Annotated in this window: 87 protein-coding genes (2 of these 87 running past the window's edge); 44 read left to right on the top strand and 43 right to left on the bottom strand. The window is 50.2% G+C overall.

The features are described from left to right. The 11 genes from TERTU_RS09570 to TERTU_RS09520 all read right to left on the bottom strand — a co-directional run. Positions 1-246 carry the 5' portion of an AraC family transcriptional regulator gene (locus TERTU_RS09570; RefSeq protein ID WP_015817176.1) on the bottom strand. The gene continues 534 nt to the left of window position 1, outside the view, so the window shows 246 of its 780 coding nt (coding positions 1-246); its start codon is at positions 244-246; its stop codon lies off the left edge, out of view. Further along, entirely contained in the window at positions 243-1,280 is a 1,038-nt protein-coding gene (locus TERTU_RS09565; RefSeq protein ID WP_015818544.1) for an SDR family oxidoreductase, read from the bottom strand. Before TERTU_RS09565 ends, TERTU_RS09570 begins: the two co-directional genes overlap by 4 nt. 295 nt (positions 1,281-1,575) lie before the next feature. Beyond that, positions 1,576-2,400, bottom strand: a complete 825-nt coding sequence (locus tag TERTU_RS09560) for an HDOD domain-containing protein (protein ID WP_015817959.1) — start codon at positions 2,398-2,400, stop codon at positions 1,576-1,578. 567 nt (positions 2,401-2,967) lie between these two features. Further along, positions 2,968-3,993 (bottom strand): zinc-binding alcohol dehydrogenase family protein, encoded by a 1,026-nt coding sequence (locus TERTU_RS09555; protein WP_015817413.1) that lies wholly within the window; start codon positions 3,991-3,993, stop codon positions 2,968-2,970. Between the two features lie 258 nt (positions 3,994-4,251). Next, positions 4,252-5,004, bottom strand: coding sequence for a hypothetical protein (locus TERTU_RS09550; protein WP_015819638.1), 753 nt, complete (start codon positions 5,002-5,004; stop codon positions 4,252-4,254). A 123-nt stretch (positions 5,005-5,127) separates the two neighbouring features. Beyond that, the gene (locus TERTU_RS09545; RefSeq protein ID WP_015819209.1) at positions 5,128-6,195 is read right to left on the bottom strand and encodes an alkene reductase; all 1,068 of its coding nucleotides are present in this window, start codon (positions 6,193-6,195) and stop codon (positions 5,128-5,130) included. A 482-nt stretch (positions 6,196-6,677) separates the two neighbouring features. Next, positions 6,678-7,481: a 2,5-didehydrogluconate reductase DkgB gene (dkgB, locus tag TERTU_RS09540; RefSeq protein ID WP_015819446.1), complete on the bottom strand. Its 804-nt coding sequence runs from the start codon at positions 7,479-7,481 to the stop codon at positions 6,678-6,680. A gap of 348 nt (positions 7,482-7,829) precedes the next feature. Continuing rightward, positions 7,830-12,719, bottom strand: coding sequence for a choice-of-anchor J domain-containing protein (locus tag TERTU_RS09535; protein WP_041590161.1), 4,890 nt, complete (start codon positions 12,717-12,719; stop codon positions 7,830-7,832). 29 nt (positions 12,720-12,748) lie between these two features. Further along, positions 12,749-14,311 (bottom strand): hypothetical protein, encoded by a 1,563-nt coding sequence (locus tag TERTU_RS09530; RefSeq protein ID WP_015818590.1) that lies wholly within the window; start codon positions 14,309-14,311, stop codon positions 12,749-12,751. A gap of 351 nt (positions 14,312-14,662) precedes the next feature. Then, positions 14,663-17,842: an efflux RND transporter permease subunit gene (locus TERTU_RS09525; protein ID WP_015817987.1), complete on the bottom strand. Its 3,180-nt coding sequence runs from the start codon at positions 17,840-17,842 to the stop codon at positions 14,663-14,665. 16 nt (positions 17,843-17,858) lie between these two features. Next, positions 17,859-19,028, bottom strand: coding sequence for an efflux RND transporter periplasmic adaptor subunit (locus tag TERTU_RS09520; RefSeq protein WP_015818195.1), 1,170 nt, complete (start codon positions 19,026-19,028; stop codon positions 17,859-17,861). A 344-nt stretch (positions 19,029-19,372) separates the two neighbouring features. Here TERTU_RS09520 and TERTU_RS09515 point away from each other — a divergent pair, with 344 nt between their 5' ends. The 3 genes from TERTU_RS09515 (at position 19,373) to xthA (ending at position 23,337) form a co-directional block, all read left to right on the top strand. Beyond that, positions 19,373-19,999: a TetR/AcrR family transcriptional regulator gene (locus TERTU_RS09515; protein ID WP_015818208.1), complete on the top strand. Its 627-nt coding sequence runs from the start codon at positions 19,373-19,375 to the stop codon at positions 19,997-19,999. A gap of 234 nt (positions 20,000-20,233) precedes the next feature. Further along, complete coding sequence (locus tag TERTU_RS09510) at positions 20,234-22,339, top strand: carboxy terminal-processing peptidase (RefSeq protein WP_015817159.1); 2,106 nt, start codon at positions 20,234-20,236, stop codon at positions 22,337-22,339. A gap of 176 nt (positions 22,340-22,515) precedes the next feature. Then, positions 22,516-23,337 (top strand): exodeoxyribonuclease III, encoded by an 822-nt coding sequence (gene xthA, locus TERTU_RS09505; protein ID WP_015819977.1) that lies wholly within the window; start codon positions 22,516-22,518, stop codon positions 23,335-23,337. A 103-nt stretch (positions 23,338-23,440) separates the two neighbouring features. On the opposite strand, the gene TERTU_RS09500 is transcribed toward xthA, so the two are convergent. The 3 genes from TERTU_RS09500 to TERTU_RS09490 all read right to left on the bottom strand — a co-directional run bounded on the left by TERTU_RS09500 (position 23,441) and on the right by TERTU_RS09490 (position 27,601). Next, entirely contained in the window at positions 23,441-25,630 is a 2,190-nt protein-coding gene (locus TERTU_RS09500; RefSeq protein WP_041590159.1) for a histidine kinase, read from the bottom strand. 292 nt (positions 25,631-25,922) lie between these two features. After that, positions 25,923-26,852: an electron transfer flavoprotein subunit alpha/FixB family protein gene (locus tag TERTU_RS09495; protein WP_015819888.1), complete on the bottom strand. Its 930-nt coding sequence runs from the start codon at positions 26,850-26,852 to the stop codon at positions 25,923-25,925. After that, a complete protein-coding gene (locus TERTU_RS09490) occupies positions 26,849-27,601 on the bottom strand; it encodes an electron transfer flavoprotein subunit beta/FixA family protein (RefSeq protein ID WP_015818107.1) in 753 nt (250 codons plus the stop codon). Before TERTU_RS09490 ends, TERTU_RS09495 begins: the two co-directional genes overlap by 4 nt. A gap of 257 nt (positions 27,602-27,858) precedes the next feature. On the opposite strand from TERTU_RS09490, the gene TERTU_RS09485 reads away from it, so the two are divergent. Beyond that, complete coding sequence (locus TERTU_RS09485) at positions 27,859-29,505, top strand: electron transfer flavoprotein-ubiquinone oxidoreductase (RefSeq protein ID WP_015817025.1); 1,647 nt, start codon at positions 27,859-27,861, stop codon at positions 29,503-29,505. 16 nt (positions 29,506-29,521) lie between these two features. On the opposite strand, the gene TERTU_RS09480 is transcribed toward TERTU_RS09485, so the two are convergent. Further along, the gene (locus TERTU_RS09480; protein ID WP_015818431.1) at positions 29,522-30,184 is read right to left on the bottom strand and encodes a DUF4823 domain-containing protein; all 663 of its coding nucleotides are present in this window, start codon (positions 30,182-30,184) and stop codon (positions 29,522-29,524) included. Positions 30,185-30,251: 67 nt separating this feature from the next. On the opposite strand from TERTU_RS09480, the gene TERTU_RS09475 reads away from it, so the two are divergent. Beyond that, positions 30,252-31,121, top strand: a complete 870-nt coding sequence (locus TERTU_RS09475) for an acyl-CoA thioesterase (protein WP_015817843.1) — start codon at positions 30,252-30,254, stop codon at positions 31,119-31,121. Positions 31,122-31,185: 64 nt separating this feature from the next. Continuing rightward, positions 31,186-31,518, top strand: coding sequence for a hypothetical protein (locus TERTU_RS09470; protein WP_015817790.1), 333 nt, complete (start codon positions 31,186-31,188; stop codon positions 31,516-31,518). Positions 31,519-31,791: 273 nt separating this feature from the next. Here the strand turns inward: TERTU_RS09470 and trmH are convergent, their stop codons facing one another. After that, positions 31,792-32,478 (bottom strand): tRNA (guanosine(18)-2'-O)-methyltransferase TrmH, encoded by a 687-nt coding sequence (trmH, locus tag TERTU_RS09465; protein WP_015820285.1) that lies wholly within the window; start codon positions 32,476-32,478, stop codon positions 31,792-31,794. Positions 32,479-33,084: 606 nt separating this feature from the next. Between trmH and TERTU_RS09455 the strand changes: the two genes are divergently transcribed. Next, a complete protein-coding gene (locus TERTU_RS09455) occupies positions 33,085-34,152 on the top strand; it encodes a 3-deoxy-7-phosphoheptulonate synthase (protein ID WP_015819174.1) in 1,068 nt (355 codons plus the stop codon). Between the two features lie 364 nt (positions 34,153-34,516). Further along, positions 34,517-34,918: a hypothetical protein gene (locus TERTU_RS09450; protein WP_015818502.1), complete on the top strand. Its 402-nt coding sequence runs from the start codon at positions 34,517-34,519 to the stop codon at positions 34,916-34,918. Between the two features lie 100 nt (positions 34,919-35,018). On the opposite strand, the gene nfuA is transcribed toward TERTU_RS09450, so the two are convergent. Beyond that, the gene (nfuA, locus tag TERTU_RS09445; protein ID WP_015818003.1) at positions 35,019-35,603 is read right to left on the bottom strand and encodes a Fe-S biogenesis protein NfuA; all 585 of its coding nucleotides are present in this window, start codon (positions 35,601-35,603) and stop codon (positions 35,019-35,021) included. 268 nt (positions 35,604-35,871) lie between these two features. On the opposite strand from nfuA, the gene metH reads away from it, so the two are divergent. From metH to TERTU_RS09415, 6 genes are all read left to right on the top strand, one after another. Further along, the gene (gene metH / locus TERTU_RS09440) at positions 35,872-39,561 is read left to right on the top strand and encodes a methionine synthase (protein ID WP_015817782.1); all 3,690 of its coding nucleotides are present in this window, start codon (positions 35,872-35,874) and stop codon (positions 39,559-39,561) included. Between the two features lie 335 nt (positions 39,562-39,896). Further along, positions 39,897-40,205, top strand: coding sequence for a hypothetical protein (locus TERTU_RS09435; RefSeq protein WP_018014524.1), 309 nt, complete (start codon positions 39,897-39,899; stop codon positions 40,203-40,205). Positions 40,206-40,259: 54 nt separating this feature from the next. After that, complete coding sequence (locus tag TERTU_RS09430; RefSeq protein ID WP_015816834.1) at positions 40,260-40,487, top strand: DUF2970 domain-containing protein; 228 nt, start codon at positions 40,260-40,262, stop codon at positions 40,485-40,487. A gap of 594 nt (positions 40,488-41,081) precedes the next feature. Next, positions 41,082-42,746, top strand: a complete 1,665-nt coding sequence (locus TERTU_RS09425; RefSeq protein ID WP_015818538.1) for a nitrite/sulfite reductase — start codon at positions 41,082-41,084, stop codon at positions 42,744-42,746. Next, positions 42,730-43,224, top strand: a complete 495-nt coding sequence (locus TERTU_RS09420; RefSeq protein ID WP_015818967.1) for a DUF934 domain-containing protein — start codon at positions 42,730-42,732, stop codon at positions 43,222-43,224. Before TERTU_RS09425 ends, TERTU_RS09420 begins: the two co-directional genes overlap by 17 nt. A gap of 170 nt (positions 43,225-43,394) precedes the next feature. Beyond that, on the top strand, positions 43,395-44,561 hold the full coding sequence (locus TERTU_RS09415; protein WP_015819176.1) for a cation:proton antiporter: 1,167 nt from the start codon (positions 43,395-43,397) through the stop codon (positions 44,559-44,561). Positions 44,562-44,650: 89 nt separating this feature from the next. Here the strand turns inward: TERTU_RS09415 and sohB are convergent, their stop codons facing one another. The 4 genes from sohB to TERTU_RS09395 are packed head-to-tail and all read right to left on the bottom strand — an operon-like array spanning position 44,651 to position 48,980. Next, positions 44,651-45,712 (bottom strand): protease SohB, encoded by a 1,062-nt coding sequence (sohB, locus tag TERTU_RS09410; RefSeq protein WP_015819639.1) that lies wholly within the window; start codon positions 45,710-45,712, stop codon positions 44,651-44,653. Positions 45,713-45,741: 29 nt separating this feature from the next. Beyond that, positions 45,742-46,398, bottom strand: a complete 657-nt coding sequence (locus tag TERTU_RS09405) for a hypothetical protein (RefSeq protein WP_015819943.1) — start codon at positions 46,396-46,398, stop codon at positions 45,742-45,744. Positions 46,399-46,415: 17 nt separating this feature from the next. Then, entirely contained in the window at positions 46,416-47,198 is a 783-nt protein-coding gene (nudC, locus tag TERTU_RS09400) for an NAD(+) diphosphatase (RefSeq protein ID WP_228378298.1), read from the bottom strand. Positions 47,199-47,255: 57 nt separating this feature from the next. Beyond that, complete coding sequence (locus tag TERTU_RS09395) at positions 47,256-48,980, bottom strand: FimL-related protein (RefSeq protein ID WP_015819672.1); 1,725 nt, start codon at positions 48,978-48,980, stop codon at positions 47,256-47,258. 446 nt (positions 48,981-49,426) lie between these two features. Here TERTU_RS09395 and nhaB point away from each other — a divergent pair, with 446 nt between their 5' ends. Further along, complete coding sequence (nhaB, locus tag TERTU_RS09390; protein ID WP_015818304.1) at positions 49,427-50,935, top strand: sodium/proton antiporter NhaB; 1,509 nt, start codon at positions 49,427-49,429, stop codon at positions 50,933-50,935. Between the two features lie 85 nt (positions 50,936-51,020). Here nhaB and dnaQ read toward each other — a convergent pair whose 3' ends face one another. The 3 genes from dnaQ to TERTU_RS09375 are packed head-to-tail and all read right to left on the bottom strand — an operon-like array spanning position 51,021 to position 53,055. After that, entirely contained in the window at positions 51,021-51,740 is a 720-nt protein-coding gene (dnaQ, locus tag TERTU_RS09385) for a DNA polymerase III subunit epsilon (protein WP_015818793.1), read from the bottom strand. Beyond that, positions 51,741-52,184, bottom strand: a complete 444-nt coding sequence (gene rnhA / locus TERTU_RS09380; protein WP_015818441.1) for a ribonuclease HI — start codon at positions 52,182-52,184, stop codon at positions 51,741-51,743. 13 nt (positions 52,185-52,197) lie between these two features. Beyond that, positions 52,198-53,055: a methyltransferase domain-containing protein gene (locus tag TERTU_RS09375; protein WP_015816966.1), complete on the bottom strand. Its 858-nt coding sequence runs from the start codon at positions 53,053-53,055 to the stop codon at positions 52,198-52,200. An 83-nt stretch (positions 53,056-53,138) separates the two neighbouring features. On the opposite strand from TERTU_RS09375, the gene gloB reads away from it, so the two are divergent. Beyond that, positions 53,139-53,924, top strand: coding sequence for a hydroxyacylglutathione hydrolase (gene gloB / locus TERTU_RS09370; RefSeq protein WP_015817406.1), 786 nt, complete (start codon positions 53,139-53,141; stop codon positions 53,922-53,924). Between the two features lie 163 nt (positions 53,925-54,087). Next, a complete protein-coding gene (locus TERTU_RS09365) occupies positions 54,088-55,686 on the top strand; it encodes a lytic transglycosylase (protein WP_015820213.1) in 1,599 nt (532 codons plus the stop codon). A 51-nt stretch (positions 55,687-55,737) separates the two neighbouring features. Here the strand turns inward: TERTU_RS09365 and TERTU_RS09360 are convergent, their stop codons facing one another. Beyond that, positions 55,738-57,165 carry an HDOD domain-containing protein gene (locus TERTU_RS09360; protein WP_015820734.1) on the bottom strand — a complete coding sequence of 476 codons (1,428 nt, stop codon included), beginning with the start codon at positions 57,163-57,165 and terminating at the stop codon, positions 55,738-55,740. A 72-nt stretch (positions 57,166-57,237) separates the two neighbouring features. Here TERTU_RS09360 and TERTU_RS09355 point away from each other — a divergent pair, with 72 nt between their 5' ends. From TERTU_RS09355 to TERTU_RS09325, 7 genes are all read left to right on the top strand, one after another. Further along, complete coding sequence (locus tag TERTU_RS09355) at positions 57,238-58,884, top strand: peptide ABC transporter substrate-binding protein (RefSeq protein ID WP_015819339.1); 1,647 nt, start codon at positions 57,238-57,240, stop codon at positions 58,882-58,884. A gap of 167 nt (positions 58,885-59,051) precedes the next feature. After that, positions 59,052-60,650, top strand: a complete 1,599-nt coding sequence (locus TERTU_RS09350; RefSeq protein ID WP_228378296.1) for a peptide ABC transporter substrate-binding protein — start codon at positions 59,052-59,054, stop codon at positions 60,648-60,650. 4 nt (positions 60,651-60,654) lie between these two features. After that, complete coding sequence (locus TERTU_RS09345) at positions 60,655-62,283, top strand: peptide ABC transporter substrate-binding protein (RefSeq protein ID WP_015816976.1); 1,629 nt, start codon at positions 60,655-60,657, stop codon at positions 62,281-62,283. Positions 62,284-62,285: 2 nt separating this feature from the next. Beyond that, entirely contained in the window at positions 62,286-63,215 is a 930-nt protein-coding gene (locus TERTU_RS09340) for an ABC transporter permease (RefSeq protein WP_015819867.1), read from the top strand. Positions 63,216-63,219: 4 nt separating this feature from the next. Continuing rightward, complete coding sequence (locus tag TERTU_RS09335) at positions 63,220-64,116, top strand: ABC transporter permease (RefSeq protein ID WP_015819197.1); 897 nt, start codon at positions 63,220-63,222, stop codon at positions 64,114-64,116. 5 nt (positions 64,117-64,121) lie between these two features. Then, positions 64,122-65,729: an ABC transporter ATP-binding protein gene (locus tag TERTU_RS09330; RefSeq protein WP_015819670.1), complete on the top strand. Its 1,608-nt coding sequence runs from the start codon at positions 64,122-64,124 to the stop codon at positions 65,727-65,729. 199 nt (positions 65,730-65,928) lie between these two features. Continuing rightward, positions 65,929-67,689 (top strand): peptide MFS transporter, encoded by a 1,761-nt coding sequence (locus tag TERTU_RS09325; protein WP_015819200.1) that lies wholly within the window; start codon positions 65,929-65,931, stop codon positions 67,687-67,689. 337 nt (positions 67,690-68,026) lie between these two features. On the opposite strand, the gene TERTU_RS09320 is transcribed toward TERTU_RS09325, so the two are convergent. Both TERTU_RS09320 and TERTU_RS09315 read right to left on the bottom strand, forming a co-directional pair. Further along, a complete protein-coding gene (locus TERTU_RS09320) occupies positions 68,027-69,805 on the bottom strand; it encodes a M2 family metallopeptidase (RefSeq protein ID WP_015818478.1) in 1,779 nt (592 codons plus the stop codon). Between the two features lie 202 nt (positions 69,806-70,007). Next, positions 70,008-70,613, bottom strand: a complete 606-nt coding sequence (locus TERTU_RS09315; RefSeq protein WP_015818038.1) for an HAD family hydrolase — start codon at positions 70,611-70,613, stop codon at positions 70,008-70,010. A gap of 243 nt (positions 70,614-70,856) precedes the next feature. Between TERTU_RS09315 and TERTU_RS09310 the strand changes: the two genes are divergently transcribed. After that, the gene (locus TERTU_RS09310; protein WP_015817287.1) at positions 70,857-71,204 is read left to right on the top strand and encodes a hypothetical protein; all 348 of its coding nucleotides are present in this window, start codon (positions 70,857-70,859) and stop codon (positions 71,202-71,204) included. A gap of 39 nt (positions 71,205-71,243) precedes the next feature. Here the strand turns inward: TERTU_RS09310 and TERTU_RS09305 are convergent, their stop codons facing one another. Beyond that, positions 71,244-73,562: an immune inhibitor A domain-containing protein gene (locus TERTU_RS09305; RefSeq protein WP_015816840.1), complete on the bottom strand. Its 2,319-nt coding sequence runs from the start codon at positions 73,560-73,562 to the stop codon at positions 71,244-71,246. Positions 73,563-74,235: 673 nt separating this feature from the next. On the opposite strand from TERTU_RS09305, the gene TERTU_RS09300 reads away from it, so the two are divergent. Together TERTU_RS09300 and TERTU_RS22460 are read left to right on the top strand one after the other, a co-directional pair. Further along, on the top strand, positions 74,236-75,759 hold the full coding sequence (locus TERTU_RS09300) for a cryptochrome/photolyase family protein (protein WP_015819299.1): 1,524 nt from the start codon (positions 74,236-74,238) through the stop codon (positions 75,757-75,759). Continuing rightward, complete coding sequence (locus TERTU_RS22460; RefSeq protein ID WP_080516702.1) at positions 75,746-75,910, top strand: DUF2256 domain-containing protein; 165 nt, start codon at positions 75,746-75,748, stop codon at positions 75,908-75,910. Before TERTU_RS09300 ends, TERTU_RS22460 begins: the two co-directional genes overlap by 14 nt. 18 nt (positions 75,911-75,928) lie before the next feature. Here TERTU_RS22460 and TERTU_RS09290 read toward each other — a convergent pair whose 3' ends face one another. Both TERTU_RS09290 and TERTU_RS09285 read right to left on the bottom strand, forming a co-directional pair. Continuing rightward, complete coding sequence (locus TERTU_RS09290; RefSeq protein WP_015818724.1) at positions 75,929-77,257, bottom strand: type II toxin-antitoxin system HipA family toxin; 1,329 nt, start codon at positions 77,255-77,257, stop codon at positions 75,929-75,931. A gap of 2 nt (positions 77,258-77,259) precedes the next feature. Then, complete coding sequence (locus tag TERTU_RS09285; protein ID WP_015820191.1) at positions 77,260-77,628, bottom strand: helix-turn-helix domain-containing protein; 369 nt, start codon at positions 77,626-77,628, stop codon at positions 77,260-77,262. A gap of 857 nt (positions 77,629-78,485) precedes the next feature. Here TERTU_RS09285 and TERTU_RS09280 point away from each other — a divergent pair. Both TERTU_RS09280 and TERTU_RS09275 read left to right on the top strand, forming a co-directional pair. Next, positions 78,486-79,448, top strand: coding sequence for an efflux RND transporter periplasmic adaptor subunit (locus tag TERTU_RS09280; protein ID WP_015816933.1), 963 nt, complete (start codon positions 78,486-78,488; stop codon positions 79,446-79,448). Between the two features lie 11 nt (positions 79,449-79,459). After that, entirely contained in the window at positions 79,460-82,570 is a 3,111-nt protein-coding gene (locus TERTU_RS09275) for an efflux RND transporter permease subunit (protein ID WP_015819006.1), read from the top strand. Here the strand turns inward: TERTU_RS09275 and TERTU_RS09270 are convergent. Further along, positions 82,552-83,757, bottom strand: a complete 1,206-nt coding sequence (locus TERTU_RS09270) for an aminotransferase-like domain-containing protein (RefSeq protein ID WP_015820520.1) — start codon at positions 83,755-83,757, stop codon at positions 82,552-82,554. The two genes, TERTU_RS09275 and TERTU_RS09270, sit on opposite strands and share 19 nt — an antisense overlap. A 165-nt stretch (positions 83,758-83,922) precedes the next feature. On the opposite strand from TERTU_RS09270, the gene TERTU_RS09265 reads away from it, so the two are divergent. Continuing rightward, complete coding sequence (locus tag TERTU_RS09265; protein WP_041590408.1) at positions 83,923-84,810, top strand: AraC family transcriptional regulator; 888 nt, start codon at positions 83,923-83,925, stop codon at positions 84,808-84,810. 12 nt (positions 84,811-84,822) lie between these two features. Here the strand turns inward: TERTU_RS09265 and TERTU_RS09260 are convergent, their stop codons facing one another. Beyond that, entirely contained in the window at positions 84,823-86,028 is a 1,206-nt protein-coding gene (locus TERTU_RS09260; RefSeq protein ID WP_015816990.1) for an MFS transporter, read from the bottom strand. 87 nt (positions 86,029-86,115) lie between these two features. Between TERTU_RS09260 and TERTU_RS09255 the strand changes: the two genes are divergently transcribed. Continuing rightward, the gene (locus TERTU_RS09255; RefSeq protein WP_015817357.1) at positions 86,116-86,670 is read left to right on the top strand and encodes a TetR/AcrR family transcriptional regulator; all 555 of its coding nucleotides are present in this window, start codon (positions 86,116-86,118) and stop codon (positions 86,668-86,670) included. A gap of 185 nt (positions 86,671-86,855) precedes the next feature. Here TERTU_RS09255 and TERTU_RS09250 read toward each other — a convergent pair whose 3' ends face one another. Then, positions 86,856-88,982, bottom strand: a complete 2,127-nt coding sequence (locus TERTU_RS09250) for a M3 family metallopeptidase (RefSeq protein WP_015818207.1) — start codon at positions 88,980-88,982, stop codon at positions 86,856-86,858. Between the two features lie 260 nt (positions 88,983-89,242). Here TERTU_RS09250 and yghU point away from each other — a divergent pair, with 260 nt between their 5' ends. After that, entirely contained in the window at positions 89,243-90,196 is a 954-nt protein-coding gene (yghU, locus tag TERTU_RS09245) for a glutathione-dependent disulfide-bond oxidoreductase (RefSeq protein ID WP_015819821.1), read from the top strand. A 497-nt stretch (positions 90,197-90,693) separates the two neighbouring features. Here yghU and TERTU_RS09240 read toward each other — a convergent pair whose 3' ends face one another. Continuing rightward, positions 90,694-90,963, bottom strand: coding sequence for a hypothetical protein (locus TERTU_RS09240; protein ID WP_228378337.1), 270 nt, complete (start codon positions 90,961-90,963; stop codon positions 90,694-90,696). Here TERTU_RS09240 and TERTU_RS09235 point away from each other — a divergent pair. From TERTU_RS09235 to TERTU_RS09225, 3 genes are all read left to right on the top strand, one after another. Further along, positions 90,962-91,792, top strand: a complete 831-nt coding sequence (locus TERTU_RS09235) for a cytochrome-c peroxidase (RefSeq protein WP_018014490.1) — start codon at positions 90,962-90,964, stop codon at positions 91,790-91,792. The two genes, TERTU_RS09240 and TERTU_RS09235, sit on opposite strands and share 2 nt — an antisense overlap. 96 nt (positions 91,793-91,888) lie before the next feature. Then, on the top strand, positions 91,889-94,072 hold the full coding sequence (katG, locus tag TERTU_RS09230) for a catalase/peroxidase HPI (protein ID WP_015819908.1): 2,184 nt from the start codon (positions 91,889-91,891) through the stop codon (positions 94,070-94,072). Positions 94,073-94,411: 339 nt separating this feature from the next. Beyond that, the gene (locus TERTU_RS09225) at positions 94,412-95,341 is read left to right on the top strand and encodes an FkbM family methyltransferase (protein WP_015820688.1); all 930 of its coding nucleotides are present in this window, start codon (positions 94,412-94,414) and stop codon (positions 95,339-95,341) included. Between the two features lie 8 nt (positions 95,342-95,349). On the opposite strand, the gene TERTU_RS09220 is transcribed toward TERTU_RS09225, so the two are convergent. Continuing rightward, positions 95,350-96,216 (bottom strand): MBL fold metallo-hydrolase, encoded by an 867-nt coding sequence (locus TERTU_RS09220; RefSeq protein ID WP_015820222.1) that lies wholly within the window; start codon positions 96,214-96,216, stop codon positions 95,350-95,352. Between the two features lie 191 nt (positions 96,217-96,407). After that, entirely contained in the window at positions 96,408-97,703 is a 1,296-nt protein-coding gene (locus TERTU_RS09215) for an NCS2 family permease (protein ID WP_015819813.1), read from the bottom strand. 423 nt (positions 97,704-98,126) lie between these two features. Between TERTU_RS09215 and TERTU_RS09210 the strand changes: the two genes are divergently transcribed. Beyond that, entirely contained in the window at positions 98,127-98,702 is a 576-nt protein-coding gene (locus TERTU_RS09210) for a phosphoribosyltransferase (RefSeq protein ID WP_015819368.1), read from the top strand. Positions 98,703-98,718: 16 nt separating this feature from the next. Beyond that, positions 98,719-99,780 (top strand): purine-nucleoside phosphorylase, encoded by a 1,062-nt coding sequence (locus TERTU_RS09205; protein ID WP_012779334.1) that lies wholly within the window; start codon positions 98,719-98,721, stop codon positions 99,778-99,780. Positions 99,781-99,802: 22 nt separating this feature from the next. Here TERTU_RS09205 and TERTU_RS09200 read toward each other — a convergent pair whose 3' ends face one another. Continuing rightward, positions 99,803-101,152 (bottom strand): 8-oxoguanine deaminase, encoded by a 1,350-nt coding sequence (locus TERTU_RS09200; protein WP_015818356.1) that lies wholly within the window; start codon positions 101,150-101,152, stop codon positions 99,803-99,805. A gap of 18 nt (positions 101,153-101,170) precedes the next feature. Then, positions 101,171-101,902 (bottom strand): TetR/AcrR family transcriptional regulator, encoded by a 732-nt coding sequence (locus tag TERTU_RS09195; RefSeq protein WP_015820223.1) that lies wholly within the window; start codon positions 101,900-101,902, stop codon positions 101,171-101,173. 304 nt (positions 101,903-102,206) lie between these two features. On the opposite strand from TERTU_RS09195, the gene xdhA reads away from it, so the two are divergent. Genes xdhA through TERTU_RS09160 form a run of 7 tightly spaced genes read left to right on the top strand, consistent with a single transcriptional unit; the run spans position 102,207 to position 110,295 of the window. Further along, on the top strand, positions 102,207-103,661 hold the full coding sequence (gene xdhA / locus TERTU_RS09190; protein WP_015818421.1) for a xanthine dehydrogenase small subunit: 1,455 nt from the start codon (positions 102,207-102,209) through the stop codon (positions 103,659-103,661). Next, positions 103,654-106,008, top strand: a complete 2,355-nt coding sequence (xdhB, locus tag TERTU_RS09185) for a xanthine dehydrogenase molybdopterin binding subunit (protein ID WP_015819784.1) — start codon at positions 103,654-103,656, stop codon at positions 106,006-106,008. Before xdhA ends, xdhB begins: the two co-directional genes overlap by 8 nt. Next, positions 106,008-106,850, top strand: coding sequence for a xanthine dehydrogenase accessory protein XdhC (xdhC, locus tag TERTU_RS09180; RefSeq protein ID WP_015818730.1), 843 nt, complete (start codon positions 106,008-106,010; stop codon positions 106,848-106,850). The genes xdhB and xdhC overlap by 1 nt, the downstream gene beginning before the upstream one ends. A gap of 3 nt (positions 106,851-106,853) precedes the next feature. Further along, the gene (gene uraD, locus TERTU_RS09175; protein ID WP_015820949.1) at positions 106,854-107,345 is read left to right on the top strand and encodes a 2-oxo-4-hydroxy-4-carboxy-5-ureidoimidazoline decarboxylase; all 492 of its coding nucleotides are present in this window, start codon (positions 106,854-106,856) and stop codon (positions 107,343-107,345) included. Then, positions 107,342-107,686 (top strand): hydroxyisourate hydrolase, encoded by a 345-nt coding sequence (gene uraH, locus TERTU_RS09170; protein ID WP_015818861.1) that lies wholly within the window; start codon positions 107,342-107,344, stop codon positions 107,684-107,686. Before uraD ends, uraH begins: the two co-directional genes overlap by 4 nt. Then, positions 107,686-108,984 (top strand): guanine deaminase, encoded by a 1,299-nt coding sequence (guaD, locus tag TERTU_RS09165; RefSeq protein WP_015819903.1) that lies wholly within the window; start codon positions 107,686-107,688, stop codon positions 108,982-108,984. Before uraH ends, guaD begins: the two co-directional genes overlap by 1 nt. 15 nt (positions 108,985-108,999) lie before the next feature. After that, entirely contained in the window at positions 109,000-110,295 is a 1,296-nt protein-coding gene (locus TERTU_RS09160; RefSeq protein WP_015820501.1) for a urate hydroxylase PuuD, read from the top strand. Positions 110,296-110,361: 66 nt separating this feature from the next. Here TERTU_RS09160 and TERTU_RS09155 read toward each other — a convergent pair whose 3' ends face one another. The 5 genes from TERTU_RS09155 to tmpT form a co-directional block, all read right to left on the bottom strand. Further along, positions 110,362-111,033, bottom strand: a complete 672-nt coding sequence (locus tag TERTU_RS09155; protein ID WP_015817182.1) for a hypothetical protein — start codon at positions 111,031-111,033, stop codon at positions 110,362-110,364. A gap of 217 nt (positions 111,034-111,250) precedes the next feature. Continuing rightward, complete coding sequence (locus TERTU_RS09150) at positions 111,251-112,282, bottom strand: hypothetical protein (RefSeq protein WP_015820572.1); 1,032 nt, start codon at positions 112,280-112,282, stop codon at positions 111,251-111,253. A gap of 434 nt (positions 112,283-112,716) precedes the next feature. Further along, positions 112,717-114,147, bottom strand: a complete 1,431-nt coding sequence (locus TERTU_RS09145; RefSeq protein WP_228378295.1) for a hypothetical protein — start codon at positions 114,145-114,147, stop codon at positions 112,717-112,719. A gap of 211 nt (positions 114,148-114,358) precedes the next feature. After that, positions 114,359-115,171, bottom strand: a complete 813-nt coding sequence (locus tag TERTU_RS09140) for a sulfite exporter TauE/SafE family protein (protein WP_015817568.1) — start codon at positions 115,169-115,171, stop codon at positions 114,359-114,361. Beyond that, positions 115,168-115,343, bottom strand: the end of a protein-coding gene (gene tmpT / locus TERTU_RS09135; RefSeq protein WP_015817540.1) for a thiopurine S-methyltransferase. Its footprint extends 469 nt past the window's final position; 176 of the gene's 645 nt are visible here — the last part of the coding sequence; its start codon lies beyond the right edge, outside the window — the gene reads right to left on this strand; its stop codon occupies positions 115,168-115,170. Before tmpT ends, TERTU_RS09140 begins: the two co-directional genes overlap by 4 nt.

Below are 115,343 nucleotides of genomic sequence, written 5' to 3'. Positions count from 1 at the left end.
AAGATAGCCCGCGTCCAAGATGGCCACAACTTTTTCGAAGTCACTCCCGTATTTATATTTACTGTAACGCGCAAGACTGTTTCTAGTGATCAAGCAGCACTCGCCCACATTCAATATGTGTTTTCGATGACCGTCAAAGCCCTCAATTTTACCTTTTAAAAGAAAGACGAATATGTGCTCCGAAATAAAGTTTTCTGGCGAGATATCCGGCCCAATGTGACAAGATACAATATTTGTGTACTTCATTTCGTACCTGCAAGAACCCCATGCTCTATCATGGACTGAGCGCTCGAGAGTATGGCCTCTTCGTTGGACCTGGGCTGCCAGCCGAGCATAGTACGCGCTTTCGCATTACTGGCTTCGCGATAGATCCCCACCAACGGCCGAATACTTTTAGCTCTTTTATTGAATAGCGCCAAAAATTTTAGCAATAATGTTGGCAGGGGTTTAGTCGACATTTTCTTAGTGTGGAATGGAAATTCCTTTTTAAGAAGAACCGCTATTTCGGTAATAGAGAGAGTGCCGCCTGACAGAGCCAAAAAGCGCTCGCCGCTTACCGCGGGTTCTAGCATCGCGAGTATATGCAACCTGGCAACATCTCGAACGTCTACAATGCCCAACCGGATGTCGGGTAGACGCTTCATTTGCCCCATCATCAGCTGCTGCAACAAACCAAACCCGCTAGACAACTCATTGCCGATGGCGGGCCCGAAGATGCCCATAGGGTTAACCACATTTAGTTCCAGATCTACTTCATTTGATTGCACGTAGTCCCAAGCCGCACGTTCGGCAAGGACCTTGGACTTATTGTAGGCGGACAGACCTTTCTCGTTGGGGTCTGTCCAGCACGCCTCGGTTATCAATTTCGACCTATCTTTTTGACTGTACCCAACAGCACCGAAATTAGACGTCAGTACCACCCTGGCTACCCCAGCGGCTTGTGCGGCCTTCAACACGCGCAAGGTGCCATCGACCGCAGGTTTGATCATTTCATCCGCATTTTTAGGTAACTGGAGGGAAATTGGCGAAGCCACATGCAACACATATTGGCATTCTTGCGCTGCAAGATCCCAATTTTGATCTGAAGTAAGGTCGGCCTGAACAAACTCGATGTCCAAATTTTTGTCTGACATTACTGATGTCAAGGTCTCACGTAGCACCTGTGCCTTATGCTCACTTCGTACCGTTGCGCGAACAGAAAATCCCTGGCGCAGTAGTTGCGCAATGCACTCTGTAGCGACGAAGCCATTGCCGCCCGTGACAAGAACACGCGTTTTCATACCCTAAACCCTACTGTATAGATAATTAATCAGATACTGCAAAGAGTATCACTACACAGGTGGCCGCAGGTTTGTTTAAAAGTCCAAAATGCAAGCGGAAGTGATTAGAACCCCAACAAAAAACTCAACGCGGTTTCTAGCGGAAGTGTCGCAAAAGACTGAATCCCGCTGGGTGCAAGAGCAAACCAAGATTTGAATATCAAGCAAGACGCCACTTGCGAGCGAATGGATTACAGCAGCACTCTACTGCAACCCGAGCTAAACGCCCGGTTAATGACACGACCAATAGAAAGGTTTACTCTATAAAAGCCTCTATATCGTCTTCCGACTCATACATCTCAACGAGTTTTTCAAAAAGATCAAGCAAGTCGATGTTCAATTTTCCCGCTTTTTCCGTGGGAAACTGGCTCAGTATGTCTTCCTTTTCTTTCCCTTGCTCGAATTGTTGGTAGAGCATTGCCGATATATTGGTGACGTACGCGAACAAGTTTTCTTCGGGCGCTTCTTCCGGCGACTTTTGGAATCTAATCGCCGAAACTATTTCGTCTGGAAAATTCCACTTACGTGCTAATTCCGCACCGACAATCATATAGTTGTAGCCAAACTGATTATCCTGCAAATCCGCCTTGTCAGCACCGCTTTCAACCATTTTATCGATACGCGCCATGGTGTCTGTATGGGCTATATAAAGTAATACGTCGCCGATATTGTGTAACATACCACAAGTAAACGCGACTTCAGGGTTGACCTTCGAGAGACGCCCAACCAGTTTACAGATATTTGCGACGGTAAAAGATTTTCGCCAAAACTTCCTTTTATCCACCCCGGGCACGTCCTTACAGGCCGATGTTACGCCTGAGGCTATCACCAGCGTTTTTAATGCTTCCTGCCCTAATAACACGATAGCGGAATCAATAGAATTGACTTTTCTACCAGCGCCATAGCGGGCGGAATTGGCAAGCCTCATCACTTTCAAAGATATGGAAGCATCCATTTGAATTTTTTTACTAATATCATCAGCGTTAGACTTGTCGTCACCGAAATCGTCGATTAGCTCTTGAATAACTTTAGGAATAGCCGGAATGTTGTGAATCTCTTTAAACAGAGCGCTATGTGGCATAAGGACACCTAACTATGGAATATCGAAGCTACATCTGAGTATAGTTAGCAAAAAGCCAGGTAGGAGGCGAATTGATATAACCTGATTGTTATATAGTGCCTTTCAACGAGAACAAATGGTATATAAAACGCTGTCGTACTAGCGGCAAATGGCATAGATACATTTACGCGCACTCATAGAACTTTAAGCGGTGACCAATGAAAAACCTATTTCAAATAGGATATCGACGATATGCGTGTCCCGACGCCTCCCAAAATGAAGTACACAGGTAGTATTTATTTTCTTTTTAAATTCCGACACGCTACTTAAAGTCAGCTAAGTGCTTGACAATAAAGTTTGGCGAGAGATTTCGGCGAGAAAGTTTGATCATAAAAATGCATCAACCGATGACGTCATGCAAAAACGCCAAGCGCTACGCGGGTAAAAATGAGCGCTTAGCTATATCGGGAAGCTATTTACGGAAAGCCATTTAAACGTTATGAAAACGCTTCCTTGCGTTATTGTCCAAATATTTCTGCCAATCACACAAATGCAACTGGCGGGTATTAACAGGCTTAATGCAAAGCCTTAAAAACCTTCCAATGTAATCTTGCCAACTGAACGACCACTCTCGAGCAGTTCATGCGCCTTGCGCAGATTTGCGGCGTTAATAGTGCCCATATGGTTAGCCTGAGTGGTTTTTATGGTGCCTTCGTCTACCAGCGCAGACACCTGATTGAGCAATTTATGCTGTTCAATCATGTCATCGGTGGCAAACATGGAACGGGTGAACATAAATTCCCAGTGCAGGGAAAGACTCTTGCGTTTTAATTTGGTGACGTCGAGGGTGGCGGGATCGTCGATCACGGCAATCTTACCCATAGGTTTTAGTAGCTCGATGTAACTGTCAATATAGTCGCCCGTGTTGGTAAGGCTTGCTACGTGGGTGACCGGCGCGATATCTAGAGCATTTATTTGATCGACCAGCGGTTTGCTGTGGTCTACTACATAGTCTGCGCCCAATTCTTTTACCCAAGTTTGGGTAGCGTCGCGCGATGCCGTTGCTATCACGGTTGCACCGGTTAAGCGCTTCGCCAGCTGTATAAGAATCGAACCGACACCTCCGGCCGCGCCCACAATGAGCAGAACGTCGTTCGCAGAGGCTTTACCTTGTTCCGACGCTTGCTTAATAGCGAGATGCTCGAACAGCATTTCCCAGGCGGTAATGGCCGTTAAGGGCAGTGCTGCCGCTTCACTGTTAGATACATTCTTAGGCTGGTTTCCCACTATACGCTCGTCTACCAATTGGTATTCTGCATTGGTACCCGGGCGGGTAAGGTCACCGGCATAAAACACACGATCACCAACATTGAACAGCTCGGCGTCTGGGCCTTTTTCTACGACTGTGCCAACGGCGTCCCAGCCAAGTACTTTGTAACTGCCTTCTTCTGCAGCTACGTTTTGGCGAATTTTGTAGTCCACCGGGTTAACGCTAATAGCATCAATCTTAATTAGAAGGTCGCGCCCGCTCACATCCGGTTTAGGCAGCTCAATGTCTTGTAAGGCAGCTTCGTCAGTGATGGGTAAACAGGCGGTGTAGCCAATGGCTTTCATTAATTTCTCCAGAGAGTTCGTGTTGCTGTTATTCGAGGGCAGCCCAAACGATACTTTCGAATCTCAAGCGGGCTCGAAAGAATACAGGCGTTTCGCTCCATTGGGGGCTGGCGCCGATGAGGCAACAGGTCTAACGAAAAGGTATGCTTAAGTTTCGCGCCATGGCTGGCCACGGCGAAAATTGCACCGACAAAAGCATACGACAGGTCAGGTGAGCGCGATGTATTTTACGCCACACGCAACCCCCTGCAGCGGAAATTACTGCTGTGTTTGCAAAAGTTCTGACTCAATCGTTTTCAGGTAGTTCGGGGAGAGAGCCGTGTAGTCCCAGATAAACAGGCCACCTAGTGATCTCGATGTCACCTGCTCGATAAAATAGTTGAGATTTTCCTGGTTGAGTCCTCGCCGCGTCAGCGCAAGGATGATGGATTTTGCCGGCGCGCCTAAGGCCAGCGTGCGGTCTAATGCTGGCCCAACGTTGGCGATAATAGTGTTCATATTCCACATACTGGCTGCATAGCACATAAGGCAGAAGCGGTCGGCGACACCCGCTTTGGCAATCGCCTCTACCTTCAGATTGGTCGCCTTGCCGGCATTGGACGACTGCGGATTGTTGTAATCCCAGCCGGCTAAAAATGTGTAGCTGGTTTGTTTGTTGGCGGATTTCAGTTTGGTCATGACGTCGATAATATTTTCCACGTTCATATTGGACTCATCGTCGAAATCCACTCCGCCCCATTGATTGTCCAGCGTGGCATCCACAATCGCATCCAGCTCCTGCGGGGTTTTAGGCATTTTATCCGGCAGTGCACCGCCTCCACCGTAGGTCCACATCACCGTACCCGGGTTTTGTGGCGCTTTTACCCGTCGTGGGCTCCAGCCAGGTGACGTACTGGTACCTGATGTAAGGTCTGGCAGGTTGGTGATCATACCGTACTGGGTAACGGCGAAGCTGTTGGGGGCAGTATTAGTCGGGTTTTGGGTCCAGCCACCTATGATGTAATCGCTCATGCAAGAACCTCCTTTTTGAGTGATCATAAAATGCTCACTCTGAGTGTAGAAGGCTATTTCAAAAACGAAAACGCCCACACAGGCAAACCATGTGGGCGTCTAAGGTGTTGTTCCTCGATGGACCTAACTCATGGCGGGGTAATCGATGTAACCCTCCTCGCCTTGGGTGTAAAAGGTGTCTGGGTTGGCTTCGTTCAATTCTGCGCCCGCTTTTAATCGTTCGGGTAAATCCGGGTTGGCGATAAAAGGTACACCAAAAGCTACCGCGTCGGCTTTTCCACTGGCAACTGCGTCTGCAGCCTCCTCAGCGCCGTAACCCATATTGACAATAAGCGTGCCTTTATAATGCTCGCGGGCGGGAGTAACGACATCAGCAGACTGCTCGCCGAGGAAGTCGCTGCGCATAAGATGCAGATATGCCAGGTCGTAGTCGTTGAGCTTAGCCGCCAGCCAGGTGATAAGGCCAACAGGGTCGCTGTCTTTCATGCTGTTAAAACTGTTTAATGGCGATAAGCGCACACCAACATGATCGCTACCCCACACATCGCTCACCACCTCAATAACCTCGAGCAGCAAGCGCGCGCGATTTTCCATACTGCCACCGTATGGGCCTTCACGGAGATTGGCACCGTCACGTAGGAACTCGTCCAACAGGTAGCCATTGGCGCCATGCACTTCTACGCCGTCAAAGTTCGCGGCTTTAGCGTTTTCTGCGGCTTTTTTAAAACCGGCAATAATGGCTGGAATTTCGTCGTCGCTCAGAGCGCGCGGCACGGTATAGTTTTGCTTGCCCTCCGGGGTGTGAACGGTGTCATTAGTAATGGCGATTTCACTCGGCGCTACGGGTTGCTTGCCGTCGTTCAGTGCCGGATGGCAGGCGCGGCCTCCATGCCAGATCTGGAGGAATATTTTGCCGCCTTTTGCGTGCACCGCATCGGTGACTTTCTTCCAGCCCTCGACCTGTGCATCGGAATGGATGCCAGGTTCACGCCAGAACGCCGAGCAACCTTCCATTGCCATGGTAGCTTCGGCAATTAACAAGCCGGAAGACGCGCGCTGCGCATAATAGGTAGCCATCATCTCTGTAGGAACATGGTCCGCGTCCGCACGACAGCGGGTCAGTGGCGCCATAAGTACGCGGTTGCTGGCTTCTACCGCGCCGAATTTGATTGGGGAAAATAGGTCTGTCATTTATGTCCTCACAAATAATTAACAAATTGTGGGTAAAACGTGCTTAGGAATCTTTTCACCAATAACCAATTAAAGCTGTGGTGCCGCTAGATCGTTTGCACGTATAGGAGTTGCGTACCTCAACAGGAGATAAGGTAAAACGTTTACGGAGAAAACTGAAAAGGCGATGACTGGCGCAGCCGCCAAATCCACATTTTCCACAAAACTAAAATTGCTTAACGGTGTAACACGGGTTCACCTGATGATGCCAGGCCAAATAAACGCCACAAGCGGTAGTGTTGCGCAAGCGCGTTTTTGCTCACAAGGTTTGGCAATGCCGTTAAAACTCTCAGAGTGAAAATAGACAGCTTGCGCTCTCGTAATTCATTGAAGTTCCCGCTGGGCACGCAAGCATGCCTCACGCGAAACTTAACCTCAAAACCAGTGTTGGATACCGAACCGCTCGCTTGGCGTAAATGCTGCGCCACTGAGTCAAAAAGCGATTAATCCCACTTGGGCGCGAAGTCCGGATTGGCAATGCGGTCATTACATTCCAGAGTCGCAATGGCTTTCATGTGCTCATCGGTGAGTGAAATCTTTTGCGCGTCCAGATTGGACTGCAGATGGCTTTCTTTGGTAGACGATGGAATGGTGATGAGGCCTTGCGCAAATTGCCACGCCAGAGCAACCTGTGCCGGAGACACGTCCAACTCGCTGGCGATATCTTGCAATACCGCATTATCCATGACCTTGCCAACCGCCAACGGCATATATCCGGTAACGCGAACGTTGCGCTCTTTACAATGCGCAATCACCTTCTGGTTTTGCAGGAAAGGCTGTACTTCGACCTGATTGGTGTAGATCACGCCTTCTCCCAGAATGGAAATCGCTTGGTCTAACTGGGCGTTGGTGAAATTGGAAACCCCGATATGCTTGGTGTAACCCTTATCTTGCGCGGCCTTCAACTGCGCCAAGTAATCTTCCATGGCAACAGCGCCGGATTCGTCCGGCCAATGCACCAACAATAAATCCACTCGATCTAATTGCAGTTTGGTCAGGCTTTCTTCCACACTGGGCAAAAATTTTTCTTCCGAAAACTTATCCATCCAAACTTTGGTGGTAATAAATAGTTCGTCGCGCGATACATCGCTATCGGCAATGGCGCGACCTACGGCTTCTTCGTTTTCGTAAAGCTGCGCGGTATCAATATGTCGATACCCCAGATTCAACGCGGTAGTCACTGAAGCGTAAGCGACATCATCTTTTAAACGGTATGTACCCATACCTAACGCTGGAATTTCTTGCATAAAAACCTCATATCTCTGGTTGTTAACCGCGCAAATTTTAGACGCTGAATAATCAAAGTTGTTGATCCAGCAATATTTGGGTCTCGAGCGGATATTTAAAGTGCCGGAGCCTGTTAACACGCATTTATCGATACAGCATTACCAGGACTCACCGACATCAATTGCTCCACCCGTGTCGAATTACGCGCGAGCGATGTTTTATTCCGACAATCCAGCGGATAGTCAGTTCAGATTAAACCCACGGCCTGTTTATCACAAAAAAAAACCGGCCAAATGGCCGGTTCTTTTATGCGCCTAAAGGTGTTTCACCATGCAGTCAACGTCGTCGACCACAGGCGAATTTCCAGCTTAGGGCAGCACTGGCGCTGGAATTGGTCCAAAGTAGCCAATTTCCGCCTCGTTGCCTGGTTGCGGATCAACCGACTCGCCGGCCGGATGCTGAACAACGGTGGAGATATAGGAGAACCCGTTAATGTCGTTAAACATATAAGGCCCGGTATTCTCAGCACCACTTGGCGCAGAGAAAATGCGCGTGAGTGATTTTGCGTTAAGGTCGTACGCCCACACAAAGTTATTGTCGTGATCGTCCGTATCTTCGGTGATGATCAGGGTGTTGTAACCGATATAAGCAACGTTATCTGGACCAGCCAGGTTGTCGATGTCACATTGCGAACCCTCTGGTACACCAGCGATAAGACCGGTCATCGCACCAACAACATAGTCAGAACCAATCGCGGCATTACTACCCAGAGACATTTCGTACAAACCACCACAGTCGTTTTTGGTACCAATCTTCATGTGATCGGGGCCGCCAACGTCTGCGCTGTTGCCAGCCAGCATACCGTTGTCGATATCGGAAATCGCCAAGTACATTTTGTGATTGTGCGGATTGTAAGTAATGCCTTCTTCCTTGCGCATTTCCACTGTAGCGCCCAGGTAGGCGGCATAACGACGTGTTTCCAATCGCGAGGCTGCCAGTTCCATACCAGCGTTAAGCTTCAAACACTCCTGCGTACCCTTATGGTTGATGGAGGTGTAACCCAACATACACTGGTTACCGGTTGGCGCAACAGCGGAAAAGATATCGTCGAAGGTCAAAGCAGTGTCGCCCTCGATCATGGCTTTGATATCTGCATCCGTCGCATGGCCCATTGGCAGCCATTCGATATCAGCAGCCCCCATACCCGCATTGTCAGCACTGTCGGCCGCGGTCTGGTTCCACTTCATCGCATACAAGCTACCGGAACTCAGGTCGGTAGGTACATCTGCGATAAACAGGAACAAACCACCGTTAGTGCCATCGTCTGTGAGGTACACGGTTTTTTCATCCGGCATGGCGTAAGCAAGTTCGATCGCCAAACGGCCCATCGCGTAGTGCTTGGTCACGGTGTCGGTAACGTTGTCGCCATCGATTTCGATATCCACTTCAACCGCATAGCCGTACCAATAGGGGTTGATTTCGGTCAGCGCCAGATCTGAATGGTAATCGCCAATCTGGTTGTAGTAACTGTCGATTTCGCCAGTGGCAGCGGAACGCAAACGGTAATCCGGCTCATACTCTTCAGAACCCAGGTGAGTATCCCAAGGCGTTACCATAGCCGCACAGTGGTTGTAGCCACCGTGCACGTCAGCAAAGTCAATCGCACGCGTGGAAATCATGTTCAACTGACCAGTAGTCGCATCTTGCTGCAATTCGGACAAAGACATCCCACCAGGAATATTTTCGTACTGAGAAATCGCAAACAGACGATCACCACGGGTAATAAAGGACGTAAACTCGTTGTAGTTGGACACAAACAGCGGCGTGCCGAACTTATCATTTACCTGCGCGTAAACATTGCCATCAACCAGTTGACCAGATTTCGCCAAGGTGGTGTAACCGAAGCCAGCTATTGCATTGCCGTCTAAGGTTGCTGCACTGCTTGCAAGTATCTGATTTTCCTCAGTTGGATCCGCAGGAGGCGCGATACCGCTGAACGCTAACTCACCTGTTTGGCGCTCATTGATGGTATTGATCACGTCACCTGGGCCGACATCCGCCAGCACGGTGCCGCCTTTCGTATCGCCACTTTGAACCTGGGCTTCTACCACCGAGAAATTCGCAATTTCCCAGGTGGATGAAGGCTTGCCAGTCACCGAGGTGTAATGGAATGCGATCGTGAGGTTGGCACCGACAAATTCAGACAAATCAATATCACCGGAATTAACAAACGTCCAGGATTTGCCTTCGGTCCAGTTAACCTTTGCCGACAGATTAGTCCACTGTGTGGTGGTTACATCGCCGGAATAGTTAGCAGAAACCATCAGTGCAATCTGAGTGCGAGGATCGTCGCCGTAGTTGGATGCGTTGTCGAAATTCAGCACGGGGTTAACCGCTTTCGACAGATCAACTGTCCGCACTAACCAATCATCACAGGCTGCTGTTCCCTGATAGCAGGACACTTTCGCAAATGTACTGCCATTCGCTGAACCGTCGACCCAGTCCTGACCGTCTACCGTAGTGGACACGGCCGTCCAATTGACGATGCCCTGACTAAAATCATCTTCCGCATAAGGCGCAAGATCAGACTCCACTTTAATATCGGTAATTTCCCAAGACGCCGCGTCAGCTACTTCGGTACTGTAGTGAAACGCCAGTGTAATAGTTTGGCCATCGTAGGCGGACAAATCGATTTCACCAGAGTCTGCCCAAGCAAATTCACCGGAAGACCAAGTGGCCTTATCACTCAATTCAACCCAGCTAGCCGATGCAACATCGCCATTGTAGTCAGTCGCAACCAGAACAGATATTTGCTCGACACTGTTCTTTCCGTACTTGTAGGCATTGCGGAATGACAGAACTGCGTTACTGGCCGAACTCAAATCCAGCTCGCGCAGCATCCAGTCGTCACAGGCTTCGGCACCTTTATAACAGTTAGCCGCAGCGTAATTCACACCGGAATAACTGCTCTGTTGCCAATTCAGGCTGGCCTCGCCATTGTCGATGACGGTCCAACCTGCGAGATCGGTTCCAGTGAAGCTGTCTTCAAAAATTACTGTTTTGTCAGCGGCGGGCTGTTGGGTTTCTGGATCAACAACTTTGCCATCGAAAAACTCAAGGTCCATCCAGACCAAGCGGTGGTCAGAGCTTTCGACATCAGTAGCATCAACCGCTTCTACCAGATAATGCAAATTGTCTGAGTGACGCGGCCAGAATACGCCGTTTTGCTTAATACGCATTCCCTGTGCGGATGGCAACACATAATCTGCGCGCATCGCCCATCCTGCGGTATGGCTGGTTCCGTAGAGATTTGCAGGTGAATTTTCTGCACCACCCACACTGGTAGGCACTTGGAAGTTAGCGCTGTCTTCACGCAAATTCGGGTTCACGTAGGGTGAATCCAAAAGCTGATCGATTGCGCGGGAGTCGTCGTCGAAAATATATGCATCGCCTTCAACACTGGACGCATTTTCGTCGCCAACAATAATAAACATATCGCCATCGTTCAGGGTTACGCCAGCGCTATTGTTGTCGTCGTAAAGATAGCCACCTTTGGCCGGGTCGATGTAATCAGCCCACAGTCGAATTTCGTCTGCGTTGCGTTTTCCGTTGCGATCTTCTTCGGCGTCAAATGTGGGCGGCGTTGGATGAGAGCCCAATATATGGATAGTTTTACCGCCGATAGTGACCGGTACATCCATATGGGTTTTAGAGGATAAACGGAAGGCTTCCCATTCTGCCGCACTATAGAATTTTTCACCGTCGAGCTCTGGCTCCAGTGCACCGGGCATGTCTTTCCATTTAAAGAGCTGGAAAGTCCGTGAATTGGTTTCGTCCAGCGGGTACTTGGAGAATACCGCCATACAGTATTTTCCTGGGTATTCGCCAAAACCATAAGCGTCGTCTGCGGTATTGTCCGAGCCATCGTTGTTCAGATCGAAACCGCTGGGCACACCGGTGTTACAGTCGTTGGTATAAATGTAATCATAGGTAATGGCACCCGCACCGTTTTGCGATACTTTCAAGTAGTTTTCGCTGAACGAGTTGATTGTGGCCATATTGTCGTTGCCATCAATTTCATTCAACAGCAGCACATCGGCGTTCGTGCGCTGAATAATTTCAGCCACTTTTTGTGCTTTAACGTAGTCACCGTTGTCGAAAGCCGCTTTCAAACCACCCGCGACCTTAAAAGGATCAAAACCCGCGTTGAAAGTCGCTACACGGAAATCGCCTTGTTTCGCGGGCATGCTGTAAGCGGACTGAGTTTCCACCGTAACAAACTTGGAAATATCGATTTCAGTTTGCGCATTATCGGTGATAGTTAAGGTAACCTGATACTCACCGGGGTTAGCAAAGGTGTGTGCAACTGCGCTGCCAGTTGCGGCGTCGGTGTTATCGCCAAAATCCCACTCGTAGGTGAACGGCTCGCCGGCACCGTTAAATGCGGATGCATTAAAACTGATGCTGCGGTTCGCGTAAAAGGTTTCGTCGGGTAGCGTGATTTCACCGTCTAACGGGAAATCCCCTGTACCCATGCCGTCGATAAGAATATCGTCAATTTCCCATTTCGCCGCATCTGGAACCGGGGCGACGTAATGAAATGCCACGACCACAGGCTTACCAACAAAATCCGTTAGAGAGACATCACCAGAATCGACAAATTCAAATGCGCCGCCAGACCAGCTCGCAGACTCGGTGATATCTGTCCAGGTCGCGGTGGCGGGATCGCCCGCATAATCATCACTGACCATTAATTTCATCTGGTCAGCCGAATTATTACCGTAATTCCATGCGCTATTAAAGGTGATTTTTGCCGAGGTGAAATTGGTGAGGTCAATTTCTGGCGAGATCATCCAATCATCACACGCTGCGTCGCCCTGGTAGCAGTTTGCCACAGCAAATTTGTCACCCGCATAAGTTTCGGTTATCCAGTCTTTGTCGCTGGCCTGACTAATAGTCGTCCACTTGCTCAGGCTACCAGATTCGAAATTGTCTTCGAACAACTTGATATAGCGTGGTGCTTCCGTACCACCGGAACTTGAAGAACTGCTGGACGAGCTGGAGCCCGAGGAGCTCGAACTGGACGAACTAGAGCTAGTTGAACTCGTACTGGACGAACTGGTTGACGCGCTGCTGGAAGACGAGCTGGAACTGCTGCTCGAATTGCCAGAAGAGTTGTCGTCATCGTCGTTCCAGCCACAACCCGATAACATGATTGCAGCAGAGAGCGCGGCGACTTTGAAATGATTCACCTTCACGGAAACCCCCGGTTTATGATTAGAAAAAGCTATTGAAGGAAAGAGGACCAGTCCAGGCGCAAGTCGTAGTGGTAGGTTTTTTCTACCGGTAGTACGGGCGCCGTGGCTGGGTCTATGTGGTCGAACACATTGCGCTTATTACCCAGCACCGCATCGCGCCCCTGGGAAAAAGATTGCGTTTTAACGATCTGCCAATACACTTTATTTAGTGCCAATGCGCGCTCAGGCGAAGGCGTTATCAGTGTCTTTACATCGGCCGATTTAACAAGATCGGTATCCACCTGCGTGGCGTCATCGAACCAGCGGGTTAGCATTTCTTCGTTCTGACGAAATTCATCGCCGCCGCCGGTACGGGTAAAATAGGTGAGGTACTCCCCTTCGAGTTCGTTCCGGTTGGGCACATCGGGCATACCGGCAAGATCGATATACCCCCAGCCTTTAGCGCCGTCGATTTTGCGGGGGAAAGAAAAACTTTGATCGATGGTGGTACCTACGGTGGTATGACAGCCCATGCAGAAAAAATTTTCTTCGTAGTTTGCCAGGCGTAAGCGGCCTTCTTTATCTTCCAGCCAGCTCTGCACATACCAGCCCATACCATTATTTAGCCCGGCTTTTTCAACCGGTTTTGCCCAGGCGTAATTGGGTAATCGTCCCTGCTCTTTTTCACGCTGCTCTACGTTGTACATATAACGCATCGCAGGCTCCGACAGATCCTTGTATTTTTTCGTATAGCGAATTTCTTTTACACGTTTGGCCGCTACCACCTGCTCTTTATCGCGAACATCCAGGTAGCGAAGTGTATGTAAAAACTCTGTACCACTCGGATACATTTGCCGTTGTAGCGGGATACCCGCGGCCGCGCCTAAATAATATTGGCGGTAAACAATGGAATTTGCGCGACCTAAAGCTCCATCGCCGTCCAGGTCGACACCAATTTCAGCTTCTTCGGTAGGCGGAATGGATATTCGGGGGAGCTCTTTAATACTCAACTCGACCAAGGATAAATTAAGCAAATAGAGCGTGCGGCTTGATTTGCCGTCTTCGGTTTGGCGAAACAACATCGGCAAGCGGATCATCACATCATCTGCGCTGCCATTTGTCGGCCAGAAGCTACTCGGTAAAGGCTTGTAATTAAATGCCACCCAACCGGACCCATCGTTAGCAAAGCCCAAGTCATCGAATGCCTTGTCAGGCGAACCCAGATCTTTTAATGCAATCGCGCCTTGCCCCGAGGCTGGCGTAAGCTCTGAATAGAGTGCCGCGTAGTTATCCTGACGCACATAATCAAGTACAGCGGAATCTGTAACGGTTGCAGTGTGCTTGCTAAAGTCTTTAAAAAAGTTTTTCCAGTGGTTGGTTTCACCATACTCGGAAAAGGCATAGGCCGCCTGGAGCACACCGTCATCCAGTGTATTTAAGCGCGTGCCCTTTGGGTGGCTCTGATGGCAGATATAACAAGGGTTGTGCTGACCTTCTGTTTTGGTGTAGCACTGGGGAGGGATTACAGCTTCTTCGTTGCGCAGTTGAGCTGCAAAAGCTGTTGCACTGCAAATATCTATAAACCCCAATAACCCTAGAAAAAACCAACGCATTATTTGCCCGACTAATAGTGAATACACAATTGGCCCGGACAATAGCGAACTAATGTTACGGTATGAGGTATTTTTTATTTCTTTGACTTAATTCACGGAAATATTTACAAGAAAAACGACCGTTGGAATTATTCGAGGGACAGTTGACGCCAGTTTAGCGACTACTAATAGGTTTCGCGGCCACTAATGAAAAGACACCAGATATGCAACGCAGGACAGCAAGCAACGCGTATTTTTGCGAGATAAAAAAACCGGCACACCCGCGTGAAAGGTGGCCGGTTGAACAACACAGTTAAAGTATTAACTGGTTAAAAACCTTGCTAACCGCTAAGGTCGGCTAGCACTTAAACATCAGATAGCTTCCGCCTGTGTCGTCGTTGGCTTTTCTGCTGGCGACTTCTGAAACTTTTTCTCCAGCGTGCGCAACAACACGTAAAAGATGGGCGTAAAGAATAATCCAAACGCAGTGACTCCCAGCATACCGGAAAACACCGCTATGCCCATCACAACGCGCATTTCTGCACCGGCACCGGTTGAGAACACCATAGGCACCACACCCATGATGAACGCGAAGGACGTCATCAAAATTGGGCGCAGACGTAAACGGCTGGCTGTGATGGCCGCTTTCAGCGTCGGCATCCCCTCCATTTCCAACTCCCGTGCGAACTCCACAATCAGAATAGCGTTTTTACAGGCTAAGCCAGCCAGCACAAACAAGCTGACCTGAGTAAACACGTTGTTGTCGCCACCACTAATAAACACACCGGCAAGGGCCGCCAGAATCGAAAGTGGTACCACCAGAATTACGGCCAATGGTAACACGACACTTTCATACTGGGCAGCGAGTACCAGGAAAACCAAAATCAGGCACAGCGGGAAAATAAAGATCGCCGTATTACCCGACAACACTTGTTGGTAGGTGAGATCTGTCCATTCATAGCTGATACCAGGCGGCAAAACTTCGTCCAGAATTTCACTGATTGCATCCTGCGCCTGACCACTCGAGTAACCGGGGGCAGCATCGCCATTTAAATCAGCTGCCAGGTAACCGTTATAGTGGGTCGCACTCTCCGGGCCATAACTGTCTGATATGTGCACCACTGAACCGAGCGGCACCATATCCCCATCTCTGTTACGCACTTTTAAATTCAACGCATCATCGATGGATTCACGATACTGCGCGTCAGCTTGCGCAATAACCCGATAGGTGCGGCCGAACTGGTTGAAATCGTTGATATACAACGAACCTAAATAGATTTGCATGGTTTCGAAAATTTCACGCAAGTCCAAGCCAAGCTGTTTAGCCTTGGTTCGATCGAGATCCGCATATAATTGAGGAACGTTGATCTTGTAGTTTGAGTACACACGACTTAGCTCTGGGCGCTGCATTGCTTTTTGACTTGCTTGCGCAACTACATCGGCCAGGGCTTCGTAGCCCAATCCTGCACGGTCTTCAATTTGCAACTTGAAGCCGCCAGTCGTGCCCAGTCCACGCACAGGTGGAGGCGGGAAGATTGCGATAAATGCTTCGTCAATAGCGCCGAATTTTTGCTGTAAGCGCTGCGCAATGGCGGCCGCAGACTGGCTGCTGTCCGTTCGCTCATCGAAATCCGTGAGCGGGAAAAACACGATGCCAGCACTGGAACTGTTAACAAAACCATTAATGCTAAGGCCCGGGAACTGAACAGCGTTAGCCACGCCCTCCTCTTCCAAGCCAATCGCACCCATATCTTCAATAACCTGGCGGGTACGCTCGAGCGTAGCGCCGTCGGGCAAAATAGCAAAGGCGATCAGATATTGCTTATCTTGTGGAGGCACAAAACCTTTTGGAATGCTGATAAATTCCCAACAGGTAATCGCCAAAAAGCCTGCGTAGATTGCCATCATAATGGTCTTGCGACCGAGCAAATGCTGTACGCTGCGGCCATAGCCATTCGAGCTCGCGCCAAATACCCGGTTAAAGCCACGGAAGAATGGACCGAAAACTTTTTCCATGCCGCGAGTGAGCAAATCTTTCGGCGCATCGCGATCTTTCAGCAACAGGGCAGACAATGCCGGGCTTAGTGTCAGCGAGTTTACCGCCGATATCACCGTGGAAATCGCAATAGTGAGAGCAAACTGTTTGTAGAACTGGCCAGTAAGGCCACTGACAAACGCGATAGGCACGAACACCGCCACCAAGGTGAGAGAAATGGCAATAATCGGCCCACTCACTTCCTGCATGGCTTTGTAGGTTGCCTGTATCGGGTGTAGCCCTTCTTCTATATTGCGCTCGACGTTTTCTACCACTACGATCGCATCGTCCACAACAATACCGATAGACAGCACCAACCCGAACAGGGACAAGGTATTAATGGAAAACCCAAACACGTGCATCAGCGCAAATGTACCTACGATAGAAACCGGTACTGCTAACAGTGGAATAATCGATGCTCTCCAGGTCTGCAGAAACACGACGACCACAATAACAACCAGCAGCAGCGCTTCAAACAAGGTGTGAACAACCGCCTCGATAGAGCCTCGAACAAACACAGTCGGATCGTAAACCAGCTCGTAACTCATACCTGCAGGAAAGTCTTCCGACAGCCGTTTCATGGTCGCACGCACCTGATCGGAGATCTGGATGGCATTCGCGCCGGGCGCCTGAAAGATGGGAATAGCAACGGCAGGTTTGTTGTCGAGAAGCGCATTCAGCCCGAAATCGGAAGCCCCCAACTCTATTCGCGCAACGTCGCGCAAGCGAGTGATTTCTCCATGCTGACCGGCTTTGATAATAATGCTGCCAAATTCCTCTGGAGTCTCCAGTCGACCTTTCGCGTTGATGGGCATTTGCACTTCGATCGCGGATGACACTGGCGCGCCACCAATAATTCCGGCCGCCACCTGCACATTTTGCTCTCGAATGGCATTAACCACATCCGTTGACGTCAGGTTGTACTCGGCAATCTTATCCGGGTTAAGCCAGATACGCATCGCGTAGTCACCGGAGCCAAAGAGTCGCACCATGCCCACGCCAGTGAGCTTCGCCAGCTCATCTTTTACGCTCAGTACCGCGTAGTTGCGCAGAAACAGGTCGTCATATCGTTGATCTGGCGACGTGAGGTGAACCACCATCGTTAGATTAGGTGAACTCTTGGTTACAGTAACGCCAACCTGGCGGGTGACTTCCGGCAACCGAGGTAACGCCTGGGAAACCCGGTTCTGTACCATTTGCTGGGCAAGGTCCGGGTCAGTACCAATTTTGAATGTGACGGTCAGCATCATCTGGCCATCAGTGGTTGCCTGCGAGAACATATAAATCATGTTCTCCACGCCGCTCATTTGCTCCTCAAGCGGGCGCGCAACAGTTTCAGCGATAACTTTCGGGTTGGCACCAGGAAACGATGCGTTTACCACCACAGAGGGCGGCGCAACTTCCGGGTACTCGGAGATTGGCAGTTGAAACACTGCCAGTAAACCCGAGATGAAAATAAGTAGTGAAATCACTCCCGCAAAGATGGGGCGATCCACGAAAAATCGGGATATATTCACGCATCAGACCTTTAAATTATTGAAGGTTCGCCGCAAGTTCAGCAGCGTTATCGACGGGTACCGGGTCTACTGTGCTCTGCGGGCGCACACGAGACAGGCCACCCACAACCACACGGTCGCCAGAGTTGAGCCCTTCTCTCACGACACGCTGGCCGCGAATCTGGTCACCCAGCTTCACTTCACGGTATTGCACGGTGTTGTTCGCATCAACAACGTAAACGAATTTGCGATCCTGGTTAGTACCAATGGCGCGCTCAGGAATCACGTATTCGGCCCGCTTGCTGGCAGAGCCAATTCGCACGTTCGCAAACATGCCTGGCACTAAGCGACCACTCTCATTCGGAAAGATCGCCCGGGCACGAATAGTCCCGCTGTTGGAATCCAGCTGATTGTCGAAGGCGTAGAGCTTGCCCTTAAGCGTACCGTCGCCACTACCTGCCTCCGCACCCTCGCCGAAACTCAGCGTGACTGGCATCGTGTTTGATTCTGAGCCGCTTGCAGCCAGATGAAGGTAAGTTTGCTCGTCTACGCGAAAATCCGCATAAACCCGTTTGTGATCAACAATAGTGGTTAATAGAGGTGCATTGGCACCTGCTCCAACAATATTGCCGGCAGTTAGCTCCGCACGGCCAACACGACCCGCGATGGGCGCTACCACGTGGGCGTATTCCAGATCCAGCTTAGCGTTTAATAACTGGCTCTCAGCCTGTAAGATGGCGGCTTTCGCGACATCGTCGGCAGTGAGTGACTCATCGTAACGGCTTTGCGAGATAAGTTTGTTGCCCAACAACTCCTGGGAACGCTGCAAGTCTTGCCCGGTAAGGCGCGCCCTCGCCTTAGCGGTTGCCAGACTGGCTTCAGCCTGTTTCACTGCAGCTTCGAAGGGGCGTGGATCGATGACAAACAGGAGCTGGCCTTTCTCGACCAGTTCGCCGTCACTGAACATCACCTGCTCAATACGTCCACTCACGAGGGGGCGCACGTCAACACGTTCGACAGCGGTGATACGACCGGAGAAATCACTCCATTGGCGCAATTCGTTGGCCTTCATCTCGAGCACTTCAACTTTCGGAGCGCTTTGTTGGGCATAAAGTTTGGGGGCAAAACTGGTAAGCAGAGAAAACACGGTAAGAAATACAGGGTGAGCAATAGCTGCTCGCCCCATGAGCGAGTATCTAGGTGACATAACAATTCCTCGGCGATTGAACAGGCGGGGCTGGCATAGGCCAGTCGACAAGATGAACAAACTGTACATACCGGTCGGTATGTGCGTCAAGCAGAAATGTTACCCGTCTTGGGTGAGTTGGTAACACAATCTGCTATTTATCTTTTGATAACAAGAGGTTGTAACGCTTACTTCAAGTAAAATAAATCAGCTGAAATAGTCATGTTTCCGTGCTAAGGTACGTCTAAAATCGAAGTGTCACAAAACCGACATACCGGTTGGTATAGAACTAAAATCGCCGCTAGCGGTCACAGTGACCACAAGCCAATCAGGCTCACGAGGAAGTAACGGGTAATATATGTGCCATGTCCAATAACATAGAAACACGCGAACGCCTGCTCGAAACAGCGTTAAATTTGTTGTGGAGACGCAATTATAACGCCGTGGGGGTGAACGAAATCTGTAAGCAAGCCGGTGTGACCAAAGGAAGCTTCTACCACCATTTCGAGTCTAAGGCGGCGCTATTTTGCCAAGCGAGTGAGTACTCGTGGCAATCCACTAAGCAAGTGGTGGATGAGATCATGTCGCCCATGAACCCTCCCCTTGAGCAGCTCAAACGTTACCTTCGGTTCGTATTCTCGCGGAAATTCGATATAGACGCAGGAACGGTAAGGGATTGTTCTTACACATTTTCAGCCAGCGAACTCGGTTGTGATTTTGCCACGATTGCGCAAACTCAGCGGGATATTTTGCAACGGTCTATCACCTATAATCGTGCGTTGATTCAAGCGTTAAAGCAGGCAGACTTGCTGGAAAAGGATATATGTGCCGAATCTACTGCCCGCCTGTTCGCACAGTACTTCCACGGAATGGTGAGTTTTGCGCGCATTGAAAACAACTTCGACGCAATAAAAACGGACATGACGACTGCAATATTCCGCCTTTTGGGATTAAAGCAAGAACATTGGTTCGACCCGTTTGACGACGCCTGATACCGAGGTCCGCCAGATATAAGCACAAATTTCGCGCGCGGGATGAAGTTTGCCCACTAAATATTTGGCTTATAAGGTGAAATTTACCTGTTGTTAGGAAAAATTTGCGGAACCAATTCGGGCATAATCACTCTTTTGAGTGAAAGCGCTATGCTATATTTGCTGATACGCCGCAGTTTTGCGCTCTTGAGTCAGCGCGCTGTCAAACGTTTATTTGCCAGGTAAAACCGGACTATGCCTTCTATAAAAACACTAAGCCGATTTTTGCTCATTTCGCTACTTTTTTCTTCTGTAGCCTGGGCCACGATAATTCCGCCGCTACAGTACACTGAGAAACAATCGGAAACACTTAAAGAAGTTATCAGCCGCTTGCATTCACACCACTACCGTGACCAACCGGTTGACGACGCGCTATCACAAAAATTCCTCGCGAAATACCTGGAAACGCTCGATCCGGCACGAATGTTCTTCTACGCCAAGGACGTTGAAGGTTTTGAAAAAAACGCCACCAAATTCGACGATTACTTTCGCAAAGGCGACCTCGGCCCAGGATTCGATATCTACCACACCTACCGCCAGAGGCTGGTATCCCGCCTTGAGCAGATCATAGACCTGCTGGAGGACGACTCGGTGACTTTCCGCTTCGATCAGAATGACAGCATTGTGATCGACAGGGAGGAAATGCCCTGGCCGAATACACGCGCAGAAGCCGATGATCTTTGGTTTAAACGCATAAAACTGAGCCTGCTCAACCTCAAACTCGCGGGTAAAACTGTGGCGGAGGCGCGAGAAACTGTTGCGCGACGCTACAAAAACCAGCTTACCCGCATAAAACAGCAGGATGGCACCGACGTTTTCGAAACCATGGTAAATGCCCTAACCATGCTGTACGACCCACATACCAATTATTGGAGCGAGCGCACATCGAAGAACTTCGATATCAACATGTCGCTTTCGCTTGAAGGCATCGGGGCTGTTCTTCAATCAGAGGACGAATTCACCAAAGTAGTCCGCCTGGTACCTGGTGGGCCCGCCGACAAGCAGGGCCAGTTAAAAGCAGCCGATCGTGTCGTCGGCGTTGGCCAGGGTTCTGACGGTGAACTGGTGGATATTGTAGGCTGGCGCCTTGACGAAGTGGTAAACATGATTCGCAGCCCTAAAAACACCACGGTACGACTCGAAGTGCTGCCAAGCGATGCGCCTGCCAACGGCGAAACCCAGATAATCAGCATCCGACGCGGTAAAGTGAAGCTGGAAGATCAGGCCGCTAAAAAAGCCGTTATGGAGCTGGGTGACGGCGATACCACATACAAAATCGGCGTAATTCACCTGCCAGCGTTCTATATCGATTTCCAGGCACAAAACAACCGAGACCCCAACTACAAAAGCAGTAAACGCGATGTGGCTCGCCTGCTCGACGAGCTGAGCAAGGAAAACGTCGACGGAGTTATTCTGGATTTGCGCAACAACGGCGGTGGTTCACTGTACGAGGCGACCATGCTTACCGACCTGTTCATTGATCAGGGGCCGGTCGTACAGATACGCACTCCCGACAACCGCATCAACCGCCACCACAGCTCCAATTCCAAAGCGAGATACCGCGGCCCGCTGATTGTATTGGTTAACCGATTGAGCGCTTCAGCGTCGGAAATTTTCGCTGGTGCAATCCAAGACTATCAACGCGGTTTAATCGTGGGCTCACAATCGTTCGGCAAAGGCACAGTGCAATCTGTGACCGATTTGCTCGAGGGTAAGCTAAAAATCACTGAATCCAAATTTTATCGTGTGTCTGGCGACAGCACGCAGCACCGGGGGGTAATCCCCGACATATCGCTACCGGTGATGATCGACACCGACGAAGTCGGAGAATCCGCGTACGAAAACGCGCTGCCATGGGATCAGATTCACGAGGTTCCCCATGCGCGTTATTACAATTTCCAGGCGTTTTTGCCTGAGCTGATTGCCGACCATGACAAGCGTGTAAAAACCGACCCGGATTTCAATTTCATTCTTGACCAGATAGCCATGATGGCAAAAAACAAGGACAAGAAGAGCGTTTCGCTTAACGAGAAATCGCGCATCGCTGAAAAAGAAACGCTGGAACGTGAAGCCATGGATATAGACAACAAGCGACGTATTGGAAAGCACCTTCAGCCCTACAAAACCCTGGAGGAATACCGCTCCTCTGAGGTAGAGGAGCAGGACGATGAGCAAGTGGCCCAGAATCAGTATGAAATCGATGTGGACGGTGATACCCTGTTGATCGAAACCGGCAATATCATGGTCGACATGATTCGCATACTGTCTACCGATGCAGTAAAACAGGCGTCTAATTTCTAACGCCCTTTCGCGACTCGACTATTTTGGTGTTTCCAAGCCCGGCTCCTATGCCGGGCTTTTTCGTTTGAATAACCGCAGTTACGATAACTTACGACTGAACTGCTATAGCGAAATTTATAGGTACGTTGCAAGTGCGTTTCGCTAGAACCTACCCCGGAAGTAAAAAGGAGAATTCATTGGCCATTACCTGTGTATCGTTTAACGTAAACAGTATCCGCACACGATTACATCAATTAGAAGCGGTGGTAGAGAAATATAATCCGGACTTTATTGGCCTCCAGGAAACTAAAGTTGCCGACGAAAATTTCCCTCGCGAAGATATTGAGCGGCTTGGCTATCACGTTGAGTTTCTTGGCCAAAAAACCCACTACGGGGTTGCACTTATGTCGAAGCATCCCTTTTTATCCGTACAAAAAGGCTTTGCAACAGACGGCGAGGATGCTCAGAAGCGATTTATTGTTGGGCAATTCGAGATTGGTGCAGACAAACCACTTACCGTCATGAACGGCTATTTCCCTCAAGGTGAGAGCAACACCCATCCGGTTAAATTCCCAAACAAACGCAATTTCTATAGCGATCTACAGTCGCTTCTAACCGGCCAATATTCGCCTGAAGACAATCTTATTGTGATGGGCGATATGAACATTTCACCGCAGGATATCGATATAGGTATCGGCGAGGATAACCGTAAACGCTGGCTGCGATCTGGAAAATGTAGCTTTTTGCCAGAAGAGCGAGAGTGGTTGGACAGGCTGTTATGCTGGGGGCTTCACGATACCCTGCGCAAATTGCAACCCGAAGCTGACGACCTTTATAGCTGGTTTGACTACCGCAGCCGCGGCTACGAACGCGAACCACGTCGTGGTCTGCGCATCGATTTAATTTTAGCGACTCAACAACTTGTCGAAAAATGTTCCAATGCGGGTATCGATTTGGAGATTCGCGGCATGGAAAAACCGTCTGATCACTGCCCTATTTGGGCGGAGTTCTCGATATAAAAGTACACGTACAATCTTAATCAAGTAGTGCCAGGTATTTGGTGAGTACTGTAAAAAAGCGAGCTCCCAAGGCTCGCTTTTTTGTGCAATGCGCAGTCTCCATTTATTCCAGAAATTGTTTTAAATGAGCCCAGTGTTCAACCGTTCGCTTCAGCTTGCGGTCGTCGCAGTTCAGAATAATGTAATCGTCTATGCCAAGTTCGTAAACACCAGACGGATGCTCCACAGACGCATCGCTTACCCCCAGAATCGGCAGTAGAGATTCTTCCTCGTTTGCCGCTTCCTCCGCTCGAATAGTATCAACTGCATGCACCAGTTGAGTCTCGCCATCGCAGTCAATCAACACCACATCAAGCTTTAGCTTTTTAATTTGCGTGGCGAGCTTTTCACTGTTCGCGCAGCGATGTACAACCATGCCATCGGACAAAGCCGTATCGATCCGAGCGATCAGTTTCTCCCGGTCGCTCAATACCAGGATTGCCAGCTCAGTTGTTTTAGCCTGCGCTGCTTCTTCAACCTCTACGCCGGGAATCACCTGGTGATCGTCATCCTTCACGTCGTAAACCGTATTGAACGCATTTTCGAGCTCAAATAAACCTACGGGTTTGCTCACCATATGAACAAATTCTGTTTGCACAAATCCTTCTGACATGAGATTCCGCTGCTGACGTGGACTTGCCGCAATCAGCTGATGGGTGTAACGAAGCTCCGGGTGCTCTGCGAGAGCATTATTAAATTCACGGGCCTCATCATCGCCCTCCTCCACGAAATACAGTACAGCTTCGATGGGCTTCCCTTCTTTGTAGCTGGCCGCCAACTGACTTTGCGCTTTCTTGTAATTCGGCTCCGAGACGACGGTAAAGCCGAGCGCATTTAGCTCTCTTCGCTTGATATCCTGAATTCGGATACTGCGATGAACGAGCATAATGGTATGGTTTTGAAACGAATTTGCATGAAAATCCAACTGCCCTGCCTGGTCCGCCACGTCGAATTTTGCATCCAGCCGGTAAGTGACGCCCTCACTGGGGATTTCGTTGATTTCGATGCTACCGCTCATCAATTCAGCAATACCCCGAGCAACGGTAAAAGACAGGTTCGCTTGCGGTAAGCTACCCGCATCCTCACCAAAAAATCGACGTTTTTGCTGCTGGTTGGAGAAGCTGGAGATATTAATATAAAGCTCGCCAGCACTCTCATACTCGCGCAGGAACTCTACTTCAAAGAGCACTACGCCTCGATCCATGTTGGCGATACAGTGGGACAACAGAGTTTTGATGACCTGAGCCAGGCGACTCGCATCGCCCTTTAACCGCATAGGCAATGTTGGCGACAATGACGTTTCAATCGCAACACCGTCCAGCTCGGCGCTGTCGAGATATTCCGCGACAATATTCTGCAGTTCGTGGCGAATATTGAAGATTTTACTCTCTAGCTGGAGCTCTTTATTCAAGACACTGTAGAAGTCGTTAACGTTGTTAAATACACGAAAGAAGTCGCGCTGCCACTGCAGCGCCTGGGCAGATTGCTCAGCGGAACTCTCCCCGGCACTATTAAGCGCCAATTGGGTTTCTCCCACGATTGTCTGCAGGTCCGACCGCAAACACCCAAGAAACTCTCGATACAACGCGGCACTTGCTCGCGTATCTCGCTTTTCTTCCTCTATCGACTGCGTTTTGCGCGCCAGTGCGTAGGACGCTTCCAATCTCTCCCAATAATTTTCAGACATCAACCTGCACTGGTGAATGAGGATGACGTAAAACATAATCATTAGCACGCCATACAGCGTCGCAGTAACGCCACCGACGACCAGTGCCGCTAGTGCAGCGGGCACCAGACCAAAAAACTGGTAATACGCGAGAAAGCGTTGATAAGGCGCAAAAGCATGGGCAGTGGTGGAGAAAAATACGACAGTGTATAACCAGAGGAGCGGCGCTTCGTGGCTCATATCCAGGCGCATCGTAATGCTTACCAGAATAAACCCCCACCACATGGCCCCCAGTAAGGTCGCGACGAAATAACTATTGCGCCAACGCTGCGGGGCACGTGGATAAATTTGATAAAAACGGAACAGAAGTATCCCGCGCAGCAAGGTAATGAACGCAAGGCCCGCAGTAAGGACAATGGTCAGTTCGCGATTTTCCGCGTAAAACTGACCACCCATCAAACAAATCAGGTAGGCAATAAAGTTGAAGACGAGACCGCGGCGGCTGTATTTCGCCATACGCGCATCGGTTTCGTGCATGATGCGGCGGTCTTTCTGAACTTTACTGCTGGGTATAAAAAAACTGAACATGAATTACGCGGCTCTACCCTGTTGCGCCTGCTGGCTGTTGCTGCTGGCAACCCCTACCCTGGCCTATTAATACATTGTGAACATGCACTGCTGGAAATGGTATTTTCAATGCGTGGCTAATCGCCTCGCCCGTCAATCCAATCCTGTAAGCAGTGCTACAGAAATAGTATTAATCTACGGCCTGATAATTGGTTAACCGTCATACAGTTAGGCCTGCAATGCGCAAGCCGTGAAAACCGCGTATTCTACTCCTGCATCCAACGGAGTAACAGTGTGGACTTTCGCGCCGCGATTAGAGCTTTTCGGTTAGCTCGGGAACCGCTTCAAACAAATCCGCAACCAGCCCGTAATCGGCTACCTGAAAGATGGGCGCGTCTTCATCCTTGTTTATAGCTACTATCACCTTCGAATCTTTCATTCCCGCCAAATGCTGAATTGCTCCTGAGATGCCAACTGCGATGTAAAGATCCGGCGCTACCACTTTACCCGTCTGCCCTACTTGCATATCGTTGGCTACGAAACCCGCATCTACTGCGGCTCGAGAAGCACCAACCGCAGCCTCAAGCTTGTCGGCCAGATTATAGATCAAAGAAAAATTATCACTGCTCTGCACACCGCGACCACCGGAGACAACGACTTTAGCACTGGTAAGCTCGGGTCTGTCAGACGTCGCCAACTGTTGCTTGTCGAAACGACTGAGTTCGTTTGAAACCTCAACTTCGACTAACTCCACCTTAGCGCTGCCACCTTCCGCCAAAGCGGCATCGAACGCCGTGGTTCTCACGGTAAGAAAGATGACCTTATCGATACTCTCCACTTTAGCTAATACATTGCCAGCATACACAGGCCGCACGAAAACCTGTGCGCTCTCAATGGCAACCACATCAGACAAAGGTTGAGCGTCGCTCAGCGCTGCAGCTCGCGGCAAAATATTTTTTCCTGTGGTGGTTGCCGGCGCGATGACATGAGAGTAACCCGGAGCAAGTTTAGCAATCAGCGGAGCCATTGGTTCAGCGAGAAAGTGAGCCAGACTGGCGTCATCTGCGCGTAGCACCTTGGTAACACCGGCAATCTGTGCTGCCTGTTCCGCTACGTTTTCGCATGCCACGCCAGCAACGAGTATGTGCACATCGTCCGACAAACTAACAGCGGCGCTAACCGCGTTGAGAGTCGGAGCCTTAATTTCGTTGTTATCGTGTTCTGCTACGACCAGTACGCTCATGAGATCACCTTGGCTTCGTTTTTCAGTTTTTCGATTAGCTCGTCCACACTCGCAACTTTAATTCCGGCTGCCCGTTCCGGCGGGGTACTTACCGATAATAATTTTGTTCTCGGCGTTAAATCCACACCTATGGAGTCTGCAGCAAGCGTCTCCAACGGTTTCTTTTTCGCTTTCATGATATTGGGCAACGCAGCATAGCGTGGCTCATTCAAACGCAAGTCAGTGGTAACCACGGCAGGCAACTGTAATTCGAGCGTTTCCAGTCCGCCATCTACTTCACGTGTTACATAAATACTGCTCTCATTAAAGGTTACTTCAGACGCAAACGTGCCTTGTGGCAAACCGCACAAAGCGGCCAGCATTTGACCGGTTTGGTTGTTATCGCCATCGATAGATTGTTTGCCCAAGATGACCAACCCCGGCGACTCCTGATCGTAAATTTTCTGCAGTATTTTCGCTATAGCCAAAGGCTCTAAGCTTAGATCGGTTTCAACAAGTATCGCGCGATCAGCACCTAACGCCATGGCTGCGCGCAATTGTTCTTGAGCTTTGCTCGGTCCGATGCACACCACCACAACTTCATCAGCTTTGCCGCGCTCCTTAAGGCGAATAGCCTCTTCAACAGCGATTTCACAAAAAGGATTAATTGCCATTTTTACATTGGCGAGGTCGACGTCGCTGCCGTCACTGTTGGGTCTCACTTTTACGTTGTAATCCACAACGCGTTTAATAGGCACCATAATTTTCATGACTGCATTCCACTCCCAGCGAACATGTGGTTCATATAAACCAAAGATTCATTAAGTTTAGACTTCATTTCCGGCGTAGTATAGCGTGTCAAAGCTACTGCAAACGTAAATAGTCCGTGTAAAATCGACGGTTTTCACTTTGCCTACTTTTGCCAGCATCATAGACGTGTTTGAACATTGGATGGCATAAAAATTCCTATTTATACTGATCTATGATTTATCGCGTGCAACGCGGGAAAACGAAGAGGAGATTGAGTGTGAGTTATTTGGATCGCGAAAGCATGGAGTACGACGTTGTTGTTGTGGGTGCTGGCCCAGCGGGGTTAAGTGCTGCATGTCGCCTCAAACAGCTTGATCCGGAGCTAAGCGTTTGCGTAGTAGAGAAAGGCTCAGAAGTTGGAGCGCATATATTGTCGGGTGCCGTATTTGAACCACGCGCACTCAGCGAGCTTTTTCCCGATTGGGAAAAACGCGGCGCCCCCCTCCTGACTCCCGTTGCTGCCGATGCGATTTACCTGCTCAAAAGTGCACAGGATGCATGGAAAGTGCCCGCTATGTTCGCACCCAAAACAATGCACAACACCGGTAATTACATCATCAGCCTTGGGAATTTGTGCCGCTGGCTGGCGGAGCAGGCTGAGGAACTGGGTGTAGAGGTGTTCCCAGGGTTCGCAGCAGCAAGCTTGGCAATTGGTGATGACGGCGCGGTTAAAGGTGTGGTCACCAGTGATATGGGTGTATCCAGCGATGGCGAAAAAAAGGACAGCTATGTTGAGGGAATCGCCCTGCTCGCCCGCTACACGCTTCTCGCAGAAGGCTGTCGCGGCCATCTTGGTAAGCAGGCAATCGCCCAGTACGGTCTGGACGAACACGCAGAACCCCAACACTATGGCCTTGGTATAAAGGAACTCTGGAAAGTCGATCCAGAGAAGCACAAACCTGGCCTGGTAGTGCACACGGCGGGCTGGCCGCTGGCTGAGTCAAAAAGCGCAGGCGGTGGCTTCCTCTACCATCTGGAAGATAACCAGGTGGTTGTCGGCCTGATCACCGATCTCAGCTATAGCAACCCCTATGTAAGTCCGTTTGACGAATTCCAGCGCTACAAGCATCACCCGGTTATCAGTCAGTATTTGACCGGCGGAGAGCGCATTGCTTATGGCGCCAGAGCTATCACCAAAGGCGGGATACAGTCGCTGCCGCAGCTAAGCTTCCCGGGTGGGATGCTCCTGGGTGACAATGGTGGCACCCTGAATTTTGCAAAGATTAAAGGCAGTCATACCGCCATGAAAAGCGGCATGGTCGCGGCGGAAGCTATAGCGGCAAGCCTTGCCGCCAGTGAGCCACAAACAACCCTGAAAGACTTCGACACGCGCTTTCGCGCGAGCTGGGGGTTCGCCGAGTTACAGATGCAGCGCAATTTTGGCCCCGCGCAACACCGCTGGGGAAACGTGTGGGGTGCGGCCTACGCGTTCCTGGACATCAACCTTTTCGCTGGCAAGCTTCCGTGGACGCTGTCTGACCCACACCCAGACTATGATCGCTTGCGCACCACCCAGGAGAGCCGTCCAATAGCCTACCCCAAACCTGATGGCGTATTGAGTTTCGACAAGTTATCGTCCGTGTACCTTTCAAACACCAATCACGAAGAAGATCAACCTTGTCATTTGCGTTTAAATGATCCATCTATTCCAGTCGCGCGCAACCTTCCCCGGTACGACGAACCGGCGCAGCGCTATTGTCCTGCAGGTGTTTATGAAATCGTTGAAAGCGCAAACGGGAAAGCCTTGCAAATCAACGCGCAAAACTGCGTACATTGCAAAACATGCGATATTAAAGATCCTGCGCAAAATATAACCTGGGTGACGCCTGAAGGCGGTGGCGGACCCAATTACCCCAACATGTAAAATGCCCGTAACAACGCTAGGGTTCACGCCCACTGAGCATTTGCGCATAGCGCGCAGAGGCATTCTGGTAGATCTCGGCCGCCTGGCTTGCATTGGCAAACAGGCGCTGGTTAGTCGTGGCGGTAACCGTATCGATATGAGCGCCAGTGACAACATCCAACACAACGATCTGAAATACTGCAGTATCGCGACCAAAACGCGCTTGCTCAGGCAGCGCGGCTGACTCGCTATATTCGCGCCAGGTGTTTTTGGCGTTGGTGTACTGAAATAACTGCGGAATCAAGGCGATTTGTGCACCGTTCAGGCGAGCCGCCAACAAGGCTTCTTGCTGGTTTAAATCCGCTTTGGCAATGCTCAAATTGGGAAAATCATGTCGCAACGCCAGCTCCAGTGCCTGGTGTAATGCTGTTCGCGCACGCGGCATGCTTGTGTGCTTGTCATCTAAAACATGGGGAAACTGCGGCCGAGCAAGAAATAATCGGGTGTTGAGAGGCAAGCGCCAGACGTTGCTTCTCAGCACCGCCTGTTGATCTTTCAAATGCATATGCTGGAGCCCAGCGCCCACCAAATGCCCTGTATACGCTGCAGTACAACCGCTTAGCACCAGAGCAGCAATTATCAGGCAGGCTACCCTGAACGCCAAGCGCGGTAAGTAGGTCAGTTTTATGGACTCAGGCATCGCATGTTAATTCCTGTAATAACAGGGTAGGTATCGGCCAATTGGCCAGAGTATTTAGAGAGTAATTATGGCTACATCCATCGGTCAGTTTCTGCAACTGGAAAAGCTCGATACGAACTTGTTCCGCAACATTCATCACCGCGAAAACTTTATGGGCACTCTGTTTGGCGGACAGGTGCTGGCGCAAGCACTCATGGCGTGCACCAAAACCATCGACGACCCCAACCTGCTCCCGCACTCCTTACACGCCTATTTTCTGCGCGCGGGCAGGAGTGCTGACCCGGTAATATACGACGTAGAGACGGTGCGAGACGGGCAATCCATTCGCAGCAGGCGCGCTGTAGCCCGCCAATATGGGAAACCGATTTTTAACATGTCGGCCTCATTTCACCAATTAGAAGATGGCTATCACCACCAGGAATCAATGCCAGAGGGCATTGCTAGCCCGGAAGAACTGCTAAAGACTGCCAATCCAATCGTACATGATCAGCACATTCCGCCGAGCGACAACCGTGCGGGCGCCTTTAACCCACTTGAGATTCTTCCACTGGACGGCGTTTCCTGCGACACAACAGAAGTTAGGGCTCCGCGAGCTATGTTTTGGATGAGAGCAAAAGAGCGGCTCTCTGACGAGAGCATTGAACATTACTGCACACTTGCGTTTGCGTCTGACTTGGGGCTGCTGGCAACAACCCTGCTTCCCCACAATACGTCGTTGTTCACCGGTGAAATCATTGCCGCAAGCATCGATCATGCGATGTGGTTCCATTCACGGGAATTCCGGGCGGACGATTGGCTACTGTGCACAACCTACAGCCCTTGGGCTGGCAACGCCCGCGGGTTCGCCCACGGTAGCATCTTTACCCGCGACGGCCGGTTGATTTTATCAACATGCCAGGAGGGGTTAATAAGACCCAATCATCAGCCAACAGCTTAATTCCTGTATACCAGTGTCGGCGCGACTATACTGATGTTAAGCAAATTTGAGGAATAGTCAGATCATGAGCCGAGTTTTAATCGCCGACGCAATCACCCACCTTGAGGATCTACTGGAGGCGTTGACAAACGCCTATTGGGAAACCAGCGAAATACATCGCAAAGACTGCGTTTTCGATCTCGTCACTGTAATTTATGGCGAATTGAACGAGCTGGCAAAACTCAGTTATGCCGACCACGAAATGACCTACGAACCGATTACGGCTGCTTTTCATAGCAGCGAGACAAATCTGCGCACCATTCGCAATAATATAGATACCTGGTTCCCCCGCAATGCGACGGCCACGCAGCTTCAACGCAGTATTCCACCTGTTAACGCGCTTTTCGAGTTTGTCTAGCAACCAGGCAAATCAACCACACTACCGCCGACGCCAGCAATACTCGTGGCGCTAAACAACGTCAATTCTATTTAAAAATGTTTTAAAAGCGGAGAAAAGTACGCTGGCATAACGCGAAAATTCGCCAATACTTAAATTACTGGTGGCAATCATCCCCCCCAAGTCTGTTGCCACCAGTAGAGCTTTCTCAAGCTCGTTGAGGATATAGTCCTTAATGTTTCACTCCTAATGGTCCTGGCCCGGTGTTCTCCCCCCAGAAACACCGGGCTTTTTTTATTCGAGGCGCGCTTGCTCTGCGCTGTACCATGCGGACAAATTCTTCACTTCACCGTCTTCTCGCACCGGCGGATACTCAACGCCATTGTCATCGCACCATTTAGCCAAGACGGGATGCGCCCAGTGGAAAAACCGCGCGCGGTACACATCGGCCGTCAGGCGAGGCTGGTCATACAAACCAGCCTGCTGTCGCTGGTGCTGGGCCTCCATCAAAATGATGGCTGCCGCTACCGACACGTTGAACGACTCAACCATACCGACCATGGGCACCGTCACGTTATAATCTACCGCTGCTGCAGCTTCGGGGCTCACGCCTTTTACTTCCGCCCCCAAAACAAGAGCCGTAGGCTTGGTGTAATCCACATTGCGGTAGTCAAGGGTATTGTCGCCCAAATTAGCAGCAACCAACTGAAAGCCTTCCCGCTTCAGGTCGTTAACCGGTGCGCTGATACTCGAGTGATGTTGCACTGCCACCCACTTTTCGGCGCTAGCTGAAGTGCCATTGTATGTCTGGTACCCGTCTTCTGGCATAACGCAGTGGATGGTATCGATACCCACCGCGTCACAGGTTCTGGTGATCGCTGAAAGGTTGCGCCCCTTGTGGACTTCGTCAGTGATAACCGTAAGATCCGGTTGTCGCTTGTTGAGAACGGAAGTAATACGTTGAAATCTTTCGGGAGTCATGGTGGTCAGCTTTCTTACAATATTTTTCGCGATATTTTGGTGCAAGCCAAATCAAAAAGTCTATCTATTCATCTCAGTAATATGACAGATCAGATAGATAATGCGCCAAAATACACAATTATTTTGTCCACAATTCCTGTGGATAAGTTAGTGGAAAGTTCGGGTGAAAACGCCCCCAACACCGCGGACTGCGTCACACCCCTCAGATTGATCATTATTTGATCTATTTTATTTTATCCTTAATAATCAATATCTTGCGCTATTTTTTTAAGGCAGGTAGACAATTTTTGTGGCCGAGTGTGGATTTCCACGCCCATTTCAGTGCACCGGCCTTCAATGTGAATAACACGTTAGTCGATCCTCACCGCCTACCCCCCATAGTAACAGAATTGAAATATATCAAGTGCCACACAACTCTCGATATATCACGCCGTTCAGCAACAGTTGGTGCCATAGATTTTGTTGAGATTAAGACAATATCTAATAAAAATTTGGGTTTTAACGAGAATGCACCATTTTAAATGGGTAGAGGGCGCCCATTTATGACGCTAATCCAGTACAATGGCCGACCCGATTTAGCTACCCAGTAAAAACTCGGATTTCACCATGTCCAACTTTGAAGATTTAAATGTGGTTTCACAAGAAGTGTTGATTACACCGGCGCAGCTCCAAGACGAGCTGCCTATGAGTGATACCGCCGCGGAAACTGTCAGAATTGGCCGCGAGACGGTACGCAAGATTCTCGACCGGGAAGACCACCGCCTTATTGTGGTGGTAGGCCCCTGCTCCATTCATGACACAGACGCGGCGATGGACTATGCGCGCCGCCTCAAAGTACTTGCAGAAAAAGTGCAGGACACGCTTTATATCGTGATGCGTGTGTATTTTGAGAAGCCGCGCACCACAACCGGGTGGAAAGGGTTAATTAATGACCCTTACATGAATGACTCATTTAAGATTACCGACGGGCTGCATGTTGGCCGCAAATTGTTGCTGGACATAGCAGAGCTCGGGTTGCCCGCTGCGACCGAAGCGCTAGACCCTATTTCGCCACAATATTTGCAGGAACTTATCTCCTGGAGTGCAATTGGTGCCCGCACTACTGAATCGCAAACACACCGCGAAATGGCAAGCGGCCTTTCATCCGCTGTCGGCTTTAAAAACGGCACAGATGGCAGCTTGACTGTAGCAATAAATGCCTTGCAATCGGTATCGAGTCCGCACCGCTTTTTGGGCATTAACAAAGACGGTCGTGTTTCAGTCATCACTACCCGAGGCAACAGCTATGGCCATGTTGTGCTGCGCGGCGGTGCTGGCAAACCAAACTACGATTCAGTGAGCGTTGCCATGTGCGAGCAAGAGCTCGTAGACGCCAAAGTACCCAACAACATTATGATCGACTGCTCTCACGCCAACTCAAACAAGAATCACGAGTTGCAACCGTTGGTACTCGATAACGTTGCAAATCAGATCATTGAAGGTAATAAATCAATTGTCGGCGCAATGATTGAAAGCAATCTGGGTCCGGGCAATCAAAAAATTCCTGACGATCTTAGTCAGCTCACCTATGGTGTTTCAGTGACTGATGCCTGCGTAGACTGGGATACTACAGAGAAAATGCTGCTTGGCACCGCTGAAAAACTGCGCAGCATTTTGCCTGGCCGCAACAACTAACTAACCAACCTTCTCTCCGGTCTCGGAACTGCGTGTTTCGAGACCATTATTCATCTCCCGCCAATTCGTTGACACCCGCCAAAGACAACCCCTCGCCAGAACCGCAGATTAGTTTTTTTTGACACCAAAGTACGCATTTGATCCAGTCTAAACAATGATCATTTTTTTGAATTGTTCGACATTTTTTCGTAGCGGGAAGGTGGAATTTTCAACTTAGCACTGGTACTTTTAAACTATCGTTTGGCGCAGATCACACACTCAATAGAATGCGCCGATGAGTTTGGCCAGCGCGCTTCGCGCTAAGATGGATAGTGCCACTGCATGGATTGCGTATTATTCTCATTCGCACCAGGGCAGCACGTGTATGCACAATCTGGCTACAAAAGAAAACGCGTTTACAAGCGCTTCAACTCAGAGTGACTCGAGCTACGACGCTCTCTCTCCTTGGTTTGAAATTCGTTCCGTCGCAATGGCAGGCTTTGACTATGTGTTCGCGCCAATGGCCATGTGCAATCAAATTAACGAGTTAATATCGCTGCAGGAATTTTTAATTAATGCCCAAGCGATGCTCGGCTCGGAACCGCAAAGAACGATACTTGTCGGTTTTGAATATGATGCACAAGGCAACTTACTACTAGACAGGTACGACGTGGAGTGGCTTAACGACATGATTGTCGATTGCCGCCGAACCACGGTTAACGGGTGCTCCCAGTTCGAATTTATGGAAACCCTGTTCGAGCATAGCGAGAACCTCGTCGTAATCTAGCCATACCAGCCAAGACCTCAGCTTCCATAAAAAAACCGGCTGTGCGCCGGTTTTTTTATGGAAGAAAGCTTAAGCAAAGATGGTTTTACGATTTTTCTGGTTAGTAGTAGGCGTTGCTCTTATCGCTGTGATCCGTGACATCTCGTACACCCGCCAACTCGGGAATACGTTCCATTAGCGTTTTCTCCACGCCCTGCTTTAAGGTCATATCGACGGCGCTACACCCCTGACAACCTCCACCAAAACGTAAAATGGCCATGCCGTCATCGGTAAGGCGCTCGAGACTCACGTTGCCACCATGCGAAGCCAAGCCTGGGTTCACCTCGTTATAGAGCACGTAATTTATTTTGTCTTCGATAGGGCTGTCGTCGGAAATTTTTGGCATTTTCGAGTTGGGAGCCCGGATCGTCAGCTGCCCTCCCATTTTATCTGGCGCATAATCGACCTTGGCTTCATCGAGAAACGGCACACTGCGATCCTCGAAGTACGCGTTAAAACCGCTTAATTCCATTACATGGTCAGCCTCTTCAGCCTCGCCCGGCCGACAATACGCAATGCAGGTTTCGGCCTGAGGCGTGCCAGGATTTGAAACAAACATCCTTATGCCGATACCCTCACACGCTTGCTTTTCCAGAAGTTCGCGAAGGTAGGTTTGGGCAGAATCGGTAATCGTTACGTTGAGCATGCAATACCTTAGAGCAGCAGTTAAAAGTCGTGGGTCGCCAAGCAATACCCTACTAATTTAGTTGGGTATAGTAACGAATCCAGGTGAGTAAGGGCAATAATTATCCTGGATAGACGTCAGAACCCCATCAATTACAATTATATCGGGCAAGGTCGCTTCGCTGTACCCATCGACTGGTGCACTGTTAGGGCTTCTGGTACCATGCTCGCCCGACCTATATCAAAGTATTTTGATATAGGTTTGCTAACTAAGATTCAAGGTGGAAGGCATGACTAAGCTTGTTGAAGATCGCTTAACAATTTTGCAAGAGGCATTGAACCAGCGGATATTGATACTCGATGGTGCAATGGGCACCATGATCCAGCGCCACAAACTCCAAGAGAACGATTATCGCGGAGAGCGATTTGCTAGCCATCATCAGGACCTTATTGGCAATAACGATATTTTAAGCCTGACCCGCCCAGACATCATTGCCGGTATCCATCGGGAATATCTCGAAGCTGGCGCAGATATTATTGAAACCAATACCTTCAACGCCACTCGCCTTTCGCAGTCTGACTACGATACACAATCAATCGCGTTCGAGCTAAATAAGGCATCTGCAACCCTTGCGCGTGAAGCCGCCGACGCCTATGCCACACCGGAGAAGCCTCGATTTGTTGCCGGTATTTTGGGGCCGACCAGCCGCACAGCCTCCATTTCGCCTGACGTAAACGACCCCGGCGCTCGCAACGTTACCTTTGATCAGCTGGTGGAAAACTATACCGAAGCGACCCACGGTCTTATTGAGGGTGGCGCAGATATTTTGATGATCGAAACCATTTTCGACACATTGAACGCCAAAGCCGCCGTATTTGCAGTCTCTTCAGTATTCGACGCACTGGGCTATAAGCTGCCCATTATGATATCCGGCACAATTACAGACGCTTCCGGCCGCACTTTGTCCGGGCAGACCACAGAAGCCTTTTACAACTCGTTAGCCCACGCAGAACCCCTGTCAATTGGCCTCAATTGCGCATTGGGTGCAAGCGAGCTGGAACCCTACGTCAAAGAGCTTGCGCGCGTGGCAAATTGTCGTGTCTCTGCCCACCCCAATGCCGGCTTGCCCAATGAGTTTGGGGAATATGACCAGTCTGCGGCAGAAATGGCGGAAATCGTGATCAAATTTGCCGAAAACGGGTATCTCAACGTGGTCGGCGGCTGCTGCGGCACCACCCCTGCACATATTGCTGCGATCGCGGACGCGGTAGCATCTCTTCCTCCCCGCGAGATTAATCCGCCACCTGTCAGCTGTCGCCTGGCCGGCTTGGAACCGTTCAACATTACTGCAGACTCGCTATTTGTTAACGTCGGCGAGCGCTGCAACGTCACTGGTTCGGCGCGATTCAAGCGATTGATTCTGGAGGAAGACTACGCAACAGCGTTGGATGTTGCCCAGCAACAGGTCACCGACGGCGCCCAGATCATCGATATAAATATGGATGAAGGCATGCTCGACGCGGAAGCAGCGATTGTCCGCTTCCTCAACCTAATTGCTGGCGAGCCGGAAATAGCTCGGGTGCCCATTATGGTGGACTCTTCCAAGTGGGAGGTTATCGAAGCAGGCCTGAAATGTATTCAAGGCAAGCCAATCGTGAACTCCATCAGCCTAAAAGAAGGCGAAGCGGAGTTTGTGGAGAAGGCGCGTTTGTGTCGCCGTTACGGTGCCGCAGTAATCGTGATGGCGTTCGATGAGCAGGGCCAGGCTGACACCCAGGCACGAAAAATCGAAATTTGTTCACGTTCCTACCGCATTCTGACCGAAGAGTTGGGATTCCCGCCAGAAGACATTATCTTTGACCCAAACATATTTGCGGTTGCCACCGGCATCGATGAACACAACAATTACGCGGTCGACTTTATCGAAGCAACTCGTTGGATACGACAAAACCTTCCGCATGCGGGTGTTTCCGGTGGTGTAAGCAACGTCTCATTTTCCTTCCGCGGCAACAATCCTGTCAGGGAAGCTATCCATTCAGTGTTCCTTTACCACGCGATTCGTGCGGGTATGAACATGGGCATCGTCAATGCCGGCCAGCTCGCCATCTACGATGATTTGCCGGAAGAACTGCGTACACGTGTCGAGGCCGTTATCAGTAACACCTCCGCGGATGCGACAGAAGCACTGCTATCGATTGCAGAAAAATATCGCGGCGACGGCAGCCAACAACAAAGCAAAGAAGACCTGGAGTGGCGCACCGCCGATGTTAACAAGCGCCTGGAACACGCACTTGTTAAAGGTATTACCAGCTATATCGAAGCCGATACCGAGGAAGCCCGGCTGCAATCCAGTCGACCATTAGATGTGATTGAAGGCCCACTGATGGACGGCATGAACGTGGTTGGCGAATTATTTGGCTCGGGGAAAATGTTTCTGCCCCAAGTAGTGAAATCCGCGCGGGTGATGAAACAAGCTGTCGCCTGGCTGCAACCATACATCGAAGCGGAGAAATCCGAAGGAACCAGATCCAACGGCAAAATTCTGATGGCAACCGTAAAAGGTGATGTTCACGATATCGGCAAAAACATCGTTGGCGTCGTTTTGCAATGCAACAACTTCGAAGTCGTCGATCTTGGTGTGATGGTGCCCGGCGAAAAGATACTTGAAACGGCGAAACGCGAAGGTTGCGACATCATTGGGCTGTCAGGGCTTATCACCCCGTCCCTCGATGAAATGGTCGCCGTGGCTCGCGAGATGGAGACCCAGGGTATCGATCTTCCACTCATGATCGGCGGTGCAACCACCTCAAAAGCACATACTGCCGTAAAAATTGACCCTCAGTTTCATTTAAACCAAGCGGTTTACGTACCAGATGCCTCACGTGCCGTGGGTGTAGCCACCCGGTTGTTATCCAAAGACTTGCGTCCGGATTTTATCGCAGCACTCAAAACCGAGTATGAAACGATCCGCGAACGCCGAGCAAATCGCACCTCCAAGCGCCCTGCAACGCCCTACGCTGAGGCGGTGAAATTAAGAAAACCACTGAATTGGGAAAATTATACGCCGCCCAAACCACAATTCACGGGCACACAGGTTTGGGAGGACTACCCCCTCACAGAATTAGTTGAATACATCGATTGGACCCCGTTCTTCATCACCTGGGATCTGGTCGGAAAATTCCCAGCCATTCTTACAGATAAAGTAGTCGGTGAGGCAGCGACCAGCCTGTACCAGGACGCTCGTGCGCTGCTGCAAGACATAGTCGACGGTAAATTGCTCCAAGCAAAGGCCATACTCGGTTTTTGGGAGGCCAATACCGTTGACCATGACGATATAGTGCTAACTCATAATGCAGAACCCATTGCCACGCTGCACCATATTCGACAGCAAGTGATTAAGAACGATAACGACAAGCACCTGCTCTCACTCGCAGACTTCATAGCGCCACAGGAATCGGGTGTTACAGACTTTGTTGGAGGCTTCAGCGTAACCGCCGGGATAGGCGCAGATGAGCTCGCGGCCAGCTATCAAGCCAAAGGCGATGATTACAATGCCATTATGGTAAAAGCGCTGGCGGATCGACTTGCAGAAGCGTTTGCGGAGCACCTGCACGAGCGAGTGCGGAAAGAGTTTTGGGGCTACGACAGTGCAGAGGCTCTGGATAAAGACGAACTTATTCGCGAGAAGTATCGAGGAATCCGCCCGGCGCCAGGCTACCCTGCATGTCCCGACCATACAGAAAAAGCAACGCTGTTCAAATTGCTGCAGGCGGACCGGATTGGCGTTAGCCTTACAGAACACTACGCCATGTTTCCTGCTGCGTCGGTATCAGGTTGGTATTTTTCGCACCCGGAAAGCCAATACTTCAACGTGGGAAAAATCAGCCGCGACCAAGTGGAAAGCCTGGCGGAGCGAAAAGGATTAAGTGTCAGCGATATGGAAAAATGGCTGCAATCCGTTCTGGCCTATGACATCTAGCGCCGACGGTTAATCGCCAGCTTTCCGGCGGGAGTCCTTACTGCAGGCGTCAGCTCGCTTGCAGCGGATTCCCGTTACAAATACCCCCGGCACATCTCGACACATTTCCTCACTGCGAATCAGTGCCTACCTGATAAAGAGCTACTTAATCGCGAAATACCCGGCTCTCACCAGCCATTTCAGGTTTTCTACCTAAAAAACTTCGATATGTTGATTTAGACACCAATTTTCGTGCAAGCGTCACAGCGAGCAAGCACTAAAGTACCAATAAAGGCATGGCAACCTAGAATAGGAACATAAACTTTATTATTGGTTTTTAGCCGGAGGCGGAACTCATGACAATGGTAATCAAAAATTGGGTATACGGGTCAATCATCTCAGCAAGCCTGCTTTCTGCAGGACAACTGCAGGCAGCCGAAGCTTCGCCGATATTCATCGCCAGCACCACGGAAGCGGCAGCTATTGTCGAAGAGTACAAAATCCTCAGGTCAAGCTGCATTGCCGCACAGGGTGAGGAAAGGATGGCGTGTTTCAACGCGCTTAAAAAACAAAACACGCTATACAGCTCAGCTAAAAAGTATATTGCGAGCTACGATGAAAGTAATTCGTTGAAAGGCATTCCCATGGTGACGGCGGCTAATTAGCCAACAGCTTAATCAACTATGCCGCCGCCACGTTGACAAAACGGAGGCTGTACATTGGCAATAGCAAAACACACTGCGAATACACCCGAACCGCAAACTAATATGGGTCGCTGGCTGGGCCTCCTCGGGTCTGCCGCCGCCGCAGCGTTCGGGGTCCAGAGCCGCAAGAATCTGGAAGCGGACTTTGCTCAAAAAAGCCCTTTGCCATTCGTGTTGATTGGCGTAATCGGGACTGCACTGCTCGTTATCACATTAGTGTTGATAACCCGTGCTGTGATATAAGCGTTCAAAATAAAAAAGCCCGCCAAAGAGGCGGGCCCTAGATGCTAAAAAAACTTTACTGACCGCTAATCCAGAAGACGCAGCTAGTCACAAAGATTAAAATCAACGCCACTGCCGCCACTGCGTCAGCGATACTATCGCTTTGATCCATCATTTGTATTTCGTCGTCCATCGTTACCCCCTTTATTTGAATGTTTTAGGTTCCGATTGAGGCTTTGGCCTCAGGTCGTTATTGATTCAACCGCAAACACTTTTCAAGTGCAAGCACGCAAACTGCAAAATTGAAGATTCGCGATTTTTTATGCGTGAAGTGTGTCGATTGCACACAGTATTTTGGACCTGAACCACAGAGGTAACACCAGTAACGCGCGTTGAATATTGCCGGGAAGCGGATGTTTGGCGGGTTTAAGCTATATTGTTAGTCGAAAAAAGACTAAGAATTGGTGCTTGTTGATCGTTTTAGCTATTTCCATGACTCGCAGAAAATCGCCAAATCCTGTATTCTTGCGGCACTTTTTGTTTCTTCAAATCCGCTCAAAAGAAGGTTCGCCCTCTCTTAGTAACCAGTCAAACACAAATCAGGTAATCACGTTAATGTACGTTTACGACGAACATGATCATACGATCATCCGTGAACGCGTCGCCCAATTCCGAGGGCAGACCAAGCGTTATCTCGCGGGTGAGTTGAAGGAGGAGGAATTCCTCCCCCTGCGCTTACAAAACGGTTTATACGTTCAACGACTCGCACCGATGCTTCGCATTGCAGTGCCATACGGTATGTTGAACTCCCGCCAGCTGCGTAAGCTTGCACACATTTGCCGACATTATGACAAGGGTTACTGCCACGTTACGACCCGCCAGAATATCCAGCTTAACTGGCCACAACTGGAAGAAGTGCCCAATATTCTGGAAGAGCTCGCTGATGTGGAAATGCATGCGGTTCAAACCAGTGGCAACTGTATTCGCAACACCACCACTGACCAGTTCGCAGGCGTCGCTACGGATGAGCTGATCGATCCGCGTCCCTATTGCGAAATTATTCGCCAGTGGTCTACGTTCCACCCGGAATTCGCATTCCTTCCACGCAAATTTAAAATAGCAGTCTCCGGAAGTGAAACGGATCGCGCAGCGATTCAATTTCACGATATTGGCCTGCAAATTGTGAAAAACGACAACAACCAAATCGGTTTTACCGTGCGCGTTGGCGGCGGCTTGGGGCGTACCCCAGTTATCGGTAGTGTCGTACGGGAGTTTTTGCCCGAGAAAGACCTGCTCACTTATCTGGAAGCGATACTGCGGGTGTATAACCTCCTGGGACGTCGTGACAATAAGTACAAAGCGCGGATAAAAATTCTGGTTAAATCACTTGGCGTCGATGCGTTTGCCGAAAAAGTCGAGAGCGAGTGGGAGCAAATTCGGGATAGTCAAACGCTGCTGACCGACAAAGAGCTAAACCGGGCCCGCAGTTTTTTCACTGAGCCAGCGTACGAAACACTCGACGACAACGAGATATCAGCCTCCTTAGCTGAGACCGCGGACAGCGATCGCGGCTTCGCGAACTGGCTAAGCCGCAACGTCACTGCTCACCGGATTGCGGGCTACCGCGCCGTAACCCTGTCTTTGAAACCAACAGGTATAGCACCTGGAGATATCACTGACAAACAGCTGGAAATTATCGCCGATCTCGCAGACCGCTATTCATTCGGCGAAGTGAGAGCAACCCACGAACAAAATATCGTGCTAGCAGACGTCAAAGCGAGCGATCTCCACGCGCTGTGGGCGGAAGCCAAAAGCGCCGGCTTTGCGACCCCCAATATTGGCACGCTCACCGATATGATTTGTTGCCCTGGTGGCGATTTTTGCTCACTGGCCAACGCGAAATCTATCCCCGTTGCCGAAGCGATTCAGCGTGAATTCGACGACCTTGACTACCTCTACGATCTGGGCGATCTCGACCTGAATATTTCAGGCTGTATGAACGCTTGTGGCCATCACCATATTGGTCACATTGGCGTGCTCGGCGTCGATAAAAAGGGTCAGGAATTTTATCAAGTGCAGTTAGGCGGCAACTCCAGCAATAACGCCTCACTCGGCGCAGTCCTAGGTCCATCATTTTCCCGCGCCGACATGCCTGACGTAATTCGCAAGTTAATCGACGTTTACGTAGAAAAACGCAACGAGAGTGAGTTATTCATTGACACTTTCCAGCGTATAGGTATCGAGCCATTTAAGGAGCGTGTGTATGCCAAAGCTGATTAAAAACGGTGAGCTAGTAGAAAATACCTGGCAAATGTATACCGAAGCCGACAATGATGCTGCTCTTGAGAGCGGCAATTGGCTGCTCCCCCTCGAAAACTATCTGAACCTGCAAGACGCAGCTCATACCAATATGGAAAACCTGGGCGTTCTCGTTCCTGGCGATACCGACATTGGTGAACTGGCGAAAATTCCTACTACTGCACCTGTAGTGGCAATCGACTTTCCAGTATTTACCGATGGCCGCGGTTTTACCCTTGGCCGCACATTGCGTGAACACTACGATTTTACCGGCGACTTGAGAGCGAGCGGTAATTACATGCTCGATCAGCTTTTCTATCTGAAACGCTGTGGTTTCACGAGTTTCGCAATTGCTGAAGAGGCCGACATGCAAACAGTTAAGGACGCACTGTCCAGTTTCAGTGTCAAATACCAAGCGGCAATAGACGAACCTCAACCTCTGTTTCGCCGCCGCAGCTAAATCGATGCGGTAGTGAAGATCCGGTTCCTGCCTGTAAAAAGGCAGGAACCTTTGAGCATCAGCTCATAAAGGGCGCTCTCACCCGACGGCTATCCCTTCTCCCCCTCTTTTCATTCCTGGTGCTAAGCCACTACACTAGTAATTCGTTCAACAACGTTTGAGCTCGCGCGATGGAAGGCCAACTTTTCACCGTTTTCTTTCTAATTTTTACTGGTGCCGCAGTACTCGCATCTGTAGCGCTCTATACACGCCAGCCGTTGTTAGTGGCATACATCGCCATCGGCATCGCGCTTGGGCCATTCGGCTTTAGCATTATTGATGACGTTTCTGCAGTGACAGAAATGGCGGAAATCGGCATTGTTTTCTTGCTGTTTCTACTCGGCCTGGATATGCAACCCAAATCTTTGCTCGCGGTACTTCGCAGTGCCACCAGCATCGCGTTGGTAAGTAGTGCGCTATTTGCGATTTTGGGCTTTTGTCTTGGGCTGGCATTCGGATTCAATGTGACTGAGGCGGCCATCATCGCAATGGCCACCATGTTTTCAAGTACGATTATTGGTATCAAGCTTCTACCAACAACCGTTCTACATCACAAACACACGGGCGAGCTTATGGTTGCCCTCCTTCTGCTACAGGATTTTATTGCGATCTTTTGTCTGCTTGTGCTGATCAGTGGGGATGGGGGTAGCCTGCAACTGCAAAACCTCGCAATCGCTATAGTCGCGTTGCCATTACTAATTGGCTTGGCCTGGCTTGCCGTTAGATTTGTTCTATTGAAACTGGTCGCACGCTTTGATCGCTTTCACGAGTATATTTTTTTACTCGCAATTGGCTGGTGTCTGGGGCTGGCGGAGCTGGCCGAGCATGTGTACCTTTCGGCAGAAATCGGTGCGTTTATTGCCGGAATATCCCTCGCCACCAGTCCAATATCACAATATATCGCACTGAATCTAAAACCATTGCGAGACTTCTTTCTGGTGTTGTTCTTCTTCAGCCTCGGCGCCCGACTGAATATAGACTTGTTACCCAGTATTCTTGTACCCGCGCTTGTATACGCTGTAGCAGTTTTGACCTTAAAACCCGCGGTATTTTTTGGCCTGCTAAAACAGCAGGGAGAAAAACCCGCACTTGCCTGGGACATTGGATTTCGGCTGGGACAAATCAGCGAGTTTTCGCTGTTAATCGTATTTGTCGCTGCCGGGTCAGGGCTAATCGGCGACAAAGCGTCGCTGTTAATACAAGCTGCCGCAATCCTTAGCTTCGTTATCTCAAGCTATATCGTGATATTTAATTTCCCGAATCCTATTGCGGTATCGGATAAGCTTCGCCGCGATTGATCTGTTGAAAGAGGGATAAGGCTCGATTAAGTAGCAAAGCCCGGACATAAGAGTGTGGCGCTGCAGAGTTTCACAGCGCCCTCATGCGTTTAACTAAAAAATTTGGTATTTAACTGACCTAGCCAGCGATTAATGACGGTGTCCGCTGCGGCCGCGACACTGATACCCAATTTCTCGGCCAGTTTTTTCTTCTCGACGAATTCAATTTCAAATACGTCTGCCTCGCTGTATAAGTCAACAAGATACTGATCCGACGTTTGAATACAATCGACGAGCTTGGCTTCTAAAGCGCGCTGTCCGAACCACACTTCACCTGTTGCTACCGCATCGACATCCACGATAGCACGATTGGAACGGATAAAATCCTTAAATAACGTGTGCGTGTCCTCCAGGTCCTCAACAAATTTTTGTCGTCCCTTGTCTGTATTTTCACCGAACATCGTTAAGGTTCGCTTGTACTCCCCAGCAGTTAGCATTTCGTAGTCCACATCGTGCTTTTTCAGTAACCGGTGGAAATTCGGCAACTGTGCTACCACCCCAATCGACCCCAAAATGGCAAAGGGCGCAGAAACAATTTTATCAGCGACGCAGGCCATCATATAACCACCGCTTGCCGCAACCATGTCGACGCACACGGTGAGGGGAATATTTTTTTCGCGGATACGAGAAAGCTGGCTTGCAGCAAAACCGTAGCTATGAACCATACCGCCCTGGCTTTCCAGGCGGACAACGACTTCATCTTGAGGCGTTGCCAGAGACAAAATACTGGTAATAACTTCACGTAAATTTTCTGTTTCAGACGCGCGAATATCTCCATCGAAATTGGTCACAAACACGCGTTTTTTGTGCACAAGCTCAGCATCAGCTGTGTTTTTCTTCGCCTCGGCCTTGGCTTTTTTGCGTTCCGCTTTTTCAGATTTTTTGGCGGCCTTGTGTTCCTTCTTGAGAAGGTTTTCGTCCACCACAACAGACTTGATGCCTTCTAGAATATCTTCGTACTTTTCATTCAGCTTTTTGACTTCGATATGGCCTTTACCATCGTGCTGCTGACGCATGCCTGCGGCGGCGATGATCGCAACAACAGCGCCAAATGCGACAACCACTGTTAGCGCCTTGGCGAAAAAAAGGCCGTACTCGTAGAGAAATTCCACTATATAAGCTCCGGGGAAATAGAATGAGATTAGTTCCAGCGACTGACAGCCCGATTGGCCACGTCGTTTAACGGTTTAGCGACCAGGCCGCTGCTGGAGAGAGAGATTTCGTAAAGCGCACCGTCCGCCATTGGTAGATAAGTTGCGCTCCCATAAACGGCGTCCATCATCGGTAGGTGATTACCGGTTTGCTGTGCAAGATGCCATATGTCCATGCCGTACTCGCTGCTAGACAACTGATGCACCGTGCGAGGTCTGCGATGTTCATCTTCAAGCGAATAGTAGCGGCCACTAAGCCTGTCTAAACGATAGCCAGGCTTCGCCCCAAGCATGGTAAGAAAATCCGACCAGGTAATCAGTCGTGCGTCCACCTGCCATTGATCACCCCGCAAGTCAAATTGCTGCTCGCGACCGTCTCTGAGAAAAACGAGTGTCGCCATATAATGCTGATCTTCCAGCTTTTTGAAACTGACACTGCCCAGCACTCGATTATTCAGAACTTGCTTGTAGCTGAACAGATCGATAGCGGCGAGTACAAAAAGTACGCAAAGAGCCATCATCATCAGCGCTGCGGTACCGCGCAACCAACTAATAAGCCACCCTGCCCGGCCGGTAAGGCGTACCCCCATATAAAATGTGATGAAGGCAAAAAACACGGTTATGCCGGCGAAGGCGCTATAAAGCATAGGTCAATTGTTTCCAGCTATGGCGTCGCAAACTGTTTGCGGCGCACGAAGTCTCTTATTATTCGGCCTGAGATCGTACTATCTGGCGGAATTAAAGGCAATTGGTCGTAGCGGTACCAATGTGCTTCCAGAATTTCCTCTCCATCAACGCTAATGTCACCGCCGGCGAAGTTGGCGGTAAATCCCAGCATCAGCTGGCCGGGAAAAGGCCATGGCTGTGAATACAAGTAAGTTATGTCCTCTACAACGACACCGACCTCTTCTTGTACCTCGCGTGCAAAAGCCTGTTCTGCATTTTCACCCGCTTCAATAAAACCGGCTATTGTGCTGAACATTGCCTCCGGATGGCGCGCACCGCGCGCAAGCAAGCAGTGGTCGCCATTCTCGATCAGGCCAATAACGCACGGGGAGATTTTGGGATAGAAACTTAGTTCGCAACTAGGACACACGAGCGCCTCGTCCGTAGCGCTGGGCTCTGTAGGACTCCCGCACTTACCACAAAATCGGTGTTCTGTTTGCCAGCGACAGAGCTGTATACCGCGCCCGAGCCATTGAAAAGCACTCTCTTCAAGCGGTACCAGCAGAGACCGCAAGCTCGCTAGTTCGAACCCCGGCAATGCAGATGACAGGTCTGCATCCAGCTGCACAACAGTAAGGTCGCCACCGGGTGCCCCCAAATGCAAGCGATGCAACAGCTGTGCATCGACTGCCTGAGTAAGCGAGCTATCATGGAATACGGTAGGTTTATTCCCAGACTTTACCAAGACCTGATAATTTGCATCGATTACGATAGTGTGCACAGCCACTCCCACTTCGCCTGCGAGCCCTGAATCGGCAAGGACTCATTACAACTGCTATCAGGCCTCTCCTTCAATCGCAAGGCCCAATGCGTCGAGACTTTCTTCGGCCAGCTTGAGTACAGACTCGTCCATTTTTAAGCTGTTACTGGCGGAATCAAGATAATACTCGATGGAGACTATCGCATCGGCAAAAGTTTCGAGCATCTCTTTCAGCGCGACGGGAGGGTCTTGATCCATTAGTACGGTATCGACAAAGTCCACGCAGCGGGCAAGGAGCGCTGCAGCCTTTTCCTTTTTCAACATGATCATACCGCCGCGAACGGTGTTCAGCGTTTTGGCAATATTTCGGATATGACCGGTGTCGTAGTTGGAATCGGCAAACGAGCTAAGTGCGCGCTTGGTCAGCGAGAGCCCGGCCTCGCACTCCTCAATAACAATTTTACCTGCTTCGCTCAATTCACTGGAGGCAATGATTTCCTGCTGTGCAACGCGGTTTGCCTCTGCGAGCTTTTCATCCGAAAGTTTCGCGTGCTCTAATGCAGACACTGCGCTGTCGAGATACAGCAGTGTGTTAGCAACATCGGTAAGATCTGCTGAGCTCGGGCCGTCCTCTTGCAGCTTCCAAAGCTGGATACGCTTTATTTCGTCTTTTAATATGTTGCTTGGCGACACGAGACCAACAATGCTTAGGATCTCTGCGATTTTATGAAGGTTGCCAATGAACTCATCGAGGTCATCGATGCGCTGACTTTCGCTCTGTGCAGCGGCCTCAAGTACTTTCTTAGTCTGGGTAAGCTCGGTTTGCAGCACTTTCGCCAATGACATTACCGTATGCGCACTGGGGCCATTCAATGCATCTCGCTCGCTGCCAAGATCTTTGTCGTTGTAGGCAAAATCATTAATACCGTAAGCACTGAGCACACGCGACATCTCATCTGTTTTTTTGCCCGACAGTGCAATCAGATAAATCAGCTCTTTTACCAACGCACGCGGCGGAGTCGCTTCCAGTGCAGACTCCCCGGAAGACACCACTTGCCGTAAAACCCGATCAATACGTCCAAACAGCAGCTTGCGGGACTCGAGCAATGCCATGTTCTCGGTCATCATCGCGTCCAGCAACAAGTTGGAGTACCACCATAACTGGGTAAGAGGCCGCGGTGCACTCACCCGCTGAATGCGGATCATTGCACGGCGCATAAGCGCGAGAGAATTCTTCACCTGCTTTTCGCGCACAAGCCCCAGCAGCCCTATCTGGTACATATGCCTCAGTCGTCTGATGACGGTTGTGAAAGGCTCACCATTGGTGGCCAGGGGCTCAATCGCGGGTAAATCCGGCGTCGCAGACAAGTCCAACTGAAAGAAAAAGCATTCGGATACTGCAGGTTCGGATCGCAGTTTACGCAGTTCGTTTATCTGCGGGATCAGCAATACTGGCACCTTGCGTTCCACTTGCTGAATGTATTCCAGGTAGCGTGTCAGCACAAAAAACGTGTTAGAGATAACCTCAATGGTTTTTTCGAATGCAGGCCCGCTGTTACCAGGCGAGATGTCGGTGGCCGTGAGCAGAAGTTCCTCTGCGAGCGTGCATGCACCACGAAATTGTATCAGCCTGAGAATGCCGACTATCTGACGGATTCCGTTGATGCAATTTTGCAAACTGTCCGAGTCTTCACCGTCGTTTACGAATATCTCAAGATTTCGCGCAGAGTCCTCAATGGTGGCGACGAGTTCGTCGCGTACCATGTTGAGCGACTGAAAGTTTACAGCATCCAATGAATTCACGTGTTCGGTGTCCTGAGCCTGGCCTTGAAAGGTTTAAAGATCGGCGTTTTTAGCAAAAACAGTCCAACAAGTATAATACGGATTGACAAAAAATCTTTACTTTTCTTGTAGTTACCACTGATCCTTAAGTAAAAGTCTTGAATCCTTCACAGAAAAAATCAATTTTACATGCCATTTAGCGTAGAACGCGGCACTGTGACTGCAGCCAGATGGTTACAAATCGCTCAACAAGTATCGCTAAGTCTCTGAAAAAGCTTGATTTTTAGTCCCAACTGGGTCATTTTTAGTTCCCGCATAATGACACTCATTCGTAACAGCGTTGCTATAGGGTGCAGGGCTTCCTGTTACTGCAGCGCAGAATATTCATTAGGATTCTTGAGCTATCCTTCATTGAATAAGTGGAGGCGCTTTAAGCGCCAACAAAACTAACGAGTAAGGAAAACACCATGAGTTCCAACCTTCCTGCCGCCTTTGCTAACAACTTTTTGGGGCAGTCAAGTACGTGGTACAAAACAACGATTCTAGCCTTTTTGGTCATCAATCCTGTGGTCTACGCAATAGACCCATTTATTGCAGGCTGGGTACTGATTCTCGAGTTCATTTTCACTCTCGCGATGGCACTCAAATGCTATCCGTTGCAGCCTGGCGGCCTGCTCGCGATTGAAGCTGTTATCCTGGGTATGACCTCCCCAGAGAGCGTTTTTCACGAAACCGAAGCCAACTTCGAAGTTATCCTGCTGCTGATCTTCATGGTTGCCGGCATCTACTTTATGAAGGATTTACTGCTCTATGTATTTACTAAAATACTGCTCGGTATTCGTTCAAAAATCGTACTTTCCTTACTCTTTTCTCTAGTCGCCGCGGTACTTTCAGCGTTTTTGGATGCCCTTACAGTCACTGCCGTGCTTATAGCCGTTGCCGTAGGGTTTTACGCGGTCTATCACCAATTCGCATCTGGTGGAGGTTTGAGCAGCAATCAATACGACCACACCGATGACTCCAAAGTCGACTCGTCAAATCGTGAAGACCTGGAGGGGTTTCGCAGTTTTTTGCGTAGCTTGATCATGCACGGCGCGGTGGGGACTGCTTTAGGCGGAGTTTGCACCCTGGTTGGTGAGCCACAAAACCTGCTTATTGCTCAGCAGGCAGACTGGAACTTTGTCGAGTTTTTCTTGCAAGTCGCACCTGTATCCATGCCGACCTTAATCGGCGGGCTGGTTACCTGTATCGCTGTCGAAAAACTCGGCATTTTCGGTTACGGCGCCCAGCTGCCGGATAAAGTGCGCACAATTCTGATGGATTTCGACAAGCAGGAAACCAGCAAACGGACCAATCGAGACATTGCTGCATTGGTTGTTCAGGCGCTCGCCGGTGTTGTGCTAATGGTTTCGCTGGCGTTACATCTGGCCGAAGTCGGCCTTATCGGCCTGCTGGTAATTATTTTACTGACCAGTTTCAACGGTATCACCGAAGAACACCGCATTGGTCACGCGTTCGAAGAGGCTCTTCCTTTTACTGCACTACTGGTAGTTTTCTTTGCGGTCGTTGCCGTTATTCACGATCAGCATCTTTTTGAGCCAATCACTCATATGCTGCTGCACATGGATGAGAGCGTGCAGGGGCCAATGTTCTTTATTGCCAATGGCCTTTTGTCAATGATCAGCGATAACGTATTCGTCGCAACGGTATACATTACCGAGGTGAAAAACGCGCTTGTTGCCGGGGATATCAGCCGCGAGCATTTTGATTTGCTCGCGGTGGCAATTAACACCGGCACCAACCTGCCCAGCGTGGCTACGCCTAATGGCCAGGCCGCATTCTTGTTCCTGCTGACTTCCGCCCTCGCACCACTTATCCGGCTGTCTTACGGGCGGATGGTGTTGATGGCACTCCCCTACACTATTGTACTGAGCGTGATCGGCTATATTGCGGTATACCAGCTAGCCGCGGGCTAATCACCCAACAACGCATTAATAATTTCTACTCGGGTGCGCAGGGAGCAACCGCTTCCTGCACACCCAAAAACCGTTCTAAGCCTGCTTACTGCTCCTGCTGGAGCCACAAGCAGTTGCCACCCGAAGCCTTATCCAGAGTCGCCAACTTCGCTTTATGCGCTTCAATCTCCTCATCGTTTGCACGCAAGACCTTTAGCCGTGGACGATCCGCCGATAGCCGGATAATCTGCTCCTCCCCGTCGCCACCAGAGCCATCGCCCTGCTGCCCACCAAGCGCCAGTGCCGTTTGACCGCCCGTCATTGCGAGGTACACATCGGCTAAAATTTCAGCGTCCAACAAAGCGCCATGTAAATCACGCTGTGAATTGTCGACCATGTAGCGTTTGCACAAAGCGTCTAGGTTATTCTTCTGTCCTGGGTGCTTCCTGCGTGCGTAAACCAGCGTGTCTAGCACACCGCAGCGTTCACGGATTGGCGCCAAACCGCGATTCAGGAGGCGTAACTCGTGATCCAGAAAGCCGACGTCAAACGGTGCGTTGTGAATCACCAGTTCCGCATCGCCAATAAAGGTCAGAAAATCATCCGCAATTTGCGCAAATACTGGCTTGTCCGCCAGAAATTCATTGGTAATTCCGTGAACTTCAATAGCCCCTTCGTCAATTTCCCGGTCGGGCCGAATGTACTGGTGAAAGTGTTTGCCTGTGAGCTTGCGGTTGAACAGCTCAACACAACCGATTTCAATAATACGGTGCCCCTGCTCCGGCTCCAGGCCCGTAGTTTCTGTATCTAATACGATCTGTCTCACTTAACGCCTCACGTTCAATTCATCGATACCCAGGTTGGCAAGCTCGTCCGCTATCTCGTTTTCGCGATGACCACTGTGACCTTTGACCCATTCCCAAGTGATCTGGTGCTGGTCGCATGCCGTGTCCAGCGCCTGCCAGAGGTCCACGTTCATCACCGGTTTTTTTGCTGCAGTGCGCCACCCACGTTTTTTCCAGTTAGCTATCCACTCGGTGATGCCTTTGCGTACGTATTGTGAGTCGGTCACCAAGCGTACTTCACAGGGCTCCTTGAGCGCGCTCAAGCCTTCAATGGCTGCGCGCAACTCCATTCGATTGTTGGTGGTGTCACGCTCCCCGCCATGAAGTGTTTTTTCTTTGTCACCGTAGCGAAGCAATACTCCCCAACCGCCAGGCCCAGGGTTGCCTCGACAGGCCCCATCAGTAAATATCTCTATTTTTTTCAATGTATTAGCTTGTTTATTTAATTCTGTTTCTGAATGGTAATATCGCCGCAGACTGACTGCTTCTGGCGGTCATTGACCGCTTGGGTATAGGCGCGACACCGAGAAAACGACTGTTGTCCCAGGCCGGTTTGATGGGCTGAAGGCCAGCCTTATCTTTGCGCGCAACAATATAATACATCGAGCCAAGCGGGATCGAGCGACTAAAAATACGATCCACAAATCGGCTGCTGTTCAAATAGCGAGAATGATTGATCGGAAGGTTGCGCCCCAAATAGCGCAAACTCAAACACGAAAAATCAAGAAACTCCAACCAGTCCCGAATTCTGCCAGCGCGTAACGCCCGCCGCTGCCAGATGGGACGCTTGCTGTAAAACTGCGCGCCCATCTGCATCAAGCCAGCAAGCGAAAATGGGTTGAAAGCAAAAATAATCACGTGCCCGCGCGGCACGGTAACTCGCGCTGCCTCTTTCAGTACCTGATGCGGGTTCGGCGAGAATTCGAGTACATGGTGCAAAATAGTTACATCGATGCTCTCATCCGCGAGCGGTAATGCGTCCAGCTCAGACAACCCCTGAACATCTCGCAAACTGGCGTCATCGCAGGGTGGAGGGGGCACATGCACGGGCGAAAGGGAAAAACGATGATTGATACGACTATGTTCTGACAGCCGCTCGTAAGGCACAATACTCAACTCCATGAGATGATAACCAAAGAGGCAACTGAGCTCGTCGCGCAATATATGCTGCTGTTCTTGCAATGCAGCTTGACCTAATGGGCTTTCATACCACGCAGCTAATGCTGCCAAACTCTGGCGAAGCGGCGGCACTTTATGCCGGGATCCAACAATTTGTTTAGCACGACTCAGTAACATACAGCCTCTGACATTACATGGTGATCATGAAGCAGCAAGAGTCTACCCCTTCACTTACCATTTTCGTAGCAGTTGAGGATTAAATGCGCGTAAATACCTTCCCCGTGGCAACGCTCCACGACAATTACGTCTGGATAATAGAACATCGAAATAACGCTCTGGTGATAGACCCCGGTGAGGCAGCACCAGTGATTGCTGTACTCAAAGAGCGAGGGTTGAGCGCAACAGCGATACTCCTGACCCACCGCCACTGGGACCACGTCGACGGCATTCCCGAACTGCAGGAACATTTCCCCTGTCCCATTTATGGCCCTGAATCAAGCGCGATGCCGCAGGTTACCCAAACGCTCACCGAGGGTGACCATCTCGAATTTTGGGACGGTATGGCGAAATTTCAAATTTGGCACACTCCCGGCCACACAGAGGAACACATTGCCTACCTGCTCGCGGACGAACACAACAACAGTACCGCAATTTTTTGTGGCGATACCTTATTCAGCGCTGGCTGCGGGAGGTTGCTAGGGGGTACAGCAGAGCAACTTTGCAACAGTCTGGAGAGATACAAACGTCTGGCCGCAGACACTATTTTGTACTGTACTCACGAGTACACACAGGCCAATTTGCGGTTTGCTCAGGCTGTCGAGCCCAGCAATACGCTTATCCGAGAGTATGCCGGCGTAGTGCAAGAGCAACGCCTCAATGGGGCGACAACGCTGCCCACAACTGTTGGTAAAGAACTGGAGATCAACCCGTTTCTGCGATGCGACCAACCTGAAGTAATCACGCAAATAGAAGCTCACACAGGAAAGACAGTGACCAGCGGGTTACAAACTTTTACCGCATTGCGCCAATGGAAGGATATTTTTTGATCGATCCTATTGGTCTTTTAGAACACAAAGCATTAGACTCGGCGCCCGCTAAGCACAGTTTGAACTGTGTGGACGTTTGCGAGTCTCACAATCAGTTTCAGAAGTCCACGGAATAGACCTTTTTTAGATGGCAGCTAGATACCTTCCCCATACAGGCCGCTTTGTGGTGGCCATTTTCGTTTTCAGCCTACTTTGCGCATGCTCCGGCATTTCGGTAAAACCCACGCAAACCGCAGGTGTTGGACAAGATGTCGCAGAGGAGCCCGAGTTCGAGTTTTTTGCGGCGGAGCCAGACGACGACTTAACGGAGCAAGAGTACTCTGCGCTGCCAGAACCGACGCCTGGCGACCTGTGGGATCGGATCCGCGCGGGCTTTCAGCTACAGATTGAATATAACGACAGGATCGACGCCCAGCTTCGCTGGTACGCGCGCCATCCCGAATATATGGAACGCGTAGCCCAGCGCGGCGAACGTTACATGTATCACATTGTGAACCAAGTTGAAGCCAAAGGCTTGCCGACTGAGCTTGCACTGCTCCCCATAGTTGAAAGCGCATTCGACCCATTTGCATACTCGCACGGGCGAGCCTCGGGGATATGGCAATTTGTTCCAGGCACCGGAAAAATGCTGGGGCTGAAGCAAAACTGGTGGTACGACGGGCGTCGCGATGTAGTCGCATCTACCGACGCAGCTCTCGTGTATCTAGAGAATCTTAACAAGCGATTTGATGGTGACTGGCTGCAGGCCCTGGCGTCATACAACAGTGGCTCAGGCAACGTTTCGCGCGCGATCCGTAAGAACCGCAAGCGCGGTAAACCCACCGATTTTTGGAACCTCGACTTGCCGCGCGAAACCGAAGCCTATGTGCCTAAGCTTCTCGCCTTGGCAATCCTGATAAAAAATCCGGAGCTGTACGGCTTAAATCTCCACTCGATACCCGACCAACCTTACTTCGTTGCCGTTAATACAGACTCTCAGATCGACCTCGCCCAAGCGGCCGATCTGGCTGGGCTGCAGATGGATGATCTGTACAACCTTAACCCGGCGTTCAACCGATGGGCCACCGATCCAGATGGCCCCCACCACCTATTGGTACCCTTCAGCAGTGCAGAAGCGTTTCAAGCGGGTCTGGCCCAGATTCCCGCGGACCATCGAGTCACATGGCAGCGCTACACGATCCGCAATGGAGATACTTTGTCCACCATTGCGACCAAATACAATGTCAGCGTACGGACATTGCGCGCTATCAATGACCTGTCCAACAACAATATACGTGCGGGTAAAACGCTAATGGTGCCGGTCGCTTCCGCAGACGCGCGACACTACAGCCAAAGCCTGACCCAACGCCTGCACAACCGCCGCAGTGCCAGTGCCAAAACCGCGGACGGCACTCGCGTTGATCATCAGGTAACGTCTGGCGATAGTCTTTGGGAGATTGCCAAAACGTACAATGTTACACCGCGTCAAATTGCGCGCTGGAACAACATGGCGCCGACCGATCCCATCTATCCAGGCCAGAAGTTAGCCATTTGGACAACGTTAGATGAGGTTCAAGAGATCGCGTCCAACCTCCAGGCTAGTAAGAGCGTAATACGAAAAGTGTCTTATCGGGTTAGAAAAGGCGACTCGCTCAGCCGCATCGCGAGCAAATTCAGCCTTAATGTGAATGATATCTTGCGCTGGAACCAACTGAACCCTGGAAAATATTTGCAACCAGGACAATCGCTAACATTGTTTGTGGATGTAACCAAAGCGCGCTAGTCCTCCCAGTTAAGACCCAGCTGGGCTTGCAGTGCCAGCCAGATCTGACAGCTACCGACCCGCTCCGCCCTGTCGAAACAGGCCTAGACACACCTGAGTTTGGGTCGCGAAGTGCTTGAAACTTTCAAACTGATCTTCAGATAGTTCTCCGCCGAAATTCCAGCGATCCGCATAGAAAACACCTATTTTACGCGTATCTAGCTGGATCACCGCAATAAACGATGGAAACTTGCCAATCACACGACTCATTTCTATATCGTAGAGTTGGCTGTTTGCAGCGATCTCAGACTTGGTACACCAATGACAACCCCCTGTACTCACTGCGCGGGCGAACAAATTATCGCACAGCGGCCCAATATCCATTAAAAAGTTGTTACGCCACTGATCTGTGCCTTTGCCCAGTACATACCGGCCTTTGAGTTTGTGCTGATCAATGAAAGCGAAAACGACACGTTCCAGGCCGATGCCGCGATGCATCCCTTCCAATACCATCTGAAACAAGGTATTTACGTCAATTCGCTCCGATGCCGCCGCTGAGAGCTCCCGCAAGATATTGAGCTGCACCGCTGGATCGCCACGCAAAACATCGCTCTTAACCGTCACCCGGGGCTTGGGCTTGCCCGTTGAAGAAGGAATAAGAGAGCAAGCTTCCGCAACGCCATAGTTGAGCGCCACTTCCGCTGCGTAGTCCGCCGCCTGCTTCACCATCATCAGCGCTTGCGTCGCGTCTTTCGAAGTGAACGACATAACCTCGCGCAATACTTTTTTCATTTGCGGGCTGCGCCAACCGAAGTCTGCAGCGCGGCTAATACGCTCACCGATGATCACCGCTTGCACCCGGGTCGACATCTCCCCAGTTGGGTAGAGCGCGGCTTCCAGGGTATTTCCTAGTTTCCAGTGCACAGCTAGCTCGCGTGTAATGGCTTTAAAGGATGTGCCCAGAACTTCTTCCATCGCATCGCGCCGCTCCCGCTGGTTACTACTGAGTAAACCCGGGTGATCCAATGGCACATCCTCACACGCCCAGAACGCCATCTCTCCCAGGTTAAACAGTAAACCGGCGATGAATGCTTCCTCGGCGCCCCGGTCCTCTACCGCTCTGGCAAGTGCGCGCGCTTGAGTCGCCGCATGAAACGCGCGGGCGATCAATTCCAGCACTCGTGCACGCGGTCTTTCGCCAATCAACGACTCAAGCACGAGCAGCGAAATACAGATCGCGCGAACCCCTTTCAGGCCGATGAGTACTATGGCACGGCTTACCGTATTAATCGGGGTGTTCGAATAGTTATACAAAACGCTATTGGCGATTCGCAAAACCTGAGATGTTAGATTTGGGTCTCGCAAGATCACTTCGGCAAGCTGGTTGACATCAGCGTCGTCATCCCCGGTAATCGTGTTAAGCTCAACAATGACGTCGCTTGGGACAGGCATCTCTTGCTTGCGTAATTTATTGGTCCAAGCCCTTAACCCTTTTGTCATCGTGTACCTGCTCGCATATGACTTTCATTCGTTATGAGTCTAGTCGCTTAGAAACTTTGAGTTGAACACAACGTGGATTTAAAAGCCAAATGGTGGATATTTTACCTGCTGGGGCTGGCCTCCGCGGTGTTAGTCAGTTGTGGAAAAGGCCACCAAACGCCGGTGCAATGGGGGATAGAGCACCAGGTATTGCTTATCGCCAATGGCGATGAACCACAAACCCTGGACCCGAAGTTCGCGATTGGCAGCAATGATCTCAATATCGTCCGCGCCTTATTTGAAAGCCTGGTGGAGCTGGATGGCACCACCCTGGAGCCTATTCCCGGATGCGCGGAACGTTGGGAGGTTTCCGAAGATGGACTCCAATACCGGTTTGTTTTACGCGACAACCTGGCCTGGTCAGACGGTACCCCCATCAAAGCAGAGGATTTTATTTACGCTTGGCACAGGGCGCTGAACCCAAGCTCGCCGTCACCTAATGTGGCATTGTTCTACCCTATTGTCGGCGCAGAAAAATACGCAAGTTACAGTAGTGGAGACGAAGGCGCATCCCAACTCGGCGTTACCAGTGAAGGCCGCGAAATAACTATCACACTTCGCCAACGCACGCCCTATTTCCTGGAAACCTTAGCTCACCCGGTTTTTGCGCCCGTGCCCCGCCATCTCGTAGATCTGTGTGAAAACGCCGCTGCCCAACAGTGCCAGCCATGGACGCGCCCCGGAACGATGGTGGGCAACGGCCCTTTCAAACTAAACGCATGGGAACTCAACCAACGCGTTGCTCTGGAAAAAAACGCCCACTATTGGGATAGAGACCACGTTCTGCTCGAAGGGATCGAATTTATTCCAATAGAAAATCAGCTTGCAGAGGAGCGCGCCTTTCGTACGGGGCAAGTCCACCTGACGTACACATCTCAAATGGCGATTGAAAAAATCGCGGAATACCGAAAGAAACGACCCGATGTGTTGTACCAGAGCCAGAACTACGCGTCTTACTACTACATATTCAATACACGAACCCCTCCGTTTGACCAAGTCAACGTGAGACGCGCTCTTGCACTGGCCATTGATCGCGAGCTCTTGGTCAGCAAGGTCACGAAGGGCGGAGAGATTCCGGCGCGGGATTTACTTCCTCCTGACAAAACCTATTTTCCTGTTCCCAGTGACACCCTATTCGACCCTCAACAAGCGCGTAAACTGCTTGCGGAAGCAGGTTATCCTGACGGAGCAGACTTCCCTCAAATCGAACTTCTGTATAACAATGGTGAGCTGCACCGAAAAGTGGCGATCGCGATTCAGCAAATGTGGAAGATGCAACTGAATATTAGGACCAAACTGGTTAACCAGGAATGGAAAACGTTTATTGACGCACAGAACAACAAAATGTTTAGTATTTCGCGTGCGGGCTGGATTGCCGACTATCAGCACCCTACTAGCTTTCTGGCGACACTGACTACCGAAAGCGCTTACAACGACTCGTATTGGGGCATCAAAGAATATGACGCACTAATTGAGAGCGGAATCGTCGCTGTATCTAGCGCTGATGCACAAGAAATTTTCCGTCAGGCAGCAAAAATTTTGCGTAAAGAGATGCCGGTCATTCCGCTTTTTCATTCAACGGACAACAACTTGGTGCACGAGAGCGTACAAAATTGGACACCAAACCCAATGCATCGCCATCCATACAAATATGTTTATTTGCAGGACAAACACCACTAAAAAATGCCATATAAAGATGCACATCAAAGTGGCACAGGTGATGTATGCGTAAATGTGGTTTACAATGCACCGTTTGATCATATTCAATAGATACTAATAACAACCTCCTTTTATAGCGTTACCCTATGCCTGCTTTCCGCAAACCAACTCGATTTGTGGTGCCATTGATGGCACTACTGCTCGGCCTCATCGGTTGTAGTAAAAACTCAGAAACGCAGGATGCAAACCCCACACAAACTCTTCGTGTCGCTATAGGCGCCTCGCCGCAATCGCTCGATCCTCACCTGATCACAGGTGTGCCAGCCATGAAAATTACAGCTGCGCTTTTCGAGCCTCTGCTGGTATTAAACACTGTTACCGAGCAGCCAGAGCCTGGTGTCGCGACCAAATGGGCGGTCTCTGACAACGGCCTGCACTATCGATTCGAGCTGCGAAAAAACGCCAAGTGGTCTGATGGTACGCCTGTAACCGCCAAAGATTTTGTGTTCACATGGCGACGCATCCTGGCGCCGGGAATCGCTGCGCCCTATGCGCAAGAGTACTACGCGATTAGCGGCGCAGAGGCCTACCATAAAGGCAAGGTCCGTGACTTCAGCACGGTTGGTGTGAAAGCGACAGCCCCGGACGTGGTTGAGTTTACCCTGAAAGAGCCAGACCCACTTTTTCTCAAGCGTATGGCGCAGGACAGCACAGTACCTGTCCAAGAAGCCGCGGTAACCTATTACACCGCATTTGACGACCCGGTGAGTGAATGGACCCAGCCCCCACACCTGGTAAGCAACGGCCCTTTTATTCTCACCCAGTGGGAGCTCAACAAATCCATAGTGGCAGTAAAAAACCCACACTACTGGGATGCTGAAAACGTTAAGCTCGACAAAATCATTTTTATCCCCGCCGATAGTCAAGCGACAACTGAGCGAATGTTCCGCTCCAACCAACTGGACTTCGATTACGGTGGCACAATTCCTGCTGAAAAGATTGCGACGTATAAACAAGATGCGCCAGAGAAGCTGGTAATCCAACCCGGCTACGCAACTTACTATTATTCGATCAATACCCGAAAGCCACCGTTTGACAATCTGAACGTGCGCCGTGCGCTGGCTTTTGCTGTCGACCGAGACATGATCGTTCAACGTATTACTAAAGCAGGCCAAAAGCCCGCGTATACTGTGTCGCCAATAGATGATAGCTATCACCCTAGCAGTGCATTGTCGTTCAACCCGGATAAAGCACGGGAGTATCTTGCTAAAGCGGGATATCCGAACGGCGAAAACTTCCCTCCAATTACAATTTCGTATAACACTAACGAAAATCATCGCAAGGTGGCTATCGCGATCCAGCAGATGTGGAAAGACACATTGAATATTGATGTTGAATTGGTAAACCAGGAGTGGAAAGTCTTTTTGGCAACGCGATACTCGCATGATTATGAAGTATGCCGCGATGCCGCTGCCAGCACTTACCCGGATCCAGCAGATATGTTGACAGTATTTGCCACCGGCCACGATATGAATACGCCAAACTGGAGCAACAGCGATTACGATGCGTTAATTGCCCAGGCGCGAGTAGAAACGAATAATGAAACGCGGCTTGCGCTCCTGGCACAAGCTGAAGAACTACTGCTCGAGCAAATGCCGGTCATACCGATCTATTACTACGCCTACAGTTACTTGATTTCGCCCGAAGTCCACGGTATGACATTCAGCCGTGTTGAGCGCCCAGATTTCAAATCCATTTACATCGAACCTTCTAAACAAAGGCAATAACTCTATGTTCAAACAACTCGCCCTGCTCCTCGCAGCAGGTGTACTCGCGTTATCCGGATGTAGCGAAAAATCGCTTACCAACGTGGAATACGGCAATCAGAATCAAATTCTTTACATCGCTAACGGCGATGAGCCGCAAGCTCTGGACCCCCACATCACCACAGGTGCGCCAGATTTCCACGTTATTAGTTCGATGTTTGAAGGGCTAACCGCACTCAACCCCCAAACACTGGAACTCGAGCCAGGCGCAGCCGCGAGCTGGGAACTTTCCGACGACTTAATGACTTACACCTTCCACATGCAGCCTGAAGGCCGTTGGTCCAACGGCGACCCGGTTACGGCTCAGGATTTTGTCTATTCCTGGCAGCGAGCCATGTCACCTGAACTCGCCAACCAATACGCATATATGATGTATTTCATCGAAGGCGCTGAAGCTTTTGGTCAAGGTGAGACAACCGACTTTTCTACCGTTGGTGTAAAAGCACTGGATGACAAAACCCTGCAGGTAAAACTCACTGCACCAACACCCTACTTCCTGCAAATTCTAGATCACCACACCTATTACCCGGTACACCCGGCGACTATCGAAAAGTTTGGCGGCATGACTGCACGGGTGTCTAAATGGACATTGCCGGGGAACCTGGTAAGCAACAACGCGTTCAAGCTGAAGCATTGGGAGCTGAACAAAGATATCGAAGTTGTACCAAATGAATACTATTGGGACGCGGACGTTGTCAAGTTAAAGGGCATTCATTTCAACCCAATTAGTCAGCAGCAGGTGGAAGAACGCGCATTTCGAAGCGGGCAGGTACATTTAACATTTACCCCGCAAATGGCAATCGAAAAAATTGCAACCTATGACCAGAACGAGCCCGAGCTGATCCACAAAGATCCGGGTTATTCCAACTATTTTTATATTTTTAATACCACCCGCAAGCCGTTCGATGACGTTCGCGTACGCAAAGCCCTGTCCTACGCTATTGATCGCGAGTCGCTGGTTAAGCGAGTAACCAAAGGCGGCGAAGTTCCGGCCTATCATTTTGTTCCGCCCGACCCCGAAGGCCACCAACCCAAAAGCTATTTCACTTACGATATCGAAAAAGCAAAAGCACTTTTAGCCGAAGCCGGCTTCCCCAATGGTGAAGGTTTCCCTGCCTTTGATATTTTGTATAACACCCACGATAACCACCGCAAAATTGCGCTGGCGATTCAACAAATGTGGCGCACCAACCTGAACATCCAGGCTAACCTGACCAACCAGGAATGGAAGGTCTACCTGAATACGCAGCAAAACAAAGACTATGATGTATCGCGTAAAGCATGGATCGCAGATTATTTAGATCCCAGCAATTTTTACGACTTACTGCTTTCTTACGGTGGCAACAACGACACTGGCTGGAAAAGTGCGGAGTACGACGCCCTGGTTGAAGAAGCTCAGCACGAGCTGGATTCCACTAAGCGTTGGGCACTGTACGAGCAAGCAAACAAAATTTTGTCTGACGAAATGCCTATCGCACCGCTCTACTTTATGTCAGACATCAACCTGATGCGCCCGAACGTAAAAAACTGGTACGGTAATGTCTTACAACGTCATCCGTACAAAACGGTTTACCTGGAAAATGAGGCCAAGTAACCGTGCTGAAATACATTCTATTGCGGTTACTCACCGCCATCCCTGTGTTGTTTTTTGTGGTTCTTATGACCTTTGTCCTGGTGCGGCTCGCACCAGGCGGGCCGTTTGATGCTGAGCGGGCGGTACCCGCCCAGGTTCTCGAAAACCTGAATAAGCGCTACCATCTCGACGACCCTATGCCGGTGCAATTCGGTAATTATGTTTGGAATCTACTTCAAGGCGATTTCGGCCCTTCTTATAAATACCCCAGCCGCACCGTGACCGAACTGATCGCTACGGGCTTGCCTACGACAATCGAGCTTGGCTTCTATGCGCTGTGTTTCGCAGCTTTTCTCGGTATTATTTCCGGTGTCTTTGCCGCCCTTAAGCCAAACAGCTGGCAAGACTACAGCTTTATGTCGGTGGCGATGATAGGTATTTGCCTGCCATCGTTTGTGTTGGGGCCGCTGATGATTTTGCTCTTCGGCATTCAATTCGAATGGCTTCCCGTCTCCGGCTGGGACGTATCGCCCGGCGATAAAATTCTTCCCTCCATCACTTTGGGAGCGGCCTATGCTGCCTATGTTGCACGCTTAACCCGCGGCGGCATGCTCGAAATTATGTCGCAGGACTATATTCGAACCGCGCGCGCCAAAGGCGTGTCTCGCTTTAACGTGGTGGTTCACCATGCACTGCGCGGCGCACTGATGCCTGTTGTGGCGTTTGCCGGCCCCGCTGCGGCAGGGTTATTGTCTGGCTCGTTCGTGGTTGAAACCATATTCCAAATCCCCGGTCTTGGCCGCTTCTACCTACAAGCTGCATTTAACCGTGATTACACCATGATATTGGGAACAACCATTTTCTTTGCGTCCCTGATTATCTTTTTCAATTTCGTCGCAGATATTCTCCAAGCCTGGATGAATCCTAAGCTCCGTCAATCTCTAGGCAAATAACATCATGATATTTAAATCTTCTTCTGAAACGAACGACCTTGAATCGTACGAAGCTGGCCGCTCTCTTTCGCAGGATGCATTCGTACGCTTAAAGCGAAATAAGTTAGCTATGGCCGGAATGATCTTTTTGATTATTATTATTTCGCTCGCCATACTCACGCCATGGATAGCACCTTACTCCTACGAGGCGCAAAATCTAGATCTGGGAGCAACACCACCTTCCGCTGAACACTGGATGGGGACCGATATTTTCGGTCGGGACCAGCTAACCCGCATTTTATACGGCAGCCGAATCTCGCTGATGGTCGGCTTTATTGCCACTGCTGTTGCACTGCTGATTGGCGTACTCTGGGGCACTATCGCCGGTTATTCCGGCGGAAAGGTCGACTCCTGGATGATGCGAATCGTCGATGTACTCTACGCCCTACCCTTCACTATTTTTATTATCCTGTTAACTGTCATCTTTGGCCGCAGTATTTTCCTGCTATTTCTGGCAATAGGCGCGGTGGAGTGGCTGACAATGGCGCGTATCGTTCGCGGCCAGGTCATGGCGTTAAAGCATCAGGAATTTGTGGAAGCTGCCGTTTCGATGGGTTTAAGCCGCTGGCAAATTATGACCCGTCACTTAATACCGAACATTCTCGGTCCCGTCATCGTGTACACCACATTAACCATTCCTGGCGTCATTCTGTTGGAGTCGTTTCTCAGCTTCCTCGGCCTGGGAATTCAGCCACCTCAGAGCTCTTGGGGTTCACTGATTTCTTACGGAGTTGAAACCATTGAAGAGTACCCCTGGCTGCTGATTTATCCGAGCTTGTTTCTCTCAATCACCCTATTTGCATTGAATTTTCTGGGCGATGGCCTGCGCGATGCTTTCGACCCACGTACATCAAAAGATTAAATGGTATGAGTTTACTTTCCGTCTCTAATTTAACGACCAATTTTTACACCCGGGAAGGCGTTACGAATGCCGTCAAAAATGTCAGTTTCGAACTCGAAGCCGGCAAAATTCTTGGGATTGTTGGCGAATCCGGCTCGGGGAAATCTGTATCCTGTTACAGTATCCTCGGTTTAATTCCTTCGCCGCCAGGCAAAGTGGAGAGTGGTACAGCGGTTTTTGAAGGCAAAGACCTTCTCAAGATGAGTGAAAAAGAGTTACGCGAAGTACGCGGTCGCAAGATTAGTATGATCTTCCAAGACCCTATGACCTCGCTCAACCCTTTTATGACCATCGGAAAGCAGTTGATGGAAGCCTACCGCCTCCACTTCAAAGCCGATAAAAAGACCGCTCGCCAAAAAGCGCTCAAAGCACTACAGGAAGTTGGTATTGTAAACGCTGAAAATCGCCTGGATGCCTACCCCCACGAATTTTCTGGTGGCATGCGCCAGCGCGTGATGATTGCTATGGCACTCATCACAGAGCCCAAGTTACTGGTCGCGGACGAGCCCACAACAGCGCTGGATGTAACCATCCAAGCGCAAATCCTCGAGCTTATTAAAAAACTACAGGCCAGTCATAACCTGGGTGTTATTTTTATTACCCATGATCTCGCAGTTATTTCCAAGCTAGCAGACGACATCATGGTTATGAAAAGTGGTGAAGTCGTCGAAAAAGGCACCGCCCAGGAAGTATTCACGCAGCAGAAGCACCCCTACACGCAAAAATTGATCGCCGCAGTACCTGATTCAGCTAAGCCAGTACCAGCGCAAACTGTACTCAATGAAAAACCCCTTGTACGAGTTGAGAGTGTTAACAAAACATATGTTACCCACTCAGGCGGTATGTTTAGCCAGAAGCACGAATCCTTCAAAGCTGTTGATAACATCAGCCTTGAGATAAAACGCGGTGAAATTCTGGGTTTAGTGGGTGAGTCCGGTTCCGGAAAGTCCACTTTAGGTAGAAGTATTATTCGGCTAATCGAGAGCGAATCTGACGGCATATTTATTGGCAATCAGCAAGTAGATCGCCTTAGTCCCCGCCAGCTGCGGGATGCCCGCAAAAACTTCCAAATGATTTTCCAGGACCCATTTGCGTCTTTAAATCCGCGCTACACCGTGTATGACACACTCGCAGAGCCGCTTCTCAAGCATAAAATCGCAACGCCCAAAAATATTGTGCAAAAAATCAATGAGCTGCTCGACGATGTTGGCCTGGAACGCAAACACATCCGTAAATACCCGCACGAATTTTCTGGCGGCCAACGCCAGCGAATCGCAATAGCCCGTGCACTCGCGCCAGACCCGCAATTTATCGTTGCCGACGAGCCTGTTTCAGCGCTTGATGTAACTATTCAGGCGCAAATACTCGAGCTGATACTAAATCTGGCAGAAAAACGCGGCCTGACCATGCTATTTATTTCTCACGATCTCGCCGTAGTAAGGTACTTGTGCGACCGAGTTATTGTAATGAATCGCGGCAAGATTGTAGAGCAAGGCGAAACCGAGAGCTTGTTCAACAATCCACAGCAGGACTACACCAGGCAACTATTAGCTGCAATTCCGCAGTTTGCTTAAACCAGGCCACACTACCCCGACATTGAACGGGTGGCTCTCTATGACGACGAATCAACACGAACATTTACAAAATGTAAACCACCGACGCCCCAAGCTTTGTTGGGAAGTAGAACGCTGCAGCTAGTTAACCCCGGGCTGCAGAACTTGAAGATAGGCAATCAGATCCTGCCTGCCTTATTTATTACTTTGGGAGTAAAACGTGCAATCATCGTTGCAACAAAAAGAACTCTTCGGCCACCCTGCCGGACTTTTCGTTTGCTTTACAACTGAGTTGTGGGAGCGCTTTTCTTTTTACGGCATGAAATATTTGCTGTTACTTTACCTTACTAAATATCACCTTTTCTCCGACGGTGCAGGCTACGATGTGCTTGGGGCGTACGCAGGCTTGGTTTATGCCTTGCCATTGATTGGCGGACTGATTGCGGACCGTTATCTTGGCATGCGTAAGTCGGTGATGTTCGGCGGCATACTACTGGCGCTGGGACACGCCACTATGGCCTACGAAGGTAGCGCTGCAAGCGTGTATGCAGCAGGTACTGTACTCAAAGACTCCATAGTCTCCTCCACTGGGGTTAGCTATCTTGCGGGAACAACGCTCGCACAAGACGTTATAGTGCAGGATCGCGTCGCGTTAAATGTCTTCTTTTTTGCTTTAGCGCTCATCACCGTCGGAGTTGGGTTTTTAAAACCTAACATTTCTTCCATTGTCGGTCGCCTCTATGGTGAAAACGACACACGGCGGGATGCGGGTTACACCATTTATTATATGGGGATCAATATTGGTTCGTTTTTCGCCACGCTGCTATGTGGCTGGCTGGGAGAAACATTCGGCTGGAGCTACGGTTTTGGTGCGGCTGGCGTTGGTATGCTACTCGGACTTGTCAGTTTTAGCTGGGGCCAAAAATATCTTTACGGTCATGCAGAGCCAAGCGAACCCGAAAAATTAAAAACCAAAGTATTAGGCCTGCTTAGTGTTGAAAACACGATTTATGTTGCAGCGATTTTGAGCCTTGGCTTCGTCTGGATTCTGGTACAACACGAGCCCATCGTTCACCTAACACAGAACAGTCTTTTGATCATTGCCATCGTCTGTTTGATTCTTTATGCCTTCAGCTACGAGCACGGCTCAATGATCAGCGATAAACCGGCGCTCGTCCTTGCTGTTTTCTCTATCGCGAGCGGCTTATTTTGGGCGTTCACTGATAACGATATTGGCTTGGGATTAATGCTGCTGGGTCTGGTTATATTTATTATCTATGGATTCAAAAATAATAAATCGCCTGAGTACAGCAGAACGGTTGTACTGATGATTCTGATTCTTTCGTCAGTCGTGTTCTGGGCGCTGTTCGAGCAGTCAGCTGGCAGTATGACGCTCTACGCTGATCGAGTTCTGGACCGCTCTTTTGGTGGTGGCGAAATTCGTGCTTCCATGTTTGGGTCGCTTAATGCGGGCTTTATCATGCTTTTGGCTATCCCCCTCGCATGGCTGTGGACCTGGCTCGGTAAACGCAATCTGGAACCTTCGACACCGGTTAAATTTAGCCTGGGAATTTTACAGGCAGGTCTGGGGTTCGGCGCACTGGTTATTGGTGCACAATTTCCCAACGAAGCAGGGAAAGTGGGAATGATTTGGCTGGTGCTGGCCTACTTGCTCCATACCACTGGCGAGCTTTGTATATCACCTGTTGGCTTGTCTGCTGTGAGTAAGCTCTCAATCTCAAAGGTGATGAGCGTCAGTATGGGGACTTGGTTTTTGGCAACCGCTCTTTCGGAGACAATAGCCACACGTATCGGCAAAATGGCTTCCATCAATGCCAATGCTGATGCAGCCGACCCGGTCGCTATGCTTGCGACTTATACCCAGCTCTACTCGTTTTTGATGTGGCTGGGTATTGGTGTAGCAGTATTTATGTTTGTGATATCACCCTTCCTCAAAAGAGGAATGCGCGGTATCCACTAACCGTAAGTCGAACATTAAAGCTGAATGCCGTAACCCGCTGCGAACAGTTTGACCGCGAGGTCTACCTGTTCGCAGCCGTTCAATGAAAATAATCTATTGAGCCGTGCGCTAAAACAACACCTTCCTGAATCAAACCTCAGTCAACACAGATACTATTAACCTGGGATATAAATAGATGATCCCATCTATTCAATCGCGCTTACCCCAACGATTTTAATAAATAAATACGCATAGCGTTTTCACTTTCAAATTACCGAGAAAAAGCCGCGACCACTAATCCAAAAAAGCGCCAAAAAAAAGCGCCAAAAAAGGCGCTTCAAAGTAATTTTCTGGCAGATTACCAACCGCAGCTTCGCCCTTTATTTTGCTCATCGAGCCAGGCTTTTACCGGTGCAAAATAGTCGATAATCGCAGATGCATCTAGCGTCTCTTGCCCAGTCACTGCGGCCATAGCTTCTTGCCAGGGTTTACTGCTTCCCATTTCCATCATGGCTTTCAACTTAGCGCCCGCAGCCTCATTACCATAGATAGAACACCGGTGTAGCGGCCCTTCATAACCTGCGGTTTCACACAACGCTTTGTGAAACTGAAATTGCTGAATAAATGCAAGGAAATACCGCGTGTAAGGTGTATTGCCGGGGATATGGTACTTCGCACCCGGGTCGAAATCTTCTTCCGAACGCGCTACCGGAGCGGCGATGCCTTGATACTTCTCACGCAATTCCCACCAGCCTTTATTGTAATCCGCTGGTGCAAGTTCGCCGCTGAACACCTGCCAGCGCCACTTGTCTACGAGCAACCCAAACGGAAGAAATGCAATTTTATCGAGAGCCAACTCGAGCAGCTGGCCAAGATCCTCGTCTACAGGCGGCTCTTTATCCAGCAGGCCAATCTGCACCAGATAGCTGGGCGTAATAGACAGAGCTACCGTATCGCCGAGCGCTTCATGGAAGCCGTCGTTAGCGCTGCCACGGTAGATAAAGGGCTGCTCTTTATACGCACGCTGATAATAATTGTGGCCCAGTTCGTGATGAATGGTTTGAAAATCTTCTGCGTTTTTCTGAATACACATTTTAATCCGCAGATCGTCTTTATCATCCAGGTCCCAGGCACTCGCGTGACAGACAACATCACGATCACGTGGCTTGGTGAACATTGAGCGTTCCCAAAAAGTCTCTGGAAGTGGCTCAAATCCAATAGATGAGAAAAATGCCTCGCCGGTTTTTACCATATCCAGTTCAGTCATACCCTTTTTCTCAATCAATGAGGTAAGGTTGTAGCTGGAGCTGACTTCCGGTTTCACTTTATCGTATACATTTGACCAGGTTTGTGCCCACATATTACCAAGTAAATGAGCTGGGATTTTACCTTGGGACGGCACAACGTCATCGCCATAGAATTCATTCAATTTAGCCCGTACGTGGCAGTGTAAAGCTTCATAGAAGGGCTTCACTTTGTCCCATTGTGCATCGACGTCAGCGGCAAACGCTTCGGGCTGCATATCGTAGTTGGAACGCCAGAGATCCGCCAGGTTCGCGTAACCAAGATCCTGCGCCCCCTGATTGGCAATCTCAACCTGTCTTTCGTACAGGCCACGCATAGGCGGAGAGACATCGCGCCACCCGGCCCACACGGATTTCATCAATTCAGGATCATCGCTTTCCGCTAGGATTTTGCTCATATCACCAAGTGACATGCAATTACCATCGGCCATACAATATTGACCAGCGCCGTACATACCTTGCATTTTGGAACCAATTTGCGCTAGCTCACTCGCCAACTTTTCGTCGTCTGGCGCAGGAAAACTCAAGGCCAGCCGCAAACCGTCGAGTTGGCGACGAGTATCCGGGGTAAGATCAGCGCCATCCCACTTTTTGACTTGCTTGGCAAACTGCACCGTTTTCAGGGTGAACTCTTTGCCTGCGCGCGCTTCGACTTCCTGGCTATCAAAGTTGATATAGGTCGCAGCCAGCCAGGACGCATGATTTAAAAATAGCGATGCGTCTCCTAGCTCCGCTTCCGCCTCCTTTAAAAAGGCTTTAGCGCTTTCCTCATTGTATTGTTCGGCGTTGGCTTTTGCAGCGTCACTGCCTTTTTCTGGCTGATTACACGCCATAAGTGCACACGCCGCGAGAGGCAAAACGAAAGTCCTAAGAGTAATGGGCATAGTTTTTTCCTATTAAATTTTCAGCAGAAATACTACCTGATTTTGCTGTTACCTAAAACCGCTTGGTTGCTATATTTATTCGTCGCTGAGAAATACAACTGAAGCTGAATAACGGTTGTGATATTGATAAATAACACTTATCTCACTAGGTCTACAACAAACCGAATTCAGCTAACACTGCCTTCACTTCGTCCAGCCCTACGGCTCTTTTCCCTTGCATTCCTGCGGCGACCGCCCCTTCGACATTTATCTGATTGTCGTCGATAAATAGGACATGTTCAGGGGCAACTTGCATATCGTTGGCCACATAGATAAAGCTCTCTACATCCGGCTTAAATAAACCGATCTCACAAGAGGCATAGGTGTGATTGAAATAACTCGCCAAATTTAAGTCGTGAAGTAATCTAGGAAGATGCAGGCGATTGGTGTTTGAAAAAAATGCCAGATTATACTGGGGTTTTAATTGCTCGAGCAGGCCTGCTGCACCTGTGAACAGGGACTTAGGCCAGCGAATAAATGCCTCGCGAAACATTTGCTCATCTATTTTGAGATTAAATTCCCTCACGACACCCGCGACAAACTCCTCTTCACTAATCTGCCCAGTTTCAAACTCTTTGACGGTGGGTGATCGCAGCCAAGCCAACCAGTTTTGTTCCGCTGGTATCGGATCATCAACCCAGCTGTCTTTAATGGGCAGCCCATCTAATTCCAATAAAACACCACCCAAATCGAATAGAATTGTGGAAATAGCATGCATCAGGAACCTAGCCTCTTTCATTCACTCAAAATAAGAAACACTATATCACTTCAACATTGCAAGCAGACACTCGAGAACTGTGCAGTGCTTTTCAGCAACTATTCAGGCGCTCGCCCGGTATTTGTCGCTTAAGGTATGTCACTTAACCAAGCTATTGCTCAGCGGCCAGAATCCATGTTCAGAAGCTACAATGCAGACCAATTCCGAGCACAAACAAACACCTATTTTGATTACGGGGGATGTATGCAAACACGTTTTATGGTTTTTATTATCACTTTCGCAATTACCGGTGCGGCAAGCGCTACACCTCCCGCTAGACCTGCGCAGATCTTCAACCAGTCAAATGGCGACCAGATACATCTGCAGCGAATGAAGGCTGATGGATTGCAATGGTTCGTTACCCATCGCGGAGAAGTAGTGGTGTTTAACAAACAAAGTGGCAACTACGAATATGCACGCGTATTGGAGGATGGCGATCAATTTAAACTCTTACCCTCCGGAGTCAAGGTTGGAGAAAAAACCAAATCGACGGAATTTTCAATAACAACCCAGCGCGAACTACTAAAACTCAGGAATAAAAAAAGCCGATAACGAAGTTATCGGCTTTATTAACGTCACAGATTGACGGGGTTATTTACTGCGATTGGCAATACGAACCTTACCTACAGAGCCATTTGGCGAATCATCGACAACACGAATCATCAAGCCGTATTCTGGCAACAGTTTACCTGCATCAGGAATCAGTGGGGAGATGTAATCCCAGTGATCCTTAAAGAAGGCTTCCGGTTGAACATCGCGGTCAACCAGGCGCAGGAAGCTTCCAGACCCGTCGGGAATGGTCACATTTACCGGGCGCGCGGGTTTAACACCGAAGGCAGCATCGTGTATCTGATAGCGGGTTGAAGCCGGATAACCGTCACTCCACAACAACGTAGACTGATCAGCATCCACCACGCCGAGGAAGCCCTCACCAGGATGATATCCTACCCAGTTGTCAGTACCAAACAGGCTGTCGTAGTACCAAACCACAAGACCTTCGTTAGTCGACATGTAGCTGTCTGCAACACCGATATATTTCAAGCCCTCATCAATGCCGTGATGGGTACGCCATTCCAGCAGATAGTAATGCTCGGTATTTACATAACCGCCGTCTTTGGTGAAACCATCGTAGATAAAGGCATCTTCGCCATCCGCATCACCAAGCAACGTGGAAACGCTGTCGAGTTCGACTTTGATGTCATCCATGTAGAAGCCTGGGTTAGCTACATAGGAGTCGGTAACATAGTAGAAGCCGAGTTCGACCACTGCGCCAACATAAGGGCTGAGATCGAATTGTGCTTCAACCCAGCCAGGAGTTGAACCGGTGATGCCGTAACCAAGATTTTGTCCGTTGGGGTCACTGGTGGTGGTAACGTTGCCTGGAATCGGCACACCATCAACAGTCACATAGGCATAATCCCAGTCTGTCTCAATGTCGTAATTCGCCATAAAAGACAAACCAGCGGTAGTTGAACCGGTGAGGTCGACAGTGATTGCCTGTACATTAAAGAGATCATTACCTGAGCCGCTAAAGTACACCATGTCGCCGCTGTAAGGCTCAAGGATTACGGTTTTCTTCGGTGGCAAATCGACACGAATTGCATCGTTGTTTGTCCCTTTGGTGACCGCTTCATCCAACAGATAAAATGCACCGTGCGCGTCCAGATCTTCCACGCTCACTGCAACGCCAGTCTGCCAGTTACCAGCAAGAGTACTTTGCAAGTACTCTTTAGCCCAAGGGCTAAAACCGGATGGTTGCGTGCCCGCGATTTTACCTGTCCAGGAACCACTGGACATTAGTGACCAGAAAGAAACCGGCTCGCCGCGACCGCTGTACTGAGTATCGTATTCGTCAGGAAGGCCAAGATCGTGACCGTATTCATGACAGATTACACCCGCAGCCGCATCGATTGGTTGAATCGTATAATCGTAAGCTGCCATGACGCCATCCCAATAAGGTGCGTCTGTTGGGGTGTCTTCCAAAAATAAAATGTCACCCAGATTCCAGCGGTGAGACCAGATAGCATCATCGCCCAGAGCACCGCCGCCCGCTTCTTCACCAACCGAAGAGTGGATAACCTGGACATGGTCGACAAGACCATCGGGTTCCCAATAATCGCCATCGCCATCGAGGTCGTAACGATCTTCCACGTCGAAGTCAGCTAGGTTTACCGTTGGGTCAGCCTGCGCGGCTAACAACGCTTCAGTCACCAATTCTCGTGGCGCCAAATCATTTTCAGTTGAAGGATCGTTGCCACCATAATAGGCTGCAGGATGGCTCGCCATATACCAGCCAGCAACGGTACCACTCACACCGTAACTGCCACCGGATTGCGCATCGTAATAGCCCTGCATAGTGATCAGCGATTCACCGTTCGGGCCAGCGAAATTTTCTTCACTGAACAACAATTCTGCATAGTGCTCTTTGTTGTAATCTTCGTAATAAAAATCCGTATCACCCGCTGATACTGCGTTGTGCGGGTAATCCGGAAACTCCATCAAAATAGTGAGAAGCTTTGCGGTTTTCTTTTCACCATCGTAAGGCTCCACCACTACATTGCGCACAGCACCCCCATTGGAAACACTGCCAGGCATTAAAGACGCTTTGGTGAATTTTTTACTTTTTTGGTGTTTTACAGCGAATTGCGTCGGGGATTCAGACACCGTCAACGAAGCTGCCTGCGCCGCCTGTTGGCGCTGTCGCAAAATGGAATATAACGCCTGCTCGGCTTCGTGACGTGAAGCAGTAGGCGAAATCTTCCCTGATTTTTTGAGCATGGAAATTAATTTTTCCTCGTTAGCGATAGCAAGGTCAAACGGACCGCTATCGTGCTGAGGGGCTTTGGCTGCATATGCCGCTGGCAGCAAGCAAAGCGATAACACAATAGACGAACAAAAACGTAGAGGCATGGAAAAGCTCCCTGTGGATATATTCAAACGAACATTTGAAGCGGATCGATAATACATAAATAGACACACACCAACAATACGCGCCAAATAAAATAATGCGTTAATTATTTTCTCCGTACATCAGCGCTATTTAAAGCAAGCTTAACGCCATTATTCACGCACTTTTTTGGCGCCAATAACGCGCGCATCGATTAAACAAATGCGACCTAGATCGCGCAAAAAAACCAAAAACAAATAATAAAGTATTAAATTTAATTCCTTATCCTGAAGCAACTTAACTTCACCGCACCGGAGAAGATCACAGCAGTAATTTTTGAATTAAAACTGTGCTCCCATAAAAATTTTTCAAATAACGTCACTTCCCAGACGAATACTTGCTCAGAATTTCGCTTATAAGCGCTCAAATAGAACAATTAACACTCAGCAAAAGTAAAAATCCCTGCTTCGCCAGACAATTTAGAACAAACCCGCGCCCTATCCGTGCAGTCGGTTTTTTTAACACTCAGTATTTTTTACGTCGTGCCTATACTTACGAAACGCTCCAAGCAAAGTGGTCAAAGTTGACGCCTGCGTTTATTTACAGAGCACACAACTTCATCTTCACAACATTCAAAATCTAAATTGCTCCGACTGACGTATAAGTCAACATTTCGAGCAGAAAGAGGCATTCGTTTTGATTCTTCGCTTTATCCTTGGAGACCAGCTCTCAACCAGCATTTCAAGTCTTAAGGACTTCGACCCACAGCATGACCGGGTACTTATGTGTGAGGTGCTCGATGAAGCCAGCTACGTTAAACACCACAAAATGAAAATCGCATTTCTATTTTCTGCGATGCGTCACTTCGCCGCAGAATTAGCAGAAAACGGAGTCAACGTAGACTATGTAAAGCTGGACACACCCGATAACACAGGATCGCTTGCTGGCGAGATCGCGCGATTTTCGAAAACTCACAATGCGGCCAAGGTAGTAGTGACCGAGCCGGGCGAATACCGCGTATTACAAGAACTCAATTCGCTCGACCTCAATCTGGAAATCCGCACTGATACCCGGTTTATATGCAGTATCGATGCGTTTAAAGCCTGGGCTGGGGATAAAAAGCAGCTGCGGATGGAATATTTTTACCGTGAAATGCGTAAAAAAACGCAGATTCTTATGGACGGTGAGCGGCCTGTAGGTGGTGCTTGGAATTACGACAGTGAAAACCGTAAACCACCAAAAGACGGATTGAGCGTGCCAGCGACCTATCAGGCACGGACCGACGAGATCACGCAAGAGGTTATCGAACTGGTCGAACACCGCTTCAAAGACCACTTCGGCGAGCTGCAACATTTTCACTTCGCCGTTACTCGCCAACAAGCGCTCTATGCCCTGGACAAATTCATTGCCGAACGACTGGCGAGTTTTGGTGACTATCAGGATGCCATGCTTGAAAGCGAACCCTGGATGTACCACTCCCACCTCAGCTTCTATTTAAATTGCGGGCTGCTGCTGCCATTGGAGTGCGCCGAACAGGCCGAAAACGCCTACCGACAAGGAGCGGCCCCCCTCAATGCGGTAGAAGGTTTTATTCGCCAAATTCTGGGCTGGCGGGAGTTTGTGCGCGGTATCTATTGGTTAAAAATGCCGGGCTACGGGAAAGAGAACTTTCTTAACGCCAAACGAAAACTCCCTCCCCTGTATTGGGGGGCACCTACAAACATGAATTGCCTGTCGCAGTGCGTAAGCGAAACCCGCCAACACGCCTACGCGCATCACATACAGCGCCTTATGGTGATGGGCAACTTTGCGTTGCTCGCGGGCTTAGCGCCCGATGAGGTTAACGAATGGTATCTGATTGTTTATGCCGACGCCTATGAATGGGTGGAGCTGCCTAATGTTTCCGGTATGATCCTGTTTGCCGACGGCGGTTACCTCGCATCAAAACCCTATGCGGCCAGCGGTGCGTACATCAATAAAATGTCCAATTACTGTAAGCAGTGTGCGTATAAAGTCAGTAAAAAAAATGGCGCTGATGCATGTCCCTTCAATTATTTGTATTGGGACTTTCTGCTCCGCAACAAAAGCTCACTGTCGAACAACCCTCGCCTGGGCATGCCCTACCGCAACCTGGCCCGAATGACTGACGATAAAATTGCAGCCATAGAGCAAGACGCTGGCAACTTTTTACAGAGATTGGAAAGCGGTGAAAAAATCTAATCTGCCGTCGAAAATATGCGCTCACTGTGAGCGACCATTTTACTGGCGAAAAAAATGGGAGCGATGCTGGGGAGAGGTAAAATACTGCTCTCAGCGATGTGGAAGAAGCCACCGCTGCGGCAAGGCCGGGCCACCTCGCCAAACACCTTAATAAACACAAAAAGGCGAGTTATACGGCCCAATCTGTGCGCATTAGTGTTTTACGGGCAACAATAGATTCCTCACCCACACCAACGGCGCTTGCCTCTGCCTCCCATGTATTTACGGCCGCTAACACACGCTCAGCAAAATCAATTGCTCTATTTTTTGGAATGGTGAAGCGCTGCGCAACGTCGGTGAAGTCAGTGTGCGTAAACCCGTCTCTCTTACCGTTGAATGTCATTTGGTGTCTGCCGGTGAAGGCACCTTGCGGGTTGTAAGAGAACGTTAGATCAAACGCGGGAGCCAGGCGCCACTCTCCGGAAGTATCCATGAGAAAGGCGATATTCTTTACATGATCATCCTGGTTGCGCGCCATAATATTAAACAGTGCACGCACATACAGCTGCTCTACCGCCCGCTTACCCAGACCTAGCTCGACGGCAGTGGCCATCGCCTGTTCGTACGAGTAAGCACCAGGAAGATTAAAATCGTAGTGCTGCAGAGCGCACAGCGATTGCATATGGAGTTTGCCGCCGCCACGCGTTCTGTCGAATCGTCGCGTCATAAAATGATGGCGGCCATTTTCTTCCAGCAGCCGGCATTCACTTATATCGATTCCGGCAGACAGCGCCATTTTGTAGTAGGCATACTCCATTTTGCCGTAGCCTCGGCCATCGGCAAGTTCTTTATCGCGATTGTTTGCAACGCCATCGAATTTTATCAGCCAGTGCTCAAACGCTGGAGGCAAGGCAACCTGGCCGGACCTCACCTCGTTGGTTTCACGGTTCCACGCTACAACGGCCTTGGCGCGCGCACCTCCCGCCGAAGAGCCCACGTGAAGAATATCTGCCAAGCTGCGCTCATTGAGCTCGTCGTCCCCATTTTTAAGCTCTGCCGTTAACGCTTGCCGCGAATTAAGGATACGACTGGCCAAGGCGACCATGTCCGCCACATCCAACGCACGGCTTGTCGCTGGCAAATTTCTGTCGACCACCGGTTTAAACTCCAGCGCCCCCATTCCCCGGTTGCCGATGTAACACAAGCGCTCCACGGGCGAAAAACTGTGGCTGGCGATCCCCTGCTGCAGGAGCCATTGCTCGATCATCGCCGTCCCGAATTTATCTGGTAGCACGTCGGCCAACAGCCCGGGTAACCGCTTAAAGGTTTCGCCGTTAAGTGCGGGAAAGCTGTAGGGCTGTGGCGCCAGCGGCATCATTAATGGTGATACCTGCACACCGCTGTCGAGAAACTCTGGCGCATATTGAAATATGCCCAACTCGCGCTCGTCGTCCCAGCTTATGGCACCAATTTCAACCCCCCATAAAACCACAGCGGCGCTATTTACGCGTTGCACCACAATTAATCTCCTTCGGAATCATCAAACGAAACACTCTGACCAAACCCCTGCCAGCCGCTGTTTTTCTGTGTAGTCTTGCGGGTACCTGTCGCGCGTTTCCGCAACTTTTGCCTCGACTCACGTACCTGTGCTACCGGACTCATCTCCGCTTGTGGCACCAGGGCGTCCAGCCGTTCCAACAGACCCAATACCCGCAGCACTCGAATTAAAGCATCGAGGCTGACACTGCCACCTTTTTCCAGACGATACAGCGTGCTCTGCGAGATACCCGCCTCGTAAGCCAGACTTTCCTGATCCCAGTTATGCAGGAGCCGCTGCGCCTGTAATCGGGCACCCAGTTTACGCCTGATATTTTCATCGCTTTCAACCACACAATTACCCGTCATTTATGATTTATAACTGTGTAAAGTTTAGATAAACAGTCATATATACGCAATAAACAAAATATCTTTAAAGGTCATATATGATGCCTAAATTAAATAATTAGACTTTTAGATTCAAATATGATCATTTAACTATTTTCACGGGCAATGGAACCTTTCTGAGACACACACTCTAACGCACTTATTCCTATCTGTTACTATGACGACACCTTCTACTCGGACACTCGAAACTCGCGATCATGCCCGCCCGTTTGCTGACATACATGCTTATCCTCCTGTTTTCATATCAGGCAGGCTTTGCGACGGCCGATATGCATGCGGCGCATCAGGCCGGTAACCAGCATCTAACGTTCGACGACCATCAGCACAAGTTACAACCCGGCTCCGAAGAAACGGGAGTTAAAGAAGGGCTTTCAGCTACAAAGTCCAAACCCGACTGTCACCACTGCTGTCACTGCCACGGGCATTTGGTACAAGCCATACTTACCAACCCAACAGCCCCATTCAGTTATGACATCAGAATGCCTGCCATAGGCTATTTCCAACATTTACCCCTGCGCACCCTAGAACCACTGTATCGCCCTCCCATTGTATAGCCCTCCAAGCACGGGCTCGTTACTCCGCCATAAATAACCGTATCCACCGCTTTGTAACCTAAGCGGCCTTACTTCTCTGCGCCGCTTGGCGGCGCCAGGCATACCGTTGCTGCGGCGTTGAATGAGCCTTTCTCTACTCGGTTCACCTGCCCCATAGGCGCCCAGCCGGGGCGTGATGGCGTGCGTGCACAAATTTGCACAGCCCGCAGGGTGAACGTTTTTTGGAATGGACTATTCGGAATTTTTAACATGTACCAACGATCACCAGCACTAAAGCAAATCATCTGTGGCGCGATATTCATCTACATCACTGCATTCGGCACCATCACCACATTGGCCAATGTCAGCGCAAGCGAGGAGCAACACGCTGCACATGAACACAAGCATGAGCACTCAGAAGATACTGCGCACAACCGGCCTATCAAACTGCCAGATAATCAAGCGGCCATGCCGCAAATAACAACAGCCATTGCCGGAGCGGCAGAACTCAAAACGCAGATTTCCACATTTGGCACAGTGCGCTTCGGCGCAGAACAACTCTTCCATGTCGCGCCGAGATTCGACGGTGTTATCACCCAGGTTCAAGTTGCTGTGGGCGACCACGTAAACAAAGGCGATCTATTGGCTATGCTGGAGTCCAACGACAGCCTGCGCTCATATCCACTGCGGGCGCCCGCTGAAGGCAAAGTCATAGAGCAACGCGCAAATAGCGGGGATCTGGTCAACAGCGAGACCGTATTTGTGGTAGCGACCACCCTGCCGCAATGGCTGGAGTTGCGTATTTACCCCGCGCAAGCGCAGCAAATCGAAGAAAAGCAGCGGGTATTCATACCCACCAGCGAAGGTATGATCAGCAGCCGGATCGAACACATCATCCCCCAGCCTGATGCCCCCTACCGCATCGCACGAATAAAACTGCCAGACGGCAATAGACTCACCACCGGCCAGTGGATAGAAGCGCAGATTGACACCGGTAGCCTCACTCTTCCTCTCGCAGTAGAAAAACGGGCGGTGCACACCATCGACGGGCGAACCGGTGTGTATGTGCGTGAAGGCAACACCTATCACTTCACCCCGCTTACTCTGGATCGCGAAAACACTGCGCTGTACGAGGTGGTTACCGGGCTGGAGATCGGCGCCGAGTACGCAACGGACAACAGTTACTTGTTGAAAGCAGAGCAGGAGAAATCCAGCGCTGAACACAGCCACTGAGGAGAAGCACAATGCTGGATTCTATGCTGCGCTTTTCCATCGAGAAGCGCGTACTGGTACTTTGGAGCCTGCTTTTGGTCATCGCTATTGGCGGCTGGAACGCAAGCCACCTGAATGTGGATGCAGTGCCGGATATCACCAATGTTCAAGTTCAGATTAATACGGCGGCACCCGGGTACTCGCCGTTAGAGATCGAACAGCAGATAACCTACTTCATAGAAAATGCCCTCACCGGCCTGCCCAAGCTGGAGTACACCCGCTCCATTTCCCGCTACGGGCTTTCTCAGGTTACTGCCGTTTTCACCCCGAAAACCGACCTCTATTTCGCCCGCAATTTAATCAACACCAAACTTAACGAGATTAAAAGCGATATACCACCTGGCTTGGAACCCTCTATGAGTCCGGTTTCAACCGGATTGGGCGAAATTTTAATGTACACCGTGAGCGCCCAGGAGGATGCCAAAAGAGCAGACGGCACCCCCTACACCACGATGGATTTGCGGGAAATTCAAGACTGGGTGATAAAACCACAAATGTTGCGTACCGCTGGCGTCGCCGAAGTGAACAGCATTGGTGGCTACAACAAACAATTCCACGTCATGCCCGACCCGATCAAATTGTTGAACTACGGCGTGTCGCTTGCCGACATTAGCCACGCATTAGGTGCAAATAACGGCAACCGCGGCGCGGGCTACATCGAAAACAATGGGCAACAATTATTAGTGCGATCGCAAGGTCAGCTAGGGTCCATCGCCGACATAGAAAACGTGATTATTGCCAGGCCAGACAAGGCACCGCTGCGAATTCGAGACGTGGCAACCGTCGCCCTGGGCCATGAATTGCGCACGGGCGCGGCGACCAGCAACGGCAGGGAAACCGTGTTGGGCACAGTGATGATGCTGATCGGCGAAAATTCGCGGGATGTTGCAGCGCGCGCATCGGCAAAGCTTGCAGACATCCAAACGTCGATGCCCGACGGGATTATGGTGTCGCCAGTTTATAACCGCACCGACCTCGTCGATAAGGCTGTCATTACAGTCGCGCGCAATCTGCTGGAAGGTGCACTGCTCGTTGTTGCCATTCTATTTTTGCTACTAAAAAATATTCGCGCCGCATTAATCACGGCGGCCGTTATTCCCCTCGCCTTTCTGTTAACCATAACCGGGATGGTAAACACCGGTGTTTCCGCCAATCTGATGAGTCTCGGCGCACTGGATTTCGGACTGATAGTGGACGGTAGCGTCATTATTATGGAAAACGCCATCCGCCGCTTGGGTGAAGCGCGCGGCCAACACAGCAGTCAGCTCCCCGTGAGCCTCCGTCTGAAAATTGTCTACGACGCCACGCGGGAGGTCGCCAAACCAAGCCTTTTTGGTATCACCATCATTACCCTGGTTTACCTGCCCATTTTTTCACTGACCGGCGTGGAAGGAAAAATGTTCCACCCCATGGCGCTAACCGTCGTATTCGCCCTGCTTGCGGCGATGCTGCTGTCATTCACTGCCGTACCTGCCGCCATCGCCGTGTGTTTACGGCAGCCGCGGGCCGACCACGAAGGCCGCCTGTTTACCAAAGTCACCACTGTCTATGCCGCGCTACTAAAGGGCGCGCTGCGCTGGCGCTGGTTGGTGTTAGTGCCCAGTGTCGGGCTGATAGTGCTGGCCACTGTGCTGATACCGCGCTTGGGTTCGGAGTTTTTACCCCAGCTGAACGAAGGCGATATTGCCCTGCACGCAATCCGAATTCCCGGCACCGGTTTGCAGCAATCCGTCGATATGCAAGCTGCGCTGGAGCAAACCATCACAGGCTTTCCCGAAGTGACAACGGTGTTCTCTCGTATCGGCACTGCTGAAGTCGCCACTGACCCAATGCCGCCCAATGTGGCTGATGTGTTTATCATGCTGAAGCCCCACGACGAATGGCCCAACCCGGAAAAAACCAAAAATGCGCTGGTGGAGGAAATCGCCCAATCCGTCAACCAATTGCTGGGCAACAATTACGAGTTCACACAACCCATTCAGATGCGCTTTAATGAATTGCTCTCGGGGGTGCGCGCCGACCTGGGCGTTAAGATTTACGGCGACGATCTGGACCTCCTCCTAAAAACCGCACAGCAGGTATTGCGCATCATCAATCGCATACCCGGTGCGTCCGATGCGCGCGTGGAGCAGGTCACCGGCCTGCCGAGCCTGTCGATAATCCCCAAACCTGCCGCGCTGGGCAGCTACGGACTAAACCTGGCGGATTTACAGCAATGGGTGGCGACAACGATCGGCGGAGAAAGTGTGGGGCTGGTCCAGCAGGGCGACAGGCGGTTCGACCTGGTAGTGCGCTTTGCGGAACCACTGCGCAAGAACACAGACCGATTAAAATCCATGCCCGTTGCCGTACCAGGCAGCACCGGCTATGTCCCACTGGAAGAACTCGCAACCTTGCAGCAGGAATCCGCCCCCGCGCAAATTAGCAGAGAAAATGGCAAGCGACGCATCATTGTCACCGCCAATATCCGCAATCGGGACCTCGGCAGTTTCGTGACGGAGCTACAGCAGGAAATTGCGAAAAACGGCGAGATTCCTCCCGGTTACTGGGTTGAATACGGCGGTAGTTTTGAGCAAMTGAATTCTGCACTTGCACGCCTTGCTGTCATTGTTCCGCTGACCCTGCTGATGATTCTCGGTTTACTGACCTTATCCTTATCGTCATTCAAGAATGCACTGATTATTTTTACTGCGGTACCGCTGGCAATCACCGGCGGCGTGTTCGCGTTACTGCTTCGCGACATGCCATTTTCGATCACCGCTGGTGTTGGGTTTATTGCACTATCCGGCATCGCGGTGCTCAATGGCCTGGTTATGCTGAGCGTTATTCAAGACGACTGGCGCAGTGGCACACCGGTGTTTCAAGCAGTTGTCGACGGAGCCAAGTCGCGCCTGCGCCCCGTACTGATGACGGCGCTGGTGGCAAGCCTTGGTTTCCTCCCAATGGCGTTAAACACAGGGATCGGTGCCGAGGTGCAGCGGCCATTGGCAACTGTTGTGATCGGTGGCATTTTCACCTCGACACTGCTCACCCTGGTGGTATTACCGGTGCTGTTCCACTGGCTTCACCGCACCCCGGAGTAACGCCCGCCGACGGCAATACATGCCGACAATTCGCGTAATACGGCTGCCAAACGGGCAGCCGCCTCTTCCAGCTGCGAAATTGCGAGATAACTGAAATTCAACCGCAATGCATTTATCGAGTGCTTTTCTCCAGCAGGGAAAAACACCCCGCCCGGCACAACCGCTAAGCCCCGCTCCAGGCAGCGCTGCGCGACCAATGTCGCGTCCAACTCGTGCAAAACAAACCAGATAAACATACCCCCTTGCACAGGGCGATGAAAGCCAAACTCTGCGGTGTGGAGCTCGAGCGCTGCATGCAGTGCTTCGTATTTAGCGTGGTAATTGCGGCAAAGGTTTGCAATATGCGCGACATAATTCCCTTTCACCAAAAACTCTGCCAACAGGAATTGGCCAAGTGTGTTGGTGTGTAAGTCGACTGCCTGCTTTACTCGCAGCATGGGAGCTAGCAACTTTTTGCCCGCAACTACCGCACCCAGACGCAAGCCTGGCATCGCTGTCTTCGAAAAAGAGCTGAGAACAATCGCCACATCGGAGCAGAAATCACTGACTAAAGGCAAGTTTTCACCATGAAAACGAATATCCCGATAGGGTGCATCTTCCAAAAGCAATACACCATGTTTTCTGCACAACCGAGCGACCTCGGTGCGAACCTCCAGCGACCAACAACAACCGGTGGGGTTATGAAAGTCCGGCACGGTATAAAACATTTTACAACGTCCGGTCTCGAACACCTTTCGTAACGCTTCTAGGTCTGGGCCATTCGGCAATTGGGGAATCGGTCGCACTCTGACACCTGCCAGTGCGAACACCTGCAAAGCGCCCAGGTAGGCTGGCACTTCCAGCGCAACCTCATCTCCCTGATTTAGATACGTTCGCACTGCCAGATCAATACCCTGCTGCGAACCGTTGGTCATCAGTAGCTCATGCCCGGCACCAACGGATAATTGCGTTTGCAAGTGATCGATCAGCGGTTGATAGCCACGCGTCGACGCGTACTGAAACAGGTGGCCATGTACCGAGGGAGAATCGGCTACTAGTTGCAAAGCTTCCGCCGTGGCATCAAGCGGAAAGTACTTGGGGTCGGGTAATCCGCCGGCGAGCGACAGGCAATCAGCAGCTGTAGCGGCTTGCAGAATTTCTCTTATGTAGGATGTGGGTAAACTTTCTACCAAGCGGGCAGTTTTCATGAGGCCTCCGGCCCATCTAATGAGAGACCGCCAGCTTATCCTTGTCGCTCAGTTTAAGTTTGTTCTAAACTGCGAGCTAATTTGTCCATTTATGCGCAATATTGTGTCTAAATGTGCGGTATCGGTGTGCACGAAACAACAACTCCAGTAGAGCTGCCAAATCCAATGAGGAAGAGTCTGCCTCAACAACATGTGACCTCACGCTTAAACGACGTGTTGCACGAAATCCACAAGGATATAAGCGCAGATTTGCCCGCTGCGCGCCTCGCAGCTATCGCCGCTTTTTCAGAGCATCATTTCCATCGTGTGTTTGCTGAATATATGGGAGAAACTGTCCACCGCTATATCGCGCGTATTCGACTGGAGCAGGCAGCAAACCAGCTCATGTTCGACCAGTCAGCTACAGTATCGGAAGTCGCGCTCGCATGCGGTTTCAAATCGCTGTCGTCTTTTTCGCGCGCGTTTAAACTGCAAATGGGAAGCTCGCCCGGAGAATGGCGCAGCCGAAGTCACACTGATGCCCAGCTGCAAACAGAGTTTTTGCAGGTACCGGAAATTGCACGGGGTTACCAAAACATCGCCAACAGAGCATTACCCCAACCGGTCATATGTGAAGTACCTTCACGGTTAATGGCGTATATCCGCCACCACGGATACGACCGGAGTATTGCTCACACGTGGCAAAAGCTCGACCTTTGGCGATTCGAAAATGGCTTGCACACCCAAGGCCAGTTTGCCCTGCTTCATTCGAACCCCTGCCTGGTGCCGCTCAAGGATTGCCGCTACGTCGCCTGTGTCGAAATACACAAAACCCCTTTGCAGCGCAGCGTTATTAATGTGTTGCGATTACCAGGCGGTATCCATGCGCGGTTTCACCTCGCCGGTGTTTACGGCGAGTTTATTCCATATTTGAGCCGTATTCTGCAAGAGTGGGTACCGCACAGTGGTTTGCGGGTACGCACCACCCCAATCTGGGTGGCATACAACAAAAACCAGTTCACCGATTCACAACACGAGTTCGACCTGGAGCTATACATTCCCATAGGCTCTTAAGTGACAAAGTCATCAGCCGGGTAATGTCGATACTTTGGAATGCTTGCGCAATCGCTGCAATACTATCGCCAACAGAATCATCACCAGCAATAGAGTCCCAAAACCCAGTGCAGTGGTGTGCAATCCCAACTGTTTTATCAGCAGACCTGCTGCCATCGAGGGGATACTGAGCGCTAAATAGCTGATAATAAAAAATACCGCTGTAAGCCCGGCCCGCTGCGAGGCAGGAGCCAAGGGCAACACACTGCGCATGGAGCCCACAAAACTGGAACCAAAGCCGCTACCCGCAATTACCGAACCTAACAAAAGTACGCCAATTTGCCCAATTTGTATCGACACAAGAAACAACCCCAAACCTAAGGCAAGTGCAGTAGCTCCGTAAGCAAGCATCGCCTCGGGCGCCCGATTACGCTGCACGAATACCGATATAGCGCCACTCAGCGTCAACAAAAATACAGCACCGCCAGCAATCAAAACGGAATCAGTATGGGTAATGTCGACAATGACAGATGGTGCCAAAGACAAATAAAAGCCACCCAACGCCCAACCACTGACATTAACGGGGGCCACCGTCATAAGTGCACCACGAATTTCTGCGGGAATGGCAATCCGAGGTATTAACGAGGCGAGTGCTCCCGGGCGCAAACTGGCGGTTTCCTCAATGCTGATTAGCCACAACAGTGCAACCAACAGGAGCAGCAGCAAAACCCAATAGGACAGCGCCAACGGCATAGGCGCAAAGAAGATAAGCAGACTCGATACCAGGGCGCCCAAACCCAATCCCGAAATGGAAGACAAGCTGTTAAAAAGCGGACCGCGTTGATGATCAGCATCCAGCATGCTGGCGGCAATCACGCTGCTTGCGATACCAGTTGCCGTGCCTTGCATGACCCTAGCAAAAAGCAGCCAGTGCACATTTTGCGCGAGAATAAACAGGCCCACAGCAACAATTTCAAGCACAATCGCTGCGGCTATAACGGGCTTGCGCCCAATATGATCAGACAACCCGCCCGCGATAAGAAGCGATGCCAACATCATCAGCGCATAGACACCGAATACCAGTGTGAGCATCGCCGAAGAAAAGTGCCATTGTTCCTGATAGAGGTGATACATGGGCGTTGGGGTAGACGCAGCCGCGAGAAAAATCAGAAGAGTGAAACACAGAAACAGCGTGTTATTTTTTCGACTTGGCGCACTTTGGGAAGTGGGACTTTGCATTTAACACCTCATTAACGCAAATATTTTGCATTAAGAGTCTGCCCTACTTGGTCGCTTAACGCAATTTTTTTGTGTTAAGCTTCGACCATGACAACCACAAAAAAAATCCGTACCGGCGGACGAAGTGCCCGCATACAGCAATCTATCCATCAAGCTGTGCGTGAACTTCAGGCCACGCACAGCCGCGAAGAACTTACCGTATGTATGATCGCGAGTGCTGCAGGCGTCACGCCCTCCACCATCTACCGCCGTTGGGGCGACCTGACATCTCTGCTCGCCGATGTTGCAGTAGCGCATATGCGGCCCGATACACCTCCGGACGATACCGGCAGTCTTCCCGGCGATTTACTTAAATTTGCTGAATTCTACGCTGACGAACTAGGCTCTGAATTGGGCAAGCAATTGCTGCGCGATATTGCCGCGACTCACACGAGCGACTGCACCACACGTTGCGTACAATTGGCCCGCGAACGGCTGGAAATAATCGTTGAAAGAGCGCAACAACGCGGCGAGCGAATACCGGCAGTCGAGATGCTGATCGACAACCTGTTTGCGCCGATTGTTTATAATATTTTGTTTTGTGAAACACCCGACAGCGAGCAACAGTTACGCCTGGTCAGTCAGTGTCTTCACAATTATTAAAGCTGAACCAATACACGGCTTAAACAACAGATTTTGGGCCAGTAAATGTTGATCTGACCAATAATTGGAAGTAACCGCGAGTTACCGGTTTGAGATAGATTGGTGTACGTAATAATCAAAAAAACCCGACATGTGTCGCCACAGGTCGGGTTTTTATTACAACTCGCTAAGGTGTTTAAACGCCGTTATTTTACCAAGCCTCGACGCTCCAGCAATGCATCGATACTTGGTTCCTGACCACGGAAATCCACGTAGCTTTCCATTAAGTCTCGGCTATTACCGCGCGACAATACTGCATCGCGGTATTTATCACCGTTCTCGCGGGTTAAACCACCCAGGGTTTGCGTGTATGCAAAGGCATCTGCGGCCAAGACCTCGGTCCAAAGGTAGGCGTAATACCCTGCAGAATATCCACCGGCAAAAATATGGCTGAAGTATGCCGATTTATAGCGTGGCGGTACCGGCGCAAAATCGATTTTGTGCTTGGCTAACGCTTTCTTCTCGAACGCGGCAACGTCGGTAATATCGCTGTCGGCAGAAATTGTGTGCCACTCCATATCCAGCAGTGCAGCCGCGAGATATTCAACCGTGTTGAAGCCAGAGTTGAATTTATGGGCTTTTAGCATTTTGTCGAGTAATTCCTGAGGAATAGGCTCACTGGTTTCGTAATGTTTCGCGTAGTTTTTCAAAACGGCCGGATCAATATCCCAGTCTTCATTGGCTTGCGATGGGAATTCGACAAAGTCGCGCGCGGTGGAGGTACCTGCCAGGCTCGGGTATTTCACATCAGAGAAAAGCCCGTGGATCGCGTGGCCAAATTCATGGAACATGGTTTCCACTTCATCAAAGGTCATTAAAGTCGGCTGACCTTCTGCTGGCTTGGGTATGTTCAACGCATTATAGATAACCGGCTTGTCACCAAGCAGACCGCTCTGCTCAACCCAGTTACTCATCCAGGCGCCACCACGCTTGCCATCACGGGCATAAGGATCGATATAGAACAGGCCAATGGTGCTGCCGTCTTCGTTGTACACCTCGTACGCCAGAACATTTTCATCCCAAACAGGAAGATCTTTGCGCGGCTTGAGCGTAATGCCGTAAAGCTTATTCATCGCAAAGAACAAGCCATCGTTGAGCACGGTGTTGAACTCAAAATAAGGTTTCAACAGGCTTTCATCCAGGTCGTACTTGGCTTGGCGTACTTTTTCGGCATAAAACAACCAGTCCCATGGTTGCAGGGTAAAATCCCCACCAGACTGTTTGATTTCTGCTTGAATGTCTGCCGCTTCTTCTTTTGCTCGGGCAACGGCTTTAGGCGCTAATCCATCGAGAATGCCAAATACTGCCGCAGGAGTTTTCGCCATTTGGTTATCAACGACATAGGCAGCCCAGGTATCAAAACCCAATAACTTGGCTTTTTCTGCGCGAAGTTTGGTGAGCTTCAACACGATAGGACCATTGGTATCCATCGCGCGGTAAGCGGAGGTTTCCCAGAGTTTTTTACGCAGTTCGCGATTTTCCAAGCTGCCAAGCAGCGGGTGACGTGTGGTGTTTACCAGCGTGATCTGGTAACCCTCGTTGCCCGATTTTTTTGCTGCCGCAGCGAGCGATTCTATCTGACTCTCTGACAAACCGGCTAACTCGGCTTTATCTTTTACCAGGACGACATCTTTTTCCAGTGACTTCAAAATGTTCTGGGAAAAATCAGTCTGCAGCGTCGAGATTTCGGTATTAATTTCCATCACGCGCGCTTTTGCAGAAGGGCTAAGCTTGGCGCCCTCGCGCACGAACCGCTTGTAGTAGTACTCAGCCAAGCGCTGGTCTTCCGCATTCAGCGAGTCGCGACTTTCGTACACAGCCACTACACGTTTAAATAATTGAGGGTTGAGAAAAATGCTGTCCGAGTGCTCCGCAAGCTTGGGAGAAAAATCGGATTCAATACGGCGATATTCGTCGTTGGATACCAGCCCTGAAAGGCTGCCAAATACCGTGTATACACGACTGAGCAACGCACCAGATTTTTCCATCGCCACTATCGTATTATCGAACGTTGGTTTCTCAGGGTTGTTGGCGATCTGCAGAATTTCCGCTGAATGCTCCTTCAAACCTTTGGCGAACGCAGGCTCGTAATCGCTGACTTTGAGTTTGTCGAATTCAGGGGCGTGATAAGACAGAGGGCTCTCGTGAAAGAAAATATTGTCAGCGGATTGCTGCATCGCAGTCTTGGATTCGTCGGGTTGGGGTTGTTCAGATTCGCAGCCGGTGGTGAGGACAATCGTGCTGATCATCGCGGCTAATAAGGAAAAACGCATTTTACCTCCAATGGGTGGATGGAATTTTAACCAGTGCCGCTCACAGTAAAGGACACTTCGAACGTACAGACACTTTTGGCATCGATACATACAGAGAACGCATACTACATCCTCTTTATCACATTTGTCAGGAAGAATGTTGCCAACAGCGCTGATACTCAGTCAACTTCGCCCTAACGACCAGCGAGCCCTGATGATACACCATATCATCACCCTGACGGCGAAATGCGTTTTAAAAAGATCCATAGCCAGCATCTAAGATGGCGATAAACATCACAGCGGCGGTTTTTGACCTGAGCATGCATAGCCTGCCGTTAACATTGCGTTCTACAAAGCAACATCAGACCAAATTAATTTACGGGAAATATCTCATGTCCGACAGCTATACCCCACCTCCAGTGTGGATTTGGCAAGACCACAACACACCACAGGCTTCTGCTCGCACTGGCAACCAGCCTGTCGCAGGCGCTCGTTTTGAGCAGGAACTTCCGCGCGGCGAACACCCGCTACAGCTTTATTCCATGGCCACACCTAACGGCGTAAAAGTAACGGTCATGCTCGAAGAGCTGCTAGCTAAAGGTCATAAGGAAGCAGAGTACGACGCCTGGCTAATCGATATCACTGCGGGGGATCAGTTCTCGAGCGGATTTGTGGAAATTAATCCCAACTCGAAAATTCCCGCACTGGTCGACCACAGTACAGATACTCCTCTCGCACTGTTCGAGTCCGGCTCCATTTTGATCTATCTCGCCGAAAAATTTGGTGAATTTTTACCGACCGGGCAACCGGCTAGAGCACACACACTCAACTGGCTAGCCTGGCAAGTGGGTTCTGCACCCTATTTAGGCGGGGGGTTCGGGCATTTTTACGCCTACGCACCGAGCAAGCAGGAATATCCAATAGACCGCTTTGCAATGGAAACCAAGCGACAGCTGGATGTTTTAGACAAGCAGTTGGCGAAAACCGAATTTATCGCTGGAAATAACTATAGCATTGCCGATATGGCAATCGCTCCCTGGTATGGTGCTCTGCAAGCAGGCGAGTTGTACAACGCAGGCGAATTTTTAAGTGTTGATGAATACGCAAACGTGGAGCGCTGGCGCAAAGCAGTATTCGCTCGTCCAGCGTATCAACGCGGTGCACGAGTAAATCGGTTTTGGGGGCCAGAAGAAAACCAGTTGAAAGAACGCCACAATGCTGCAGACCTGGACTAACCAATAAAACACTACGTGCTTGCTCCTATTTACACCAGGCAATCATCCACAACAGAAATAACAACCACACTAACACCGCTTTAAATTTTCTTTTTCCGCAGTGAATTTTTGTGAAGTGGCTTTATTAAAAAGCCACCTGCTTCCAACATTGTTTTAAGTTTTTCCACGCCACGCACGTTGTGCGAGCAAAGTGTAAAACAAACCCTCAAGACACAAAATAGCTCCTATTGTCGTGCGTTTTTATCCATTTCTAACCGGCCGCCACAAAAATTTAAAAAGTTAACTATTTGTGATAATTATCGCCAACCCAGGAAGTACTATTTTTGTGGCTGTTTTTTTGCCCGTGCGAATCTTCCTCGCACAGCAAAATTAGCTGCAGCACAACGCATCCAATCTCGCTATTTTTTTCATCCAACGTATAGATCTCATTGTATTGCGCCCGAACTCAAAAAGTGATTTAAAGCGACAACTGCTAAGAGCGGTAAGAAGTCACCCAATTACCCTTCAAATTTGATGAGAATCAAGCGCACAACAAACACGATCTTTATATTAGCCATTACATTAGCATTATCTAAACTAACGGAGTAGACCATGAAGCCTGTGACTCTAAGCACCGCTTTCATCACCGCGTTAAGCACACTCACCGCCACAACTGTAATTGCAACCCCTAGGCAAGAACCTATCACCCCTATAGCTCCCGTCCGCATCACTGAGCCTGCTAAAGTAGAGCTTGGTAAACAACTATTTTTTGATCCGCGGTTATCCATGTCCGGCGTAATTTCCTGCAACACCTGTCACAACCTCGCCTTCGGCGGTACCGACAACCTGAAAACGTCCGTTGGCCACAAGTGGCAAGCAGGGCCCGTTAATTCGCCTACAGTATTCAATGCGAGCTATGGACTTGCTCAGTTTTGGGATGGACGCGCCGCTGATTTACAGGAACAGGCCCAAGGCCCGATTCAAGCCAATGTGGAAATGGCAATGCCGCACAATCTTGCAATCGAAGTTATCCAGTCGATTCCCGGTTATCGCAAACAATTCGAGGCCATCTATGGCGATAAAAATGTTTCGCTCAATAATTTGACGGATGCAATCGCTGAATTTGAGGAAACCCTGATTACGCCAAATTCCCGATTCGACCAATGGCTTTTGGGCGATAACGATGCGATATCTGTCGCCGAACGCAAAGGCTATGAACTGTTTAAATCCAGCGGATGTATCGCCTGTCATAACGGCCCCGCAGTTGGCGGCACCATGTACCAAAAAATGGGATTATTCGGCGCTTACAAGTCGAGCTCTCCATCGCAAGGCAGGTTCGATGTCACAGGAATTGAAGCAGACCGATACCAGTTTAAAGTGCCAACGTTGCGCAATGTAGAGCTGACTTACCCCTACTTCCACGACGGCGAAGCAGAAACTCTTGGTGAAGCCGTTGATCTAATGGGTAGGTTGCAACTAGGCCGTACGTTTAAGGAAACAGAGATAAACCAGATTGTGGCCTTCCTCAGTACGCTTACGGGAGAGCGCCCGGACATTGATTTACCCCATTTACCCGCTTCAGGCATAAATACTCATCGCCCGGAGCCGTTTAAGTAGAACGCCCAGAAAACTGTAGAAATGTAATTTAAGTTTCGCGGGCCACTAAATCTTAATGCTGGGGCAACACTCTCCAGCTTGTAACGAGGAGACATTATGACAGACACACCCAAAGCGGCCGGTAAATGCCCGGTTATGCACGGCGGTAATACCGCGACTGGCAACGACAACATGGATTGGTGGCCCAATTCGCTCAACCTGGACATTCTCCATCAACACGATACCAAGACCAATCCGCTGGACCCGGACTTCACCTATGCCGATGCGTTTAATGGGATGGACTACAACGCATTAAAAGCGGACCTCAAAGCGCTCATGACCGACAACCAGGACTGGTGGCCTGCAGACTGGGGGCACTACGGCGGCCTGATGATTCGGATGGCCTGGCACTCCGCAGGCAGCTACCGCATTGCCGACGGGCGCGGCGGAGCCAATACGGGTAATCAACGCTTCGCACCACTCAACAGTTGGCCGGACAACGCTAACCTCGACAAAGCCCGCCGCCTGCTCTGGCCCATCAAGAAAAAGTACGGCAATGCCATCTCCTGGGCGGATTTAATGATTTTGGCCGGCAATGTCGCCTATGAGTCTATGGGTTTAAAAACGTTTGGATTTGCCGGTGGTCGCGAGGATATCTGGCACCCCGAGAAAGACACCTACTGGGGTTCGGAGCAGGAATGGCTGGCGCCGAGTGGAAACGAACACAGCCGCTACAGTGGCGAACGGGATCTGGAAAACCCGTTGGCTGCGGTAATGATGGGGCTAATTTACGTTAACCCGGAAGGCGTAGACGGCAAACCCGACCCGTTAAAAACCGCGGCAGATGTGCGCGAAACCTTTGCTCGCATGGCAATGAACGATGAAGAAACCGTCGCGCTCACCGCGGGCGGCCACACCGTGGGTAAATGCCACGGCAATGGGCGCGCGGAAGACCTCGGGCCCGAACCGGAAGCGGAGGATGTCGAGGCGCAAGGCTTCGGCTGGCTCAATAAAACCGGCCGCGGCATCGGTAAAGACACGGTGACCAGCGGAATCGAAGGCGCCTGGACCACTAACCCCACCCAGTGGGATAACGGCTATTTTCATTTACTGCTCAATCACGAGTGGGAGAATCGTAAAAGCCCAGCTGGTGCACATCAATGGGAACCCATCGATATCGCCGAAGAGGACAAACCTGTCGACGCTGAAAATCCCAATATTCGCCACAACCCCATTATGACCGATGCGGACATGGCCATAAAAATGGACCCGGAATACCGCAAAATTGCGGAGAAGTTTTACGCGGACCACGCGTATTTTTCCGACGTTTTCGCCCGCGCCTGGTTCAAATTAACCCATCGTGACCTCGGGCCAAAAGCCCGTTACCTGGGACCAGAAGCACCACAGGAAGATCTGCTTTGGCAGGACCCGGTACCAAATGTCGATTACACGCTCTCTGACCAGGAAATCACATCACTTAAGCACGATTTACTCTCACTTGATGTTGCCGCAAGCGACTTCATCACTACTGCCTGGGATAGTGCGCGAACTTTTCGGGGTTCCGACAACCGTGGTGGCGCAAATGGCGCCCGCATCCGGTTGGAACCGCACAAAAATTGGCAAGGTAACGAACCGCAGAAGCTGCAGCGGGTGCTTAAAGCGCTGTCAGATTTCCAGAGCAAATTGGAAAAGCCTGTCAGCCTGGCCGATCTCATCGTGCTGGCGGGGACTGCGGCCGTTGAACAGGCCGCAAAAAATGCCGGGGTCGAAATAGTCATCCCATTCGCACCGGGGCGAGGCGACGCCACTCAGGAACAAACCGATATAGACACATTTGACGTGCTCGAACCGGTACACGATGCGTTCCGCAATTGGCAGAAAAAGGATTACGCCGTTAAACCCGAAGAGATGATGCTGGACCGAGCTCAGTTAATGGGACTTAGCGCCAAGGAAATGACCGCATTAATCGGTGGCATGCGTGTGCTCGGTACCAACCACGGCAACAGCCAGCACGGTGTATTTACCAAGAATGTCGGCACCCTCAGCACAGACTTCTTCACAAACCTTACTGACATGCGCTACAACTGGAAGCCAATCGGCAGCAACTTATATGAGATCGTTGATCGAGCTACTGGCGATGTTCACTGGACAGCGACGCGAGTTGACCTGGTTTTCGGCTCCAATTCGATTCTTCGCAGCTATGCGGAAGTTTACGCGCAGGACGATGCGAAAGAGAAATTCGTTAAAGATTTTTCTGCCGCCTGGGTGAAAGTAATGAATGCTGATCGTTTCGACTTGTAACGCATAGATTCATCCGTGTATTTGCCGCGGCGGCTTTTAGGCTCCTAGCATTTAGGGCCGTCGCGATAAAAACAAATAAAGAAATAAATACAATACTGTATAGAGCAATACAATCTTACCGACACCCAAACCAAACCCCATCGAAAAAAACCTTCAATTGAAACGCCAATTTTGTCGCTCAATGTGTTTTTGCTGTTTACATTTTTTTACTAGATGATAGTGTGTGCGGCAAATAATAAATAACTGCGACAGTAGTGAAAAACAGATCGCACTAGTTGATCGAAGAAACTTGCAAACGAGCCTTAACCGCGTAAACGCAATGATTGCAAGGATACCAGTATGGACAACGTGGCAGTTCACGCACAGGATACGGTGCGCCCCCTCACCCTCGCAGAACAGTTACTTTCAATATTCCTGCGCGCACTACCGATTAAACACGGTCGACACAGACTCCTCGATTACATCGCACCCAGGGCGTTTACTCAGGACGGAATGCTGGTCGAAATAGCGCTGAATGGAAAGCATATTATCGTCGACCCATCAGATCTGGTAGGCTGGCATTTTGCAATTTTAAAATCCTTCGACCCCGAAGTGGTTGAGATTTTGAATGCCGCCTGCGAAGGTAGCAACGGAGAAGTGTTCTGGGATATCGGGGCGAATAAAGGATCGTGTTTTTGCGGGCTCGCGGCAAAACGTAATAACGTGCGCGTGGTCGCTATCGAACCACAGGCTTCGCTTGCCCCAACTAATCTACATAATTTACAAACCCTTTGCTCAACGGGCTATGAATACGTGCAAGCAGGTATTGGTGAATCAGAAACCGAGCTGGAACTCACCATTCCAGAGAACAACAAAGGTAGAGCCAGTTTGAACCTGCGCAACAAACGCCCTACCGATGTAACAGAAAAAATAAAAATTAAAACCGCTAAAAACATCGCCTCACAATCGAAATACGGATGGCCCAGCCTGATAAAACTCGATGTGGAAGGCTATGAACCACAGGTTATTCGTGCTTTGGCTCCCTGCTTTAGCCAGGGCCACTGCAAAGTATTGGTGTTCGAAAACCATAAGCGTGAGACCGCCGCATTCGACGAAATCAGGAAGCTCATCGTCCCACACGGCTACAATCTGTACGGGATAAAAAAAACCCCTTGGGCAACCTACTTGCTTCCCTGCGAGGCCCAGATTGAAAATACCACAGACTACGCAGCCATTCGCAAGGATACAGCGGACAGTAATCGCGCACTGGGCAGACTGATTCACCATTGAACTAGCCGTTAATCACTCGCCTCAGCCGCGTTGCGAAGCGCCTCTTCCGCTTCGATAGTGTGCTTGACCAAATACACAAAGCGCTCATCAAAAAAAGTCATATTGGTTCTGTCGTTTGCGAACGATGCCTTTATGGAAACCAACTCAGCATCGCCCAGCATTTGCTGCGGCGACTCTCCCCTCGCGTGCAGCTGCATAATGCGCTTGGCCCAGTGCATGGTATGTTCCAGATATTGGCGCAACTGTTGTGCGCCCGCCACTTGCCCGTGGCCCGGAACAAACCGTGTTTTTGCATCTCCCACCGCCAGGGCCAACTCAATTGCCTGCACCTGCCCGCCAATACCGCCAGAGAAGAAAGAGGGATACCAGCCATCGGTATAAACATCCCCCAAGAAGATAACGTTCTGCTTTGGAAGATAATAGAGAACATCACTGGGGGAATGTGAATTGATCGTATAGCCTTTAACTTCAGCGTCAGCAAACTCTAACCCAAACACACCTTTCACACTAAGAAATTCAAGCTGAGAATCCGGCTCGAAACGTGAACCACCAACCAGGCTAGCCCCCTCCCCTAAAAAATGTGGTGCGTTGCCAATATGGTCAAAATGATCGTGTGTCGCCAGCAGATATCGCACGGGCTTAGAGGAAATCGACTTTAACTGAGTAAGCAAATACTCTTTGGACTCTGCAACCATTGAGTCGACTAATACCATGCCCGAATCGGTGATTAGTACACCAACGTTCGAACCCTTCCCTCCGCCTCCCTCCACGACAAAGAGATTCTGGTCGAGTTTCACAATAGCGGCTTCGCCAGCGTTTGCGCTAACACTGTTAAAACAAAACAACGAAAAAATGAGAATAGAGAGTTGTCGCATGTAAACATACCTTGTTTCACAAGTAATTCAGACCGCTCGTTTAGGTCGCACGTCGAAACAACTCGGGAAATCGCCCTGCAAAATAGTTGGTCAAATAGTTGGCGCGCCGCACGGCTCTGCGAGGAATCAAAAAAACGCCCATCTACAACTGTGGACGGGCGAAAATACTTAGGAGGAGATCTAAGAGTGAACTAAAGGAAAAAAAATTTCAGTGCGAAAATACCGGCAACAACAAAAACTACTGGCGGACATTGGGTAATTCGTCCACTTAACACCTTAATGACTGCGTACGAGATAAATCCCAAACCAATACCATCGGCAATGGAGTAGCCCAACGGCATAGCGATAGCGGCAATAATCGCAGGCGCGCTTTCGGTGTGGTCGTCCCAATTGAGATCAGCCAGGCTTCGAGTCATCAAACAGGCAACAAACAATAGCGCCGCTGCGGTGGCATATGCAGGCACACTTTGCGCGATCGGCGAGAAGAACAAGCAAAGCAGAAAAATTATGCCGGTTACTACCGCAGTGAATCCCGTACGGCCCCCCGCCTCCACGCCAGCAGCGCTCTCGATGTAACTGGTGGTCGACGATGTACCCATTAGCGCACCAAAGGTTGTCGCTCCAGAGTCCGACAAGAGCGCCTTACCGAGGCGAGGCAAGGAACCGTCTTTCTGAATTAAACCTGCGCGATTTGCAACACCGACCATCGTTCCTGCGGTATCGAACACATCAACAATTAACATGGTTATGATCACCGTTACCATGCCAACTTCCAATGCGCCCGCGAAATCAAGCTTGAACAACACCGGCGCAGGCGAAGGAGGTAAACTCATTACGCCTTTAAACTCTGCGATACCCGTAATCCAGCCAATAACAGTGACGCTCAACATACCAATAACGACCGCGCCCATGAGCTTGCGATAGGCCAGTGCCGTAATAATTGCGAACCCAGCCAAACACAACAGCGGTTCCCACTGGCTTAGATCACCGAGTTTCACCAACGTAGCAGGACTATCTACCACGATTTTCGCGTTTTCCAGGGCGATAATACCGAGAAACAAACCAATACCGCCGGATATACCTAACTTCAGATTTCTCGGAATAGAGTTGATCAACCACTCGCGCACAGGCAAGGCGCTAAGAATCAGGAAGATAACACCGGAGAAAAACACCGCGCCCAACGCGACTGGCCACGGGTGCCCCATACCTAACACGACACCGTAGGTAAAAAAAGCATTTTGCCCCATACCCGGTGCCTGGGCGATGGGGTAATTACCCAGCAATCCCATAGCGATGGAGCCAAAAGCTGCGGCCAGGCAGGTCGCGACAAACACCGCGCCAAAATCCATTCCGGCATCAGATAAAATTACCGGGTTGACTATAGTGATATAGGCCATTGCCAAGAAGGTGGTCACCCCAGCAAGGGTTTCCGTTTTAAAATTGGTTCCCGCTTTGCTGAATTCAAAATATTGGGCAAGGCTCTTCATTAATTCGTCGTCTCTCGTTTATTAATAAATTGTGCTTAGCAAATACTAAACCAAATGGTCAGCTTTTTGTTTGATGCAGACAAAACCGCCGCGCCTCGCGCAAACCGTCTGCCGCGGCTTACATTTGTTTAAAAACAGACCGGACTTGGCAAGACTAGAGCCTCTGATACACTATTAAAACGGTGCGAATAACAAATAAAGCGTCAAATGTGTGCACAGACGCTGGAATATAATCAACGCTGTTTGCTGAAATTTCGCTTGAAATCTACCAACGCAAGCGCTCGGGGAGCGTGCAGCCGAGCGCCAGACACCACTGAACACATGTTTTTCTGACCAAATGGTCAGCTTGAGTATAATGCTTGCATACGAACCACTCTCGCCCCAGCTGTACCTCTGGGGCGAATTGCCTATACGAGGAACTCGATGGAAAAACGATTCATCACCGCCAACGAACTACTGTTGGACTCATTTAAACTTGCCGAGCAAATTTTCGTCCGCGGCTTTCGACCGCACTTTATCATCGGCGTCTGGCGAGGCGGCTCTCCAGTCGGTATCGCGGTACAGGAGTACCTCGAGTACAAAGGCGTTTCCACCGACCACATTGCGATTCGTACGTCCTCGTACACGGGAATAGATCAACAGGATAAACATATCCGGGTACACGGAATGGACTACGTAATAAAGAACGTTGAAGCTGAGCAGGAGCTCTTAATTGTCGACGATGTATTCGATTCGGGCCGTTCTATTGCAGCCATACTCGACACCATCAAAGCCAAATGCCGCCGCAATACGCCACACACGATAAAAATTGCGTGCCCTTGGTACAAACCCTCCAGGAATGTCACCAACATCACTCCCGATTTCTACGTGCGTGCTACCGACCAGTGGCTGGTCTTTCCGCATGAACTCTGTGGCTTAACCGAGGAGGAAATTCTCCAGGGTAAAGGCAGCGAAATTGCGGACACTCTGTCGCGCACGCCCTCCTCGTCCGACTCCTGATAAACGAGAAACTAGAATGATGTATAAACGCGTGCTGCTATGTGTCGCAGCATTCTTGAGTATCGCCGTCAATGCAGAGGTGCCAGCGGTGGAAAAAATTGCGGTAAAAGTCGTAGTTGTGACCATGTTTGAAAACGGTGAAGTCACCGGAGACAATCCCGGCGAATTTCAGTTTTGGGTCGAACGCAGCAAGCTGGATAAAGAGTTGCCTTTTCCTCTGGGCGAGCACGCTCTGCGGATGAACGCGGATGGTGTACTGGGCATTTGTGTGGGCGGAGGTATTCCCAACGCGACCGCATCGATCATGGCGTTAGGCTTGGACCCACGATTCGACTTAAGTCAAGCCTACTGGCTAGTCGCCGGTATTGCTGGAGGCGACCCGGAAGACATTTCGCTCGGCTCGGCGGCCTGGGCCAACTATGTTGTGGATGGCGACCTGGTCTATGAGCTGGATGCGCGGGAAATGCCCGAGGACTGGCCTTACGGCCTAATTCCACTCGGCGCGAAGAAACCGGCAGAAACACCCAAGGATATTTACACCGGCTGGACCCTCAACACCATCGCTTTCACACTTAACCCGGAGCTGACTCAGTGGGCGTATCAACTCACAAAAAATACACCGCTGCAGTCCACTAAAGCGGTAAAAGAATTTCGCGAGCAATACAGCACCTATCCAAACGCGAAACGCGAACCCTTCGTTACTGTTGGCGATACACTGAGTTCCAGCACCTACTGGCACGGCCGCCACCTCAATAAGTGGGCTAATGACTGGATGAAACTGTACACCAACGGCAAAGCGAATTTTATGACGACCAATATGGAAGACAGCGGCACGATGACTGCGCTACATCGCCTCGCACGGACAGGCTTAGTCGACACAGATCGCGTTATGGTCCTGCGCACCGTCAGCAACTACTCCATGCCACCAGCAGATAAGGCGACCAGCTGGAGCATTACCGCCGACTATCCAGACGATGGCAAGCCCGCATTGGAAACCGCCTATCGCGTCGGCAGTCAGGTCGTGAACGCGCTGGTCACCGATTGGGATAAATACAAGGTGGCGACGCCCAAACCGTAGAACGTCGCCGTCGATTCAACGTTCAAGCTCGCGCGGCGAGGCGATCCGCCGCTTGTTGATGCTCTGCACGCAAGCGGTGGATATCGAGGCCGGGAATTTCGCCGTTACGTACTCGCCAATCACCATTTACCATTAAGTGCGAAACCTGGTGCGCGCCACACAAAACCAACGCAGCCAACGCATCTCCCGCACCGGAAAAACGAAGGTCATCCAAAGCAAACAGAGCCAAGTCTGCTTTTTTGCCCACCTCGATACTCCCAGTGCTCTGATCCTGCCCCACCACACGGGCACCGCCAATTGTCGCCCAACGCAATGCATCCTCGTGTGTCACTGCCGCCGCTCCATATTTTAATCGCTGCAACAGAAAACCTTGTCGCACCTCCTGAATCATGTTGGAGCCGTCATTGGAAGCCGAGCCGTCAACACCCAAGCCTACCGCAACACCCGCCGCTTCCAGCGCGTTAACCTCACAGATACCTGACGCCAGGACCATATTGGAGCTGGGGCAGTGGCTAACCCCAATGCCCGCACGCCCAAGCCGCTGAATTTCGTTTTCGTTAAAAAATATTCCGTGCGCAAGCCACACATCACCAGCCAACCAGCCAACTTTTTCGAGATAATCGACCGGGCGCAGACCAAATCGTTTGATACAAAAATCGTTTTCGTCCTCGGTTTCCGCCAAATGTGTGTGCAGCAAGGCCCCATAGGAACGAGCCAGTGCCGCACTGGACTCCATCAACTCCGGAGTAACTGAAAAAGGCGAACATGGGGCCAGCGCGACCTGAATCATAGTATTCCCCCGATCACGAACCTTGCACAACAGCCGTTCACTTTCGTTAAGAATATCGGTGTCGGTTTGCACTACCGTATCCGGTGGAAGCCCCCCGGCAGATTTTCCCAAACTCATAGAGCCACGAGTAAGCACGGCGCGCATACCTGCGCGTTCACATTCCGCTATCTGGATGTCTATCGCGGTTTGAATATGCTGGTTAAACAAATAATGGTGGTCGGACACCAGTGTACAACCCGAGAGCATCAGCTCGGCCAAGGCCAGCCTCGTCGAAACGGTCACCGCAGCCTCGTCGAGCCCAGCCCACACCGGATAGAGCGCGCGCAGCCAGCTAAACAACTCTTTGTTCAGTGCAGCCGGAAAGGCCCTCGTAAGGGTTTGGTAAAAGTGATGATGGCAATTGACCAGCCCGGGAACCAGAACCAGGGTTCGCGCATCGAAAATTTCATCGTACGCTTGCTGGGGCTGCTTACCAGCGGGTATCAGTTCTACAATCGTGTCTCCAGAAACAACAACGCCTCCCCTTGCGTCTTTATCGTTGCCCGTCCAAACAGCGATCGGGTCTTTTATCCAGATCGTCATAACTACTTGCTAAGCCTGTTAATTAATTTTTCGCTCTTTGCGCGCAGGCGGCTCGAGACCGATTCCGCGCAAAATCACACCACTGAGAAAGCTGGCAATATCGTCTATCATTTCCTGTTCGTATTCGGCGCGGTTCATGACCGTAAGCACCTGGGTGTCGAAATCGGCGTAGTGCTGGGTGGAAGACCAGATTAAAAAAATCAGATACACCGGGTCAATGGCTGCCATTTTTCCCTGTGCAATCCAAGTGTCCAACACTTTCATTTTACTGCGCACCCAGGGCCGTAACTCGTTGCGCAGATAATCCTTTAGGTGCGGCGCCCCCTGAATAATCTCCATGGCGAAGAGTTTCGACGCTTTAGGGTTGCTGTAGGAAAATGCGACCTTACTGCGTATAAGGTTATCCAACACTTCTGCGGGATCGTCATCTACGTCAATCTCGTCCAAATAGTCATTCCACAAACTTAGAATATTATCCAGTACCGCTACATATAAATTGGTTTTACGCTTGAAGTAATAGTGAATATTCGCCTTGGGCAAACCTGCACGATCCGCTATAGCTTGAATACTCGCTCCCGAATAGCCCTGAAGCACAAATTCGTCATGCGCTGCGTCCAATATCTTCTCCAGATTATTGTCGCGAATACTGCCGCGCTTATATTTGCGGGCATCCACGGTAGTGTTCGCGGAAGCATCGACACTCGCGTCGACGATCGCACCCTGTAACAGCTCTGAACCATTTTCTTTCATTCTCGACCCTTTAACTCCAAATGTGTGCGCATCCAACTCACCTTTTCACCAGATTTGACCACTAGGACAAATAAATGTCAGCCGCGGATTCTGTACGCAAATCGCCGATTTTCTTCAAGCATGTTCTGTTTTAAGCACAAATAACAGTAAATCAAACACACTGTCGCCGCTTAGAGACGCCCCCAAAAGTAGCGCCATAGCACTCCTTTGCAAGAACCTGACCGAATGGCCAGCTTTTTGCAAAATGGCCAACACACTAGCCCGACTCATGTTCAGGTGTGGCGGGAATGATTGAGGAACCTCTGTGAAGTTTGTGTTGAACCAAGAGTTGGTTACTGTCGAATTAGAAGATGCTTCGACCACTGTTTTAAGCTACCTGCGCACACAAAAGCGCAGTGTCGGCACCAAAGAAGGCTGCGCATCGGGTGACTGTGGTGCCTGCACCTGCCTTGTTGGCGAATTGGAAAAAGACACGGTGAACTACCACACCATCAACAGTTGTATTACCCCGCTGGGCGCAATCGCTGGCAAACATCTGGTCACAGTCGAGCATCTAGCGCAAGAGCAGATTCATCCAGTACAGGCCGCGATGGTTAAATACCATGGTTCACAGTGCGGCTTTTGTACGCCCGGTTTTGTCATGTCGCTTACCGCGTTTCACAATGCGTTGTTCACCAATGCCGACATCACTCACCAGCAGCCGACACGAGAGGACGTCAGTAGCGCAGTTGCAGGTAATCTCTGCCGCTGCACTGGCTACCGCCCTATTTTGGATGCCGGCATGGCCGCTTGCCAATCACCGGCGCCTCAACTGCACAACAGCGAAGTCCGACACTGGCTAGAAAACCTCGATGCCCTGGACGATACACCCTACTACGCGCCACAGACGCTTGCTGAGTGGAGCGAGTTAAAAAGCGCCTTTCCTGCAGCGCGAGCCATCGCTGGCGGAACGGATCTTATGCTTGAAGTGACACAGCACTACCGCGATATTCCACAACTTATCGACGTTACCCAGATACGCGAACTGCGGGTTTTTGACCTCACCGATAAAAAACTCGTACTTGGCGCAGGGTTGAGCTATACCCAGTTGGCCGAACGTTGTTCGTCTGTATTCCCGGCACTCACGGCATTTATGCCACGGCTGGCTTCTCCGCAAATTCGCAATCGCGGAACCCTGGGCGGCAATATTGCCAACGCCTCCCCAATCGCTGACACACCGCCCATATTACTTGCGATGGATGCGACTATTGAACTCAATAATGCCGCCTATCAACGCAGGACCTTGCCGCTGGACGAATTCTATCTTGGCTATAAACAAACACAGCTAGCTAAGAATGAACTACTGGTAAGTGTCAGAATACCGGTCGCCGCACTCACCCACTTTCATCGCTTTTATAAAGTCAGTAAACGCTATGAAGACGATATTTCTGCGGTGATGGGAGCGTTTCGATTTCACATCGAAAATGGTGTATTCAAAGAAGCGCGTATTGCGTACGGCGGCGTGGCGGCTACGCCTCTGCGGGTAAAATCCGCAGAAGCTGCGTTGATTGATCAGACAATGGATAACGAAAACGCGCTGGCGAACGCGCTCCAGAACCTCGCCGACACATTGGAACCCCTTTCTGACGTGCGTGCATCAGCGGGCTACCGGCTTACCATCGCGATGAATTTATTGCGCAAAGCCTGGCTCGAGGCCAACGGTGAACACCTCCCAGACCTCCACACCACCGCGTATTCAGGGGAAGTTGGCTATGCGTAAACTTCCTAAAAGCTGGCCAGCCGACCAGGCCACAACAAGTAAAGCTGCCATCGCCCACGAATCCGCTCAAAAGCAAGTGACCGGGGAAGCGGTTTACGTCGATGACATACCTGAATGGCCGAACCAGCTGCATGTGGCAACCGGGCAGTCGACCATTGCCCATGGCAATATTCGCCGCATAGACCTAAGTGCCGTGCGCAGCGCGCCAGGGGTTGTGGATGTAATTGTGCAACAGGATATCCCCGGCGACCCCGATATTTCTCCGGTGTTCACCGGAGATCTGCTGTTAGCTGGTGAACAGGTTAATTATATAGGCCAGCCAATATTTGCTGTTGCGGCAACCAGCTTTCGCGCAGCGCAACAGGCCGTAGCGCTGGCGGAGATTGAGCTCGAACCACTCCAACCGAGGCTTACTGCCGAGGATGCACTGGCCCACGAAGATTTTGTGTTGGCCACGCATAGTATTGCGATGGGAGACGTCGAGGCCGCGCTGGCAAATGCTCCGAACCGCCTGCAAAAATCCATGTCGATTCGCGGTCAGGAACATTTTTATCTGGAGGGACAAATATCTCTGGCGGTGCCGCAGGAAGACGGCGGTATGCACGTTTTTTCGTCGTCGCAACATCCGTCCGAAGTGCAAAAGCTGGTCGCACACGTATTGGGTGTACCACTGAATTTGGTTACCGCCGAGGTCAGGCGCATGGGGGGCGGCTTCGGCGGTAAAGAATCACAATCTGCTGCCTTAGCATGCATGGCAGCGGTGTTTGCCGCACGCAACCAGCGCCCGGTGAAATACCGTATGCCCCGCAAAGACGACATGGTACAAACGGGAAAGCGCCACGATTTTTGGAACCAGTATGATGTGGGCTTCAGCGAAGATGGTCGTATTCTCGGCGCTCGCATGATTCTCGCAGGCAAGTGCGGATGCACCGCCGACTTGTCCGATGGCATTGTTGATCGCGCCATGTTTCATGCGGACAACGCCTACAGCCTCAACGCTGCGGAAATTACCGGATATCGTTGTCGCACCAACACCGTCTCCAACACGGCGTTTCGCGGGTTCGGCGGCCCAAAATCCATGGTCACCACTGAAGCGACTATAGAAACCATCGCCCATCGCCTGGGTTTGGACGCCCTGGATGTACGCAAACGCAACCTCTACTGCGCGGAACAGGACGAAACCCCCTACGGGCAAAAAGTCGAGCAACATGTGTTACCAGAACTGATCGAGCAGTTGGAATCCCAATCGGATTACCGCGCTCGCCGGCAAGCTGTTAAGCAATTCAATAATGCCTGTCGCTGGCAAAAGAAGGGCCTGGCCCTAACCCCGGTTAAATTCGGTATTTCGTTTACGTCGAAGCATCTAAATCAGGCTGGTGCGCTGGTTCATATTTTTCTGGACGGCAGCGTAATGGTGAACCATGGCGGCACTGAAATGGGCCAAGGACTATTTACCAAAGTGGCCCAAATTGTCGCACGAGGCCTGGGCATCTCTGTCAGCCGAATTCGCCCCAGTGCGACGCGCACGGACAAAGTTCCCAACACCGCGCCGACGGCAGCATCGGCAGGTACCGATATGAACGGCATGGCGGCCCTGGACGCGGTGAACAAAATTAAAAGCGCGCTGTTTGAATTTGCCGGTGAGCATTACCGCGTCCCCGTTGCCGACATATCGCTAAAAGACGATTGCCTTTGGTTAAAAGACCGCACAATCCCCTTTGAGGAACTGGTCAAAATAGCCTATATGAACCGCATCCCCCTGTGGTCGAGCGGATTTTATAAGACCCCCAAAATTGGTTACGACCGCAGCACAGGTAAAGGCCGCCCGTTCTATTATTTCTCCAACGGGGCCGCCGTATCAGAAGTTGTTGTTGATATGCTTACTGGCGAATACAAAGTTATTCGCGTCGACATACTGCACGACGTTGGTCACTCGTTAAACCCGGCGATTGATATCGGCCAGATCGAGGGTGGCTTTATTCAGGGAATGGGCTGGCTGACTACCGAGGAACTGCTGTGGGACGAGCATGGCCGTATTATTTCCAACAGTCCGGCGAATTACAAAATCCCGACTGCGCACGATGTACCGGAAATTTTCAATGTTGCCCTCTTCGACCGTCCCAATACCGAAGAGACGGCATACCACTCGAAAGCTGTTGGCGAACCCCCTCTTATGCTGGCGATCTCGGTTTGGTGCGCGCTACTCGACGCCTGTGCAAGCGTGAGCGAGTACGCGTTTACACCAGATCTGAACGCACCGGCGACACCAGAACAGGTACTAAACGCAATTCAAGCAGCGCAGGCCTATAACGCTGAGCAATCGGCGAATACCGAGGAAAGCTGCTAATGACGACGCACTTGCAATGGCACCAGGCAATTCCCCTGTGTGAACGCGCGAACCAACCCTGGGCAATCGCCACGGTGCTGGGAGTACGCGGGTCCACCCCGCGTGACGCGGGTACTAAAATGGTTATTACCGCCACAGAAACCTATGATACGGTCGGCGGCGGCAAACTCGAATGGCTCATCATTAACAAAGCTCGCGAACTGTTCGGCACCGGTAAACCTGAGCAACACACAGAACAACTCGTCCTCGGCCAAAACACGCAACAATGCTGCGGTGGCGCGGTTACGCTTTTGCTGGAAACCTTTATCCCGGCAAAAAATACGCTCCATATTTTTGGAGCCGGTCATGTAGCACATGCGCTTCTAAAAATAGTGGGCGAACTGGACCTTCGAGTTCATTGGATCGACAATCGACCAGAACAGTTTCCTTCTGTGTTACCAATAAATACGCAAAGTCATGTGTATCCGAACCCAGTGCAACATATCGAGATAATGCAACCCCAGGCCATGGCCCTGGTACTCACCCATGATCACAGCCTGGATTATCAGCTTTGCACAGCACTCCTGGACAGAGGAGACTGCCGCTATATCGGCTTAATTGGTTCGCGCACTAAATCCCTTCGCTTTAAAAAGCGACTCCAAAGTGATGCATTTAGCACAGATGCCATAAATGCGCTCAACTGCCCGGTAGGGCTTGATTCTGTGCCGGGTAAGCAGCCGATGGAAGTTGCGGTGTCTATTGCTGGCCAAATTATTCAGCAGCTGTACTGTTTGCCGGAGCCGGCAACGAAAAAGAACAACCGCGTAAGCTGGCAACAATTGGTCGACGAACTTGCGGAGTAAGTCATGACGCTGGATGAACTAAACGCATTGCCGGAAAATGCTGCACGCGACCTTTTTCTTCTGCAATGCCACGCACGTTTTTGGGCGCACCATATGGCGGCAGCGCGGCCATTTTCGTCGCAGCGGGATGTGCTGGACACCGCGGAAAGCCTGTGGCGTCAGGCAGAGGAGTCTGACGTGCTGGAAGCGTTTGCGGGTCATGCGGAAATTGGTGATCTTCACGCGCTGCGCAACAAATTCGCAGCTGCTGAACAGGGCCAGGTAAGCGTTGCCAGTGACGAAACACTACGCCAGCTACAATTAAAAAATCGTGAATATAAGGCAAAGTTCGGGTTTATATTTATTGTCTGTGCAACCGGCAAGCCCGCAGATGAAATGCTTGCTCTGCTAAAGGCGCGCCTGCCGAATGCGCGAGAGACCGAACTTCGTAAAGGTGCCGCAGAGCAGGCAAAAATCACTCAAATTCGCTTAAAAAAACTTTTGGATATCGTATGACCTCGCCTCAAAGAGCGCCGATTACTACACACATTCTCAACCTGGACACAGGTACACCTGCAGAGGGTGTCGGCGTTATGCTTATCAATCCCGCAGGAGAAACGACGACACAGGGCGAAACCGACAAGGATGGCAGAATCATGCTGTGGCCGGACGCATTTGCACTGAGTGACGGGATCTGGCAACTCAAATTCAATACCAAAGCCTGGTTCGATCGCGAAAACAAATCGAGTTTCTTTAGTGAGGTGACATTGGCATTTAATGTCGACGCATCCCAGCCCCACTATCACGTCCCATTGCTGCTGAACGCATTTGGCTATAGCACCTACCGAGGTTCTTGATGGCCTCGCTAATATTACGTACCCGGGTTGCGCGCTTTAAATCTGACGCTGGTGCAAATCCCAACACTTGCTTCGACTATCTTGATGATGCGGTGGTTGAGGTTGCAAACGGCAAGATTACGCAAGTTGAAAGTGCCCAAATTCTCGCAGAGCAAGGTTACGATTTAAGCCGGTGTGAGCACCTGCCAAACCGCTTGCTCATGGCAGGATTTATTGATGCGCATGTTCACGCGCCGCAATTGGATGTGATGGGAGCCTACGGCGAGCAGCTACTCGACTGGCTCGACAAGTACACATTTCCGGCGGAACTCAAATTCGCAGAGCCAGACTATTCCGCACAGCAAACTGCGCGTTTTCTCGCCCAACTGCATGCCCACGGCACTACCACAGCAATGGTCTACACTACCAGCTTTGCGCATTCCACAGAGCATTTGTTCCAGCAGGCAGCCGAGTGCAATATGCGGTTATTAGCGGGTAAAGTGTGGATGGACCGCAACGCTCCAACAGCGCTACTGGATACTGCGGAATCGGCGTTTAACGATAGCCGTAACCTCATCGATAAATGGCACGGTTTCCAAAGGTTGGGTTATGTACTCACACCGCGCTTTGCAGGTACATCGACACCACAACAATTGCGCTCTGCAAAGGAATTAGTAGCAGCCTATCCTGACGTGTGGATTCAAACCCACCTGAGTGAAAACCAGGCGGAAGTCGAATGGACCAAAACATTATTCCCAGAAGCAAAAGATTATTTACACACCTACGAGCAATTTAATCTGGTAACGGAAAAAACACTTTTCGCGCATTGCATTCACCTGACACCCAGTGAAACGGATCGAATCGCAGCCTCCGGTGCCGGCATCGCTTTTTGCCCATCATCAAACCTGTTTCTGGGTAGCGGTTTAATGAATTATTCGAGCATCAAAGCGCACCAGATTCCGGTTGCCCTGTGCTCAGATATTGGTGCAGGTACAAGCCTTTCCCCTTTCGTCACCATGGGCGATGCTTACAAAGTATGCCAGCTGCAGAATTACCCACTCACCGCACTCGAAGCATTTTACCTTGCCAGCTTGGGGGCAGCGAGAACACTCCATCTTGGCGACAAAATTGGTAGTGTTGATGCGGGTTTTGAGGCGGATTTTATTTTGATTAATAGTGAAGGCCACCCCTATATTCATCAACGTATCGCCAGTTGTAAAAGCATAGAAGAAGAACTTTTTGTCTATATGACCTGTGGCGACGATCGTCTTATCGAGCGTACGTATATTGCAGGCCAGCCCATTTACACCCAGCAATAAATATTCGGAGTTTCTGTGGACGCACTTTTACTAGACTGGCTCAGCTTGCTGTTGCGCTGGCTGCATGTGATAACGGCCATCGCCTGGATCGGTGCATCTTTTTATTTTGTCTGGCTGGACAACAGCCTGGAAACGCCGCCGGAATGGAAGAAAGAAAAAGGCGTTTCCGGAGATCTCTGGGCATTCCATGGTGGAGGAATTTACGAAGTCGCAAAGTATTCTCTGGCGCCGCCGACGATGCCAACAACATTGCACTGGTTTAAATGGGAAGCATATTCCACTTGGCTGACGGGAACCCTACTGCTGATTGCGGTTTACTATTTCAGAGCAGAGTACTATCTGGTTGGGCCAAACAATCTAGTCGCCAGCCCTGCCCTGGCGATCTCAGCTAGTGTGCTTTACCTTGTATCAGGGTTAGCTGTTTACGAATTACTGGTACGTTGGATTGCCCCGAAAAATACCCGGCTCTTCATCGCGCTGCTCTACAGCTATGTGGTATTCAGTTGTTGGCTTGCACCACAATTATTTTCGGATAGAGCTGCATTTATTCATGTCGGAGCTCTGCTGGCAACGATCATGGCGGCCAACGTGTTCTTGGGCATCATGCCCGCACAGCGTGGATTTATGCGCGCGGTGGACGCAGGTAAAACACCCGATAAAGCGCCCATGCTCGCAGCTAAAACCCGCTCGATTCACAACAATTATTTCACTCTGCCGGTCATTTTTTGCATGATCAGCAATCACTACGCGTTTCTCTATGGGCACCCCTACAACTGGTTGATCCTGATCGCACTTCTTACGATTACTGCTTATGCGCGGCATTTCTTCAATTTACGCCATCGGGGTATCATCAAGCCAAGCATTTTAATTCTCGCTATAGTCGCCACCTTGGCCGTCGCTGCGGCAATGCAAATTGGAAAAAACCAGAAACTAAAACAGTCCGGCGGAGAAAATGGCCAGCCTTCAGAGACAATCGTTTTACCAAGCGTCGCTGATCAAGTCGAGACAGATCAAATTCAAGCAAAACGCGAACAGGCCGAATCGACCAAAGCGCGAGAACCTGTTACCAACGAGCAAATAACAGAACTTACAAACCAACACTGCAGTGGCTGCCACGCCATACATCCGTCCAACCCTGCGTTCGCTGCAGCACCTGCGGGAATACTTCTGGAAACGACGGATCAACTGTTGACGAGCAAACAGAAAATTATACCTGCAGTCCAGTCCGGCTATATGCCTCTAGGAAATATGACTGGCATGACCCAAAAGGAGCGAGAGACACTGTTAGAGTGGCTGGCTCAAACTCAGTAGGTATCATCGCAACTTGAGTGAAAGACAAAATCGACTCTCGAGTGAATAAAACTAATACTCAAAATGTCATTCTGCGCGAGGATTCTCTAGGTTTTTAACAAATCGGGTACGCGCCTGCACGCGAACCTCTGACAGAGAAAATTCACTGGATACCGTGTATGGCTCGTCAGGCAGCTCTACGACTATACGTAAAGCTTTAACATGTTCAATATTGAAAGCCGGATCGCTATTTGAACCTACACCATGCCGTCGGAACCGGTAACTAAACTCCATGGGGCGGTCGAAAGCCAAATTTGCCGTGTCTATACTGCGAAGATCAACCACCCGGTCACGGTTGTCAACCAACTGCACTTTCACGGCGACTGCCATACCCTCAAAATCTGCTGGCAGCGAGTAGCAAAAACTCACACGCCCGCCCACGAGATTGGGAAACCATTCAAACTGGTGCTCAATCGCCTCGCTCCTACCGCCAGTATTGGCGTTGCTATAACTCGTACGCACATTGCTCGAAACACCGTTCCAAGAAGCAGAAATAACATTTCCAATAACACTACTCCAGCGGGCCGAATCGAGCATAAAATCAACCAGGCCACTGTCCTCAGGTAAATTCTGCACATTCCCCAAGCCGACAACAATATTGTCATAGGCAATTTCGCCCGGTGCTAGAGGTAATAGCCCACGAGAATGAATGCTGACGCCGAGCTTTTCAACGTGCTTTGGGTTAAAACCGATGTCCATGTAGTCATGCGTGGCTATACCATATAATAAATTTATTTTTTATTTCTAATCAGCGTGCTTTTACGCGATTCATGGCCAATAAATCGGTGGGGCGCCCCATTGGCGCCATATTTATGCATAACGACTTTTAGATTAGAGAGGCCAGCATATTTAATTCGCTGGTCACGGTTACTCATTCGTTGCGCGACTGTGTAGTCGTAGTTTTTTCTTTGCTCATTTACAAATTGCTTTTTACTAGCTCCTTAGCGTCGAGCAAATTACCCTTGGGCAAAAGAGTGTGGAAAGGATTGCCTGCACTAACAATATTCTTTTCTACCAGCGATTCTAATTCATCATATAAGTCGAATTCTTGCGCAACAGTTTGTTTTCTGACCCAAGCAGAAAGCAACGCATCTAGCTCGCATTCAGAACTGCTTTTTTTGGATGTAGAGTTTATAACTCCCTTTCCCGCTATAGAGCTTGCACATTTAGGCATTTCCGCACTCCCAGAACCACTAATAGAGATAAGCCTATCTATTATTTCATTGTATCGCTTTATACGGCTAGCCATGCTCGAGAACAAGCTTTCATGGTTAATCATAGCTTCGGCGCGATACCTTTCCTCCAACTCTACAAAATAGTTATGGATAAACTCCCACTTATTGGTATTTACGTGAAAGTAATAACCACCCACGAAATGCATTACAAAAACCACCTCCGCAGTTAAAGCGCGAATATATACAGTTAGCACATGAGGACTGTTTGAATTCTCTTTTATCCAGTTTAGATGAACTGCAACCTCTATAAGTCTGTCATCAATATCGGCAAGCCAGGACAATGAGCCTTCATATTCAACATAATTAATATTATTATTTGGATATAGAAATCGGTAAACAGTCTCGAATGATTTCCTCGGAAGATTAACACGACGCTCTATTTCACCCATAATCCATTTTTTATGCTCAAAATAATTCGCGAAAGTATTTTGCTTTTCTGTGAGCGAGATTTGATGGGCAGTTTGTGCGCTCCTATGAAGCGTGGCAATAATAGCTAAAGCTGACAGCAAGGCAGCTAGCACTGCCAGAGGCGCCTTTAAAACAGTAAATAATAAATAATTTATCTCGGTTGCCTCGAAAGAATAGCGAACTTCAGTACTTTTAAGCACTAGAACTAAAAGCAGAAGCGGAATAATCACGGTCACCGTTCCCGCTAAAATAAATAAGGGGTTCTTAGACAATGGTACTTTAGGTTGTAAGCCAAAATTAAGCATAAGTGAGTCCGCTAAACGAGGTGGGATTAGTATAAGACCCAGGTCTGGTGTTTAATCACGGCATCCGAAACAACATAGAGATATATTGAGCGTTTGAACCCGCAACGTCTTTTCGCGAGCTGGCCCGACTGGTAAGCACAGATATTAAATTGTCAACCAGATTTAGTCTGATCCAAAAACTTACTTTGTGTTAGTCTCTTTAATTGTCGATATTGAGCGCCATAAATACAAGAATAACCACATGCAGCAATAGCCTAGACCAAACAAGGAACATGCTAAAACACTTAAGCCATATAAGGTTGGTATTTCTTCGATTGAACCATAAATTGCAATTGATTAAAACATATACAAAAAGAGAAATAATGAACATCGTGCTAACAGTTTAGTCTGCTTGCCACATATTGACCCATACAACATTATTATCATGAATTTAGCTAGCGATCGGCATTTGCGTGCTGAATGTTAGCGCTTATCCAATCCATTATTTTATCCTCGCCGGCCATATAGGACGCCCAAGTGTTTTCAACTTTTATATCGATTGGAAATGAGCCTACTTTCCGAAGAAGCACCTTGTTTGGGGGCCAACAGTCATCTAGCCAGCCGCAGCCTTTTTCCAGGTCTGTCCACGCTTTGGTGAGATATAGCTGAATTCCGCTGTACGGCAAAGTCGGGTAGTACCCTTCTGCACGGAATCGAAGCTTGTCCCCTACCTCACTGCCCACAACGGTTAATTGAGATGGCAAATAGCGCTTAAACTGTGTTGCCGAGATTAACCCCGCTGAAAACGTGTTAGGCCCAACAATTAAAAACAAACGGCCATTTTCGGGAACTCCTGCAACTACAGCTTTTACAATTGGCAATACCTTGGTGTAGTCGCCCCCACGATTGTAGCGGAAGTCGACAATAAGATTATTCGGCGCCTCCTCAGCGAGCATGCGTTCCAAACGCTGTTGCAGCTCATCCAGGGTTTCGGTTCTATCTGCAAAACTTGCGTTCATTCTTAAATAAACGGCGTTCTGCGACGGCAGTGAATGCAACAAATGATATTGGTCACTTTTTTGGAGATAAAGCGGTAGATCTGTACCTTTGTGCAGCAAGGTGAGCCAACCTTCGGTATCAAAACTGGTGTTATCGGGAAACGCATCCCGAAAATCCCAGAACGGATCACTGGGCATTGAACTCGCACTCGCTGTAACGCTTGATCTCATCTCCTGCCCAGCCAAAGTTGCAGTTACGAGCGCCACTGATTGCGACCGCTCTTCTCCAGAATCCAGTGGTTCCTCTGCTTCTACATCTACCGTCGCGCCCAAAACTGCCAATATGCTCGGTGAAGTAAATAGGGTTTCACTACGGTATTTAAGCCATGATTCCGTACCCCCGCCGACAAATTTGCGGGCACGAGGCACCAGCTTATCTGGGCTTACACCTCCCAGTTCGACAACTTTCTGGCCCAGAAGCGACGCGTATTCCGTGGTCGCCTTAACAATAATCAAATCCTCCCCGAGCCAATGAAATCGCACAGGAAGTCGGTACAACTTCGGCTTCAACACTGTGGTGTGGGCATTGTCAAACTGCGCCAATGCAGCTAATGCGATAACAGAAAGGTCATCAATTGTTTGCGGTGCCGGAAATTCTCTTATCACATTTTTGAAGCCGCTTATCTGAGCGGTAGTCGCGTCCTTTTCGTTATCTAAAACAACTTTTTGAAAATAGTCGAGATCCGATGTGAGCGAAGGTGAGCTGGGCAGAGGAGGCACTTTTGGGCTTTCCAGCATTTGCATGCCGCCACCCGACAAAAAAATTGCGCCAAGAACAATGTTAATCAGGATGTATACAACAAGAGCTTTCAACAAAAAGGCTTTCATATTTTTCGCCAGTAACAAATTTATTACTACCATAACTGACGATATGGAAACATACAATGCGCCAAATGTTTAACCGGAGTATTAGTGCCGAAAACCAAGTTTTTAATGGGCATCCACTCCGGATAACGCTTAACTTATAAAGCACTTTGCGTCGAACGCGGTCACGCTGGAACATGACTCACTATGCAATTCACTTATACCAATTGGTATATCACACACCGCCGCTTAGTGCAGTCGCGAGCATTTTAATACTCAGACAAACGCATACAACGGAAAATATTTTTTTAAGGATTTTATTTGGCAATTTATGAGCATGTCGCACGCCCACGGTCGTCAGGAGGATACTAAAAACCGAGACCATAACGAATGCAGGCAAGTATACATAACCCAGAACCCCGCTAACGTCAGTAAAGCGTTGCTCGCTCGCGGTGGCGTAGCCCCAGGTACCAGAAATGGCAATACACAAACCCATCGCTGCAGAAGATCCTATCGCCATTTTTAGAGGGATTTTGCGGTAGGTTAAAAATAAAATTGCGAGAAACCCGCCCCCCACCGCCGCCACAGCAGAAACCCCTCCAATAGCGGCCCCGGCAACCACTAACGTTTTTTTACCAATCTCTGGCTGTGCTGATGTAGGCTGCCAACCTACAAATGTCTGTAATGCAGCCAACAGCATAAATAGCGCAAAGAAAATACTGATGTAGACCGGGTTCCAATTCACTACCGAGTGAGCAACAAGGTAAGTCGCAGGAAATAAGCCAATCAGTAGCCATTTTACAACTCTCCAACGCACAGCGCCCTGGCGGTGGTGATTAAAGGTGCTCACTGCAGACGTTACCAACATACACGGAAAAGCAGTTGCGAGCGCCAGGTGCACCTCTGCACCCGGAGCGATACCTTGTGCGTTAAACAGGCTACTTAATACCGGCACAATCAGACCGCCACCCGCAACACCCAGCAACCCCGCCAGATAACCTACCGAAGCGCCTAACAGGGCGTAGCTGAGCAGCCACTCCCCGCTCACGAATTGATGTTCCGGCTGAGCTTCCAGACTGATTCCGTTGCCGCAATACGCCCTTTTAAACCACCTGCAACAGCTTTGCGCTCCAAACATTGCAATTGATAGCGAGTGCCATAACATTTCTGTACCGCTGATTCAGGAACGGAAAACGGTGGCCCTTGATGAAGGCTTTGAT

The organism is Teredinibacter turnerae T7901 (assembly GCF_000023025.1).
GTDB lineage: Bacteria > Pseudomonadota > Gammaproteobacteria > Pseudomonadales > Cellvibrionaceae > Teredinibacter > Teredinibacter turnerae_B.
Note: the sequence above shows the minus strand (reverse complement) of the source record. Positions and strands in the feature narration are given on the sequence as shown.

What these genes read in the sequence shown, in the direction of transcription:
- TERTU_RS09360 (WP_015820734.1), bottom strand. Translation starts at nt 57,165, where the DNA reads ATGACAAAAGGGTTAAGGGCTTGGACCAATAAATTACGCAAGCAAGAG.
- TERTU_RS09195 (WP_015820223.1), bottom strand. Translation starts at nt 101,902, where the DNA reads ATGAAAGAAAATGGTTCAGAGCTGTTACAGGGTGCGATCGTCGACGCG.
- TERTU_RS09240 (WP_228378337.1), bottom strand. Translation starts at nt 90,963, where the DNA reads ATGGATAACCGCGGATCAAAAAATAGTTGTTTACCAAGCTCTACTTTA.
- TERTU_RS09560 (WP_015817959.1), bottom strand. Translation starts at nt 2,400, where the DNA reads ATGCCACATAGCGCTCTGTTTAAAGAGATTCACAACATTCCGGCTATT.
- gloB (WP_015817406.1), top strand. Translation starts at nt 53,139, where the DNA reads ATGCGCGTAAATACCTTCCCCGTGGCAACGCTCCACGACAATTACGTC.
- TERTU_RS09305 (WP_015816840.1), bottom strand. Translation starts at nt 73,562, where the DNA reads ATGCCTCTACGTTTTTGTTCGTCTATTGTGTTATCGCTTTGCTTGCTG.
- TERTU_RS09375 (WP_015816966.1), bottom strand. Translation starts at nt 53,055, where the DNA reads ATGTTACTGAGTCGTGCTAAACAAATTGTTGGATCCCGGCATAAAGTG.
- TERTU_RS09350 (WP_228378296.1), top strand. Translation starts at nt 59,052, where the DNA reads ATGGCACTACTGCTCGGCCTCATCGGTTGTAGTAAAAACTCAGAAACG.
- TERTU_RS09480 (WP_015818431.1), bottom strand. Translation starts at nt 30,184, where the DNA reads ATGCCTGAGTCCATAAAACTGACCTACTTACCGCGCTTGGCGTTCAGG.
- TERTU_RS09405 (WP_015819943.1), bottom strand. Translation starts at nt 46,398, where the DNA reads ATGCTTTATAGCGCCTTCGCCGGCATAACCGTGTTTTTTGCCTTCATC.
- metH (WP_015817782.1), top strand. Translation starts at nt 35,872, where the DNA reads ATGACTAAGCTTGTTGAAGATCGCTTAACAATTTTGCAAGAGGCATTG.
- TERTU_RS09330 (WP_015819670.1), top strand. Translation starts at nt 64,122, where the DNA reads ATGAGTTTACTTTCCGTCTCTAATTTAACGACCAATTTTTACACCCGG.
- TERTU_RS09320 (WP_015818478.1), bottom strand. Translation starts at nt 69,805, where the DNA reads ATGGCGTGTAATCAGCCAGAAAAAGGCAGTGACGCTGCAAAAGCCAAC.
- TERTU_RS09550 (WP_015819638.1), bottom strand. Translation starts at nt 5,004, where the DNA reads ATGAGCGATTACATCATAGGTGGCTGGACCCAAAACCCGACTAATACT.
- TERTU_RS09155 (WP_015817182.1), bottom strand. Translation starts at nt 111,033, where the DNA reads ATGGACATCGGTTTTAACCCAAAGCACGTTGAAAAGCTCGGCGTCAGC.
- TERTU_RS09555 (WP_015817413.1), bottom strand. Translation starts at nt 3,993, where the DNA reads ATGAAAGCCATTGGCTACACCGCCTGTTTACCCATCACTGACGAAGCT.
- TERTU_RS09490 (WP_015818107.1), bottom strand. Translation starts at nt 27,601, where the DNA reads ATGAAAATTATGGTGCCTATTAAACGCGTTGTGGATTACAACGTAAAA.
- TERTU_RS09150 (WP_015820572.1), bottom strand. Translation starts at nt 112,282, where the DNA reads ATGCTTAATTTTGGCTTACAACCTAAAGTACCATTGTCTAAGAACCCC.
- TERTU_RS09520 (WP_015818195.1), bottom strand. Translation starts at nt 19,028, where the DNA reads ATGTCACCTAGATACTCGCTCATGGGGCGAGCAGCTATTGCTCACCCT.
- TERTU_RS09470 (WP_015817790.1), top strand. Translation starts at nt 31,186, where the DNA reads ATGAGCCGAGTTTTAATCGCCGACGCAATCACCCACCTTGAGGATCTA.
- trmH (WP_015820285.1), bottom strand. Translation starts at nt 32,478, where the DNA reads ATGACTCCCGAAAGATTTCAACGTATTACTTCCGTTCTCAACAAGCGA.
- TERTU_RS09255 (WP_015817357.1), top strand. Translation starts at nt 86,116, where the DNA reads ATGACAACCACAAAAAAAATCCGTACCGGCGGACGAAGTGCCCGCATA.
- TERTU_RS09345 (WP_015816976.1), top strand. Translation starts at nt 60,655, where the DNA reads ATGTTCAAACAACTCGCCCTGCTCCTCGCAGCAGGTGTACTCGCGTTA.
- TERTU_RS09530 (WP_015818590.1), bottom strand. Translation starts at nt 14,311, where the DNA reads ATGCGTTGGTTTTTTCTAGGGTTATTGGGGTTTATAGATATTTGCAGT.
- TERTU_RS09215 (WP_015819813.1), bottom strand. Translation starts at nt 97,703, where the DNA reads ATGAAGAGCCTTGCCCAATATTTTGAATTCAGCAAAGCGGGAACCAAT.
- TERTU_RS09220 (WP_015820222.1), bottom strand. Translation starts at nt 96,216, where the DNA reads ATGCGACAACTCTCTATTCTCATTTTTTCGTTGTTTTGTTTTAACAGT.
- TERTU_RS09500 (WP_041590159.1), bottom strand. Translation starts at nt 25,630, where the DNA reads ATGTTCAGTTTTTTTATACCCAGCAGTAAAGTTCAGAAAGACCGCCGC.
- TERTU_RS09270 (WP_015820520.1), bottom strand. Translation starts at nt 83,757, where the DNA reads ATGAAAACTGCCCGCTTGGTAGAAAGTTTACCCACATCCTACATAAGA.
- uraH (WP_015818861.1), top strand. Translation starts at nt 107,342, where the DNA reads ATGACCTCGCCTCAAAGAGCGCCGATTACTACACACATTCTCAACCTG.
- TERTU_RS09435 (WP_018014524.1), top strand. Translation starts at nt 39,897, where the DNA reads ATGACAATGGTAATCAAAAATTGGGTATACGGGTCAATCATCTCAGCA.
- nhaB (WP_015818304.1), top strand. Translation starts at nt 49,427, where the DNA reads ATGAGTTCCAACCTTCCTGCCGCCTTTGCTAACAACTTTTTGGGGCAG.
- TERTU_RS09250 (WP_015818207.1), bottom strand. Translation starts at nt 88,982, where the DNA reads ATGCGTTTTTCCTTATTAGCCGCGATGATCAGCACGATTGTCCTCACC.
- TERTU_RS09565 (WP_015818544.1), bottom strand. Translation starts at nt 1,280, where the DNA reads ATGAAAACGCGTGTTCTTGTCACGGGCGGCAATGGCTTCGTCGCTACA.
- TERTU_RS09200 (WP_015818356.1), bottom strand. Translation starts at nt 101,152, where the DNA reads ATGACGATCTGGATAAAAGACCCGATCGCTGTTTGGACGGGCAACGAT.
- TERTU_RS09235 (WP_018014490.1), top strand. Translation starts at nt 90,962, where the DNA reads ATGTCCGGCGTAATTTCCTGCAACACCTGTCACAACCTCGCCTTCGGC.
- xdhC (WP_015818730.1), top strand. Translation starts at nt 106,008, where the DNA reads ATGACGACGCACTTGCAATGGCACCAGGCAATTCCCCTGTGTGAACGC.
- TERTU_RS09545 (WP_015819209.1), bottom strand. Translation starts at nt 6,195, where the DNA reads ATGACAGACCTATTTTCCCCAATCAAATTCGGCGCGGTAGAAGCCAGC.
- TERTU_RS09310 (WP_015817287.1), top strand. Translation starts at nt 70,857, where the DNA reads ATGCAAACACGTTTTATGGTTTTTATTATCACTTTCGCAATTACCGGT.
- guaD (WP_015819903.1), top strand. Translation starts at nt 107,686, where the DNA reads ATGGCCTCGCTAATATTACGTACCCGGGTTGCGCGCTTTAAATCTGAC.
- TERTU_RS09280 (WP_015816933.1), top strand. Translation starts at nt 78,486, where the DNA reads ATGTACCAACGATCACCAGCACTAAAGCAAATCATCTGTGGCGCGATA.
- TERTU_RS09415 (WP_015819176.1), top strand. Translation starts at nt 43,395, where the DNA reads ATGGAAGGCCAACTTTTCACCGTTTTCTTTCTAATTTTTACTGGTGCC.
- yghU (WP_015819821.1), top strand. Translation starts at nt 89,243, where the DNA reads ATGGCGATAAACATCACAGCGGCGGTTTTTGACCTGAGCATGCATAGC.
- TERTU_RS09315 (WP_015818038.1), bottom strand. Translation starts at nt 70,613, where the DNA reads ATGCATGCTATTTCCACAATTCTATTCGATTTGGGTGGTGTTTTATTG.
- katG (WP_015819908.1), top strand. Translation starts at nt 91,889, where the DNA reads ATGACAGACACACCCAAAGCGGCCGGTAAATGCCCGGTTATGCACGGC.
- nfuA (WP_015818003.1), bottom strand. Translation starts at nt 35,603, where the DNA reads ATGCTCAACGTAACGATTACCGATTCTGCCCAAACCTACCTTCGCGAA.
- TERTU_RS09450 (WP_015818502.1), top strand. Translation starts at nt 34,517, where the DNA reads ATGCACAATCTGGCTACAAAAGAAAACGCGTTTACAAGCGCTTCAACT.
- xdhB (WP_015819784.1), top strand. Translation starts at nt 103,654, where the DNA reads ATGCGTAAACTTCCTAAAAGCTGGCCAGCCGACCAGGCCACAACAAGT.
- TERTU_RS09145 (WP_228378295.1), bottom strand. Translation starts at nt 114,147, where the DNA reads ATGAAAGCCTTTTTGTTGAAAGCTCTTGTTGTATACATCCTGATTAAC.
- TERTU_RS09495 (WP_015819888.1), bottom strand. Translation starts at nt 26,852, where the DNA reads ATGAGCGTACTGGTCGTAGCAGAACACGATAACAACGAAATTAAGGCT.
- TERTU_RS09335 (WP_015819197.1), top strand. Translation starts at nt 63,220, where the DNA reads ATGATATTTAAATCTTCTTCTGAAACGAACGACCTTGAATCGTACGAA.
- TERTU_RS09225 (WP_015820688.1), top strand. Translation starts at nt 94,412, where the DNA reads ATGGACAACGTGGCAGTTCACGCACAGGATACGGTGCGCCCCCTCACC.
- uraD (WP_015820949.1), top strand. Translation starts at nt 106,854, where the DNA reads ATGACGCTGGATGAACTAAACGCATTGCCGGAAAATGCTGCACGCGAC.
- TERTU_RS09455 (WP_015819174.1), top strand. Translation starts at nt 33,085, where the DNA reads ATGTCCAACTTTGAAGATTTAAATGTGGTTTCACAAGAAGTGTTGATT.
- dkgB (WP_015819446.1), bottom strand. Translation starts at nt 7,481, where the DNA reads ATGCAAGAAATTCCAGCGTTAGGTATGGGTACATACCGTTTAAAAGAT.
- TERTU_RS09260 (WP_015816990.1), bottom strand. Translation starts at nt 86,028, where the DNA reads ATGCAAAGTCCCACTTCCCAAAGTGCGCCAAGTCGAAAAAATAACACG.
- TERTU_RS09205 (WP_012779334.1), top strand. Translation starts at nt 98,719, where the DNA reads ATGATGTATAAACGCGTGCTGCTATGTGTCGCAGCATTCTTGAGTATC.
- TERTU_RS09265 (WP_041590408.1), top strand. Translation starts at nt 83,923, where the DNA reads ATGAGGAAGAGTCTGCCTCAACAACATGTGACCTCACGCTTAAACGAC.
- TERTU_RS09515 (WP_015818208.1), top strand. Translation starts at nt 19,373, where the DNA reads ATGTCCAATAACATAGAAACACGCGAACGCCTGCTCGAAACAGCGTTA.
- TERTU_RS09475 (WP_015817843.1), top strand. Translation starts at nt 30,252, where the DNA reads ATGGCTACATCCATCGGTCAGTTTCTGCAACTGGAAAAGCTCGATACG.
- TERTU_RS09425 (WP_015818538.1), top strand. Translation starts at nt 41,082, where the DNA reads ATGTACGTTTACGACGAACATGATCATACGATCATCCGTGAACGCGTC.
- TERTU_RS09510 (WP_015817159.1), top strand. Translation starts at nt 20,234, where the DNA reads ATGCCTTCTATAAAAACACTAAGCCGATTTTTGCTCATTTCGCTACTT.
- TERTU_RS09420 (WP_015818967.1), top strand. Translation starts at nt 42,730, where the DNA reads ATGCCAAAGCTGATTAAAAACGGTGAGCTAGTAGAAAATACCTGGCAA.
- TERTU_RS09210 (WP_015819368.1), top strand. Translation starts at nt 98,127, where the DNA reads ATGGAAAAACGATTCATCACCGCCAACGAACTACTGTTGGACTCATTT.